82 protein-coding genes (2 of these 82 cut by a window edge) are annotated in these 115343 nt (G+C 39.4%); 38 read left to right on the top strand and 44 right to left on the bottom strand.

What is annotated here, in order from left to right; all coding sequences use genetic code 11:
* The 7 genes from ABD769_RS18640 to ABD769_RS18610 all read left to right on the top strand — a co-directional run.
* On the top strand, positions 1–1481 hold the 3' end of the coding sequence (locus ABD769_RS18640) for a two-component regulator propeller domain-containing protein (RefSeq protein ID WP_344852874.1). 1585 nt of this gene lie to the left of the window's left edge; only the last 1481 of its 3066 coding nucleotides appear in the window; its start codon lies off the left edge, out of view; it ends in the stop codon at positions 1479–1481.
* A complete protein-coding gene (locus ABD769_RS18635) occupies positions 1474–2121 on the top strand; it encodes a response regulator transcription factor (protein ID WP_344852873.1) in 648 nt (215 codons plus the stop codon). Before ABD769_RS18640 ends, ABD769_RS18635 begins: the two co-directional genes overlap by 8 nt.
* Before the next feature lie 187 nt (positions 2122–2308).
* Positions 2309–2800 carry a T9SS type A sorting domain-containing protein gene (locus ABD769_RS18630; protein WP_344852872.1) on the top strand — a complete coding sequence of 164 codons (492 nt, stop codon included), beginning with the start codon at positions 2309–2311 and terminating at the stop codon, positions 2798–2800.
* 30 nt (positions 2801–2830) lie between these two features.
* Positions 2831–3973, top strand: coding sequence for a type IX secretion system outer membrane channel protein PorV (porV, locus tag ABD769_RS18625; protein ID WP_344852871.1), 1143 nt, complete (start codon positions 2831–2833; stop codon positions 3971–3973).
* Between the two features lie 29 nt (positions 3974–4002).
* On the top strand, positions 4003–4347 hold the full coding sequence (locus ABD769_RS18620) for a hypothetical protein (RefSeq protein WP_344852870.1): 345 nt from the start codon (positions 4003–4005) through the stop codon (positions 4345–4347).
* A gap of 38 nt (positions 4348–4385) precedes the next feature.
* The gene (locus ABD769_RS18615) at positions 4386–7469 is read left to right on the top strand and encodes a collagen-like protein (protein WP_344852869.1); all 3084 of its coding nucleotides are present in this window, start codon (positions 4386–4388) and stop codon (positions 7467–7469) included.
* 425 nt (positions 7470–7894) lie between these two features.
* Complete coding sequence (locus ABD769_RS18610; RefSeq protein WP_344852868.1) at positions 7895–9181, top strand: hypothetical protein; 1287 nt, start codon at positions 7895–7897, stop codon at positions 9179–9181.
* 612 nt (positions 9182–9793) lie between these two features.
* Here ABD769_RS18610 and ABD769_RS18605 read toward each other — a convergent pair.
* The 3 genes from ABD769_RS18605 to ABD769_RS18595 all read right to left on the bottom strand — a co-directional run bounded on the left by ABD769_RS18605 (position 9794) and on the right by ABD769_RS18595 (position 16093).
* Entirely contained in the window at positions 9794–12661 is a 2868-nt protein-coding gene (locus tag ABD769_RS18605) for a DNA gyrase/topoisomerase IV subunit A (protein WP_344852867.1), read from the bottom strand.
* A gap of 1009 nt (positions 12662–13670) precedes the next feature.
* Entirely contained in the window at positions 13671–15353 is a 1683-nt protein-coding gene (locus tag ABD769_RS18600) for a PNGase F N-terminal domain-containing protein (RefSeq protein ID WP_344852866.1), read from the bottom strand.
* Positions 15354–15604: 251 nt separating this feature from the next.
* Positions 15605–16093 (bottom strand): cytidine deaminase, encoded by a 489-nt coding sequence (locus tag ABD769_RS18595; protein ID WP_344852865.1) that lies wholly within the window; start codon positions 16091–16093, stop codon positions 15605–15607.
* Positions 16094–16241: 148 nt separating this feature from the next.
* Here ABD769_RS18595 and ABD769_RS18590 point away from each other — a divergent pair, with 148 nt between their 5' ends.
* Genes ABD769_RS18590 through ABD769_RS18580 form a run of 3 tightly spaced genes read left to right on the top strand, consistent with a single transcriptional unit; the run spans position 16242 to position 24562 of the window.
* Positions 16242–21230: a translocation/assembly module TamB domain-containing protein gene (locus tag ABD769_RS18590; protein ID WP_344852864.1), complete on the top strand. Its 4989-nt coding sequence runs from the start codon at positions 16242–16244 to the stop codon at positions 21228–21230.
* Complete coding sequence (gene tamL, locus ABD769_RS18585; RefSeq protein ID WP_344852863.1) at positions 21214–23529, top strand: translocation and assembly module lipoprotein TamL; 2316 nt, start codon at positions 21214–21216, stop codon at positions 23527–23529. Before ABD769_RS18590 ends, tamL begins: the two co-directional genes overlap by 17 nt.
* Positions 23530–23536: 7 nt before the next feature.
* Positions 23537–24562 carry a YihY/virulence factor BrkB family protein gene (locus ABD769_RS18580; RefSeq protein ID WP_344852862.1) on the top strand — a complete coding sequence of 342 codons (1026 nt, stop codon included), beginning with the start codon at positions 23537–23539 and terminating at the stop codon, positions 24560–24562.
* Between the two features lie 508 nt (positions 24563–25070).
* Here ABD769_RS18580 and ABD769_RS18575 read toward each other — a convergent pair.
* On the bottom strand, positions 25071–26942 hold the full coding sequence (locus tag ABD769_RS18575; RefSeq protein ID WP_344852861.1) for a DNA topoisomerase IV subunit B: 1872 nt from the start codon (positions 26940–26942) through the stop codon (positions 25071–25073).
* A gap of 534 nt (positions 26943–27476) precedes the next feature.
* On the opposite strand from ABD769_RS18575, the gene ABD769_RS18570 reads away from it, so the two are divergent.
* Both ABD769_RS18570 and ABD769_RS18565 read left to right on the top strand, forming a co-directional pair.
* Positions 27477–28814 (top strand): APC family permease, encoded by a 1338-nt coding sequence (locus tag ABD769_RS18570; RefSeq protein ID WP_344852860.1) that lies wholly within the window; start codon positions 27477–27479, stop codon positions 28812–28814.
* Between the two features lie 193 nt (positions 28815–29007).
* Positions 29008–30342, top strand: coding sequence for an MFS transporter (locus ABD769_RS18565; protein WP_344852859.1), 1335 nt, complete (start codon positions 29008–29010; stop codon positions 30340–30342).
* A 116-nt stretch (positions 30343–30458) separates the two neighbouring features.
* On the opposite strand, the gene ABD769_RS18560 is transcribed toward ABD769_RS18565, so the two are convergent.
* Positions 30459–32171, bottom strand: a complete 1713-nt coding sequence (locus ABD769_RS18560) for a RagB/SusD family nutrient uptake outer membrane protein (protein WP_344852858.1) — start codon at positions 32169–32171, stop codon at positions 30459–30461.
* A 16-nt stretch (positions 32172–32187) separates the two neighbouring features.
* Positions 32188–35418, bottom strand: coding sequence for a SusC/RagA family TonB-linked outer membrane protein (locus ABD769_RS18555; RefSeq protein WP_344852857.1), 3231 nt, complete (start codon positions 35416–35418; stop codon positions 32188–32190).
* 562 nt (positions 35419–35980) lie between these two features.
* Here ABD769_RS18555 and ABD769_RS18550 point away from each other — a divergent pair.
* Positions 35981–37276: a DEAD/DEAH box helicase gene (locus tag ABD769_RS18550; protein WP_344852856.1), complete on the top strand. Its 1296-nt coding sequence runs from the start codon at positions 35981–35983 to the stop codon at positions 37274–37276.
* Between the two features lie 393 nt (positions 37277–37669).
* Here ABD769_RS18550 and ABD769_RS18545 read toward each other — a convergent pair whose 3' ends face one another.
* A complete protein-coding gene (locus tag ABD769_RS18545) occupies positions 37670–40567 on the bottom strand; it encodes a leucine--tRNA ligase (protein WP_344852855.1) in 2898 nt (965 codons plus the stop codon).
* A gap of 276 nt (positions 40568–40843) precedes the next feature.
* On the opposite strand from ABD769_RS18545, the gene ABD769_RS18540 reads away from it, so the two are divergent.
* Complete coding sequence (locus ABD769_RS18540; protein WP_344852854.1) at positions 40844–41023, top strand: hypothetical protein; 180 nt, start codon at positions 40844–40846, stop codon at positions 41021–41023.
* Positions 41024–41137: 114 nt separating this feature from the next.
* On the opposite strand, the gene ABD769_RS18535 is transcribed toward ABD769_RS18540, so the two are convergent.
* Entirely contained in the window at positions 41138–41545 is a 408-nt protein-coding gene (locus ABD769_RS18535; RefSeq protein ID WP_344852853.1) for a hypothetical protein, read from the bottom strand.
* 199 nt (positions 41546–41744) lie between these two features.
* On the opposite strand from ABD769_RS18535, the gene ABD769_RS18530 reads away from it, so the two are divergent.
* The 8 genes from ABD769_RS18530 to ABD769_RS18495 all read left to right on the top strand — a co-directional run bounded on the left by ABD769_RS18530 (position 41745) and on the right by ABD769_RS18495 (position 46995).
* Positions 41745–42623 carry a cell division protein FtsX gene (locus ABD769_RS18530; protein ID WP_025145075.1) on the top strand — a complete coding sequence of 293 codons (879 nt, stop codon included), beginning with the start codon at positions 41745–41747 and terminating at the stop codon, positions 42621–42623.
* Positions 42623–42850: a DUF3098 domain-containing protein gene (locus tag ABD769_RS18525; RefSeq protein ID WP_344852852.1), complete on the top strand. Its 228-nt coding sequence runs from the start codon at positions 42623–42625 to the stop codon at positions 42848–42850. The genes ABD769_RS18530 and ABD769_RS18525 overlap by 1 nt, the downstream gene beginning before the upstream one ends.
* A 39-nt stretch (positions 42851–42889) precedes the next feature.
* Positions 42890–43093 (top strand): type II toxin-antitoxin system VapB family antitoxin, encoded by a 204-nt coding sequence (gene vapB / locus ABD769_RS18520; protein WP_344852851.1) that lies wholly within the window; start codon positions 42890–42892, stop codon positions 43091–43093.
* Positions 43093–43479: a type II toxin-antitoxin system VapC family toxin gene (locus ABD769_RS18515; protein WP_344852850.1), complete on the top strand. Its 387-nt coding sequence runs from the start codon at positions 43093–43095 to the stop codon at positions 43477–43479. The genes vapB and ABD769_RS18515 overlap by 1 nt, the downstream gene beginning before the upstream one ends.
* Before the next feature lie 17 nt (positions 43480–43496).
* Positions 43497–44291 (top strand): undecaprenyl-diphosphate phosphatase, encoded by a 795-nt coding sequence (locus tag ABD769_RS18510; protein WP_344852849.1) that lies wholly within the window; start codon positions 43497–43499, stop codon positions 44289–44291.
* Between the two features lie 110 nt (positions 44292–44401).
* Positions 44402–45133 carry a tRNA pseudouridine(55) synthase TruB gene (truB, locus tag ABD769_RS18505; protein ID WP_344852848.1) on the top strand — a complete coding sequence of 244 codons (732 nt, stop codon included), beginning with the start codon at positions 44402–44404 and terminating at the stop codon, positions 45131–45133.
* The gene (locus ABD769_RS18500) at positions 45130–45990 is read left to right on the top strand and encodes a YitT family protein (protein ID WP_344852847.1); all 861 of its coding nucleotides are present in this window, start codon (positions 45130–45132) and stop codon (positions 45988–45990) included. Before truB ends, ABD769_RS18500 begins: the two co-directional genes overlap by 4 nt.
* Positions 45991–46002: 12 nt before the next feature.
* A complete protein-coding gene (locus tag ABD769_RS18495; protein ID WP_344852846.1) occupies positions 46003–46995 on the top strand; it encodes a bifunctional riboflavin kinase/FAD synthetase in 993 nt (330 codons plus the stop codon).
* Between the two features lie 2 nt (positions 46996–46997).
* On the opposite strand, the gene ABD769_RS18490 is transcribed toward ABD769_RS18495, so the two are convergent.
* Both ABD769_RS18490 and ABD769_RS18485 read right to left on the bottom strand, forming a co-directional pair.
* Positions 46998–47402, bottom strand: coding sequence for a type II toxin-antitoxin system VapC family toxin (locus ABD769_RS18490; protein WP_344852845.1), 405 nt, complete (start codon positions 47400–47402; stop codon positions 46998–47000).
* Positions 47384–47635: a hypothetical protein gene (locus ABD769_RS18485; protein WP_344852844.1), complete on the bottom strand. Its 252-nt coding sequence runs from the start codon at positions 47633–47635 to the stop codon at positions 47384–47386. The genes ABD769_RS18490 and ABD769_RS18485 overlap by 19 nt, the downstream gene beginning before the upstream one ends.
* Positions 47636–47791: 156 nt before the next feature.
* Between ABD769_RS18485 and ABD769_RS18480 the strand changes: the two genes are divergently transcribed.
* From ABD769_RS18480 to ABD769_RS18465, 4 genes are all read left to right on the top strand, one after another.
* A complete protein-coding gene (locus tag ABD769_RS18480) occupies positions 47792–48139 on the top strand; it encodes a hypothetical protein (RefSeq protein ID WP_344852843.1) in 348 nt (115 codons plus the stop codon).
* A gap of 90 nt (positions 48140–48229) precedes the next feature.
* Positions 48230–50443 carry a cation:proton antiporter domain-containing protein gene (locus ABD769_RS18475; protein WP_344852842.1) on the top strand — a complete coding sequence of 738 codons (2214 nt, stop codon included), beginning with the start codon at positions 48230–48232 and terminating at the stop codon, positions 50441–50443.
* Positions 50444–50544: 101 nt separating this feature from the next.
* Complete coding sequence (locus ABD769_RS18470) at positions 50545–51579, top strand: DUF2157 domain-containing protein (protein ID WP_344852841.1); 1035 nt, start codon at positions 50545–50547, stop codon at positions 51577–51579.
* Between the two features lie 106 nt (positions 51580–51685).
* Entirely contained in the window at positions 51686–52108 is a 423-nt protein-coding gene (locus tag ABD769_RS18465; protein ID WP_344852840.1) for a secondary thiamine-phosphate synthase enzyme YjbQ, read from the top strand.
* A gap of 2 nt (positions 52109–52110) precedes the next feature.
* Here ABD769_RS18465 and ABD769_RS18460 read toward each other — a convergent pair whose 3' ends face one another.
* The 4 genes from ABD769_RS18460 to ABD769_RS18445 form a co-directional block, all read right to left on the bottom strand.
* Positions 52111–53082 (bottom strand): YihY/virulence factor BrkB family protein, encoded by a 972-nt coding sequence (locus tag ABD769_RS18460; RefSeq protein ID WP_344852839.1) that lies wholly within the window; start codon positions 53080–53082, stop codon positions 52111–52113.
* A 134-nt stretch (positions 53083–53216) separates the two neighbouring features.
* Entirely contained in the window at positions 53217–54536 is a 1320-nt protein-coding gene (locus ABD769_RS18455; protein ID WP_344852838.1) for an alpha/beta hydrolase, read from the bottom strand.
* Positions 54537–54683: 147 nt separating this feature from the next.
* Entirely contained in the window at positions 54684–55061 is a 378-nt protein-coding gene (locus tag ABD769_RS18450) for a DoxX family protein (protein WP_344852837.1), read from the bottom strand.
* Between the two features lies 1 nt (position 55062).
* The gene (locus tag ABD769_RS18445) at positions 55063–55476 is read right to left on the bottom strand and encodes a VOC family protein (protein ID WP_344852836.1); all 414 of its coding nucleotides are present in this window, start codon (positions 55474–55476) and stop codon (positions 55063–55065) included.
* A gap of 167 nt (positions 55477–55643) precedes the next feature.
* On the opposite strand from ABD769_RS18445, the gene ABD769_RS18440 reads away from it, so the two are divergent.
* Complete coding sequence (locus ABD769_RS18440) at positions 55644–56630, top strand: GlxA family transcriptional regulator (RefSeq protein WP_344852835.1); 987 nt, start codon at positions 55644–55646, stop codon at positions 56628–56630.
* 267 nt (positions 56631–56897) lie between these two features.
* On the opposite strand, the gene ABD769_RS18435 is transcribed toward ABD769_RS18440, so the two are convergent.
* The 20 genes from ABD769_RS18435 to surE all read right to left on the bottom strand — a co-directional run bounded on the left by ABD769_RS18435 (position 56898) and on the right by surE (position 88823).
* Positions 56898–57287 (bottom strand): LiaF transmembrane domain-containing protein, encoded by a 390-nt coding sequence (locus tag ABD769_RS18435; RefSeq protein ID WP_344852834.1) that lies wholly within the window; start codon positions 57285–57287, stop codon positions 56898–56900.
* Positions 57288–57604: 317 nt separating this feature from the next.
* On the bottom strand, positions 57605–58294 hold the full coding sequence (gene rpiA, locus ABD769_RS18430) for a ribose-5-phosphate isomerase RpiA (protein ID WP_344852833.1): 690 nt from the start codon (positions 58292–58294) through the stop codon (positions 57605–57607).
* Positions 58295–58755: 461 nt separating this feature from the next.
* Positions 58756–60723 carry a hypothetical protein gene (locus ABD769_RS18425; RefSeq protein WP_344852832.1) on the bottom strand — a complete coding sequence of 656 codons (1968 nt, stop codon included), beginning with the start codon at positions 60721–60723 and terminating at the stop codon, positions 58756–58758.
* Positions 60724–60734: 11 nt separating this feature from the next.
* Positions 60735–62144 carry a 3-keto-disaccharide hydrolase gene (locus ABD769_RS18420; protein ID WP_344852831.1) on the bottom strand — a complete coding sequence of 470 codons (1410 nt, stop codon included), beginning with the start codon at positions 62142–62144 and terminating at the stop codon, positions 60735–60737.
* Positions 62145–62286: 142 nt separating this feature from the next.
* Positions 62287–64575 carry a GH92 family glycosyl hydrolase gene (locus tag ABD769_RS18415; RefSeq protein WP_344852830.1) on the bottom strand — a complete coding sequence of 763 codons (2289 nt, stop codon included), beginning with the start codon at positions 64573–64575 and terminating at the stop codon, positions 62287–62289.
* A gap of 39 nt (positions 64576–64614) precedes the next feature.
* Positions 64615–65286: a basic secretory protein-like protein gene (locus tag ABD769_RS18410; RefSeq protein ID WP_344852829.1), complete on the bottom strand. Its 672-nt coding sequence runs from the start codon at positions 65284–65286 to the stop codon at positions 64615–64617.
* A gap of 282 nt (positions 65287–65568) precedes the next feature.
* Complete coding sequence (locus ABD769_RS18405; RefSeq protein WP_344852828.1) at positions 65569–66549, bottom strand: basic secretory protein-like protein; 981 nt, start codon at positions 66547–66549, stop codon at positions 65569–65571.
* A 74-nt stretch (positions 66550–66623) separates the two neighbouring features.
* Positions 66624–67595 (bottom strand): hypothetical protein, encoded by a 972-nt coding sequence (locus ABD769_RS18400; protein WP_344852827.1) that lies wholly within the window; start codon positions 67593–67595, stop codon positions 66624–66626.
* Positions 67596–67657: 62 nt separating this feature from the next.
* A complete protein-coding gene (locus ABD769_RS18395) occupies positions 67658–69484 on the bottom strand; it encodes a RagB/SusD family nutrient uptake outer membrane protein (RefSeq protein ID WP_344852826.1) in 1827 nt (608 codons plus the stop codon).
* Between the two features lie 10 nt (positions 69485–69494).
* Complete coding sequence (locus ABD769_RS18390) at positions 69495–72710, bottom strand: SusC/RagA family TonB-linked outer membrane protein (protein ID WP_344852825.1); 3216 nt, start codon at positions 72708–72710, stop codon at positions 69495–69497.
* Between the two features lie 122 nt (positions 72711–72832).
* A complete protein-coding gene (locus ABD769_RS18385) occupies positions 72833–73393 on the bottom strand; it encodes a discoidin domain-containing protein (RefSeq protein ID WP_344852824.1) in 561 nt (186 codons plus the stop codon).
* Between the two features lie 786 nt (positions 73394–74179).
* Positions 74180–75055 carry an ROK family protein gene (locus tag ABD769_RS18380; protein WP_344852823.1) on the bottom strand — a complete coding sequence of 292 codons (876 nt, stop codon included), beginning with the start codon at positions 75053–75055 and terminating at the stop codon, positions 74180–74182.
* Between the two features lie 66 nt (positions 75056–75121).
* The gene (locus ABD769_RS18375) at positions 75122–77389 is read right to left on the bottom strand and encodes a GH92 family glycosyl hydrolase (protein ID WP_344852822.1); all 2268 of its coding nucleotides are present in this window, start codon (positions 77387–77389) and stop codon (positions 75122–75124) included.
* 105 nt (positions 77390–77494) lie between these two features.
* Complete coding sequence (locus tag ABD769_RS18370; RefSeq protein ID WP_344852821.1) at positions 77495–79939, bottom strand: glutaminase domain-containing protein; 2445 nt, start codon at positions 79937–79939, stop codon at positions 77495–77497.
* Positions 79940–80157: 218 nt separating this feature from the next.
* Complete coding sequence (locus ABD769_RS18365; RefSeq protein WP_344852820.1) at positions 80158–81162, bottom strand: LacI family DNA-binding transcriptional regulator; 1005 nt, start codon at positions 81160–81162, stop codon at positions 80158–80160.
* A gap of 197 nt (positions 81163–81359) precedes the next feature.
* Positions 81360–83027 (bottom strand): RagB/SusD family nutrient uptake outer membrane protein, encoded by a 1668-nt coding sequence (locus ABD769_RS18360; RefSeq protein ID WP_344852819.1) that lies wholly within the window; start codon positions 83025–83027, stop codon positions 81360–81362.
* Between the two features lie 10 nt (positions 83028–83037).
* Positions 83038–86259 (bottom strand): SusC/RagA family TonB-linked outer membrane protein, encoded by a 3222-nt coding sequence (locus ABD769_RS18355; RefSeq protein WP_344852818.1) that lies wholly within the window; start codon positions 86257–86259, stop codon positions 83038–83040.
* Between the two features lie 189 nt (positions 86260–86448).
* Positions 86449–87552 (bottom strand): lipid-A-disaccharide synthase, encoded by a 1104-nt coding sequence (lpxB, locus tag ABD769_RS18350; RefSeq protein ID WP_344852817.1) that lies wholly within the window; start codon positions 87550–87552, stop codon positions 86449–86451.
* Between the two features lie 147 nt (positions 87553–87699).
* Positions 87700–87972, bottom strand: a complete 273-nt coding sequence (locus ABD769_RS18345) for a stationary phase survival protein SurE (protein ID WP_344852816.1) — start codon at positions 87970–87972, stop codon at positions 87700–87702.
* A gap of 5 nt (positions 87973–87977) precedes the next feature.
* Positions 87978–88823 (bottom strand): 5'/3'-nucleotidase SurE, encoded by an 846-nt coding sequence (gene surE, locus ABD769_RS18340; RefSeq protein WP_344852815.1) that lies wholly within the window; start codon positions 88821–88823, stop codon positions 87978–87980.
* A gap of 223 nt (positions 88824–89046) precedes the next feature.
* Between surE and ABD769_RS18335 the strand changes: the two genes are divergently transcribed.
* Positions 89047–91980, top strand: a complete 2934-nt coding sequence (locus tag ABD769_RS18335) for a M16 family metallopeptidase (protein ID WP_344852814.1) — start codon at positions 89047–89049, stop codon at positions 91978–91980.
* 1079 nt (positions 91981–93059) lie between these two features.
* On the opposite strand, the gene ABD769_RS18330 is transcribed toward ABD769_RS18335, so the two are convergent.
* Positions 93060–94109, bottom strand: a complete 1050-nt coding sequence (locus ABD769_RS18330; protein WP_344852813.1) for a glycoside hydrolase family 130 protein — start codon at positions 94107–94109, stop codon at positions 93060–93062.
* A gap of 62 nt (positions 94110–94171) precedes the next feature.
* Positions 94172–94357: a CsbD family protein gene (locus ABD769_RS18325; RefSeq protein ID WP_029276197.1), complete on the bottom strand. Its 186-nt coding sequence runs from the start codon at positions 94355–94357 to the stop codon at positions 94172–94174.
* Between the two features lie 200 nt (positions 94358–94557).
* Here ABD769_RS18325 and ABD769_RS18320 point away from each other — a divergent pair, with 200 nt between their 5' ends.
* Together ABD769_RS18320 and ABD769_RS18315 are read left to right on the top strand one after the other, a co-directional pair.
* Entirely contained in the window at positions 94558–97647 is a 3090-nt protein-coding gene (locus ABD769_RS18320) for a SusC/RagA family TonB-linked outer membrane protein (RefSeq protein ID WP_344852812.1), read from the top strand.
* 16 nt (positions 97648–97663) lie between these two features.
* Positions 97664–99043 (top strand): RagB/SusD family nutrient uptake outer membrane protein, encoded by a 1380-nt coding sequence (locus ABD769_RS18315; protein WP_344852811.1) that lies wholly within the window; start codon positions 97664–97666, stop codon positions 99041–99043.
* Between the two features lie 72 nt (positions 99044–99115).
* Here the strand turns inward: ABD769_RS18315 and acs are convergent, their stop codons facing one another.
* Positions 99116–101011 (bottom strand): acetate--CoA ligase, encoded by a 1896-nt coding sequence (acs, locus tag ABD769_RS18310; protein WP_344852810.1) that lies wholly within the window; start codon positions 101009–101011, stop codon positions 99116–99118.
* Positions 101012–101303: 292 nt separating this feature from the next.
* On the opposite strand from acs, the gene rpmB reads away from it, so the two are divergent.
* The 6 genes from rpmB to rimO all read left to right on the top strand — a co-directional run bounded on the left by rpmB (position 101304) and on the right by rimO (position 104781).
* A complete protein-coding gene (rpmB, locus tag ABD769_RS18305) occupies positions 101304–101537 on the top strand; it encodes a 50S ribosomal protein L28 (protein WP_025145121.1) in 234 nt (77 codons plus the stop codon).
* A 44-nt stretch (positions 101538–101581) separates the two neighbouring features.
* Complete coding sequence (gene rpmG / locus ABD769_RS18300; protein ID WP_010599807.1) at positions 101582–101764, top strand: 50S ribosomal protein L33; 183 nt, start codon at positions 101582–101584, stop codon at positions 101762–101764.
* 97 nt (positions 101765–101861) lie between these two features.
* Positions 101862–102017, top strand: a complete 156-nt coding sequence (locus ABD769_RS18295) for a DUF4295 domain-containing protein (protein WP_010599808.1) — start codon at positions 101862–101864, stop codon at positions 102015–102017.
* A 119-nt stretch (positions 102018–102136) separates the two neighbouring features.
* On the top strand, positions 102137–102292 hold the full coding sequence (locus ABD769_RS18290) for a hypothetical protein (RefSeq protein WP_158544351.1): 156 nt from the start codon (positions 102137–102139) through the stop codon (positions 102290–102292).
* 78 nt (positions 102293–102370) lie between these two features.
* Entirely contained in the window at positions 102371–103333 is a 963-nt protein-coding gene (gene ftsY, locus ABD769_RS18285) for a signal recognition particle-docking protein FtsY (RefSeq protein ID WP_344852809.1), read from the top strand.
* A 116-nt stretch (positions 103334–103449) separates the two neighbouring features.
* Complete coding sequence (gene rimO / locus ABD769_RS18280) at positions 103450–104781, top strand: 30S ribosomal protein S12 methylthiotransferase RimO (protein ID WP_344852808.1); 1332 nt, start codon at positions 103450–103452, stop codon at positions 104779–104781.
* A gap of 57 nt (positions 104782–104838) precedes the next feature.
* Here the strand turns inward: rimO and ABD769_RS18275 are convergent, their stop codons facing one another.
* From ABD769_RS18275 to ABD769_RS18260, 4 genes are all read right to left on the bottom strand, one after another.
* Positions 104839–105183, bottom strand: a complete 345-nt coding sequence (locus tag ABD769_RS18275; protein WP_025145126.1) for a hypothetical protein — start codon at positions 105181–105183, stop codon at positions 104839–104841.
* A gap of 950 nt (positions 105184–106133) precedes the next feature.
* Positions 106134–107135 carry an NAD(P)H-dependent glycerol-3-phosphate dehydrogenase gene (locus tag ABD769_RS18270; protein ID WP_344852807.1) on the bottom strand — a complete coding sequence of 334 codons (1002 nt, stop codon included), beginning with the start codon at positions 107133–107135 and terminating at the stop codon, positions 106134–106136.
* 74 nt (positions 107136–107209) lie between these two features.
* Positions 107210–108541 carry an efflux RND transporter periplasmic adaptor subunit gene (locus tag ABD769_RS18265; RefSeq protein WP_344852806.1) on the bottom strand — a complete coding sequence of 444 codons (1332 nt, stop codon included), beginning with the start codon at positions 108539–108541 and terminating at the stop codon, positions 107210–107212.
* A gap of 112 nt (positions 108542–108653) precedes the next feature.
* Positions 108654–109997, bottom strand: a complete 1344-nt coding sequence (locus ABD769_RS18260) for a TolC family protein (protein ID WP_344852805.1) — start codon at positions 109995–109997, stop codon at positions 108654–108656.
* A gap of 79 nt (positions 109998–110076) precedes the next feature.
* On the opposite strand from ABD769_RS18260, the gene ABD769_RS18255 reads away from it, so the two are divergent.
* Positions 110077–110733, top strand: coding sequence for a polysaccharide deacetylase family protein (locus ABD769_RS18255; protein WP_344852804.1), 657 nt, complete (start codon positions 110077–110079; stop codon positions 110731–110733).
* Between the two features lie 141 nt (positions 110734–110874).
* On the opposite strand, the gene ABD769_RS18250 is transcribed toward ABD769_RS18255, so the two are convergent.
* Positions 110875–111819, bottom strand: a complete 945-nt coding sequence (locus ABD769_RS18250) for an erythromycin esterase family protein (RefSeq protein ID WP_344852803.1) — start codon at positions 111817–111819, stop codon at positions 110875–110877.
* Between the two features lie 208 nt (positions 111820–112027).
* Here ABD769_RS18250 and ABD769_RS18245 point away from each other — a divergent pair, with 208 nt between their 5' ends.
* Complete coding sequence (locus ABD769_RS18245; RefSeq protein WP_344852802.1) at positions 112028–114307, top strand: aconitate hydratase; 2280 nt, start codon at positions 112028–112030, stop codon at positions 114305–114307.
* 483 nt (positions 114308–114790) lie between these two features.
* On the opposite strand, the gene ABD769_RS18240 is transcribed toward ABD769_RS18245, so the two are convergent.
* Entirely contained in the window at positions 114791–115228 is a 438-nt protein-coding gene (locus ABD769_RS18240) for a putative signal transducing protein (protein WP_344852801.1), read from the bottom strand.
* Positions 115229–115282: 54 nt separating this feature from the next.
* Positions 115283–115343, bottom strand: the end of a protein-coding gene (locus ABD769_RS18235) for a GH1 family beta-glucosidase (protein WP_344852800.1). The gene runs 1277 nt beyond the window's last position; 61 of the gene's 1338 nt are visible here — the last part of the coding sequence; the start codon falls outside the window, past its right edge — the gene reads right to left on this strand; its stop codon occupies positions 115283–115285.

Below are 115343 nucleotides of genomic sequence, written 5' to 3'. Positions count from 1 at the left end.
TTGCCGATTTAAAAGACGGGAAATTTATTTTCAACAAGGAAATTGCAAGATCGCCTTACGGCATAAACGGAAGCATCCATATTGACGAAAGGATATACCTTGCTACTACATCGGGGCTTTTAATATTCAACTGCCATTCGTACAGCATTGAGAACGCCAGTTTAATTGATGCGAATTGCAGTAGTGTACTGGCGGACGGGCATGGCAACCTTTGGGTGGGCACCAACAACGGATTGTACATTTATAACCTCGCTACCTATAACCAAACCCGATACAGCATAGGCGATGGCCTGCAGAGTATGGTTTTTAATCCCAATGCGGCTGTGGCACTAAGCAATAAATTATTGGCATTTGGCGGAATCAACGGTATTAATATTATCGATCCTGTTAAATCGAATGTGTACACCAGCCGTTCTAAACCACAGATTACGGAGATCCTGATCAACGATCAGGTGCGGCCGGATATTGGCAACCCGATAACGACCCGCAGTTTAAAACTTCAGCACAACGAAAACACAATAACCATTGCATTTAGCACGATGGATTTTATTGACCCAACGCAAAGAAAAATTGTTTACCAGATGATTGGTTACGATAACAAAAAAGTGAGCGTTTTCGGGAGCAACAGCATCCGTTTCCCCAATATGCCATCGGGAAAATTTAAACTCATAATAACTGATGTTTACAGCAATGAAAAAACGGTTCTGCCTATTTTTATCAATGCCCCTTTCTGGCAAAAAACCTGGTTTATCATTCTTGGTATTGTCATTTTAACCATTATTTCTTTAATCGCCTTATTTATTTATCTAAAATGGGTTAAACACCTGCAGGTGGTACAATTACGGCAGATGATCAATTTCCAAAAGGCCGACCGGAAAAGGATTGCCGACGACCTGCACGATGAACTGGGCTTAAAACTCTCTACCCTAAAACATTATCTTCTGGCAGGCGATATTAATAAAATGATTGACGGTGGCGAACTGCGCAAATTATCGGCAGAATATATCGATTCTTCTGTAAACGTCCTGAGAAATACATTGATCAATTTAAGTCCTCAAACCCTTGATGAAAACGGATTAGTAACTGCCATGGAAGATCTTACAGATAGCATTAACAAAATGGGGATCATTAACATCCATTTTGATCATTCGGGTTTTACAGTTGCCCTTAAAAGCACCCCTGAATATGCCATTTACCGGATCTGCCAGGAATTGATTAACAATACGATTAAACATGCCGCTGCTAAAAACATTTATATCGTAATTATTAACCGCCACGAAAGGCTGATTTTACTTTATGAAGATGATGGGAAAGGATACGACCATAACGCGGTTAAACGAGGTTACGGCCTGTTTAATATTGAGGCGCTTATTAAAGCCATAAGGGCCGAACTAGACATTGATACAGCAATGGGAAAAGGAGTTGCGGTAACCATTTCGATTAACCTGAAAAGGATTTTAAAACCAAAAGTTAATGATTAAGATATTAATTGCAGATGATCATAATGTGCTGATTAACGGACTGAAGCTTATTTTGGCCGTTAGAAGTGATTTCAAGGTAATTGCAGTTGCCAACAATGGTGCTGAAGTAATCGATCTTGTTAAAAATGAACGACCCGATGTGGTTTTACTGGATATTAACATGCCGGTTTTAAATGGTTATCAAACCCTGGGAATTTTAAAGTCAGAATATCCGGATATTAAGGTGATTATTCTTTCAATGCTTAATGATAAAAGAAATGTACTGAATATGCTCGAAGCAGGTGCAAAAGGATATTTATTTAAGGATACAGACGATAAACATCTTTTTAAGGCCATTGATTGTATTTATAATGGCGAATATTATGTATCTGAAAGCCTCCGGAACATCCTTGAAGAGTTTTTATTAAGCAATAAGTATCAGGATAAAAAGAACAAACACCTCCTCTCCTCCCGCGAACTGGAAATTGTGAGCCTGATTATTGATGGCAATACCAATGCAGAAATTGCCGACCTGCTTTTTTTAAGCACCAGAACGGTAGATACGCACCGTAAAAACATCTTTTATAAACTCAGTTTAAACAATACTGCATCACTTGTTAAATATGCTTTAGAGAACAAGGCCTACCTCGGTTTACATTAATTTATGTTCATTTCATGTTCATTTAAAAAATACCGTAAAAAGCGTATTGAAATAACAGATTGCTTTCTGTCAATTTGTAATGATCATCCATTAATGCTCATTCCTTAATATCCCGGAAGAAGAATATTGTGGTTGAAATATAGAATGCTAATTCTATAAACCATTACAAACAAACTTCCTGCGCTCTATGAAAAAGGTATTTTTACTTTCTTTAATTTTTTTTCTGTGCCTGTTTAAATCTTATGGTCAGGCTACCCTTACCCGTAGTGTAGTGGCCAGCACAGGTTCAAGCGCACAGGTTGGAGCTACTTTAGTGCAGTTTACTGTTGGCGAAGTAGCAACCTTAACGCTGCAAAGTGCTGGTATTGTGCTTACACAGGGTTTCCAGCAGCCAGAAATTATAGCCTCCAACTTTATCCCAAATGCCGTTGGCAACATGAGGGTATATCCTAACCCTGCTGTTGGAAAAACCAAAGTAGATTTTGATTTATTGACTGATGGCAAAGTGGTGATTAACCTGGTAAACAATGCAGGGCAAATTGTGCATTCGAGCTCGGTTACCAGTCTGGCAGGCAAAATAGAATATGTAATACCATTAAACGGACTGGCATCTGGTGTGTACCACGTGGTACTTTATGTTAATTACCGGACATTTTCTGAAAAGCTCATCATACAATAAACCTAACTGCTAACTATCTAAAATACATCAATGAAAACGCTTATCAAAACTGCATACATTGTACTGATTTTGCTTTGCTCGGTCAATTACGCAAAGGCACAGCTTCAAAATCAATACAGTACGGTAACCACTGGTGCGGCCTTTTTATTAATTAGTCCCGATGCGAGGAACTCGGGTGTAGGAGAAGCAGGAACAGGCCTAACCAGCGATGCAAATTCTAATTTTATTAACGGGGCAAAACTCTCTTTCGCCAATAAAACAGGTATAAGTGTTTCATACGTGCCGTGGATGAGAGAGATTGACAAAAGCCTGCACCTCGGTAATTTAAACGCTTACCATCAGTTAAATGATAAAGAGGTAATTGGTGTTTCTTTAAGGTATTTTGATCAGGGCAGCATCAATTTCCGTGATGAAAACGGCGGACTGTTACAACAGTATAATGCCAATGAGTTTGCGATAGACGGAACCTATTCCAGAAAGTTCGGAAATAATTTTGCCATTGCATTAACCGGCCGCTTCATCAGAAGCGATTTAGGTAACGGCACGTTTAACGGTTTACAGGTAAACCCGGTTAATGCCTATTCTGCCGACATTAGTGTTTATTCTGAAAAAACATTGAACAACTCGCGCTATGCCTGGGGAGTAAGTTTAACCAATGTGGGTACCAAATTAAAATATTCTTCAGCATCATCAGGCGAATCATTTCTACCTATGAATTTACGCATTGGCGGCGGGTACACCTTGTTAAGAAACCAATCGAACAGCCTTACTTTTCTGGTTGATATCAACAAACTGATGGTACCTTCGCCCCCCAGGTATAAACTGGATGCAAACGGCATTGCAACAAACGAAATTGAAAAAGGAAAAGACCCGGCCAGAAGTGTACCAAGTGCCTTATTCACATCACTTTTTGATGCACCAGGTGGTTTTAAAGAAGAAATATCAGAATTTACCATTGCCGGCGGGATGGAGTTTGCCTACCTGAACCAGTTTTTTCTCCGCACCGGATATTTTTACGAAGACCCTGAAAAGGGCAACAGGCAGCATGTTTCTGTTGGCCTTGGACTAAAAGTTAAACCTTTCCAGTTTGATATGAGCTACATCGCGCCAACAGCAAGGCGGTATGTGCTTAAAAACGGAATCAAATTTACCTTAAGCTATGCCATTGATTAATACTAAACCCTACTAAACAACCTATAAAAATGAAAAAATTATTTTTCCTGGCGATACTGATCGTTATTGGTATTGCAAATGCAAAGGCTCAGAAATCAACCATTAACACTTTATTCCCTAATAAAGAGACCGAAATTGCGGCTCAAAAGCAGAAGGAAGATGTTGCTAAAAAAGATGTTGCTACACCTACAAAACAAAGGTTGTTTCAGAATTATACCCAGGGCGCACAACGGACATCTTTTTCTGCCGCAAAAAGGAAAGCGGTAAACAATACCAAAACGGTTTCCGAATCAGAAATTAAGGTTGATAAAACCGAACCAAAAGCAGAGGTTAAACAACCGCCTATGCAACAGGAAACCAGTACAAAACAGTAAAACATACATCTAATACCTCTTTACTTAAATTATTCAACATGAAAAAGTTTACGCTCATAGTTGCGGTTACCCTTCTCTTTTTTGGGAAATTATTTGCTCAAAGTGGATTAACAGGAATCAACTATCAGGCAGTTGCCCGCAATAACGATGGAACCGTACTTGCCAGACAAAATGTGAAGGTGAGGATTTCGATACTTGGAGCAAGTGCCAACGGCCCTGTTCAATATCAGGAAAGCCATGATCTTACCACAAACACGTTAGGTCTTTTTACCTTACAAATTGGTAAAGGAAGCCCATCAACAGGAACTTTAACAGGTGTGCCCTGGCAAAATGCAAATCAGTATTTAAAGGTAGAACTGGCCATTGGTGGTGGTGCTTTTACCGATTTGGGCGCAACACAATTAATGAGTGTACCTTTTGCCTTATATGCAGCTTCAGGTAACCCCGGTCCTGCAGGTGCTACAGGCCCTGCCGGTCCAACCGGAGCATCAGGCCCAATTGGCCCTCAGGGATTGGTAGGTCCGGTAGGTCCTGCAGGTGTACAGGGGCCAATCGGATTAACAGGTGCTGCAGGCCCAATCGGTCCGCAAGGATTGGTAGGCCCTACAGGTGCAACTGGTCCTGCAGGTGCTATCGGCGCAACCGGTCCCGCAGGAGCTACAGGTGCTATCGGCCCGGTAGGTCCCGCCGGAGCACAAGGTCCGGTGGGTCCGGTTGGTGCAACAGGAGCAATAGGTCCTGCAGGCCCTGCTGGTGTTCAGGGTACTCAGGGGCCAGTAGGTGCAACCGGTCCTGCCGGTCCAATCGGCCCCGTTGGCCCTGCAGGCACATTAACTGGAGCTGCGGGTGGCGATTTAAGCGGAAACTATCCTAATCCGGTTGTAAAAGGCCTGCAGAATGTTGCTATTGCAGCTACAGCGCCAACCAACGGGCAGGTTTTAAAATATAACGGAACAACATGGGCGCCCGGAACAGATGCCGGCGGTTCGTTAACGCTTCCGTTTTTGGCTACAGAAAATTCAGCGCCTACATTATTTTCGATCACCAACAATGGCGATGGAACATCAGTTGAAGGTATAAATAACACCACATCATCCAGCATTGCTGCGGTGAGGGGAATTGTAAGTTCGACTGCACCTGGCGGTTTTTCTTCAGCTTTGCGTGGTATTAATAATGGTACGGGTGGTTTAGGCATCGGCGTGTGGGGAAGTCATAACGGAAGCGGATGGGGTGTTTATGGGGTAACGCCTAACGGCCTGGGCGTTTATGGTAACGCGAGTGCCGCAGGAACCGGTGTATATGCCAATAGCAATACCGGAACAGGATTAACTGCAACTTCTACCAATGGAATTGCTGCCAGCATTTCTGTTTTTAATAATTCAAATACAAGCAATGTATTAAATGTAAATACAGTTGGAAATGGAACAGTAATTAATGCTTCAACAACAGGCAATGGCATCGGGGTAAAAAGCTCTACCGGTAGCGGTTTAGCCATAAACGGGATTACAAGTGCGCAAACTTCAGCTGGTGTTCTGGGTCAGAATACAGGTGGAGGAGAGGCTGTTGTTGGTTTAACCACCAGTGATATCGCCGGAGCTGTAGTTGGCCGTAACGATGGCGGTGGATACGGTGTTCGCGGCTTTATAGCCACTAATACTACAGGCACTGGTGTGGGTGTGCAGGGCGAAGTAGGAAACAGCGGAAGTAAAGGTTTAGCCGGCCGCTTCATTAACACCAATGCAGCAAATACAGATGTCAATACTTTTGAGGTAAACTCTAACGGTAATGGAAATATCCCCGATAATACGCTTGGTAATGCAGCTTCATTTAAGATCGATAACACCAACAGTGTTGGTGCTGCCGTTCGCGGAGAGGTAAATACCATATTCGGAAACTTTGGTGCGTCGGGTATTTTTGGTGTATCATCCGGAACCGGAGGCAGGGCAGGTTTATTTTATGCCTCCAACCCTGCGGGTAACGGTGCAGCACTTATTGCTTTAACCGATGGTAATGGCAATGCAATTACGGCTAATGCGGGTAAAAACGGTAATGCTGTAGAAGCCAATGTTGATGGTACAGGAGATGCGGTATATGGCTGGGCGCCCTCATTTAGTACAGGGCGTGCGGCTCATTTTGAAAACTTTAACACAGCTAACACAAGTGATGCTTTAACCGTTAAAACTGTTGGTAATGGTACAGCGGGTAATTTTAAAGTAGATAATACCCAGGGCACTTCTGCTGCTGTTAAAGGTGAGGTAAATTCTATTTTTGCAAACTTTGGTACAGCCGGAGTTTATGGATTATCATCCGGAACGGGTGGTTATGGCGGGTTGTTTTATTCATCAAATGCTGGTGGAAACGGACCTGCACTTATTGCACTTACTGAAGGTAATGGTAATGGAATTACCGCAAATGCCGGTAAAAACGGCAATGGTATTGAAGCCAATAATGATGGAACAGGAAATGCAGTATATGGCTGGACACCGAATTTCGGAACCGGCAGGGCTGGCCGTTTTGCAAATTTCAATACTGCTAATGGTAATCCAACGCTTCATGTATCTGATGCCGGTACAGGCACAACCATATTGGCTAACCATACTGGCGCATCAGGAGATGTTTTTATTGGTCAAAGCTCGGGTGCCAATGTTATTAGGATCAACAAAGCCGGAAAGGGATTCTTTAATGGCGGTACACAAACCGGAGGTGCCGATTTAGCCGAAGCATTTGATGTAAACGGAGAAACAAAAGATTTTGAACCAGGAGATATCCTTATTATTTCTACCGGTAAAGACAGAACGGTAGAAAAATCAAATGGTGCTTATTCTAATCTGGTAGCTGGTGTTTACGCCACTAAACCCGGAGTTTTGTTAACAGAAGAAAACATTGATTCGGAACTTGTTGGCAAAGTGCCTATGGGCGTAATCGGCGTAATCCCTACTAAGGTTAGTTTAGAAGGCGGAGAAATTAAACGGGGCGATATGCTGGTAACCTCATCAACAGTTGGTGTAGCCATGAAAGCCGATTTAAACAAGGTTAAAGTAGGTCAGGTTTTAGGTAAAGCCCTGCAGGATTTTAACCAGCAAACGGTTGGAAAAATCCAGGTATTGGTAAGTATTAAATAACGTTCTACAATTTTAAGGGAAAAGGCTCCGGATTTACATCCGGAGCCTTTTGTTTTTTGGCATTGTCATGCTGAATTTATTTCAGCATCTATCCTGCTATTGAGATCCTGAAACAAGTTCAGGATGACGATTTGCGGAAGAAAAGTCGTCATTTCGACTGGAACGCAGTGGAATGCCTGCCCGTACAGGCGGGGAGAAATCCATCTCGAGATAAATTTAGCTTCGCTGAGCACTTAAGTAGTTCACGGCAACGTTGCACTCCGCTTGAAATGGCGATAATTTTGATATTAAAACAACCCCAACTGTCCCTTATCATCTGTATTGGTAATTTCTAAATCAACCTTCTTGGCCAGCTTTCCCTAATCATTAGGCAGCACTCTTCTTTTTTCAATTGGTTTGCTCTATATTTATAAAAAGCTAACATCATGAAAATTTCACTCTCACTCTTTCTTTTATTTTTCTGTCCCTCCATCTTATTTGCTCAAAAATTAAATTACAGCGCTTCTTTGCAAAAAGCTTTGCTATCAGCACATTATTTAAAAAAGGATGTTTTGATAATCTTGAATTCAGAAAACACAAATAATGAAAAAGAAAATCCACTTTTTAGCGATCAGGAAATCATTAATAAAATAAATCTTCATTTTGTCACTTATAAAACAAATTATGGTGATACTACTTTAAAAGCAATAAATGAGTATTATAATATCGAAAACTGCCCAAACTATCTTTTTTTACATAGTAATATGGAGCTGTTTTACAGAAACTTAGAAGTAGATGCTCCCAAAGAACGATTTGAACAGATATTGAATTATGCAAAAGAAGCCTCACAACAAATAACCATTAAGAAAGCGAAAGAAGATTATCTAAAAGATACTTCAGATGTAACTAAATTAAAACAGTTAATAGATGTACTTAAAAAACAAGGCGTAACAAATAATGCCTATTATATAGAACAATATGCCAAAAAACTAGGCCCGGCTTCTTTTGATGATTATCAAACCGTATTATATATTCTTGAGGCAGGTCCAACAATTAACAGAATCGCTTACAATAAAGCCTTTACAAACAGAACTATTATAGATAGCATTTTTAAAAAGGAATCATCGCAAAAAAGAGGTTTGATCTTAAATGTTATCGCCAACAATACAATGACCAATGCAATAAAAACAATTTGTTTGGCCGATGCCCAGAACACAGCTAATTTTTATAAAAACCAATGGAAAAATAACGAATATAACGGGCAAAAAATTTACAATGAAAAAATGCTTTTTTATTATAATGCTGTTAAAGACACCGCTAACTATTTTGAAATAGCTACCAATCACTACGATAAATATTACATGAGTATTGAAATTGATAGCGTTAGACGATTAAAATTATTAGAAAAAACAAACAGTGCATTACGTTTTAAACCGGGATGGAAAGCCAAATCTTTTCCAAACGGATTGAATGAGGCAGCCTGGAACTTTTATTCATCCGGGACCAGAAATCAGAAACGCCTTTTAAAAGCTGTAAAATGGAGTAAAAGAGCTATTCAGTTAGATCCAAATGCAAATAACTACGATACGCTGGCACATTTATTTTATTCATTAAAAAATTTCAGGAGAGCTATTAAAGCTCAGGAAATTGCAATAAATATTGCAAAAACCAATGGGCTTTCAACAAAGGATTATTCTGAAAGCTTAATGAAAATGAAGTCAAAAACTCTCTAGTTAAGAAATACTATTATATAGATCTCTCCACTGCGGTCGAGATGAGATTATCCTATTTTTTAAATCTGCGCTTCTTTTCTGCGGCATCTGCGGGAACCACATCAATAGTTCCCCGCAGATCTAACAAATTCGAAATATTAAATCATTGACAAATTAAAAATGACAACTCTTTTTTAATAACAACAAAAAACGGTCGTCCCCCTGAATTCATTTCAGCATCTATCCTGCAATTAAGATCCTGAAACAAGTTCAGGATGACGATTTGCAGAAAAAAAGTCGTCATTTCGACTGGAACGCAGTGGAATGAAGAAATCTATCTAGGGATAGATTTCTCGGCTACCTTTCACTCCGCTCGAAATGACGACTCTTTTTGAATAACAACAAAGAGGGGCCGTCACCCTGAATTCATTTCAGGGTCTTACATCTGAGATTTTCCATCCAATAGGAGCTATCGGATCAGGATGACGATCTGCAGAAGAAAAAGTCGTCATTTCGACTGGAACGCAGTGGAACGGAGAAATCTATGTCGGGATAGATTTCTCGGCTACGTTGCACTTCGCTCGAAATGACGACTATTTATTTAAAGCAAAATAAGACAGCAGTCTTTAATATCTAAAACAACCCCAACTGCCCTTTATCATCCATATCTATATCATCCGGATTGGTAATTTCTAAATCAATCTTTTTTACTGGTTTTTCTTCTATTTTATCTTCTGCTCTAGGCGCTTCCTTTTTAACCGGTTCGGGTTTTGGCTTTTCAACCACAGGTTTTTCTGCTGCCTCAGGTTTTTCTACTTTGGCAACAGGTTCTTCTGTACGTTCGAATTTCGGTTTTGGTTTTTCAGCCTCAGGTTTTTCGGTTACCTCTGTCTCCGTTTCAACTTCTGTTGTGCTTTCTTCTGCAGCAGCATCTTCCCCGTCGGCAGGTCTATCTTCCTCGCCTCCTTCCTCAACAGTTTCTTCAACTTCTTCTATAATCTCCGGCTCTTCGAGCGCCACTTTCTGAATATCATGAGGAGATAAACGGTTTCCGTTAGCCTTTAAACCCTTAACATCGATGAGTTCTGACAGGGTTAAATCCAATGTTTCAGGAATCTGAGTTTTTCCCTTTAACACATCAACAATTACCCTGGCGCCGGGGTTCGAAGTGAGGTACAATAGTTTCGATTTCTGCTCTTCACTGATGATAATCGTTTTCCGGCCATTAGCCTGCAGCTCGAACACAAAACGCTTTATAAAATAATTCTGTGCCTTGCCATCAAAATGTACGGCGGCAAAAACCTTTTCAGGATCAAACTTTTCAATCACGATCAGGCCATCATCAAAATGGTTGCTCAGTTCAAAAGAACTTAACTCGTAGTAACCATCTTTATGTACCTGCAAAATGCGGTCGTCGCCATCAAATTCACCCAGGTATTTCCCACGACCATCAACATTCAGGCGTTTCAGCAGGTCGTCATACCAGATTTTTAGTCCTGATAAAGTAGAAACACCTTTACTTTTCAGTACAATTTTCTTCACCGGATACTTCGAAACAATATTTCCCTGCGAACCACGGCCTTTAATGGCCACTTCTGCAAAATCAAGATCGAACTGCAGTTTGCGCAGCTTAGAGTGCGGTTTCAGGGCAACGTTTACAATTTCGGCCTCACCATTCGGGTTGGCAGTAAAATATAAAACTTTAGATCCTTTCGAACCCTTGGTTAAATCGTATTCCTTATCCCGGGTTACGCCAACTACGGCGAACCTCTTAATATATGATGTACCACTGGCGCCATCCTTGTAAACCATGTTGTAAATGGTACGCTCATCGTTTTTCTTAAATACCTGTGCGTGAATGATGTTTTTACCCACAAAGGTCTTATCGGCCACTTTGGTAATAATGCATTTTCCATCCTCACGGAAAACAATTACCTCATCAATGTCCGAGCAATCGGCAACGTGTATATCTTTCTTTAGTCCCGATCCTGTACCGATAAAACCATCTTCCCTGTTCATGTAGAGTTTCACATTGGCAAGTGCTACTTTCGAAGCCTCTACCCTATCGAACAAACGGATTTCGGTTTTACGTTCCCTGCCTTTTCCATATTTATCTTTCAGCTTCTGGTACCAGGCAATGGCATAATCGGTAAGGTGTTTTAAATGGTTTTTAACCACTTTAATTTCATCTTCCAGGTTTTTCATCTGCTCATCAGCCTTTTTCACATCAAAACGGGTGATGCTGCTCATCGGCTTATCAATCAGTTTTTTAAAATCCTCCGGCAAAATTTCGCGGTAAAGTGAGGGTTTAAAAGGATCGAATAAAACATGTAAAACCTCCACAACCTTTTCAAAATTGGTTGAGTTTTCATATTCAGGATTTTTATACATCCCCTCCTGAATAAATATTTTCAATAAAGAGCTAAAGAAAATCTTTTCCTGCAGTTCATGCAGACGGATTTCGAGTTCTTTTTTAAGTAAGCTTTTGGTGTGTTTTGTATTTTCAATCAGGATATCGTTTACACTTAAAAAGTGCGGCTTATCTCCCTGAATAATACAAGTATTTGGCGAAATCGACACTTCGCAGGCCGTAAAAGCGTAAAGTGCATCGATGGTTACATCGGGCGAGATACCCGGTGCCAGGTGCACCACAATTTCTACGTTGGCCGCGGTATTATCCTCAATTTTTTTAATCTTGATCTTACCCTTATCATTGGCCGATAAAATACTATCAATTACCGAACCCGTTGTGGTACTAAAAGGAACTTCGGTAATGACCAGCGTTTTCTTATCTTTTTCCGTAATTTTTGCCCGAACACGGATTTTACCCCCACGCTGACCTTCATTATAGTTGGAAAAATCGGCCATACCACCCGTAAAAAAATCGGGCAATATATTGGGGCGCACGCCCTGTAATGCTTCAATTGAGGCATCTAACAACTCGATAAAGTTGTGTGGCATTACCTTGGTGGCCAAACCTACCGCAATACCTTCGGCGCCTTGCGCAAGCAATAAAGGAAACTTAACCGGTAAGGTAATTGGTTCGTTGTTACGTCCATCATAACTCAGCTGCCACTCTGTAGTATCCGGATTAAACACCACCTCGTTGGCAAATTTCGATAAACGCGCTTCGATGTAACGCGGTGCAGCAGCGCTATCGCCTGTAACCGGATCGCCCCAGTTACCCTGCATATCAATCAACAGGTCTTTCTGCCCGATCTGCACCATCGCATCGCCAATAGAGGCATCACCATGCGGGTGGTACTTCATCGTGTTACCGATTACGTTAGCCGCTTTGTTAAAACGCCCGTCATCCATCTCTTTAAGCGAGTGCATAATACGGCGTTGAACAGGTTTTAAACCATCGTGAATGTGCGGAACAGCCCTATCGAGAATTACATAAGACGCATAATCGAGAAACCAGTTTTCGTATAAACCGTTAATTGGGGTTATGGTATGTTTGTGCTCTTCGTTTACGTTTTGATCTAATTCTTCACTCATTTATTTACAAAAATTGGCAGCCGTAAATATAATAAAAATGATTGCACAGAATGAAGTGAGGTTATTCACATTTCGATCCTTCTACCACACTCAAGGATGACAATTTAATAAAACGACCGTCATCTCGACTGGAGCGAAGCGAAATGGAGAGATCTATCCTAATAGTAGTTCCAAGATAGATTTCTCCGTTCCCCAATATTCTGGACAGGTTACGGACGAAATGACGATCGGGAGGATACCTCTCTCTAAATTTGTTTGTGTTGATTTGGAAAGCAGGGTTCCGTAAGTTTTATTAAGTGTTACTTCCGGCTTTCCGATACGATCTTTTTTGCCCACAACCTACGCTCAGCCTGCAAAAAAGGATCTCCTCTCCAATCCGGTTTATAAAAAAGTTTTGTGCTACTATTTAGGGTTGCATGGTGCATAAAATTAACCTTTATAAATTAATAAAAATTAACAATTGCATATAAACTATTGAGCTTATATTGCTTAAATGTCTTACATGGTAAAATAAGGCTAATAAAAGATCCTTCACAACGTTCAGGATGAAAGATTTAATAGAAAAATCGTCATCTCGACTGGAGCGAAGCGAAATGGAGAGATCTATCCTAATAGTAGTTCCAAGATAGATTTCTCCGCTCCCAATATTCTGGACAGGTTACGGTCGAAATGACGATTGAGAGGATACCTCTCTCTAAATTTGTTTGTGTTGATTTGGAAAGCAGGGTTCCGTAAGTTTTATGATGGCTACTTCCGGCCTTCCGATACGATCTTTTTTGCACTCAGCCCCGCGCTCAGGCAGCAAAAAAGGATCTCCTCTCCAATCCGGTTTAGGAAAATAGGTTTGTGGTACTATTTGGGGTTGCATGGTGCATAAAATCAACCTTTATAAATTAATAAAAATTAACAATTGCATATAAACTATTGAGCTTATATTTTCTTAAATGTCTTATATGGTAAAATAAGGCGAATAAAAAATCCTTCACTGCGCTTAGGATGACAAAAAAAATTATTCCAGTCCCAACAACACACCCGAAACATTCCAGGCACTGGAACTACCACCTTCAGGTTTACCCATCGGGATGGTTACTTTTATCGTGTGCGTACCGGCCTTTAAATCACCCAGGCTGATCCAGTTCGGGTTGGTAACCGTACCCGGACACCAGTTCGATCGGCTTAAATCAGATGAAGATAGCCCGCTTTCGAAATTTCCCGAAGCCGGATTCGATAAACGGTACGATCCGCAGTCCTGCCGCCATGGCGTAAAAGCAAAAGCTTCCTTTTCATCCAGCCAGATCGTATTTTTCTTCGGTACAAATTCATCGCCATTTCCCCAGCCGCCATGTCCGGTGGTAGTGTAACGCAGCTTCGCATCCTTTAAATCTTTAGCTAAAGTGAAAGAAACTTCCAAACCTTTTTCGCTGCTAAACATGGTTGCATATTCCTGTCCGGCCATTTCCATTACATTGGTCGAGTTAAACAAAGGTAGAATCACTTCTTTGGCTTCTTTCGGCCTTCCGCCATTGTGTAGCGTAATGTTTAACGAAACTTTATGTCCACCTTTATCATAGTTGCCGATAAAAACAGCTACCCAGACTTCTTTTCCATTCACCAGTTGAAATAGTTCTGAAACATCCTGTCTGTAATACACTTTCTCCGCCCAGTTTTTATCCTTTAATTTTAAAGTATTGTATTTACCCACACCAAAAGGCGTAAAAAAGCGCATCAATTCGATTACCGGATCATAATTAGCCGTAGCTACCACCCCCTGGTATTGCTTCCCGTTCCCGTTATCATAAACAGGCAGTGCCTTAACCGAGTTTTTAAGCGCATCCATCAAACTGATCTGCTTATCTGTTGGAATAATAAACACCGAACCCGTTCTGTCATAAGCATCACCGTTCGATTGCTCCGTTAAATCAACAAAAACATTTGGGTTGGCCAGTTCAGGGAATTTTACCTTTCTGGCGATTACCGTACCTCCTGCAAAGCGAAAAATAGAATCGTTTGATTGTGGTTTATCTATAAAGTTAATCTGTTCATTATTGAAAACATTTAAGGTGGTAAACCTGCTTTTCCAAAGGAGGTCTTTATAAGTTAAACCATCTCTTAGTTTCGAAGTAATTTTTTCAAGGTCAATTGGTTGTGCCTTTTTAACCTCTTCAATTTTTGTAGCGGTTACATAACTATTGCCATTACGCACCTGCTCTAAAACCAGCCCCAGGCTTTGACCTAAACTCGTTGGCGCCGCTTTTATAACAGCATCGGTAGTGTACCATAAATCGATCCGGTTAGAATTGACCACTGTTGTTGCCCTTTTGCAGGTATAACCCAAAATCACTTTGGTTTCAGTACCAAACTCAAAAACCTGTTTTGCAATTGCAGCGCTATCAGCAGTGGCAATCTGGTTGTTTACACCTAAATCTGCCAGTTGAAATAAAATATTTTCGGGTTTGGTTACGATGCTTTGCTCATAAGGATATTTCGCCTTACGATCAAGAATAGACGCATTACTGATTAAGTTTTGCTTTGCTGAAACAATCACCACTGCAGGATTCCGATCTTCCTTTGGTTTCCCATCAGCCGAACGAAAATAAGTGATTTTATAAACTGCGTTACTTTTAAGTACCGACTGAGCGCATGCACCGAAAGAAATAAAAACGGAAAGCGTAAAAATGTAGAGATGCTTCATTGTGGTTAAAAAACCAAATATAGAAAATAAGTCGGAGGTCCGGGGGCGGAGGACGGAATTAGACGTCAATAAAAAGCGTCGTCATCTCCAGGCCAGAACGTCCAAATATTCGGGAGAGAGATCTATCTCGAGATAGATTTTGCTTCGCAGAGCCTTCGGTTTCTCGACTCCGCTGCACACCGCTCGAAATGACAGTAAGGAGATTTTCGCAATGAAATGAAGGTCATTCATAGGCACGAACCTGCCTCCTACTACCGCTCCAGCCTATCCTCAACAAAAGCAAAAGGCAATAAACTTTTCACACTTGGTACTTTAAGTACTTCTCCGTTTAAACAATAAAAAATCACTTCAATCGGTGCATTCTGCTTACGCTCGAACTCTGCCATAACCTGCAGGCAGCCCCCGCAAGAAGTAATTGGTTTTAAAATTTCAAAATTATCTGTTTGGGCCGTAATGGCCATGCTTTCAATTACTGCCTCCGGGTAAGTAGAACCAATACTAAAAAGCGCTACGCGTTCGGCACAAAGCCCTGATGGGTAAGCCAGGTTTTCCTGGTTACTGCCCAGTATGGTTTCGCCCGAAGCCAAGCGGATAGCTGTGCCCACACGGAACCTCGAATAAGGAGAATAAGAACTGGCTAAAGCCTTCTCAGAAAGTTCACAAAGTGCACGGTCTTCCAATGTTAATTCTCCGATACCGGCATATTGCTCAAAAGATATATTCAGATTTATTGATTTCATTTTTAACTATTTACATCACCGCCTGTGTTAAATTTTTATAGCGGGCGAACAATTTAGTTTATTTTTTGTATTAATTATTAAAAACTGCCTTAAATTTAATTTTAATGGCATGCTTTTGGCATTTAACTGACACCAAACACCCTTAGCTTTGAATAAATACGTACGTAAAAGTCTCAAAATTTTATTGTGGGTAATTGCCTCCATCATCATCCTGGTTGTGGGTGTAGCCCTCTCTTTAAATATTCCTGCCGTTCAGAATTTTGTAAAAGGTAAGGCTATAAACTACCTTAAAAGCAAAACCAAGACAGAAGTAAGTTTAGAAAGCATTAAAATTGCTTTGCCAAAAGATGTAGTCTTAAATAAATTCTACATCGAAGATCGCAAAGGCGATACCTTATTATATGCCGAAAAACTTGCTGTAGACATTAGCTTATTTAAACTGTTGAAAAACACAGTTGAGGTAAATAACATTGAACTAAAAAATGTACGCGCAAATGTGAAGCGTATTAGTCCCGATACAACATTCAACTTCTCATTCCTGGTAGATGCCTTTGCAAGCGATCAGAAAAAACCGGAAGAAAAAGTAAAGAAAGACACTACCTCTACCTTAAAATTCTCTGTTGATAAAGTTTCGTTCGAAGATATTGGCATTAATTACCGCGATGATGTTGCAGGTAACGATGTGAAACTGTATTTAGGGGCATTTAAAACGAAAATTAAAGATTTCGACCTCGCCAACCAGCATTATGTAATTAAGGAGTTAAGCCTGGTAAATACCTCATTGCGTTATTTACAGCAAAAACCATTGGTTAAATTGGTTCAGCATATTACCAACAGTGTAGATAGTACGCAGAAGGAACAGGGGAAATTACCATTAATTGAAGTGCAAAACTTCGTTTTTAATAACGTAAAGGTAAATTACGACGACCAGATTTCGACCACGAAAGCCATTGCCACGGTAAACGACCTTGGTTTAGCCAACCTGAAAGTAGATTTAACCAACAGCAAATATTCAGTTGATGATGCCCATTTAAACAAATCGAATATCCTTTTTGCTTTTAAACCTGCACCAAGTAACGATTTAAAGAAAGTTAAAGATACGGTGGTTCCTGAAAAATCGCCATTGGGTTTAATCATTAAAAACATTAGCCTGGCCGATAATGATGTACAGTTCGATAACCTGGGCGCAAAACCTGCACCTAAAGGCATGGATTTTAACCACCTTAAAATTAACCAGCTTAATTTGGGTGCCAGCGATGTAAGCTATAGTGCCGCGGGTATAAAAGCCAATGTAAAAAATGGTTCGTTAAAAGAGAAAAGTGGTTTTGTTTTGGATGAACTACGTGGCGACGCGGTGTATAACGACAAACAAATCAAGCTAAGCAATTTCATCCTGAAAACACCAAATACCTCGATAGAAAATGCAACAGAGTTAAATTTTACCTCAATGGAAGATTTAACCAAACATCCTGAGCGTGTAAAACTAAACATTGCCCTTAAAAACACCACCATAGGTTTAAAAGATGCCGGATATTTCAGTAATGCCGTACCTGCGAATTACCGCAACGAAAAAATAAAAATAAATGCAGATGTAAACGGTTATTTAAATAACCTGAATATTCCAAAACTGCAGATTAGCGGACTAAAAAATACACAGATTGATATCAGCGGAAAAGCCAAAGGCCTGCCCGACATCAAGAAAACTTTTCTCGATTTAAACATTAAAAAACTTCATGTTACCAAAGGCGATATTTTAGTGGTGGTACCTAAAAAATCTTTGCCGCCATCAATAGAATTGCCAAATGTAATTGACGCGAAAGGTAATTTTAAAGGCTCCATGACTGATTTTAATACCAACCTAAACATCAATACCGATATGGGTGGTGCCGTGGTGGTTGCCGGCATGAATGGCCCTAAAGGCAGGGAAAGTTATAAGGCAGATGTTAGTTTAAATAACTTCAACGTAGGCCGCTTATTAAAAATGCAGCCTAAACTGGGCCGTGTTTCTGTTAAGGCCAATGTTGCAGGTACAGGGCTCGATCCTAAAAAAATCAATGCCAAATTTAATGCAAGGGTATTAAGTGCTTATTACAATAAATATACCTACCGCAATTTAACCGTTGCCGGTAATTACAGCAACCAGAACATCAGCATTAAAAGCAGCATGCCTGATAGCAACGCTAACTTTAATTTAGATGCCAAAGTAAATCTTGCAGGTAAATATCCTGCCGTAAAAGCCGATTTAAACTTAAAACAGGTAAACCTACAGGCTTTAAATTTTAGTCCGACGGTTTTAAGTGCTGCCGGGGTTGTTAAAGTAGATCTGGCCACTGCAGATGCCGATTATTTAAACGGTTCGGTTGATGTTACCGGCTTACAACTGGTAAAAGACAAGCAAAAGGTTAACGTAGATACGATTTCGATCCGTGCAAAATCAACCGCTACAGAAAACGAACTGACCTTAAAATCTGAAATATTATCTGCCAAAATCGATGGTAAATACCAGCTGACCAAAGTGGGTAGTGCAATAATCAACGAAATCAATAAATATTATGCTTTTGGTACGGTAACCAAAGTTCCCGATCAGCGTCTAAGATTTTTTGTTCAGGTTTATGATTCCAAACTATTAAAGAACTTTGTACCTGAGCTAACGGTATTTAAGCAATCGCAGTTTTATGGATTAATTGATACACAAAAAGACAGCCTGCAGATTAAAGGTAATTTTCCGCAGGTAGTATATGGCGATTTCAAAGTTGATACCACGGTTTTAAATATCAACAACGACAATAACAAATTAGACTACAGTTTAACTGTTAAAAGCCTTCAAAGTCCATCTATTGCCCTTTTCAATACCGAAGTAAGTGGCGATGCTGCCAATAACAATTTGGGGGTAAACATTTTCTTACGCGACAGGCAGAAAAAAGATAAATATGTTATTGGAGGTAATTTCCAATCGATCAATCAAGATTTTAAATTTACTTTAGATCCTCAGAAGTTACTGCTCGATTATCAAAAATGGGTGGTTTCGCAGGATAATTACATTCAGTTTGGTGCTTCGGGCATATTGGTTAATCAGTTTCAGATCAGTAACAGCGGGCAATCACTTTCCATTAACAGCAACCCTACCCAGCCTAATGCACCATTATCGGTAGAGTTTAAAGATTTCCAATTAGAAACCCTGACTAAATTTGCCGAAACCGATACTACGCTGGTGGGTGGCCGTTTAAACGGAACCGCAAATGTGAAAGATTTAGCATCAACCCCAAAATTTGAGGCTAACTTAACCATCGATCAGTTGCGTTATCAGAAAGATCAGCTGGGTACTTTGCGTTTAGCCGTAAACAACAATACCCAGAATGCTTTTGAGGTAAATGTGGCGTTAACCGGCGTACATGAGTTAAGGGTAAATGGTTTTTATTATACTGCGCCTCAAAGCGCATTGGATCTAACGGTGAATATCGATAAGATCGAAATGAAAAATATCGAAAGTTTATCTGCGGGCCAGCTTAAAAACGGTACCGGTACTTTAACCGGCGCCCTAACCGTTAAAGGTGCTTTAACTGCGCCTAAAATACTGGGCGATTTAACTTTCAATAATGCAGGCATTAAAGTGGCTTATGTAAATTCATATTTCCGCATGCCAAACGAAAAGATTTCATTTACAAATGAAGGCATCAGTTTTAATAACTTCACACTGATTGATTCTTTAAACCAAAAAGCAACCATTAACGGAAAAGTCCTTACCAGCGATTTTAAAAATTACCGTTTTGGATTAGATATCAAAATGAACAATTTCAGGGCAATCAATTCGACTGCAGCTGATAATGATCTCATTTATGGAACGGTATTTTTAACGAGCGACATCAAAGTGCGCGGCGATTTGAACCAGCCTGATGTAAATATGAACATCAGGGTAAACAAAGGCACCAAATTCTTCTTCGCCTTGCCATCAAGCGATCCGGCCATTATAGACCAGGAAGGAATTGTGCAGTTTATCGATGCCGATGCCCCGCCATTTAACGGACAAAAAGCTTTAAAAGTAGATAGCGTGAGTAAATCGGCGATGAAGGGAATTAACCTTGTTGCCGCAGTAACCATCGATCCTGAGGCCGAACTGAATGTGGTGGTAGATCCATCAAATGGTGATGCATTAAATATTAAAGGTGAGGCAGATCTTAACGCGACTATGGACCCGAGCGGTAAAATTAGTTTAACAGGCCGTTACGAAATTATTGATGGTTCATACAATCTGTCGGTTGGTCCGCTGGGTAAAAAAGCGTTCAAACTGGTAAAAGGAAGTACCATTATCTGGACAGGCGAGCCTACTTCGGCCAATGTAAATTTAACAGCCTTATATGAAGTTAATGCTGCCCCTATCGATCTGATTAACGAGCCAGACAATATTCAGGCTAAAACTAAATTGCCTTTCCAGGTTTATTTAATGATGAAAGGGGAGCTATTGAAACCAATTATCTCTTTCAAACTTGATTTGCCTGAAAACGAACGTGGGGCATTAAACGGAACGGTTTACACCAAGCTGATTAACGTTAACCGCGACGAAAGTGAGTTGAATAAACAGGTTTTTGCCCTATTGGCACTAAACAGGTTTATCGCCAACAATCCTTTCGAAAGTCTGGCAGGCGGTGGCGGCGGTGTTTCTACCCTGGCGAGATCGAGTGTAAGTAAATTATTAACCGAGCAGTTAAATAACCTGGCTTCCGATTTAATTCAGGGTGTAGAATTGAACTTTGGAGTAAATTCTTCAGAAGATTATTCTACCGGCTCACTGCAACAGAAAACAGATCTTGAAGTTGGTTTATCTAAAAAACTATTAAATGATAGATTGACCGTAACCGTAGGCAGTTCTTTCGCTTTGGAAGGACCACAGGCGCCAGGCGAAAAATCGACAGATATTGGCGGAAACGTAAATGTTGAGTACGCCTTATCAGCCGATGGAAGGTACCGCTTAAGGGCTTACCGACGCAACCAGAACGATGTAATTGTACAGGGACAGATTATCGAAACCGGTTTAGGTTTCACCCTTGTGGTAGATTACAATAAATTCAGAGAGATTTTCCAGAAAAAACGCAACAGAAGAAACATTGAACAAAAACCTAAAAATGAGACAACTAATTAGACCAATTTTATTTGTACTGGCCTGCTTAGTTTGGGCTGCATGTAGCTCTACCAAATCGTTAAAGCCGGGACAACATTTATATACAGGTGCTGAAGTAAAGATTAATCCGGATTCGTCGGGTAAAATTGATGATGAAAAACAGGTAAAAAGTGATTTAGAGAGCAAAACAAGACCTCGTCCCAATAAATCTATTTTGGGTATTAAATATAAACTTGGCATTTATAACCTGGCCGGCGAACCTAAAAAACCAAAAGGTTTTAAAAACTGGTTGCGCAGACAAGGTGAGCCACCTGTATTGGTAAGTGAGGTAAAACTGAAATACAATAATGATGTACTAACCAGCTATTTAATTAGCGAGGGATATTTACAGGCCACCGTTACCGGCGATACCGTAGTGAAAGATAAGAAAGGTAAAGCTGTTTATACTGCAGAAACCGGTAACCGTTATAAAATCAATAAAGTAACTTTTCCGCCAGATAGTGGTGCTCTAACCAAAATCATCAATCAGAACAAAGATAAAACCTTACTAAAAGCAGGCGATTATTACGACCTGGATAATTATAAAAACGAGCGCATCAGGATCGATAACGACCTTAAAGAGCAAGGTTATTTCTATTTCAGTCCGGATTACCTGATTATGCAGGTAGATAGTACCATCGGTAAAAATCTGGTAAATGTAACTGTGAAAGTTAAAGATATTGCACCTGATGCCGGATTAAAGCCTTATACCATCAGGAACATCAATATTTACCCGAACTACACTCTGCGGAGAGATACGATATTAAGAAAGTTAAAACCACTGGAATATCACGATTTCAGCATTTATGATGACCGCAATACTTTTAAGCCAAGGTTGTTCGACCGTTTGGTTTTCTTTCAGAAAGGAGAAGCTTATAACCGTAAAGACCACAACCAATCGTTAAACAGAATGGTAAATGTAGGTGCTTTCAGGGATGTCAGGGCTGAGTTTTTACCGATTGATAGTTTCAAAAATAACCAATTGGATCTGAATATATACCTTACTCCGCTTAAGAAAAACTCGCTGAGCTTTTCGGTTACCGGCACGAGTAAATCGAATAATTTTGTGGGTTCGGAGGTAAAAGTAACGCAAACTACCAGAAACTTATTCAGGGGCGCAGAACAATTGGATGTGAGCGTTAGTGGCGGTTTTGAAACACAGGTTAGAGGTACTTCACTAGGTAGAAACTCACTCTCTCTTACTACAGAAGCCAAGTTAACTTTCCCCCGTTTTATTGTACCTTTTTACAAACCTAACAGTACAACGGCTTTTATACCAAAAACTATTGCTTCGCTTTCTTACCAGATGCTTAACCGTGGATCGGAATACACCTTAAATGCATTCAAAGGCGAATTTGGATACAATTTTAAAGAAAATCAATATAAAGAGCATAATTTCAATCCCATCTCTGTTAGTTATATTGCTACAGGCTTTCCTAGTGATAAAAAAAGGGACAGTTTATTTGACGCAAACCCGTTGTTAAGAAGTACACTCGAAAACCAGTTTATCATAGGTAGTAATTATAACTTTACCTACACCAACCAAATGGAAACCAACCGCCGTAACAATGTTTATTTCTATGGTGGTTTAGAAACAGGCGGTAATGTTTGGGGATTATTTACACCAACAAATGATAAAGGACAAAAAACTTTATTTAATACACCGCTTACTCAATTTATAAGAGCAGAGGCCGATTTTAGGGATTTCTATAAAATTAACCGCAACCTGATCTGGGCAAACCGTTTAAACCTGGGTTATGGTTATGCTTACGGCAATAGTACATCTTTACCTTTTGTAAGGCAGTTTTTTGCTGGCGGAAGTAACGATATCAGGGCCTTTCCGGCACGTACTTTAGGTCCGGGTACGTACAAGGTTCCGGATAATGCCATTTTTGCTGATCAGGGTGGTGATATTAAGTTAATGCTCAATTCAGAACTTCGTTTTAAGATAGTGAGTGTGCTTTATGGTGCATTGTTTGTAGATGCAGGTAATATCTGGCTAAGGAAAGAAGATCTTGGGGAACCAGGCAAACCAGAAACTGCCAGACTTGGATCGGGCTTTAAATTAAAAAATACTTTTAATGAATTGGCTGTAGGTACCGGCGCGGGTTTACGTGTTGATGCTACTATTTTTGTGGTACGTTTAGATGTGGCTTTCCCAGTACGTAAACCTTACCTGCCTGAAGGACAAAGATGGGTGTTTGATGATATTGCCTTTGGCAACAAAGACTGGCGCAGGCAGAATTTAATTTTTAACATTGGGATAGGTTATCCGTTTTAATTTTTCGATGAAAATAATCACCAAAATCAAAAACTTTTTTATTGCGCTTTATCACCTTTTTATTGCTGCCGGAAAAGGTTTTGTAGAAGACAGGGTAACTAAACTAAGTGCTTCACTTGCCTATTATACTATTTTCTCGCTTACACCGCTAATCATTATTGTATTATCGGCTGCCACGCTATTTTTTGGTGATAAAAGAAACGAGCAGACTAGGGGTCAGTTTTTTGGACAGATAACCGAAATGGTTGGGAAAGATGCCGCAGCACAAATTCAGGGTTTTGTAGAACATGCTAATAAATCCGGTCAATCTACTATTGGGTTAATCATTGGTATTGGTACCTTAATTGTTGGAGCAACGGCTATTTTTATCGAAATACAGGATAGTATTAACATCATCTGGAAAGTAAAGGCCATTCCTAAAAAAGGCTGGCTGAAAATGCTCACCAATAGATTACTTTCATTTTCGCTGATTGTTTCAATGGGCTTTTTACTGCTCGTTTCGCTCGTAATTAACAGTGTGGTAGTAGGATTGGGCGATAAACTGGTTTCGCTGGTTTCAAAAAGTGATATAGATAAGGTCATTCCGGTAGCAAATGATACGATGCAGCTGCTGATTTATATTTTGAACAATGTAATTACCCTTGCTGCGGTTACGGCTGTATTTACGATTATATTTAAAGTATTACCAGATGTTGTTATCCGCTGGAAATCGGCAATAATCGGGGCATTATTTACCGCTGTGCTTTTTAGTTTAGGTAAATATCTGATTGGAATTTACATCGAAAAAGGCAACCCAGGCTCAGCATTTGGGGCAGCCAGCTCAATCATCGTAATTTTACTATGGATTTATTACACATCTATTATCTTGTATTTCGGGGCAGAATTTACCCAGGCCTATGCCGAAAAATACGATAAGGGCATCTCCCCTAGTAAGTATGCGGTATTTACAAAAATCACGATTGTAGAGAAAAAGGTAGATGTACTGCCACCGCAGCATCCTGAAGATACGGTTGAAGTGAACAAGGATAAATAATTGCTTCGTAAAGCACCAAATAAATCATAAGATATTTTCAACGGAACCTTCATGCTCGCCAACGCAAATTTTGTTTAAATTTTAATACATTCTTTATATAATGACTACAAATCCAGTCGGGAGAATAATCTTAAATAAATTTCATCTTCAAAAACACCTGTTTATTTCTACATCTAAACAGCGTTATATGATGATAGATTTTTGCATTTAGCAAACATTATCGTATCAAAAAAAATTGAACCGCTTTCTAAACTACAGGGTGGCTGATGAGGCTCGAACCCAGGATCATCATTACCAACCATAGTGGTAAGATTACTTCGCCGGCTGAAAAAATTTTCTTGCAATGACAAACACTTTTATATAGTCTGCCATCCTGAACGAAATCGAGAGATCTATCTCGAGATAGATCTCTCCGCTCCACTGCGTTTCGGAGATGACGACCCAATTTATTAAATGCTACTCCCCGGTTCGTGTCTCCACGAAACGGGAATGCCTACCTTAAAAATCGTTACGCTACTTCCTCAGTAATTACTTTAGGTTCTTCCTCTACTTCGTCCTTCTCTACCCTTAGGTTACGGATAATGTGCTGTTGCCTGTCAGGCGTATTTTTACCCATATAATATTCGAGCAGGCTCTTAATGGTCTGGTCTTTTAAAATAACAGGGTCTAATCTGATATCTTTACCTATAAATAATCCAAATTCATCTGGCGAGATTTCCCCCAGCCCTTTAAACCGGGTAATTTCGGGCTTGTTGCCCAGTTTTTCGATTGCATTTCTTCGCTCCTCATCACTATAGCAATAAATCGTTTCCTTTTTATTCCTCACCCTGAAAAGTGGCGTTTGCAGAATGTACACATGCCCCGCTTTTACCAGATCAGGGAAAAACTGAAGGAAGAATGTCATCATCAGTAAACGGATGTGCATCCCGTCCACATCAGCATCTGTTGCAATTACAATGTTATTGTAATGCAATCCATCTAAACCATCTTCGATATTTAAAGCATGTTGTAACAGGTTAAACTCCTCATTTTCGTAAACCACTTTTTTCGTGAGCTCGTAACAGTTTAACGGCTTACCTTTTAAACTAAATACCGCCTGACAATCTACATCACGCGATTTGGTGATCGAACCCGATGCCGAATCTCCCTCGGTAATGAATAAAGTAGTTTCGTAACGTTTCTCGTGCGTGGTGTTAAAATGCACCTTACAATCGCGAAGTTTCTTATTGTGTAATGATGCTTTTTTAGCCCTGTCGTTAGCCAGTTTTTTAATACCGGCAATATCTTTACGCTCGCGCTCTGATTGCAGGATTCTTTTCTCTAATGCATCAGCTACCTCTTTATTTTTATGCAGGTAATCGTCCAGTTCTTTCTTAACAAAATCGTTGATGAAAGTAGCTACCGATGGCCCCTCTGGCCCCATATTCTGCGAACCTAATTTGGTTTTAGTTTGTGATTCGAAAACCGGTTCCTGCACACGGACAGAAATTGCAGCAATAATCGAAGAACGAACATCGGCCGCATCAAATTCTTTTTTGTAAAATTCACGAACGGTTTTCACTACTGCAGCCCTGAAAGCCGCCTGGTGTGTTCCACCTTGCGTGGTATGCTGTCCGTTAACAAAAGAGTGGTAATCTTCGCCATACTGCTGCCCGTGGGTCATGGCAATTTCGATATCCGGTCCAATCATGTGGATAATCGGGTAACGGATTTCTTCAGGCTTATTAAATTTAGAAAGCAGGTCGTATAAACCTCTTTCCGAAAAATATTTCTGGTTATTGAAATTTACGGTTAAACCTGTATTTAAGAAAACATAGTTCCATACCATGCTTTCCACAAAATCAGGAATGTAGTGGTAGTTTCTGAAAATGGTTTCGTCCGGATAAAAAGTAATTGCTGTACCATTGCGCTGGGTGGTATCGATAACTGGTTGTTCATTTACAATTTCACCTTTAGAAAACTCTACTTTTTTCGTTTTTCCATCACGGTACGATTGTACGGTAAAACTGGTAGAAAGTGCATTTACCGCCTTGGTACCCACTCCATTTAAACCTACTGATTTCTGGAAAGCGTTACTATCGTACTTACCACCGGTATTGATCTTGCTCACACAATCGATTACCTTACCTAAAGGGATTCCGCGACCGTAATCGCGAACGTTCACTTTTTGCTCGGAAAGGGTAATTTCGATGGTTTTTCCTGTACCCATCACAAACTCGTCAATGGAGTTATCCACAATTTCCTTTAATAAAACGTAAATACCGTCATCCTGAGCAGAACCATCGCCAAGTTTACCAATGTACATCCCCGGACGAAGCCTGATGTGCTCTTTCCAATCTAATGAACGGATACTGTCGTCGTTATAAATTACTTCTGCCATACTGTGTTTATCTGTTCTTCAATGAAAAACCCTGCATTTTTTGGTTTGCAAAGTGATGAAGAATCTGTAGAAATAATCCTGATGCCTGAAATAAAAATATTTTCAAATACGCTTTTCAGAATTATAATACAATAATAGATTTATTCTATGAGGCTCGCAAAAGAAAATTTCAACAAAAGGATGGAAGAGGTATATTGTGGTTCAATAGTTCGATTGGTCATTAGTGAAATAGTTGGTGATCGCTAGTGGTTGATAGTTCATGGTCTGATAGTTAATAGTCTGGAAGTTGACAGCTCACTCGTTTGTAGTCAACTGTCAATTTGCCCATAGGCTATCAACCATGAGTCAAAAGACCATGAGCCAATGTCCAAAACATTTCAACTTTAAAACATTCCAACATTTAACAATTCAAGCCTGGGCAACCTGTCCGTCCACTAATCAACTAATGAACCAATCACCTTCCCCTTTCTAACATTCTCTCATTCAATCATTCAATTTTCCCTATCTTCATCCCGTTATTCAAAATTCTATTTAATGCAACAAAAGAAACAGCTTTCGCTATTCGATTTATCTATGATTGTGGTGAGTTTAGTTATCGGAATGGGTGTGTTCCGTACGCCGGTAAACGTAGCTGCAAAAGCGCAAATTCCTGAACTTTTTTATCTCGCCTGGTTTATTGGTGGTTTTGTAGCTTTTTGTGGCGCCTTAACTTATGCCGAAATTGGTTCGCGTTTTCCGGTTACGGGCGGGTATTATAAAATATTTTCATCTGCTTATCATCCATCCATTGCCTTTGCCATTAACTGCATTGTTATTATTTCCAGTGCGGCGTCAGTTGCAGCCATTTCAATTATCGGTGCAGAATACCTGAGCAAAATTATTTTACCGGTAGCAAAACAAACCGAAACTTACCGGGTAGCCATAGCAATTGTTACCATTCTGGTTTTTTATATCATTAATCTTTTAGGCTTAAAAGCGAGTTCCAAAACGCAAAATGTATTAACGGTAATCAAGATCGGGATGATTTTGACCTTAATCTGTGCTGTATTTTTCGGCGGACAAACAGAAACGGTTACTCCTGTTTTTAAAACTGCAACCGGTGCATTACCTACCTGGAGCGATTATGGAAAAGCATTAGGACTGTGTTTAATTGCAGTTTCGTTCTCTTACGCGGGTTATGCCCAAACCATCAATTTTGGTGGCGAGGTTAAAGAGGCTAAAAAGGTAATTCCACGTTCTATCATTATCGGTTTAACCATCATTGTCGCCTTGTATCTGGCCATCAATTATGTTTATGTAAAAGTAATCGGTTTCGAAGAATTAAAATCGGCCGAAAGCATTGCGGCAATTCTGGCTTCAAAAATATTTGGTCCTGCAGGGTTTAGTGCACTTTCGGTTATTATCTTCTTCTCTGTAATGGGCTATGTAAACGTAAATTTATTGAGTAACCCAAGGGCCATGTTTGCCATGGGCGAAGAAGGTGCCCTGCCAAAAATATTCAGCAGGATGAATAAAAAAACAGAGGTAATCACTGTTAGTTTAACCGTTTTCACTGTAATAGCGGTGGTTATTATCTTTTACGCCAAAACCTTCGATAAGATTTTAAACTACACCATTTTCTTAGAAAGCATCAGTATGGCCAGTTCTGCGGCTACCATTTTTATCCTGAGAAAAAGAACGGCACATCTTGATAAAAAAACCATCTACACTGTACCATTATATCCTATATTGCCTGTTATATTTATTGCGGCTTACACTTTTGTGGCCTTTAGCATTTATGCTGACGATCAGAATGCTGCATTAAATGGTTTATATATTTTTGTTGGCTTTCTGGCAATCTATTTTGTGAGCAGGTGGTTTAATAAGAAATAGTTTTATTCCCGGTTCAAACCTCGCAGGTTTTAAAAACCTACGAGGTTTAGTTAGGCAGACCTAAGTAAAATAAACCTGATTGGAATGAACATCCCGATTTTTCATCGGGATAAAATGGAAAGCAGGACTGATTTAACCTATAAACACAGAAACCTGCTTTTCGAAAAATAAAGAATTAATTTTAGCATTTTTAATGAACAAAACTCTCTCTTTAAAACAGGAAATTGCTTACGCCGCAGGCATGATTGGCTGGAGCACAATGACAAACATTATCATTGTAATGCTCCCCTATTTTTACCTGCCACCAAGCAACGCAGGCTTACCCCCTTTGGTGCCGCAACTTGTTTTACTGGGTGCATTTAACATCCTTTCTATTATTGCTGCATCGGGCAGGCTGGTTGATGCCATTTACGATCCATTTATTGCTTCCAGAAGCGATGCCAGTACCAATAAAAACGGACGAAGGATGCCTTTTATGAAATGGGCCATTATTCCGGCCATGGTTTTCTGCGGACTGGTTTTTTACCCGATCCAAAAAACGGAAAGCCTGCATAATGCCTGGTGGCTTACCATTACACTTTGCTTGTTTTTCGTCTCGGTAACCACTTATATTATTCCTTATAACGCTTTACTGGCTGAAGTAACCAATACCCCACGACAAAAAGTTAAACTATCCAGTTATCAGCAGGTGGGCTTCGTTATCGGGATTATTTTATCGGCCTGCACCAACAACTTTGCCGATCTGGTTGAAGCTAATTTTCACGTAGCCAACCGCAGCGAAGCTATCCAGGCTGCAATATGGGGTTTGTGCATCCTATCCGGACTGGTGATGTTACTTCCTGTTTTTTTTATCAATGAAAAAGAATTTTCGGTAGCCAAGCCTACGCATGTACCATTATGGCCAGCCATTAAGAGCACTTTTAAGAACAGTAATTTTAAATATTACCTGATCTCCGATTTTGCTTTTTATACCGCATTGAGCATTATTTCAAGTGGTTTACTATTTTTTTGTACCGTATTATTAGGCTTACCAGAATCTGAAGGCGGAAAATTTATGGGCGCGATGGTTTTAGCTTCCCTCCTGTTTTACCCGGTTGTTAATTTTGGATCTGCTAAAATTGGGAAGAAACCCTTTGTATTGTTTGCTTTTGGCGTACTCTGCCTGATTTTTGTTACCATTTTCTTTTTAGGGAAATTACCCTTCGGACCGCATACGCAGATTTACATCCTGGTATTATCAGCCTCTTTTCCATTGGCGGCGCTGGGCATTTTACCTACGGCCATATTAGCTGATATTGCCCAGAAAGACACTTTAGAAACCGGCGAAAACCATGAAGGAATGTTCTTCGCAGTGAAATACCTTTTTGTAAAACTCGGACAAACCTTTGGCATCGCCATTTTTGCTATGCTTACCATCTACGGCAAAGATCCGGGGAATGATTTCGGCTTACGGTTAAACGGAATTGTTGGTTTCGGACTCTGCTTAATCGCATTATTGTTTTTCAGCAGGTTTAAAGAGGAAAGATAGTTTGGAGTTGGCGTTTTGAGTGGGGAAGTCTGCAAACAAATTACTTGTAAAAAACATGAGTAGAGTTCTGGCCTATCAATACCAAAACCCTACTCATATCTCAATATAACAATATCCTAATAATCCGGACTTTGTTTCAATGTACCTTTACTTCTGTCAATCTGATCTTGTGGTAAAGGAAAATACTCATCTCTGCTTTCTATAGTGATGCCTTTTAAATAGTCAAAGTATCCGCCCTCAAAAGAGAAATAACTCTCCAGTGTTTGTTTGGCTATGCCCCAGCGTACCAGATCGAAAAAACGGTGACCTTCCATCGCCAGCTCGAGCCTGCGCTCAAACCGAACTGCGTTTCTGGCATAGGTATCATTAGGAAATGAAGTGTACGGACTTACTTTATATGCTGCAGCAGGTGTACCGTTTATTTGTTGCGGCGTAATTTTTGCTGCCCTCAAACGCACAGCATTTACAAGTGCCAAGGCCCTTGGCAGGTCGCCTTTTTCAACCGCACATTCTGCTGCCATGAGGTAAATATCACCCAGGCGGATCAGGTTTACATTCAAGCCGGTAACGTTAGTAGTGCCTGGTGCTGTACCGCTTGAAATCTGTGCAGCCTCTATTGTATTTTTAACGGGAACAAAAGGTCCACCGTTTGAAGCATCCCGGATCCAGGTATCGCCTGCCATAATTCCCCAATCGCGGTATGGAACACCACGCCTGCCAATAGTCGATTCTATCCGCGGATCAAGAGGCAAGGTTTTATCCACTACATAATTGTCTTTTGCGGCTCCGGTTAAACCAAAATCTGATTTATAGGGATTGGTACGGTAACTGCCATCCAATAATGGCAAACCGGCAATATCAACTTTAAAAGAATTGGCCAGATCGATAGAAGGCTGGAAGAACCCGCAACAGTTGATTGGCGTGTTACCGTAAGGGAAATTCAGGATATCGCCAACATTTCCATTGTCTCCACCGGTACCATCAGTACCCACCGAATGCTGAACAGACATAATGGTTTCAGGTCCGTCTTCTTTCGTAATATCGAAATTATCTGTATAAGGCATGGTGGTTAAATCTGGTTTAGCCAAAATTACCGCGTTAAGCAGATCATATGCTTCCGGGTATTTTTTCTGGTATAAGAAGACTTTACCGAGGTAAGCCTGTGCCGCATATTTATCAACCCTTCCTTTTTGGTTTTTTGGTTTGGTTGTACTCAAATTGGCTACAGCAAACTGAAGATCATCCACAATATTAGGGTAAATATCCTTATCGTTTGGAACAAAAGTACCACTATTGGCTTCGGTAATGTATGGCACCACTTTAAAAACCCTTACCAGAAAGAAATAATAATGTGCACGCAATAAACGGGCTTCGCCCTGTATTTCTTTGGCGCGGGCATCATCAAATTTGGCAGATCCATTGCCTGCCTGTAAGTTTGCTAATATTTTAAGGGTATTGTTACAGCGCTGAATACCTTCAAAGCACCTGTCCCAAAGGTTCGATATATTATCATTGGTACTGGTTGGCGAGTGTTGCTCAATAGCATTCATAGGCGGCTGATCGCCAACACTACTGCCTTTATGCGCATTATCAGAAGCTACTTCTCCAAACAGCCATTGGCTCGGTGCAGCGCCATAATTGCCGTAAGTACCGTTAACATTACCGTTTAGTAGTCCGTAGGCACCTACCAGTAAACCCTCAACCCCATCTTGCGTGGTTAATTGCGCCTCTGTAAGTTCGCCCTGAGGCTGCAGGTTCAAAAATTCCTTCTTACACGAGAAGGTAGACAAGATCAGAAAAGAGAGCAGGATATATTTTATATGTTTCATCTTTGTTTCTTTTTAATTAAAATCCAACATTAATACCGATTAAAAACTGACGTGGAGAAGGATAAACGCCCTGATCTACCCCTGGTGCAGAGAAAGTATCCGTAATCTGGCTCACCTCCGGATCCATGCCGGTATATTTGGTAATTGTAAATAAATTGGTTGCACTTACATATACCCTCAGTTTATTGATGAGCGAATTTGCACCAAATGCTTTAGCTGTAGGGATCGAATAACCAAGCTGTATATTCTTCAACCTTAAAAAACTTCCGTCCTGAATGTAATAGCTTGATGAGGCAAACTCCAGATCTGAAGCACCCGCATAAGCAGAAGGGATTAAACTGGTCGGATTTGAAGGACTCCATGCATTTAACAGCCTGGTACTTTTTGCGCCATCGAAAGAAGGGAAATCGGTGAAATAGCGTGTAGCCTGAAAAATATCATTGCCCTGAACGCCATAAATAAATGCAGCAATATCAAAGTTTTTATAAGATGCATTTAAGTTTACCCCAACCGTAAAATCAGGATTTGGATCGCCAATAATGGTCCGGTCTTTAGGATCAATTACCCCATCGCCATTAATATCCTGGTAGCGTAAACCACCAACCCTGGCGCCAGAATAAGATGGATTGGCCTGAATATCAGCAGTGCTCTGGTAAATACCGGCTGTTTTGTAGCCGAAAAATGAACCAAATGGTGCACCTTCCTGCAATACACTGGTTTGTAAACTTCTGTAATTACCATAAATCTGATTAAAAATACCAGGAGCCAATCTTACGATCTCGTTTTTGTTTTTAGAGAAATTTACGCCAACATCAAATTTAAGCGGATTGTTGTCTTTAATGCCATAATGATAAGCCACATTAAATTCGATCCCTTTGTTGCTCATATCACCGATATTTACAAATGGCGAACTACCTAAACCAACCACACTTGACGGTAACGGAAGATTATAAAGCATATCAGATGTTTTTTTGTTATACCAATCTACCGATCCATCTATTGCCCCTCCCCACAAACTAAAATCAAGTCCAATGTTTAAAGCTTTTAACGATTCCCATTTTACATCGGCATTTTGATAAGCATTTTGCCATACACCAGTGGTTAACCCGTTTGCACCACCAACGGCATAAGCAGAATTGATAATAGAACTTTGGAAACGGTTAATGTACTGGTAAGGCGGGATCCGCTGATTTCCCGTCTGGCCATAACCAACACGTAGTTTTAAATCACTCACCCATTTCAAACTTTTCATAAACTCTTCTTCCGATAATCTCCAGGCAACACTTCCTGCCGGATAATTACCGTATTTATTGTTCGGACCAAAGTTTGAAGAACCATCACGCCTGAAAGTAATACTGGCCAGATAACGGTCGTGGTAAGAATAATCTACCTTTCCAAATAAAGAAAACAGCGAACCAATTGAGCCAAAACTGGTATTGCTGATGTTGGAAGAACCCGTACTCAGGTAATAGTAATCCTGATTGCCCAGAATAAAGAAATCATTCCTTCCTGCATTTAACTGACGGGACCTTGATCTGATGGCTTCTGTTCCAACCAATACATTTACGCGGTGCAATTCGTTAAAAACTTTACTATAATTTAAAGTATTGGTCCAGGTCCATTCGGTGTTATATCCCTGGTATTCGTTGAGGTTATTGGAGTTGTTACCTTCAGAAAATTCCAGATTTGGATAACGCATAGACAGGCCGTTAAAGTTTTCGTAACGCAAACCAAAATTGGTTCTTAGTACAAGTCCCGGCAGAATATCGCCCTCAGCGAAAACATTTCCGAAGAAGAAATTACTTTTGTTTTTATTGTCTTTTGCACGGTAAAGAAAAGCAAGCGGATTTTCAGCATTTCCCAGCTGACTACCGCGGCTACCCGCAAAATTTCCGGCAATATCGTAAACCGGGATAATGGTTGGTATTCGGTAAGCCCAGCCCAATGCGCTGCCCTGATCCTGATAACTACCTGGCGTATTGGGATTAACACCAAAACCATACCCTTCTGAATAACTGTACTGCGCATTTTCGCCAAAACGGACATGTTTGTTAAAAGCAGATATACTGGTATTCGATCTGAGATTGTACCTTTTAAAACCGGTATATTTTATGGTTCCTTTCTGATCAAGGTACCCGCCCGAAAAAGTGTAGGTTGCATTTTCGCCGCCACCTGTAGCACTGATCTGGTAATTTTGTACTGGTGCCGATTCCGTAATCTCATCAAACCAGTTGGTACCTTCTTTATTAGCCCTTGTAATTTGATAGAAAAGATTAGGATCGCGGCTGTAATTGTATTTAGAAGGATCAGCGTCGGCGGCAGTAACATCCTGACCTAATTTTGAACCTGCCACCAGGTAATCAGGCAGTACCGGCGTTGGCCCTGAACCATAATTTTTACCTGCTGCAATGGCTTTTCCGGCATTTTTGTAGCCATCAAATACATACTGGGCATATTGCTGAGGATTCATCATTTCGGGGAAACTGCCTTTACGCGGAGCCTGTGTACCGTAATAAGAATCGAGTGTGATTTTTGGTGGTCCTGCCACGCCTTTCTTAGTGGTAATAATTACAACACCATTATTGGCCCTCGATCCGTAAATAGAGGCCGATGAAGCATCTTTTAACACCTGCATGCTTTCGATATCGTTTTGGTTAAGCCAGGATAATTTACCTTCAAAAGGAACACCATCAATCACATACAGTGGTTCGTTGTTATTGATGGTACTAATCCCCCTGATCCGGATCTGCGGTGTAGAACCCGGCGCTCCGTCATTGATAATCTGCACCCCGGTAGCCTTACCCTGTAAAGCTTCTACCGCACTGGCAGCAGGCTGGGCTTTTAACAGGCCCATGCTCACCACGGCAACCGCACCCGTTAAATCCTTTTTTCGCTGGCTGGAGTAACCCGTTACCACCACTTCTGACAATTTGTTGTTTTCGGCCAGTAAAACGATAGAAAGAGTAGTTTCACCGCCTACGGCAACTTCTTTCGATCCGTAACCGATAAATGAAACCACCAGTATATCGGTTGATTTTGCTGCAATAGAAAATGTACCATTTGCATCGGTTGTGGTACCTCCTGGACCGTTTTTGATTTTTATTGTTGCCCCAACGATGGGAAGTTTATCATCGCTCGCAGTAACTTTCCCGGTTACTTTGGTTTGGGCATTTGCCTTGATTGCGAACAGCATACTCAGGCACAAGAGAACATAACTCCTCCTGAAAAAAGATAGGTTTTGTTTCATAGGTTATAATGATAGTTAATGATTCTTAGGGTACTGAACTGAAAAAATTGGCAAATGCGTAGCACACAACAGTTTAATTTGTTGCAATTTTTTCAGTAATAATTTTAGGTTGACCGGTTTTTTGCCTTTCTAAATCTGGGGCAAATAAATCAGAATCGAATACTCATAAAGCGGGTGTACTGTTTTTTTCATAGTGTAGTAATTGGTTAGATAGTTGGTTAGAGATTAATATATTTACATCATAAATTATCGATACAAAAAAATAAACGTGAAAAATACATTTAAAACAAAATAAATATACAAAAAAATTACAATTGCATATACATTAAATTTAAATACATTATTTTGAGAATAAATTCTCCTAATCATACCCCAGGGTTACGTAGTAACCTGAGCCGGTACAACAGATTGACGGACTTTACTTTTCCACATTTTATTTATATCTTTGCCGCCGAAGCAGGAATAAGGGCTTGCCATTCTTAATGGCATATTCTCTCCGCAAGTTAGTCCTTCAACAATTGATCGTTCTAGCTTCTTCGATAAATATTACATAAAAACATACATGTTATTCAAAGAATTAAACCTCATTGAGCCAATTTTAAAGGCCCTTGAGACCGAAGGTTATACACAACCTACGCCTATACAGGAGCAATCTATTCCAACGATATTAAAAGGTAAAGATTTATTGGGCTGTGCTCAAACCGGTACCGGAAAAACCGCTGCCTTTGCCATTCCGATGTTGCAGTTATTGCATGAAAAACACATCAATACCAAAGCAACCAAAAACATAAAGGCTTTAATTTTAACGCCAACACGCGAGTTGGCCATCCAGATTGAAGAAAGTTTTAAAGCTTATGGCCGCAACTTAAACTTACGCCACTTGGTAATTTTTGGCGGGGTTAATCAACACTCGCAGGTTGAAGCACTTAAAAAAGGCATCGATATTTTAGTGGCTACGCCCGGCCGTTTATTAGATTTAATGAACCAGGGCTTTATCAACTTAAACACTATTGAGTTATTTGTACTGGATGAGGCTGACAGGATGCTCGATATGGGCTTTATCCACGATGTGAAAAGAGTAGTGGCTAAATTACCTGCTAAACGTCAGACTTTGTTTTTCTCCGCAACCATGCCGGATGAAATCCAGAAATTGGCGAATACCATTTTATCAAGCCCCACGAAAGTAGAAGTTACCCCTGTTTCTTCAACGGCTGAAACGATTGTGCAATCGGTTTATTTTGTGGATAAACCTGATAAAAAGAAATTATTGATCCATTTACTGGAAGATAAAAATATACAGACGGCTTTGGTATTTACCCGTACCAAACATGGTGCGGATAGGATTGTGAAAGATTTGGCTCATGCCGGAATTAAAGCGGCTGCCATTCATGGTAACAAATCGCAAAATGCCAGACAAAGGGCCTTAACCGACTTTAAAGACAGGAAAATTCGCGTTTTGGTAGCGACTGATATTGCTGCCCGTGGTATTGATATTGATCAGTTATCGCATGTTTTCAACTTCGAATTGCCTAATATTCCTGAATCTTATGTACACAGGATTGGTCGTACCGGTCGTGCGGGTGCAAATGGTATTGCGATTTCATTTTGCGATGCAGAAGAAAACGAGTACCTATTGGATATCCAGAAACTGATTAAAATTACGCTTCCGGTTGTTGATGATCATCCTTATCCGTTAACCTGGGAAAGCATGCTGGCCAAAAATCAGGTTAAACGTAAACCTCAGGCTCAATCAAAAGGTGGTGGGGGTAAAAAAGCCGGCGATGGCAACATGAGCGGCAAACCACGTAACGCCAGCAACAACAGAAGATTTGGTGGAAACAGGAGGAAGAGAGATTAGGTTTTAAGCTTAAAGACTAAGGCGGAAAGACTAAAGATTTCCCACCCATATATTAAAAGCCCAAGTTGTAAATTACAACTTGGGTTTGTTTTTTAAACCTATACGATAAGCCGCGAAAATCCGTCATTGCGAGGCACGAACCTTTTTATTTTAGTCTGTCAATGGAAGCGGAGTGTAACGAAGTCAAGAACCCGAAGGCTCAGCGAAGCTAAATCTGTCTGGATAGATCTCTCTCCCGAATATTCGGGACTGCGCTTCAGTCGAGATGACGAGTCCTCTATTGGAATCTGTATCAAAATAGAAAAACCCGATTTGCAAAAGACAAATCGGGTTTTTCTATTTTTAAGGTAAGAGAAAGGAAAACCCTAAACCTTACGCCTTATACCTTCTACCTTAAACAACTACATTAATAATCTTTCCTTTAACGAAAATGATTTTTTTAGTCGGTTTTCCATCCAAAAATTTCTGAAATTGCTCATCTGCGAATAAAATTGCTTCTACTTCCGGCTGAGCTAAAGTTAAACTCAAATTCAGGTTCATCTTCATTTTACCGTTGATGGAAACCGGGTAAGCAAATTCATCTTCTACCAGATACTCAGGTTTGAATGTTGGATAAGCGGTGTATGATAAAGTTCCCGCTTCGTTACCCAATAATACCCAAAGCTCCTCACAGATGTGCGGTGCATAAGGTGAAAGGATAATCACCATATCTTCCAAAACCTGACGGTTTTTGCATTTCAGATCAGTTAATTCATTTACTGCAATCATAAAGCTTGATACAGAAGTATTGAACGAGAAACGCTCGATATCATCCTGCACTTTTTTAATGATTTTATGCAGCGATTTTAACTCTGCTTTTGTCGGTTCATTATCGTTTACATGGAAAGTCCAGTCTTCATTATGGAACAAACGCCAGAACTTACGCAGGAATTTGAAAACACCTTCAATACCGTTTGTATTCCAGGGCTTACTCTGCTCCAATGGCCCTAAAAACATTTCGTACATCCGCAAAGTATCAGCACCGTAACGCTCAATCAAATCATCCGGGTTAACCACGTTGAATTTCGATTTCGACATTTTTTGAACTTCCGGTCTTAATTGCAAATATCGTCTACCTGAATTATCTATCCTCCACAACACATCTGTTTCCAAGTCAATTGCAATCCCTCCCTTTCCAGTTAAGAAATTCCATACTGGAGCAATTAACTGTTCAAACCCTTCTTGGTATAATCTATCTGTTTTGGCATCAACCTTATCAATTGGAACTATGGTTTCGTGGTTTGCATCGATTACTTTAAAAGTATGACCATTTATTTCAATATCACCAAAATCCTTTTCATCAAATGAAGCATATTTCCAAAATACATCTAATTCATTTTCAACATCTTGATAAGTAATTATTTTAACAAAAAGAGAAACTCCTGTAATCATCCCCTGGTTAATCAGTTTTTTGAAAGGCTCTTCTTCTTTGGTATAACCTAAATCTTTCAAAAACTTATTCCAGAAACGGCTATACAATAAGTGGCCGGTTGCATGCTCAGAGCCACCGATGTACAAATCCACATCTTTCCAGTATTCAACCGCTTCTTTTGAAGCAAAATCGTTATTGTTGTTCGCATCCATGTAGCGGTACCAGTACCAGCTGCTTCCTGCCCAACCCGGCATGGTGCTCAGTTCATAATGTCCGCCATCTGCAGGCAACCAGTTTTCGGCCCTCGCCAAAGGTGGTTCTCCTGTTTCAGTCGGTAAATATTTATCAATTTCAGGCAACAATAAAGGTAATTCTTCTTCCTTAACCAGATAAGGTAATCCATCTTTAAAGTAAACCGGAATCGGTTCGCCCCAATAACGCTGGCGACCAAAAATCGCATCGCGCTGACGGAAGTTTACTTTTGCTTTTCCAACTTTTTCGACCTCTAACCAGTTGTTCAAAAATGCAACAGCTTCCTTATAAGTCAAACCGTTAATAAAACCAGAATTGATGTATGTTCCTTCTTTGGTTGGATCAGCCTGAACATCTATATCTTTCTGTGCGTCCAAAATCTGGATAATCGGTAAATTAAAATGCTTAGCGAATAACCAATCGCGTTGGTCGCCACTTGGCACGCCCATTACCGCACCTGTTCCGTAACCAGCTAACACATAATCAGCAATCCACAGTTGAACACGCTCGCCACTTACCGGATTAATCACATAAGTACCCGTAAAAGCACCCGAAACCGTTTTGGTATCGGCCATACGATCTAACTCTGATTTCTTTTTGGTTAAAGCGATATAATTTGCAATGTCCTCTTTTTGTTCAGGAGTAGTTAATCCAGCAACCCATTCGTGTTCCGGAGCCAGTACCAGGTAAGAAACCCCGAAAATGGTATCCACACGGGTAGTGAAAACTTCGATTTGTTTATCATGTCCTTCCACCTGAAATTTAACAGACGCACCCACGCTCTTACCGATCCAGTTGCGTTGCATTTCTTTAATCGGCTCCGGCCAATCGATGGTATCTAAACCTTGCAATAAGCGGTCAGAATAAGCAGTAATCCGCATGCTCCACTGCATCATTTTCTTTTGCTCAACAGGGAAACCGCCACGTTCAGAAAAACCATCTTTTACTTCATCGTTGGCTAAAACCGTTCCTAAGGCTGCACACCAGTTTACGGTGCTTTCGCGAAGATAGGTTAAACGGTATTTCAACAATTCGATCTGTTTTTCCTCATCAGTAAACGTTGCCCAGTCGCTTGGCAAAAATTGTTTGGTATCATCATCACAAACCGCTTTTACGTCGGCTGTGCCGGATGCATTAAATTTTTCGATCAAGGTGGTAATATCCTCTGCCTTGTCATTCTCGATGTTGTACCAGGAGTTGAACAATTGCATAAAAATCCACTGCGTCCATTTGTAATAAGATGGCTCGCTGGTGCGTACTTCCCTGCTCCAATCAAAAGAAAAACCAATCTGATCTAACTGACGACGATAGGTTGCAATGTTTGCCTCAGTAGTAATTGCCGGATGCTGTCCGGTTTGTATGGCGTATTGCTCTGCAGGTAACCCGAACGAATCGTATCCCATTGGGTGCAATACGTTAAAGCCTTTAAGGCGTTTGTATCTCGAAAAAATATCTGATGCAATGTAACCCAGTGGGTGACCAACGTGCAGGCCTGCTCCTGATGGATAAGGAAACATATCTAACACATAATATTTTGGCTTATCAGAATTACTTTCGGCTTTAAACGTTTGATGATCTGCCCAGAATTTCTGCCACTTTTGTTCTATTTCTTTGAATTGATAATCCATTGCAAGTTTTAATTTTTTAAAGACGCGAAAATACAGAAATTAAGGGGCTTAAAAAAGCAGATTAATGATATTATTTTGCCTTCAGAAATGCAGAATAAGAAGAGGTTAGTCTCGCGGTCAGATGTTACCATCTGATCCTTCTAGGCTAAAAAGTTTATTTAAGGTCAGCTATCAAAAATCGACACCACAGCCAGCAACAGCCTGTAAAAGAAACTAAATCGAAATAAATGGGTTGATATATTATTTAGTATCTTCGTATATAAAAAATGAGCGGCCATGACACATCTTACAATTGAAAATAAAAAATACGTACTCATCCCTGAAGAAAGTTATCAAGAGCTACAAAAAACAGCAGCCTTAAAACATCATCCCGAAAAAACATTTTCTATTAATGAGGCGAGAGCCCATAGTAAAAAGTTAATCGGAAAATGGGCGACAGAAAATAACAATAAATAGCCTGCTACCGAGAGTATAGCAGAAATTGACTGGCTTATAATAGCTTAGCGCAAAAAAAATGCGCCATTGATCAAAAAATCAATGGCGCAGACAAATAATCGGGGGATTAAGATCTTATCTCGTTAAATAATACACTTTAGTAACGTTTGTTTTATCAATTTTAGCAGTAAACTGCAATTTATTCTGAGAAATGCTATTTATTTTGCAATAATTAAGACCATCATTAATATCCATACTAAACTGGTCTGAATAAATGATCACATAAGTACCAATTGTCCTGTTTCCAGACAAACTTAGCTCTACCTGATCGTCGTTATTTGATTTATAGTCAATATAATCAGTGGTTTTACCATAATTAACGTCGCCATTAAGTTTATCATCAGTATAACCTGTAGTTACAATCCTGTTTAATGTCCAACGGCCCATCATTTGAGCTTTTAAAGAAGTTTCATCTTTTTTGCAGGAAATAAGGGTTGAGGTAAAGAGCATCAATAGACTAAGGATGGTAATTTGTTTTTTCATAGTAAATTTTGTTTTAAGAATACCTATTTAACGCCCTTTTAACAAATTTCGTACCGTAATTGCCGAAAAAGTTAAATCCAGCCAAACAATCTGACCCTCAAACTAAAAGCTAATCCTATCCGTTAATATTCATTTAGCAATCATTAATTGGTGTTTATCAGGTATAATTTATATTTTCGCAGAAACAAAAATGAAATACATGGAAGAATTCGAAGTAAGTGATGCATCTAAGAAAACCAAAACCGTTTATATCTCTACTATAATTAGTATTGCATTGGTTTTATTAATGCTGGGGCTACTTGGGTTGGTACTTGTACATGCCAAAAACCTGTCTAACTACGTTAAGGAAAACATTGTTTTAAACATTATTGTTGATGAAGGCGCAAAAGAAGCCGATGTGCTGGCTTTCCAGAAAGAGCTGAATACAAACCCTGCAGTAAAGCAGACACAATATGTAAATAAAGAACTTGCTGCGAGAAATTTAACACAGGATCTAGGCGAAGATTTTGTTAACTTTTTAGGTTACAACCCTTTAACTTCAACTTTCGATGTGTATTTAAAAGCAGAATATGCAAATAACAAAAGCATTGATGCATTAAAAGCCAGTATATCTAAAAACCCTGTGGTTAAAGAGGTGGTTTACCAAAGTTCTTTAATCGATATGGTAAACAAAAACATCAATACCATCGGCTTAATTATTTTCGCTTTTGCAGTATTACTTTTAATAATTTCTATTGCACTGATTAACAACACTATACGACTAGCGATTTACTCGCAACGCTTTTTAATTAAAAGTATGCAGCTTGTTGGTGCAACGAAAAATTTTATCAGACGTCCTTTCTTATTGTATGCTGCTTTGCATGGCTTAATTGCTGCCTTTATTGCCATTATTATTTTATTGGCAACCTTGATTTATGCCCGCAAAGAAGTACCGGAAATTATTATTTTAAATAACTACCAGGAATTTGGCTTTGTATTTATAGGCCTGCTAATTGTTGGTATTTTTATAACAGGCATTAGTACATGGTTTGCAGTTAGCAGATATTTACGTTTAAAATCTTATCATCTTTATAGATAATGGCAGAAAAAAAAACAAGTCCGGCTGTTAAGGACGTTAAAAGCGAATTGGTTTTTACCAAAAAAAATTACCAGTTGTTATTGATCAGCATTGCAATTGTTGCAGTTGGTTTTATCCTGATGATGGGCACCACTGGTGATATTTACGATTTCAGAAGAACTTTACTGGCACCTGTAGTGGTGTTGGCAGGTTTTGCTTTTGGCATTTATGCCATCTTAAAAAAATAAATGTTTTGTATTCAGTAAAGTGTTTTTTAACTTTATAATATGACAACAACAAATTTGCAGATTGAAATCAACTCGCTTCCCCTAAACCTCAGGCAGGAAGTTGCAGATTTTGTTGAATTTCTAAAAACAAAACACAAGAACAAGCCAACTTTAAAATCACGTGAATTTGGGTATGCAAAAGGTAAAATCAAATTATCTGATGATTTTGATGACCCTTTAGATATGTTTGCTGATTATATTTAATGGCATATTTACTAGATACCCATACCTTTTTATGGTTTGTAGCCGGCGATGATCAATTGCCTGCCTCAGTCAAAAAAAAACTATCAGATATCAATGAATCCTGTTACCTAAGCATTGCTTCTCTTTGGGAAATTGCCATTAAAAAACAGATTGGAAAGCTAGATTTAAAAATTGATTTTGAAGAGCTTTTCAGGTTTACGGAAAGGAACCAGATTGAAATTGTTTCTATCAATGAAACCCATCTCATCACCTTACTTGATCTTGAATTCATAAATAATGACCCTTTTGATAGGATTATTGTTTCGCAAGCCGTTTCAGAAGGTTTAACCTTGATTTCAAGAGACAAAAAATTAAGAAACTATAAAGTAAAATTACAGTGGGAATAACCCATTAACTAAATAATATGAACGCTTTTGAAGCCATTATCCTTGCCATTGTTGAAGGATTAACTGAATTTTTGCCGGTATCGAGTACTGGTCACATGATTATTGCATCATCATTGATGGGCATTGCATCGGAACCATTTGTAAAACTTTTCACCATTGTAATCCAATTGGGTGCGATACTTTCTGTGGTTGTACTCTATTTCAAAAGGTTTTTTAAATCAATAAATTTCTACATTAAATTATTGGTTGCATTTATTCCCGCAGCAGTATTTGGGTTGTTGTTAAGCAAAAAAATCGACGAATTGTTGGAAAGTCCGATGGCTGTAGGCATTTCGCTCTTGGTTGGTGGCGTTATCTTATTATTTGTTGATAAGTGGTTTAATAAACCAACTGTACTGGAAGAAGAAAAGGTAACCTATTTAACGGCCTTAAAAATCGGTTTTTTTCAGTGTATTGCCATGTTACCTGGCGTATCGCGCTCTGGCGCAACCATTGTAGGTGGTATGAGTCAAAAATTAAGCCGGAAAGTGGCCGCAGAATTTTCATTTTTCCTTGCAGTACCTACGATGTTTGCTGCAACCGCCAAAAAACTTTACGATTTTTATAAAGAAGGGCACACCATTACCCACGATCAAACCAATATGCTAATTATCGGTAACGTTGTGGCTTTTGTGGTAGCACTTTTAGCCATTAAAAGCTTTATCGGGTACTTAAACAAACACGGTTTCAGGGTTTTTGGATGGTACAGGATTGCTGCAGGTTTAATCATTATCATCCTGTTGTTGAGCGGACATAACTTACAAATTATATAATCCAGAAATATTAACCACTAATTCACAACGGATGATTCTTATCTGTGTGCATCCTTTTCATCTGTGGTAAAAAACGACATTGAATCCGTATCTTTGCGCAAAAAAGATTTGTGAGTACCGAAAATTCAAAATTTAAAGATTTCAATTTTGCTGAAGGCGAATTGCTGCTGATCAATAAACCATACAAATGGACTTCGTTTGATGTGGTAGGCAAAATCCGTAATTCTTTAAAACCATTAAAGCTAAAGGTTGGTCACGCCGGCACTTTAGATCCCCTTGCTACAGGCTTGTTAATTATCTGCACAGGCAAATTAACCAAGCAGATCGATACTTTTCAGGCCGAAGAGAAAGAATACACCGGCACCATGATTCTGGGGGCCACTACCCCATCTTTCGATATGGAAACTGAGGTAGACGAAACTTTCGATATCAGCAACATTAGCGAAGACGAAATTTATGCTGCCTGTAAACCATTTATTGGTGATATAGAACAGTATCCGCCAGCCCACTCTGCGGTAAAAGTAAATGGCGAACGTTTATATGTTAAAGCTCGTTTGGGTGAAGAGGTTGAATTGCGTAAGCGTTTTGTAAGTGTTCCTGAATTTGAAATTACGCGGATCGAATTACCGGAAATAGATTTCAGGATTGTATGCAGTAAAGGCACTTATATCCGTTCCCTGATCTCAGATTTTGGAAAAGCATTAAACAATGGTGCCTATCTTTCCAAACTTACCCGAACAAGAAGTGGAAACTTTTTGCTTAAAGATGCGTTTGAGGTATTAGAACTTGTTAATTATATTCGTAGCAGGAAAGAAGAAGCTAAAACTGAAGCAGAAGCATGAACCACATTAAAAACAGGCACACCAGGTTTATAAAAGAAATTCTTTTAATTATTGCGGGTGTAACTTCGGCATGTTTTGGCTTAAAAAGCTTTTTAATGCCGAGCCATTTTATCGACGGCGGGGTTACAGGTATCTCCTTATTATTAAGCACTTTAACCGGGTGGAATTTATCATATCTGATTGCAATCATCAACATTCCGTTCGTTATTTTAGGTTACAGGCAGATTGGCAAAGGCTTTGCACTTAAAACAGCCATTGCCATTGCAGCACTTTCTATAGCCTTGATTTTTCTGCCTTTCCAGCCCATTACGCACGATAAATTGCTCATTGCATTTTTTGGTGGTCTGTTTTTAGGTGGCGGAATTGGTTTGGCTATGCGTGGTGGCTGTGTAATTGACGGAACTGAGGTTTTAGCGCTTTACATCAGTAAAAACAGCATTTTAACGGTGGGGAATATCATTCTGATTTTAAACATCATTATTTTTGCTTTCGCAGCTTATTTTCTGAATATCGAAACGGCATTATATGCTATTTTAACTTACTTATCAGCATCCAGCACTATCGATTTTATAGTGAATGGAATTGAACAATATACCGGTGTAACCATTATTTCAGAACATCAGGAAGCCATTAAAGGCTTCATCATCAACGAAATGAAACGTGGTGTTACCATTTATAAAGGTGAGGGCGGCTACGGAGAAAAGAAAGATATCGATATTATTTTTACCGTGGTTACCAAGCTGGAAATGAGCAAATTGCAAACTGCCATCCGACAGATCGATTCGGATGCCTTTGTAATACAGCAACAAATTGCCGATTTAAAAGGCGGGGTAGTAAAACGCCACGCTTTACATTAATTTCTTATCCCATTGAAGATATACAATAACCTTTCGGAATTTAAAAAATTAGACAATGCCATTGTTACCATTGGCACTTTTGATGGTGTGCATTTCGGGCATCAAAAAATCATTAAACAACTGGTAGAAAAAGCAAAGGCAGAGAACGGAGAAAGTGTAATTTTAACTTTTTTTCCGCATCCGCGAATGATTATCGACCCTGAAAACCAGGATCTGAAAATGATCAATACCATTAACGAAAAAGCCGAAATTTTAAAAGGTTTAGGTGTAGATCATTTGATTATTACCCCTTTTACCCGCGATTTTTCGAACCAGCTGCCGGAAGATTATATTAAAAATACTTTGGTTAATAATATCGGTACCAAACATATTATTATTGGTTACGATCACCGTTTTGGTAAAGACCGTTCGGGTAATTTAAGCGACTTAAAAGCCGCTGGTTTACACTTCGGCTTTACTGTTGAGGAAATTATGGAGCAGGACATTCACGATGTGGCTGTAAGCTCTACCAAAATCCGTCAGGCGCTTTTAGCCGGCGATGTGGGTTTGGCCAACGATTATCTAGGTTATCCTTTTTCCATCTTCGGACGGGTAATTAAAGGCGATAAAATCGGCCGGACAATTGGTTTCCCAACCGCAAATATCTTTGTTGAAGAAACCTATAAATTAATTCCGGGCGATGGCATTTATGCGGTAACGGTTGAAATAGAGTCCGAAGTCCGAAGTCCGGAGTCCGAAGTCAATACTTCCAACATTCAGCCTTCAGCCTTCAACCCTCAAGCTTACCAGAGTATGGCTTACATTGGGCAGCGCCCCACCATTAACGGAATGACGAGAAATATTGAAGTAAATATTTTTGATTTTAACCAGGAAATCTACGGACAGGACATTAAAATGAACTTTTTGAAATTCTTACGTCATGATGTAAAATTTACCGGTTTAGAAGCTTTAACCGTTCAGTTACAAAAAGATAAGGAGGCTACGCTGGCTTATTTTAACGGGTAGATTTATTTTTCTGAATATAAGGTTAGGTCGTTGATAAATTTAAAGTCTTTTAAATTATAGGTAAACAGCCTTAATTTAGTTTCAATTGCGGTAGCTGCAATTAATGAATCGGCTATTGCAAGACCATGGCTTAGTTTAAACTCCTGCATTAAACCGATTGCAGTTAAGTTTACCCTTTCATTAATCAAAATAATGCTAAACCTTTTCAGTTTTTTATTGATTAAGCTAAGATCAAATTTATTGGTAGCACCATACAACAATTCCATTTTGGTAATGGATGAAATAATCACATTATCCAGTCCGATGGCTGATTCTAATATTGCTGATGCTGATGCGTTTCGACTTTTATTTTTATCAAAATAATCAATCAATACATCGGTATCACAAATTATTTTTTCCTTTGCCATGCATTATTTCTCAATTCTTCTGCACTCAGTCCCTTCCCTGTAAAAACTTCATGCAATTCAGCAATATCTACGGTGGGATCTCCAATAATGATTGGAATGCCGTTAATGTCAGCTTCTTTTTCTGCCACTTTTTTAACTTTATGATCCGAAACAGAGAAATTTAAATACTTACCTAATTCCCTAAGCGCCTCCAGTGTTTTATCACTTTTATATTTGATGGTTACTTCTTTCATTAGATTTATTTTCAACGTGTAAACAAATTTAATCAATATTTTTTAGAATAACCTGCTGTAGCTCCTGATGTCAAAAAAGATTCAGGATAAGGAGATTTAGTGCACTTTACACAGTTTCCCTTTCAAAAAAGCCTTATTTTCGTTATATTAGCGGCAATGAGGCTTTTTTACATCATCTTCTTTTTTTCTATCTCTATAAATTTTGCGGCCATCGCATCGCAGGAAAAAAGAAATGATGCAGCATTAAAAAACCCAAAAATCAGTTTCTTTTCATGTAAGAAAAACATCAATCTTGGGTTTAATCAGGATAATGAAAGTTTACAAAAGGATTTTATTAACAGTCCGATTGTAAAAGTGGTATCAAATGCCTGTATCCTCTTATCTTTTTTGCTGTTTCTTTTTTCAAAGAACAAAACCCTCAATACCAAAGTTATAATCAAGAGATTAAAATATAATTATTGGTGCCTGTTTAAAATGCTCTATCCAAAACATGTTTTTTGGTAAGTAATTTCATTTTATTGGAATTTTAATAAATGTCGGGTGCACATCGTGTCCGAAAATAGATTATTTAACATCATTACCCATTTTTTATAGATGCATTTACCTGATTTGATTGCCGATCTAGGCTTAATTCTTGCCGCCGCAGGAATTACTACACTAATATTTAAACGAATTAAACAGCCCCTCGTTTTGGGCTATATACTGGCCGGCCTGTTGGTTGGCTCACACTTAGATTTTTTTCCATCCGTTACCGATACCAAGAGCATCAACATCTGGGGCGAAATAGGTGTTATTTTCCTTTTGTTCAGCTTAGGTTTAGAATTCAGTTTTAAAAAGCTGGTTAAGGTAGGCGGTTCGGCCTCCATCACAGCGATTGTAAAGGTTTTATTCATTATTCTGGCGGGTTACCTGGTGGGGAAAGCCATGAGATGGAAAGATATGGATAGCCTGTTTTTAGGTGGAATCTTATCCATTTCATCCACCATGATTACCATTAAGGCTTTTGAAGAACTGGGCTTAAAACACAAGAAATTTGCAGGTTTGGTATTTGGAGTGCTAATCGTTGAAGATTTAGTGGCCATCCTCCTCCTGGTACTATTCTCTACCCTCGCGGTTAGTCAGCAATCTGCTGGTACAGAAATGTTATATTCGATCCTTAAACTGGCTTTTTTCCTTGTATTATGGTTTTTAGGCGGAATATTCGTTGTTCCATCATTTCTTAAAGCCACAAAGAAATTAATGAATGATGAAACTATGCTCGTGGTATCATTAGCCTTATGTTTGGTAATGGTTTTACTGGCCGATAAAGTTGGGTTCTCTCCTGCCCTTGGTGCATTTATTATGGGTTCTATTTTAGCAGAAACTACACAGGCCGAAAGGATCGAACATTTAACCAAATCGGTTAAAGATTTATTTGCAGCAGTATTTTTCGTTTCTGTCGGTATGCTGATCGATCCATCTATGCTGGTTAAATATGCTGTTCCAATTTTAGTGGCTACAACCGTTATTATCTTCGGAAAGATCCTCTTTACCATTTTAGGGGCTTTACTTTCTGGTCAGCCGCTAAAAACTTCGGTACAATCGGGCATGAGTTTGGCGCAGATTGGTGAGTTTTCTTTTATTATAGCCTCATTGGGGTTAACATTGAAAGTAACCAGCGATTTTCTTTACCCTATTGCGGTAGCTGCAGCGGCGATTACCACCTTTACCACACCATATCTGATTAAATTATCAGAACCTTTTTATCAATACTTAAATCGTGTTTTACCAAAAAAATGGCTGGATGGTATTGAGCGGTATAGCTCGAGTACCGAAGGGATTACTACCCTAAGCGACTGGAAAATTCTATTGCGATCGTACATCTTTAATACCATTATCCATTCGGTAATTATTATTGCGATTATATTTTTGGCCTACCGGTACGTACAGCCCTTTATTGCAAGCAATATTGCCAATAGCTTAACTTCCATTATCATCAGCGTTGTAGTTTCATTTATATTGATGTCCCCTTTTTTATGGGCCTTATCCATTCGGAGGATTCAAAGAACGGCTTATTCGCACCTTTGGCTAAACAAAAAATATACCCGGGGACCATTAATAGCGATCGAATTTTTCAGAATTGCCCTGGGGATTTTCTTTGTAGGTTTTTTGATGTATGAGTTTTTTGACACCTGGGTGGCTGCCGTAATTGCGCTGGGATTAATTATTCTTGGAATGGTGATTTTCTCCAGAAAACTTCAATCCTTTTACGACAAACTGGAAAGGCGTTTCATGTTGAATTTAAATGCACGTGAAAACCAGAAACCCGATATTTTGCCCTGGGATACCCACTTGACAGAGCTTACGGTTTCTCCCGAATCGGAAGTGGTTGGAAAAACATTGACTGAATTGATGATCAGGGAAAAATATGGTGTAAACATCGCTTTAATTGAACGTGGACGGAATAACATTCCAACACCGGGAAGAGACGAAAGGCTTTACCCTAACGATAAATTATTAGTAATTGGTGCTGATGATCAACTGGCTGCTGTTAAAGGCTTATTAGAAGTTGACAGGCCGGAAATTGCTGAAGAAGACAACTTTCCGAACAAGGAAATGACCTTACAAAAAGTGGTTGTTCACGCCGAATCGCCGGTGTATGGATTAAGCATCAGAAATGCGGGAATCCGCGAAAAAGCACAGGCTTTAATTGTTGGCATTGAGCGGGGCAAAGATCGGATACTAAATCCTTCATCTGATTTTATCTTCGATAATGGTGATGTGATCTGGATCGTAGGGAATAACAAGAAGATTAAGGAGGTGATTTAGGTAGCCCGGAGTCATTAGTCCATTTTTTAGTCGATATAGACTATTGACTGAGGACTTTTGACTAATGACTAAAAAACCTATCTTCGTACATAACCTAACCTATGAAAGTCGATAGAGAAAAAAGTGAGTTTCTTGATGATATGATTGAACAGTGGCAAAGCGACGGGATCATTAACGAAGAAACAGGAAATAAACTCCGTAAAAGTTACGAAGCTAAAAATTTCGATTGGTTGCGCCTGGCGCAATATGCTTTTTGGGTAGCGCTGGCCTGTGGTTTTATTGCACTTGGCTCATTATTAATCGATAATTCGATTTTAAACTACCTTAAAAGGGTTTATAATACGCCAAACATTGTAATTGCGATTGTATCGGGCGGATTGGCGGCCTGGCTTTATATCCTGGGTTTCAGGCGGAAAAAGAAACTTGCACATTTAAAATTCAGCAACGAGGCGATTGTTTTTTCAGCGATTCTACTTACTGCAAATGCCGTTGCTTATTTCGGGAAAGCTTTTGATAATGGTTCGGGTAATTTCTCCATTCTGATACTGGTTTCAGTATTTATTTATGGTGCTTTAGGTTTTATTTTTAACTCCCGGTTGATCTGGATTTTTGCTTTAATCTCATTAGGCGCCTGGTTTGGTACCGAAACTGGCTACCTCAGCAGATGGAACTATTATTTCCTCGGAATGAACTATCCTTTACGATTTGTGGTTTTTGGCGCAACGTTAACCGCAGCATCGTTCATTATGAAAGCTATTCCTAAAACTCAAAACTTCTTTCAGGTTACCTATATCGCCGGGATGGTTTATCTGTTTGTATCGCTTTGGGCTTTATCGGTATTCGGCAATTTTGCCAGTTTAGAAGAATGGTACACGGTGAGGCAATTGAGTTTGTTCTATTGGGCCTTAATTTCGGCAGCAATCTGTGTTGTAAGCACCTTATTCGGTTTAAAATACCACGATGATATTGCAAGAGAATTTGGCATTACATTTCTCTTTATCAACTTATACACCCGTTATTTTGAATATTTCTGGGATAGCTGGCATAAGGCTTTATTCTTTTCGGTGTTAGCTGCTTCTTTCTGGTTAATTGGCCGGAAAGCAGAAAAAATATGGAATGTGGAATTTTTGAAGTAGACCAGTCGTCATCTCGACCGTAGTGGAGAGATCTATAAACGATATTTCACAGATCTCTCCATTTCGCTGCGCTACAGTCGAGATGACGAATTAATATATCAAACCAATGAAAATATACCAGCAAGCTTTAACACTTAGAGAAAGAAGAAGGGGTTTCCACATCATTACTGATGAGGTAGAAGATGCCCTACCCCAGCTTGATGAGATTAATATTGGCATCTGCCAGGTATTCATCCAGCATACTTCGGCTTCGCTTACTATTAATGAAAATGCCGACCCAACTGTGCGTATGGATTTTGAAATGTTCTTTAATAAAACCGTTAAGGAAAACGACCCTGATTATGAGCATGATTATGAAGGATCAGACGATATGCCTGCTCACTTAAAATCGGCACTTTTAGGCAGTTCGGTTACTATTCCAATCAGAAACGGCAGGTTAGCACTTGGCACCTGGCAGGGCATTTACCTTTGCGAACACCGAAACCGTGGCGGACAAAGAAGATTAATCATTACCGCCTGGGGAGAATAAGTTTAAGCTTTTTTCACTTCTTCCTTAATTTCAGGATGATTATCCTGGATAGATTTCCCATCCGTTTCTACCTCAATTTCTTTGGTGGTAACCGCATAATGTGAAGGATAAATCTCCGACCCGAAAGCAACGGCATAAGCCTTTGTAAACTCTGCGCCAAAATACAAAATGATAGATGAATAGTACGTCCATAAAAGTACCACCACTAACGATCCTGTTGCACCATAAGTTCCGCCTACATTACTTTGTCCGATATAAATAGAAATGGCAAATTTACCGATCATAAAAAGAACGGCTGTTACAATTGCACCGGCAATCACATCACGCCATTTGATAATTGCATCAGGCAATACCTTAAAAATCACCCCAAATATTAAAGAGATCACAGCGAGGGTAACCAGCTGGTTAATGATGTAAAATACGACAACTGATACTTCAGCAAACCTAACCTGTAAACGGTTGCTAAAAGCGTCTAATACGGAAGTTACAGCAAGTGATACCAATAGCACAAAACCAAGGCTTATAATCACTGAGAACGACAGAAAACGGTTTTGCAACATTTTTACCCAGCCTCTTTTAGGTTTTGGTTTTAAACCCCAAATGGTATTGATAGAATCCTGAATATCGCCAAAAACGGTAGTCGCACCTAACAATAAAGTAAAAATACCAATAATTAGTGCAATGGTGCTTTTCCCGTCCAGATATGCATTTTTGATCAGTTGTTGTAAAGAAGTGGCCGATTCTCTTCCTAAAAAACCTTCCAGCTGGGCATAAACCTGCCCTTCGGCAATTTCTCTTCCTAAAAATATACCGCATAAAGAAATAATTACCACCAATAAAGGAGCCATTGAAAACACGGTATAATAAGCCAGTGAGCCACTTAATTTGGTTACTTTATGATCAGTAAAACCAGTAAATGAAGCTTTTAATACTCCCCAAATTCCTTTTAAAGTGATTTTATTCCTTGTTGCCATAATAATAGGTTAAAATGAGATCCTGTAATTTAAACCGCTTATTTTTTGAATTGTTTTTTATTAATTTTCAGGAAGGCACAAAAAAAGCCCCGGTTTACCGGAGCTTCTATATTTTAATAATATCTGAAATCTGCCTATTTAGCTTTGATCCAAAGCACTAAATCGTTCACCAGCGTATCCGAAACACTTGCTGCAGCCTGATATTGCGCCATGGTTCCTTTTCCTGTTTGTGGACTTAATAAATGGTTTAACTCAGGATAGAATTTAAGGGTTACGTTTTTCTTTTTACCCAGGGCTTCATTCCACAAATCGAAATCAGTTTTGCTTACCTGAAAATCATTTCCACCCTGTAAAACATAAATTCTGGGTTTTGATAAAGTTTTTGCTACAGCTACCTGATCGTAACTGTTTAAATCGGTCCAGTATTTTGCAGGCAGCCCCAAAATAACAGAATCCGGTTTTATGGTTGTTCCCAATTGAGAAATCCTGCTTTTATCAATTTCTGCCATCGCATTGGCCAGTTGTTGTTTAAACACGGCAGATGTATCGTTAGCTTGCTCAAACATGTATTTATTTTGATCAACGATGATATCCGTTAACTTTCTTGCCGGTGCAGCCGCTAAAATAATCCCGGCCAATTCAGGAGAAAGCGTTGCCACTTTGGGGGCCAGCATGCCACCTAAACTGTGGCCAAATACATAAATATTTTTAGGATCGGCACCAACGGCGGTTTTTGCAGCAGCAATAGCAGCAGTTTCATCATCCAAAACCTCTTCTTTTACCGTAAAAGGACCTGTAAATTCATTCGGATAAATAAGTGTTCTTTTCACATATCGGACCGAACCAATTCCTTTCGAAGCCAGTCCGCCGGCCAAATCTTTAAAAGGTTTATTGGCACCTACGGTTGCGTCCATATCGCCGGGGCCAGAGCCATGCACAAAAACAACCATCGGGAAGTTTTTAACATTTTTTGGTACCGTAATAATGGCTGCCAGTTGTTTTCCCGGAGGACCGATATACACCGATTTTTCAGTAAATAAAGCCGTATCAACATAGCTGGGTTTTAAATAGGTGGTTATTTTTTTTGATGGCGCCAGGAAAATCCCCACAATCTTTTGAATTTTGTTAAAACCAATAATAAAATTCTGGTCTCCATTGGCAAATTTACCTTCAACGGTTACAGCAAAAAATTGTCCCTCTGCTTTACTCTGAATGGCATCAAAAGATTCTGCTTTACCGAATTTATTGCCGATATCGCTCCAAAGTTTCTTTAAGCTTTCTTCCGGTAGTTTGGTTTTTAAGGTATCGTCAAAAAATGCATGTGCATCGGTAAATTTCTCTTCCTGCAATAATTTAAAAAAATCATTTGCGCTGTTGAACAGCTGGATCACATTTTGAGAAAATGCCGAAGTGGTAAATAATAAAGCGATTATGAATAAAAGGCTCTTTTTCATTCGTATAAATTGTTTTTAGGGATGGTGAAACGATCATGATCCGGATTGAAAATCACGATGGCACCACAGTTTGTTTGCTTGTTTACAATACCCAAAGTTAACAATATTTGGTTCTGAAAAGCCTTTATTAAAACTAATTATTTAGTTTTAACTATTTTTAACATTTCCATCTAATTTCTTCCATAATGTGTAAGGAATAAACATAATTACCAGCGCAATAACGGGTGGAATTAATAGCGATATGCCATCGCCAACGAAAGCCCTGGAAGCAAAAGCGCCAATAAAATTGATGGCAAAACCTGCGTAAGCCCATTCTTTAATGGCGGTATATTTATGCTGTAAGATTGATATTGCTCCTAATAATTTTGCAATACCAACAATGATGAGCAAATACATGGGATAACCAAGGTGTTTGAGCACTTCTTTACCAGCTTCCTGTTGTGTTATTCCACCAAAACCATCCATTATCATCATCAGTGCGAAAATTATGGTCGCAATCCAATACCAGATTTTTAACTTTTTCATTTTATCTGTTTTTATCGTAATTAATTAACCAGTTATTCCCAAAACGGTCAGTTAAATCGCCAAAAAGCGTTCCCCAAAAGGTTTGCTGTAAGGGATGTGATGCTTTCCCTCCTGCCGAAAGTTTATCATAATAAGCTTTTGCTTCTTCCTCAGAGTTGCAGTTGAGCATTAGGGATATTGAGTTTCCTTTGATGAGCCCGCGTTCTTCTACCATATCGGTTCCCATAATCACCAGTTCATCTTTGGCTAAAACGGCATGCATAATGCTTCGCTTGATAACATTAGGCATTCTGTCAGCAAATTCAGTTTCCCCAATGGTTTCGAGTGTTAGTTCTCCACCGAGGCAATCCCGGTAAAAAATCATCGCTTCCCGGCAGTTGCCATTAAATGTGAGGTATGAATTTATACTAGCCATTTGATCCTTTTTTTTGATGCCCTACAGCAATCGGTTTCTCCTATTATACATTTTTGGCATCAGCCCATTAACAACACAAACATACGCGGAGATCGCAAAAAGCTAAACATGCAGAAACGTCAATTGCAGGGGTTGTTTACGACAAACAGGCTCGCTATATTTGAGATATGAAACATGTATCTATCTTAATTCCAGAGACTGCCGTGATCGAGGCCATAGCAGATCCCCGCTATTTATTTACCGCTGTTAATGAATTTTTACAGGCGTCGGGCAAGTTACCGCTTTTTAAGGTTGAGCTTGTAGCCATGACAAAAGAGGTAAGACTGAACAATAGCCTTTTCTCTGTACATGCCGACAAATTATTGCACGAAGTAGAACATACCGATCTCATTTTCGTTCCGGCAATAAGTGGTAATGTAGGTTATGCGATGGAGGCCAATGAGGCTCTGATTCCATGGATTGTAAAACAACATGCAAAAGGCGCAGAAGTAGCCTCACTTTGTTTAGGTGCATTTATATTGGCTGCTACAGGTTTATTAAACGGCCGGAAATGCTCTACGCACTGGTTATTTGCCAACCAGTTCAGGGAAATGTTTCCTGATGTGGAATTGGTTGATGGCAGCATCATTACCGACGCTCAGGGACTATATTCAAGTGGTGGGGCAAATTCGTACTGGAACCTGCTTTTATACCTGGTAGAGAAGTTTACCGACCGTGATACGGCTATTTTAGCGGCAAAATATTTCGCCATTGATATCGATCGAGAAAGTCAGCTTGCTTTTATGATGTTTCAGGGACAGAAAGGACATGAAGATGCAAAAATTAAAAAAGCGCAGGAATTTATCGATGGAAATTACCAGGAGCGGATTACGGTAGATCAGCTGGCGGATATGCTTGCTTTGGGCAGAAGGAGTTTTGAGCGGCGGTTTAAAAGCGCTACTAAAAATACCGTAATAGAATATATCCAGAGGGTTAAAATTGAAGCAGCAAAGCGCAGTTTCGAATCGAGCCGGAAAAACATTACCGAGGTGATGTTTGATGTGGGTTATACCGATACCAAATCGTTCAGGGATGTTTTTAAAAAAATAACGGGTCTAACCCCGATTGAATACCGCAACAAATACCATAAGGCAGCACCTGTTTTACAGGTTTAGCAAAAAAAATAAAAAAAATTTAAGGTCCACACAATATATTCCATTTACAGCGTTTATGTATGTGAGAGCGTTAATTTAGATGACGGGGATACTGCCTAAGGGTGGAATCCCCGTTTCTTTTTTAGCATGGGGCAGCGTGCAAAGTGCATGGCTCAAGGCCTGAAGGCATACGGAGCTCCATGCTCAATACCCTACGCCAGTACTCACAAAAAAGGGACATTATTAAAAAAATGTCCCTTTTTAAGATATATGATAGAGTTAAGAATTTTAGCTTTCTTTCTTTGTAAAATCGATAGGTTTCTTTTCGAAATACTGATCAAAGTTTTGAACTTTTTTTGGTTTTAAGATCACGTATAAACCTAAGCCGATTAATACCATTGGAATGCTTACCCTGAACAGATCGAAATCAAAAATATTTATGGCTTTAAAGGTGAATAAACCTCCAATTATGGTTAATGCCAACCAGCCGCTTCCCTGAAAGTTTTTGCGGTAACCCATCCACAAACCTGCGCCTAACATAATGGTGTGCCAACTCAATATCCAATGTGGAACATCTATTCCGGTGTTTCTAAGTAAGAATACTGAACCGATTACTAAGATTAAAATGCCTAAACCTAATTGTTTATCTGCGCGATTTTTGTTGATTAAAGTTTCCATGACTGTTTGTTTTATGATTCAAATGTAGCACAGAAACAGACGCGAGGGAATGGCTTTTCCCTTAGTTGCGATGTTTTATCGGTGAGTGAAATAAAATTGTCGGTAAAAATTTTTGGAGAATTTAAAGGAGGAGAAATTTATCGGTGAAATTATTGAGTAGTCCGAAGTCGGAAGTCCGAAGTCGATTAAACAATTAGAAGAAAGATTGCTTCACACTGCCCCACATATTCCACCGCTTCGGTTCGCAATGACGGACATTACTAATGACAAATGAACTAATGACTAATGAATAAATAACTAATAAACCATTAAACTATTTATTCAAAAACGATAATATCCGTTCCTTCACTCATAACCACCTTTGAAGTGAGGTTAATAAATAAGCCATGGGCCAGTAATCCGTTAATTTGGTTGAGGTCTGAAGATAGTTTTGCAGGATCATTAACAAGACCGAAATCTGCATCAATGATCAGGTTTCCGTTGTCGGTAATAAATGATGTATTTTCTACCGATCTTAATTTGCCTTTTCCGCCAAGTTTGGTAATCTGATCGAAAACATACTGATAAGCCAAAGGAATTACTTCAATTGGGACGGTAAAAGCCCCGAGTTTTTTTACTTTTTTAGAGGCATCGGTAATAATGATGGCGTTTTTACTTAATGAGGCAATAATTTTTTCCCTGAATAGCGCACCACCTCCGCCTTTAATCAGATCGAGCGTTTCGGTAAATTCATCAGCCCCATCAATACTGATATCAATTGAACTTAAACTGCCCAGATCAAGGATTTCGATGCCCAAAGATTTTGCTAGTTCTTCTGTACGGATAGAACTCGCCGCAGCGGTGATTTTCAATCCTTCTTTTACGCGTTTACCGAGTTCTTTAATGGCAAAAGTAGTGGTAGATCCTGTGCCAAGGCCTACAACATCACCATCTTTTACAAATTTTACTGCAGCAAGGGCAGCTGCCATTTTCTCAGCATCTTGTTGGGTTTTATCTATCGTAGCCATAAGGTAAAAATAGGTTTTAATGGTAAGATCCCAAAAAATGAAAAAAAATTACTGCTAAAGCAATAAATCCTGTTTATAGCGTTTATGTATATGAGAGCGTTAATTTAGATGATGGGGATTCTGCAATAGTGGAATCCCCATTTCTTTTTACAGGTGGTATGTCTACCTGAGATAAATCGTCATTTCGAGAATGGCTTTTGTTCCTCCTCAGCAATAACGACACTAATATTAGGTCGGTCTATGTCGAAATGAGGGCAAGCGGTGCTTGAACTGTTTTGTACGGACAAAGAAAAAAATTACGGCTAACGCAATAAATCCGATTTACAGCGTTTATGTATATGAGAGCGTTAATTTAGATGATGGGGATTCTGCAATAGTGGAATCCCCATTTCTTTTTTACATTTAAACAAAAAAACGGCTAGCATTTCTACTAACCGTTCCTAACAACTATACTAACTAACTTATTTGTTTAAAGAATTGATCCAGCCGGCAATTTTTAAAGCTTCTGCTTTGGTTACCTGCGGCATTGGAGGCATTTCTGTTGAGTAACCCGGCCAGTTTTGTGGTTGTGGGTTATGGATCAACTGAAATATTTTTTCTGGTGAATATTTACGTTTAGCAATTTCTGCAAAGGGTGGCCCAATCTGTCTTTTGGTTGGGTTGTGGCAGGCCAGGCAAGTATTTTTAGTCAAAAGACCCTCTACTTCTTTGTAGGTAGGTGCTTTTGCTGCTGTAGTAGCCGGTTTAGCCTCAGTTGCAGCTGCTCCTTTGGCCTCTGGTGCTTTACCGGTTGTTGCTTTCGGTATGGCCGTTTTCTTTACAGGTGCAGCTGGTGTTGCTGCAGAGTTTTTAGTGCTTACTTCGCTGGAAGAGAGTTTATTTCCGTCAGGAATCTGATTTAAGGTATAATAGGCTACCGGATGAATCAGAGAGTAAAAACCATCCTGCGAACGAACACCATCGAGGGTTAAGGTATGGATATAATACTGACGGAGATTAGAAACGATAATCCTTGCTTTTAAGCCATCAGCCGAAACTTTAACACCAGAGATTTTTAGTTTCTCGGTATTTACCGGAGGTGAACCATAAACCGGGTGGTATTTATAGATGAAGCTTTCTGCATTGTACGAAGCCAGGTCTTCTGCCGATTTACGATCAACAGGCATGGTAAATTCTACCTCGAAACCATCAGGCATTGCCCTAACCGCTTTCATTTCGAATGGGGTTTTGTTATTGTACACCAATCTTTCCAAACCTTCGTTGGCATCACCTGCCGATCCCCAGCCACGGTTGGTTTCGCCCACGAATAATGATCCGTCAGTGCCCCATTCTAATCTTAACACACCTGAACGGAAACCTTTACGGAAAAGGAAGGCTGCGCCTTGTTCTTCACCTTTTACGGTTTCCATAAAAATCCTCGAGATGATACTCATTCCCTGATCGCCAACCAAAATCTGACCGGCAAACGGCCCGAATGTATTGGCAGGAATTTTAACCGGTTCTGCTGATGAGATGCCCAAAATACCGTAAGGCAACCAAACTGAAGGTAAACGCAGCTCAGGGAATACCTTTTTCATTTCGAATAAGGTTTTGAAAGTTTCGTTCACCCTGTTTTCCGGTTTAATGTACCGGCCTTGTTCGTTTTTAATACGACGCTCGTCCATTTGTGAATAGAAGAAATCGGATTGTAATTTAACAGGAGAATTCGGAAGGTTTGTCCACCTTAAACTTGCCGGGTGTCCCATAAAATCGCCTTTGTTTACTTTCCACAAACCGCCTGATCCTACCCAGTCGCCCTGGTTTTCAGTGTAATAAAATTTTCCGTCGATACTACCAATACCGGCAGGAGAACGGAAACCCGCAGCATAAGGACTCATTTTACCATCTTCGGTAATGTTCATGGCCCAACCACGCATGGGTACACGGCTTTCTGCACGCCACCATTCTTCATCGCCGAAGGCAACGTTTGCGGTAACCATAAAGGTACCATCAGGCATTAATTTAGGTCCGAAACTATATTCGTGATAGTGACCGCTTAAAGGCCATGCATAAACGGTTTCGTACACATCGGCTTTGCCATCCTGATCTTTATCTACCAGTTTGGTTAATTCGCCACGTTGTGCCACGTACAATGCCCCGTTTTTATAGGCAATACCTAAAATTTCGTGCAGTCCGTAAGCAAATCTGCGCCAGTAAGGTTTGGTACTCGTGGGGTTTTCTACAATAAACACTTCTCCTCTACGGGTAGAAATGGCTAAATCGCCGTTTGGCATGGTAATTAAACCACCAACTTCTAAAATCGGTCCTTCTGGTACGCGTACTTTATTTATTTTGAAAAAATCTTCTTCTTTCGGGGTTTCCTGTGCAAAAACTGTAGAAAAGCTAAAACTTAATGCCAGTATTGCTAATTTTTTGAATGTATTTCTCATTGTCATCACAATTAAAACAAAATGGTATAATTTAACCTGGTTCCGATGGCTGCAATTATTTCCCATTTGCCATCAATATTTCTAATAATAGGTTTTGCGGTACCTTCACCAAGCTGTATATAATATGCTTTATCATCAATTAAATACAAACCTTTGCCAGCTTCTTCAATGTTAGAAGCAGTAGCCAATAAGAAATATAAGTCTTTTGATGGTTTATTAATAGTAATCTCTCTGGTTAAACCTTGTCCATTTTCCATTACTTTAATCGCATCGGTAACCTGAGCTCCGTTGATGATGTATTTAAACTCCGGACGGTCTTGTTTATCCATTATATAACCTTTGGTTCTGAAGCCAGTACCTGCGGTATCGGCAATCCAGGCCGCCTGATCGTTTGCTAATTTCGCAATGGCCAAAACCGGTTTTTTGGTAAAACGCGTAATACTGCCCAACGGACGTGAAGTTCCGTTTCCGCGACCATCCCACATCGGGGTAGCATCAACAAAATTACCATGCCAGCCTTGTAATAAGGTTCCGTTATCCAAATCGTAGCTATAAGCTGTTTTTTCTGGTCCACCTACCGAAATGGCGTGTACCGAACGTACACCCGGAACCACATCAACAAAACTTCTGATCATGTTATTGCTTGCTGCTTCGATATAAATCGGATCAGCACCGCCTCTTTGGTCTGATTTAGGAATATCAGATAATTCGGTGATTGAGATATTTTTAAAAGCAACCGAACCGTGGTCGCCCTGTAAACGTAACGGGCCTTTTGCTTTTTCAGCACCTGCTGCACCTCTTGTTGCACCAAAAAGCTCCACATTTTCGTGGATCAATACACCATTTAATTCTACGCCGATGATTTTTGCATTTTGTGTTTTTGTTCCTGAAGCATCAAATTTAGGTGCCTGGAAAATAATTTTAATGTGCTGCCATAAACCAGGCGCTTTACTTGCATTCTGACGGGGAGCAACACCACCAAAACCTTTATCGGCTTCAGGTTTGCTGTCGTCCCAGCGTTGGTAAATGCCGCCATTGTTTGATGAAGTAGCATTTTTTAAACCCCAGGCATCATCGATCTGGATTTCGTAATTGCCCTGAAGATAAATACCAGAATTGGTTCCTTTGGCGGTTAAATAATCTAGTTCTACGGCTACATCGCCATATTCGTTTACCGTATATAAATCGGCACCGGCTTTTTTTGCGGTTGATTGGTTTACTAATATACCTTCGCCTTTAGTTGTTTTTAAAACATTTTCGGCATTAAGATCGGCCACCACATTTTGAGCAAGCGACCATGAATTTGAAGGATTTTTAAAGGCAGAAAGATCTTTGAGATCGATACGCTGACCAAATGCCAGCAGGGTTCCGCAAAGCCAGATGATGGCTGTAAACCCCGTCTTAGAGACGTTGATGTTCATATATTTGGTTTTTTAGTTTAGCCCTTTTGGGGACTAAGGTTTTCCTTAAATATCAGGCTGTATCATCATAACAAATTTGATTCTTCCTTCGATGGGCTCTGGATGACAAATCTATTTATATGATACAGCCTTAATTGTTTTTCTATTTTTCTGTTGATAACGAGTAAGGGAAATCAGCAGGGTTTGTACCTCTTGTTTTGTTTGGCGTTGCGGTCATGTTAAAATCTAACACCGCACCCTTTTGCAAACCACTGTGGCTGATCCAGTTTTTTGAATAAGGTTTACCATTCATTTGCAAGGTTTGCACGTAACGGTTGTTATCGCTATTAGCTGGTGCATTGATGACAACAGTTTTACCGTTTTCTAAAGTAATGGTTACCTTTTTAAACAACGGTGCGCCTAAAACATACTGATCAACTGCTGGTGTTACCGGGTAGAAACCCATTGCCGAGAAAACATACCAGGCAGAAGTTTGCCCGTTATCTTCATCACCGCAATAACCATCAGGTGTAGCTTTGTACATCCTGTTCATGGTTTCGCGTACCCAATATTGTGTTTTGTACGGAGCACCGCCATAATTGTACAGGTAAATCATGTGCTGGATAGGTTGATTACCATGCGCATACTGGCCCATGTTGGCAATCTGCATTTCGCGGATTTCGTGAATTACACCACCGTAAGCACTTTCGTCGAATACCGGAGGCATAGAGAAAACTGAATCGAGTTTGGTTACAAATTTATCATGTCCGCCCATTAATTTGGCTAAACCATCAACATCCTGAAAAACCGACCAGGTGTAGTGCCAGCTGTTCCCTTCGGTAAATGCACCGCCCCATTTAAACGGACTGAACGGGCTTTGGAAAGTTCCATCCTGGTTTTTACCACGCATTAAGCCAGAAGCCGGATCGAAAAGATTTTTGTAGTTCATGGCTCTTTTCTTGTAGATCTCGATTTCTGATGCCGGTTTGCCTAAAGCCCTACCCAATTTGTAGATGGTGAAGTCATCATAAGAATATTCTAAAGTTTTAGCTGCATTTTCGTTCTTTTTTACATCGAAAGGCACATAACCCAATTCGTTGTAATATTTAACGCCATCGCGGCCAACTGCTTCCATCGGACCTTCGTTATTGGCACCATGTTTTACCGCCTGCCATAAAGTTTCGATGTCGTAACCACGCATTCCTTTAATATAAGCATCAGAAACTACTGAAGCAGAGTTGTTACCCACCATAATGTTGGCATAACCCGGACTGCTCCATTCTGGCAACCAACCACCTTCTTTGTAGTCGTTAATTAACCCTTGTTGCATTTCTTTGTTAATAGAAGGATAAACCAGGTTTAAGAAAGGGTATAATGCCCTGAAAGTATCCCAGAAACCGGTACCGGCGAACATGTAGCCCGGTAAAACCTGACCATTGTAAGGACTCCAGTGTACAATTTGGTTTTGTGCATCAACTTCGTACAATTTGTTCGGGAAGAACAAGGTACGGTACATGGCCGAATAAAAAGTGCGGGCCTGATCGATGGTACCACCTTCAACCGAAATTTTGCTTAACGTTTTGTTCCAGGTTGCCCTGCCTTTTGCTTTTGTAGCATCGAAACCATCGCTAGCCAGTTCTCTTTTTAAGTTAAGATCGGCCTGTTCGAAACTGATAAAAGAAGAAGCCACTTTTGCAATTACCTGCTCGCCTTTTTGTGTAGCGAAACCAATAACAGCACCAGCGTGATCTACAGTCAGTTCTAAATCTTTATCATTTAATTTTTTATCATCCCAGGTTTTGGCCAGTTTAAAATCTTTATTGAAATAAATTACAAAATAGTTTTTGAAGTTTTTAGGCAACGGACCACGGGCATATTTAGTGGTATAACCAATGATTTTTCTTTCAGCCGGAATGATTTTAATGTACGATCCTCTGTTCTGGGCATCTACAACTACGTAAGAACTATCGGTTTTAGGGAAAGTAAACCTGAATTGAGCAGCTCTTTCGGTAGGGGTAATTTCGGTGGTTACATCAGCATCTGCCAAATAAACACTGTAATAATATGGTTTAGATACCTCTGCTTTGTGGCTGAACCAGCTTGCACGGTCGTCATCAGTAAATCTTAATTTTCCGGTTACGGGCATAATTGAAAAAGCGCCGTAATCGTTCATCCATGGAGATGGCTGGTGGGTTTGTTTAAATCCCCGGATTTTATCGGCTTCATAAGTATATGCCCACCCATCGCCGCTTTTGCCGGTCTGTGGTGTCCACATGTTCATTCCCCATGGCAAGCCGATTGCCGGATAGGTATTTCCATTAGATAATGACGGTTTGGAGGCTGTTCCCATTAACGGGTTTATCCAATCTACCGGATCTGTTACCTTACCTATTGTTTGTGCAAAGCTGGTTGTTGCTGCAAAACCCAGTAAGGCGATAAATAATCGTTTCATTTGTTGTGTTTGTGTTTTTTATATGGGAATAATTATTTTTTAAACTTGCGAATTTTTAACGTAATCTGCCCAAAGTGCATCTAAATCTTTACCGGTTAATTTGGTCCAGATTTCTTTGGTATATGTATGGTCTCTTAAAGAAGCATCAACGGCTTTAATGGTACCTGGTTTTACATCTTTTTCTATCCAGGCAAAAAATGCAGCAGTAATGCGGTAACTGTTTTTATAAGAATGATCTGGTTTTAGCGCTGGTAACGCCCATTTGGCACCGGCATTATCAACGCCGAATTTATAGCGGGCATAATCGGCAATACCTTCGGTTAACCAACCCGGACCAACACTGCGGCCGTAATCCTGTACGATGTGCATTACTTCGTGGGTAACTACATCAATATCTTCGGGGTGTTTTACCATCCACATCGAACTAAAGGTTACTTTACCATCAGCGGTTGCAGCTACACCCTTATAAGCCGTATCTACAAAAAACTTTACTTCTTTAATGGTAGACGGATTGTATTCTTTTGCCAGTTTTGGATAAACTTCGAAAAAGGTTTTGATCAGCCGCTTTTTAAGTTGCGGATCAAGTTCTTTGAAGTTGCTTTCGAACGATAAGGTATAACCGCTCTTTTTAGTGATTTCCTGCGCTTTCAACTGCACTGATAAGGCCGAAACAAGCATCACGAAAACCGAAAGAATAGATATTTTTTTCATTTATTATGGGATATTAGTGTTTTGGTTAGCGTTTAATTCTGCAAATTAATTATTTTATGTAAAACGTTTTAGTAAATGATCAAAAATTTTACTTTAGTGATGGTTATTTTTACAAAATGGGCTTAAAAAGCTATCGTCATTTCGAGCGGAGTGCAACGAAGTCGAGAAATCTATCTCCAGATAGATCTCTCCGCTACACTGCATTTCGGTCGAGATGACGACTACCCGTTAAGAGAAGTCAAGTTTTTACGTGCATATTGCCAATCAAACTTGACTTCTCTATTATTTTTTACTACTATAAGTCAGGGTTACTTTTTGTGGTTCTTTACCATAATCTGCCCAAAGCTGATCGAGGGTTTTTCCGGTTAAGGTTTCCCACGATTGTGCGGTGTATTGATGTGCCCTTAATTGCTGATCCAATGTGGCAATTAATCCCGGTTTTACGTTTTGCTCTAACCAGGCAAAAAAGCGGGCAGTAATGCGGTAACTGTTAGTATAATTCTGTTTTTCGTTATAAGCCGGCAGACTCCATTTCGAGCCTACATTATCTACCCCATATTTATAACGAACATAATCGGCAATGCCTTCTGTTAACCAAACCGGACCAGCGCTGTAACCATAACCCTGAACAATGTGCATGGTTTCGTGTGTAACCACATCAATATCGGTTGGGTGGGCTTTCATATAACCCGCGCTGAACAAAATCCTGTTTCCACTGGCTTCTGCCACGGCTTTATAAGCAGTATCAACAACGAATAAAACATTGTGAGTAGATTTATCGTTAAATGTTTTTACCAGAGTTGGATAGATTTCGAAATAGGTAGAAATTAAGTTTTTTCTCACCTCAGGATCCAAATTCGGGTCTTTGCTGATGAAAGTTAAACTGTATCCTTTACGTTTTTCCTTACTGTATGATACCCAGTTTTTGGAAAGTGCGGTAAATAATTCTTTCTCAATTTTCTTTTGAGATTTGTTTTTAACCCATTCGCTGTTCACTTTAATTTCACCGGCTTTGGCTTTAATTGTAGGTGTTTCATCGGTTACAAAATCCAGCACCACATTTCTTTTCGTTCTGTAACCATCTGCCTGAGCAAAACCCGGATACACATTAAAAAAAGCGGCTTCCAGTTTATGATCTACCGTTGCATTTGTTGCGCTGTCTTTATCGTTAATAGTTAGCTTATACCCTCTTTCCCTGTTCTGCGCATAAGCAGCTGTTGTTAAAAATGATAGCAATGTGAGGATTAAAAATTTGTTGTTCATTGTTTTATTTGTGTGTTTATGATAAAAAAAGGAAAGATCCAGGTGTATATCCTGAATCTTTCGCTTAAATAAATTTAGTAGTTAATGTTAGGAAAATCGGATTTCGCTTTGGCCAGCATTGGTGCCCAGTCTGCACCTTTTTCGTCTTTCGGTCCGAAAGCGCTTAATGCCAATGGGGCCAGGTCTGCTTTGGCTGCGCCGCTCCAGAAATGGATAAACTCGCCAAAATTCATTTTCCGAGTATATTGCTGGTAACTTTTGCCCTGTACAGTAATAGCCTGTTTAGGGAATTGCTGAGACAAAAGGGTAAAGAAGCCATTTAATACTTTTGTTTTGCCATAGTTTTCGTAAACTGGTAAAAACCAGTTTTTAAACCATTGTGTACCTGCTCTTGGATAACTATCGGTTGTGGTCATCATTTTAGCCGACCAGCGTTGTGCATCAGCAGTTCTGTTTAACCCCAGATACACATCGTATTGATAGATTTCCATCCATTTACTGTCGTGCCAGATATCAAAAGCCGGAGATTCTTTTATACCTTTCGATGCTCCTTCTACAATATGGCCAATTTCGTGGGTCGATAAATCAATGTCGTTATCTACCCCGGTTACCCATGCATTTAAATCATTAGAACCGCAATCGGTTACATTTCTGTAATCATGACCGGCATCAAGATAGGTCCCCGGATGACCACCGCCGTATTTACCTGCATGATAGATGACGAACAAGCGGCTATCATCTCCAAATTTACCATAGGCTTTTTTGGTGTAATTCCAGGCTTCGGCCATATAGGTTTTTGGCCAAACAATGGTGGGTTTAACATCGCCGTCATAATAAACCACTACGCTGGTATCGTACGCTACACGATTAAGTAATTGCACATGTTCGAACCAATGCTCTTTCCAGGTTTTAGGTGGTGCATCAGGCGGATCTACAGTTTCTACAAGCGGAGGGGCCGGTTTTACGGTTTCAACAGGTTCTTTTTTACTATTGCAAGCAATTAGTACAAACACTGCAATGGCTGATAATGGGAAAATATTTTTCATAGTTTTTCATATTAGTGGGCTCAAAAAAAGCACCAGGTGAAATACCCGGTGCTTTTTTTATTTTACCAACCTGTATTTTGTACAATTACAGGCACCTTTTGAACTTCGCCATTAGGTATAGGCCATAAGTAATGTTTCTTTTGGAAAACCCTGTTTTCGGTAACCACAGGTGTGAAAAATCCAGGTGCATTTTGAGAAATATTTAATCCCCTGATCTGCGTATCGGTAGTTTCGGCAATTTTCCATTCCCTGGTGTAGAAATAACGATCTAACTCAAAAGCAAGTTCTACACGTCTTTCTTTACGAATAGCTTCTTTCATATCTGTCGGCACGGCGATTCCACCGCTTCCGTAAACAGGAATACCAGCTCTGGTACGAATTTTATTAAGATAAATTAAAATGTCCGGGTCTGAAGGATTTGATTCCTGCAAAGCTTCAATATAATCCAAGTAAATCTCAGCCAATCTGATTACACTGAATGTTGGTCTACCTGTATTTCTACCAGAAACACCCATGTGTTTTCTCGGCGTGTAACCTGTTTTGGTATAATCGGTATTTGAGATATTTGATTTACCTGCATTACCATTAAACTCAAAGCTGGTAATAATAGTTGATTGCGGATTGATCCATCTACGACCTGAGTAGGTAATATTTGTGTAAAAACGAGGTTCACGGTTTACGAACATATTGCTGATTATTCTGGCTGTACCCTGATCATTCTGATCTGGTGCCTGATAAGCTGAAGTTCCTGAAGCGCTATAACCAGGATCATCCTGAATAGACAAGCCGTTTACCGTAAAAAATGCATCAACCATTTGTTGCGAAGCAGACAAGAACGAACCTCCCTTATCTGTATCTGGAGCACCAAGGTGATTCGGCGTCACTGAATATTGATAATTGGTAGCATCTCCGGTTCTGGCGAAAATTATCTCAGAATTCCAGGTTGCCAGCATTACATCTCTGGTAGCTATAAAAGCTCTGTTAAATGCTGTATTTGGCACACCAGCAGGCGTTGAACTTACCGTATATAATGTATAGCTGGCGTAGTTAGGGTTATTTAAGAACGCTTTAGCTGCTGTTGCAAGCCTGGTCCATTTTGCAACACTATAAGTTTGGTTGATCAATTGTTTACCATCTTTATTTTTAAGGCTCGCATAATCCGTATTCCCGTTAAATAATGGACGAGCTGCTGTTAATAAAGCTTTGATTTTATAAGCCTCGGCAACTGAACCGTTGATATGCCCATAGTCTTCTGCCGATTGTGGTGTTGCCGGCAAACCTTTAATTGAAGCGTCTAACTCGCTTACAATGTAATCGATACACTCATCCATAGAGTTACGTGGTTTACTGATTGCTTCGAGAGGCGCATCCGAAGCTATCGGATCGTTACCTAGCAAAACCACTGGCCCGTACTGTCTAACCAGGTAGTAATAATATATTGCTCTCAAGGCTCTTGCCTCATTATAATAACGGTTAACAAAGTCGATACCGCCAATATTACAATCTGTACATTTGGTTACATTAGCCATAAAAGCACTTGCAGACTGTATGCCACGGTAAAAATTTTGCCAGTGGTAGTTTACCTCACTTCTTGTAGCATCCCAGGCACCTGAGTTTACCACTTCACTAAAGTTAGGTAAAGTATAATCGGCCTCGTCTGATGCTGCTGTCCATGGGCCGATATTACCCGCCTGACTTGGAAAACGATCTTCAGTTTGACTTGGTATTGTGGCATAAATATTTGACAAAGCCCTATCAACGGTATTCTTTTTTTCATACACCTGATCAAATGTAAGCCTATCATCAGGTACCTGATTTAGAAATTTCTTACAGCCATAATTGCCAACAATCAGCAATGCCCCAACTGTGTATATAAATATTTTTTTCATCCTTTTAATTTTAAAAATTAGCGGTAAGACCTAAAGAGTAATTAGAGGTTAAAGGGTATCTGGTACCATTAGTGGTTTGTAGCTCAGGATCCCAAAGTTTAAATTTGCTAATGGTAAATACATTATAACCGGTTGCATAAATCCTTAAGCGTTTAACACCGATTGATTTAATTCCCTCTTTAAGCGTGTAACCTAAATCTGCATTTTTTAACCTCAAGAAGCTGATATCACGCTTCCACCAGGTACTTGCCTGATAGTTATTATTGTTGGTACCACCATAAGATAAGCGGGGATAAACTACATTTTGACTAGGATTTGTTACTGTCCAGCGATCTGCAGCTACTGCTAACATATTACCTAAACCACCTGAACTGGCAAACGATGGAATGTTAAGTAGTATATCTGCATTATCCTGTCCCTGAAAGAATAAACCAAAATCGAAGTTTTTGTATGTTAATGAAAAACCAAAACCATAAGTGGTACTTGGAACATCCCCTCTGCCGATTACTGTCTGATCGAATGAATCGATTTTACCATCGCCGTTTAAATCTTTATATTTAATATCACCTGGCATTAATGTACCAAACTGTGTCGGACTAGCATTAATTTCGGCCTGAGAATCAAATAATTTTTCAGCTACATAGCCAAAACGGGATAAAATATTTAAGCCTCTTTGCTCTAACCAGGGATAAGCTTTAGGCGCCTGGTCATTCTCGATTACTTTATCTTTGTTATATGTAAAGTTAGCCCTGAAATTAATCGATAAATCTTTACCCAACTGTGCATCGTATTGTAAAGTACCATCTATACCTTTATTTTCTACAACACCTAAATTACCGATTGGTGTATTGGCTAAACCAATGTAATTAGGAACAGTTCCTCTTGTTATAAACTGATTATTCCTTTTTTCAGTAAAAAAATCGACAATTAGTGAAAGATTATTGTTTAAGGTTTTCATCTCGAAACCTAAATCTTGTTTACGTGTTTCTGCCCAGGTTACATCTACACCATATGCTGTTACACCTAAACCACCTGTAGTTGTAGAGCCACCTGGTGTAATATTTCCGCTTTGACCCCAGGTATAACCTGCTGCATTTCCAACTTTTGTTAAGTAATAAAAACGATCACCTTCATTTTGTGCGTATCCGGCACCACTGCCACCACTACCCACAATACCATTCGAATAACGGAACTTAACCATTTGAATAGTATTTTTAAGAGGTTCGAAGAACTTTTCATTTGATAATAACCATCCCACACCTAGCGCCGGGAAGAAACCATATCGCTTATCGGGTGCAAAGTTTTCTGAACCGTTATAGCCCATGTTAAATTCAAAGAAATACCTGTTATCATAAGCATAAGTTGCTCTACTTGCAATCCCCTGCAATCTGTAGGGAAGAGAAAGCGTAAGGTTACCTGCAAAAGGATTTGAATTATCATTTTGGTTGTATAATAATAAACCACTTACGGCATGTTTCCCAAAGGTACGGTTGTAATTAACGGCAGCTTCAAAATATATCTTTTTGTCTCCACTATTGGTAATACCATAATTTAAGAAATCCTGACCTTGTAAAACCAGACCATACTTATAACCTGATGTAGGATCTCCAGCTTTGTTATACGGATCGTTAGGATTTATGCGATAAAGCGTTTCTCTTTTTTCTCTCGTTAGGGTATTTGAGTTATTAATATCGAAAGAAAACATTGAGGTAGCAGAAAGACCCGGTGTAAGCGCTTTTAAATCCTGAGTTAAGCGAAGATTGGAATATAATTGATTACTATATCCCTCCTTATATCCGTTCCTGGTAATATCGCCATATGGATTACGCTGATCTGATTGAGGACTAATTCCCGGCAAGCTGCCGTTTGGATATAAAATTGGAAACGAGGTAGGGTTAATCTGGAAAGCCTGAGAAAAAATATCCTGGGCATTATATTGACTTGGATAAGTCGTTTCTCCCAAAATACCTTTGATACCTAAATCCATCTTGGTTGTTCCGGTAATATCCCAGTTTAAATTGGCACTTACATTATAACGGCCATAATTTTGTTTCACTGCGGAATTAACTGCCTCTCCGGTTTTAAACAAACCATCTTCTCCATAATAGCCTAATGAAACATAATATTTGGCATTGCTTACACCTCCTGAAAGGTTAGCTGTAGCAGATCTGTTTCTACCAAAATCGTTATATATGGCATCAAACCAGTTTACATTAGGGTAAAGGATCGGATCGGTACCTGCAGCCGTTTTTTGAACGGCATCTATTGAATAAGCTGGCGAGAATGCTCCTGCTGCCCCACCTCGTAAATAATCAGAATATTTGGCCTCATTAGCTAAATTCATATAATCCACACCATCAATTAACTGCGGTCTTTTAGTGAAACGGCTCACCCCTTCATAATATTCCACATTGATTTTTGGCGTACCGATTTTCCCCTGCTTGGTATTGATCAGGATTACGCCGTTCGCACCACGGATACCATATACTGCAGTCGCAGCAGCATCCTTTAACACGGTAAAGTTCTCTACATCATAAACACTGATATCGTTTAAACTACGGTTAGGAACACCATCAATGATAACCAATGGCCCCCTGTCGTTAGCAGTTAATGACGATATACCACGGATAAAAATATCTGATCCTGTAGCACCCGGTTCTCCGTTTCTGGTTACATTTACCACCCCCGGAATCCGACCTGCCAAAAGCTGGCTCATGCTAGAAACAGGTTGTTTTAATTCATCAGCTTTTACCGATGATTGTGCTCCCACTAAACTTTCCTTTTTCTGCGTACCAAAACCTACAATAGCTACCTCCTGTAAATTGGCACCTACGGTTTCTTTTAAACGGATATCCAATACTGTTTGCGTACCCACAGGAATCTCTTTGGTATCATAACCAACATAAGTTATAACCAAAACTGTGTTTTGATCAGGAACAGTAATGGTAAATGCGCCGTTCGTATCTGCAGCTGCACTGGTAGAACTGCCTTTTACTTTGATACCTGCACCTGGTAAAGGCAAGCCTGCCTCATCTTTAATGATACCACGGATTACAATGTCGGCCCTGGTTTGGCTAACCGAAACCGAACTGTTTATATTAATAGCTGAAGCATTGGCTTTTGCATAAAAACCACTACTTAAGGCTACTGTAAAAGCAAGCGCCTTAAAAGCACAATCTTTAAGCCTGAGCCTGCCCCCAGTTAAATTTGTATTTTTTTTCATCATAAAATTTTTGTTGTTAACAGAAATACTGTTATTTGGTCTATTGATCAGTTGAAAATCTTATTGCCTGCCATACTAACCGGCAGAATAATCTTAATTTGTCTAGTAATAGCAAGAGTGATAAATTACTGTTGCTCCTCAGGCACTTCAATTACCCGCCACTCAGACAACTGGAACAAAGAGCCACCGTTATTTGCCGTAATGCCAAGTCTGTAGTACTTGTAAAGCACTTTGTTTTTGAAACTGTAGGTTTTGGTCATGTTACGGCCCGAAAATGTTTCACCTGTTCTGGTATCAAGATCTACCCAGGTGCTCCCATCTGTAGAACCGCTTAATTTCCAGTTTTTAGGATCCCTGTCTGGAGCATCACCGCCCGATGTTAAAGTATAGGATGCCACTTGTTGGGGTGAAGGAAAGGTTAATTGGATATAAAGGGCCGACTGATACGGATTGATCAGGAATTTTGTGTTGATGTCATTATCAACCACTTTTAGCGATCCTTCTCCTGCTGAAGCACCTCCGGAGTTTTCAAAGTTAACAGATACAACGGCCTTAGCGGTCACATCTACCTTTGCTTTCCAGGTAAAAAGATCCACTGCAGGGTACTCTTCTTTACCGCATCCCAGAAGTAAAGCTAACGCAAAGCAGAGCCCTGCGGCTTTCTTGGTCATTTTTAAAAGATTCATAATTGATTAATTTATAGTTTGTTGGTTATTAAAATGTGCAATATTTAGCCACATGATCAATGATAGATCAGGAATTGAATCTGTCTTTAAAGAAGCGCTAATTCTAAAATGTGTAGAAAATAATTAGTTCAGTACATTAACCCCTGTACAAATTAATTGGGAGTTAATAACGTAAACATCTGATTTACAGCAAAATGATTTTCAGTTACCTTTATCGTTAGCCTCTCTCGTATTACGAAAAGAATACTAATGGCGTGTAGACAGCCAGCGCTGGTTTGGGAAGTTTTTGGTCATGATTAGTTTGGTTGGTGTTTGATTAGTTTGTTGGTTTCCGCAGGGCAGAATGGGTATATCAGAATGTAAATTTTACTTCATTGAGTTTCTCCTCTTATTTCTGTATGAATGGTTAGTTACTTTTTGGTTAAACTAAAACGTTTTAGTTTTGTTTCGTAAAAAAAAGCCTTGATCGATGATCAACACTTGCTCTTGTATCAGCTCTATAAGAATACTTAAATAACTGAAGACTAAAACGTTTTATTAAGCAATAATAAGCATATTCTTAATAAATCAAGAATTATATATCTTTTTTTTGATGAAGAAATATTAAAAAATTCTCCTGCTGGTCATGTTTAAGAGAAAAATGAATGAAAATATCCTATAAAAAGGATCATTTTCTTAAAAAAAAAGAAAAAATGAAGATTAACCGCAGAATTACTTTATTAAAATTGCAATTCTGCGGTTATTTTTAAAGGGAATAAAAAATGTAAAACACTCTGGTAAAACACTTTAGATTAAACTTAAATCGCAACAACTGGCGGCGCCAATTAACGCAGCGTGCTCTTTAAGTTCCGAAATTTTAATACTGGTTTCTATGCAATTACCTTTAAGTGTAGAAATCAGTTCGGGTGCAAAAGCACTAAATGATTGTGCAATATTACCACCAACAATTACGGTATCTATTTTATGTTTTCTGATAATCGGAATTAGGAACTGGGCAAGGTTATAGCCAAACTCCATAAATACCCTGGTGGCAAAATGATCGGTTTCTACAATTTCGACCAGTTCTTTTACGCCATCTACCGTTTTACCGCTAAGTTGGTTAAAACGTTTTACGAACCAGCGCGTAGAAAGGTAATCTTCTGCAATTCCGTCTAAAAATTCGGAGTTCCAAAGGTCGGCATCAAAGGCTTTGTAGTTTAAACAAAGCGAAGATCCAAGCCCTGTTCCCAATGTTAATCCTAATACACTTGCATTTCCTTTAGCAGCACCGGCAAAAACCTCACCCTGTAAAAAGCCAGCGGCATCATTTATAAAGTGGATATTTTCTGCCGGGATATCTAAACGTTTGGCCAGTTCTTCTTTAACATTTACCTGATAAAGCGACTTAAACTTATCCTGATCTTTGATCAATGAAATCCCTTCGTTATAATTAAACGGTCCGGGCATGGCAATCCCCACATTCCGCGCACCGTTTTTAATGTTTTGAAAAGCTTTGCTGATAATATCGCACCATGCTGATAAAATCACTTCCTTATTCTCCTGTGAGTTCACAGGGCTACGCTTGATGGAATCCTTCACCAAAGTTCTTGTTTCCAAATCCACCAATGCGGCTGTAATATGCGAGCCGCCAATATCTACACCTAATGCAACAGGCTTTTCCATTCTATATCTATATTTCTGTTATTTTTACTAATTCTCATCAATGCGCCAAAAATAGCGATTCAATATTTATTTACTCAGCGAAAATGGCTTATCTTCATTTAAAAGTCCTCTATTTAACGAAGGTTTAACATTCATTTCTAATTTTAACACGCCACCCTCTAAAATATCGCTATGATTAATAAAGTTTTTAGTGAAATTTTTACCGTTTAAACTGGCAGATTTAATATAAACGTGCTCTACGTCATTTGCGGGTGCTTCGATTACGAATTTTTTGCCATTTTCTAAATTAATAGTCGTTTTCTTAAACACAGGACTACCTAAAACGTATTCTCCTGTACCTGGTGTAACGCTGTAAAAACCCAATGCACTTAATACATACCACGATGAGGTTTGCCCCTGGTCTTCATCTCCGGGGTAACCATTTTCGGTAGCATCATATAATTTCCGCATTACTTCGCGGGCATGAAACTGCGCTTTCCAGGGCTGATTGGCATAATTATATAGATATACCATATGCTGTATTGGTTGATTGCCATGGGCATATTGCCCCATGTTAGCCATTACCATTTCTGTCATTTCGTGGATCATGCCGCCGTAAGAGCCCACATTAACTTTATTGGGTTCGGTAAAAACAGAATCGAGTTTAGCCGTAAAATTGTCACTACCGCCCATTAAATTGATCAATCCTTTGGTATCCTGAAAAACCGACCATTGCCAGTGCCAGGCATTACCTTCGGTAAAAGGTCCGCCCCACTCTGTCGGGTCGAAATTTGGTGACCATTTGCCCTCTGCATTTTTGCCTCTCATAAACCGTGTAGCAGGATCGTACACATTTTTATAATTGTACATCGGTTTTTCGAAAACCTCCATATAATGTTTATCGCCGATCATTTTGGCCAATTGATAAGCACAATAATCATCGTAGGCATACTCCAGTGTTTTAGCCGTTGCTTCTCTATATCTCGGATAAGGCACGTATCCCAACTGGTTATATTCGGTTACGCCATCCCTCCCGTTTGCCGGCCCCCATGGGCCTTTGTTCATTGCCTCATGATAATAGGCATCCAGTGCCTTCTTTGGATCGAAAGTCCTGATTCCTTTCGCCCAGGCATCGGCCAGTAAGGAAATGGCATGGTTGCCGATCATGCTTCCCGCTTCGCTGGGAAACGACCACGAAGGCAGCCAACCACATTGTTCATAAGCATCAAGCATGGCCTGCATGTAATGCCCATGCATTTCGGGCTGGACCAAAGTATTTAAAGGAAATTGTGCACGAAAGGTATCCCAGAAACCGGTATCGGTAAACATGTATCCATTGTGTACTTTTCCATCGTAAGGGCTGAAATAGTAAGGTTTTCCGGCTTCATTCAGTTCATAAAACTTTCGCGAGAACAAACTTGCCCTGAAAAAGCAGGAATAAAAGGTTTCCATATCGGCACTGGATCCACCTTCTACTTCTATTTTACCAAGCGATTTATTCCATATCGCAGCAGCATTGGCTTTGGTATCTTCTAAAGTTTTATCATTTCCTAATTCTCTCTTTAAATTCAGTTCTGCCTGTTTTAAACTGATGTAAGAAGAAGCCGTTTTAACCTGCACTTTTGCGCCAGATTCGAACTGTATAAATGCACCTTTGCCCAATCCTTCGGCAATGAGCGAATCTTTATTTACGGTATTGCGTTTGTTCTCCCAGGTACCATAAGCTTTTATGGGCTGATCGAACTGAATCACAAAATAACTTTTCCAGCCACGTTTAAAACCTTCTCCGTTGTTTACCCAACCAGTAATTTTATTTTCTTTAGGATAAATCTGAACGCCACTAAGCCTGGTGTATCCATCCAGAATCAGGAAACTTCTTTTGCCTTTCGGATAGCTGAATCGCAGGTGCGCACCCCGCTCTGAAGGAGAAATTTCTGTGGTAATTTCGTTTTCGAACTTTACTTTATAATAATTGGGTTTAGCAATTTCATCTTTATGGCTAAACCTGGCTTCACGCTGGTTTTCATCAACAATCAGTTCATCAACCATGGGCATTAAAGAGAATACCGCGTAATCTCTTGTCCAGGAGCTACATTGGTGCGCCTGCTGAAAGCCCCTGATTTTATCTTTGAAATATTGGTATTTCCAGCCATCGCCATTTCTGCCGGTTTGTGGCGTCCAGGTGTGCATGCCAAATGGCAGTGCGGTGGTGGGATAGGTATTCCCCCTGGTGAGTTCGTGCCTGGAATTGGTTCCCTGCAGCGTGTTTACATAGTGGACCCAATCTTTCTGCTGTGCCAATAACCCTTTGGTAGCAAGGCAGCATAAAACGGATGCAATTAATTTAAGTTTCATTTGTGTGTTTGTTGGTTCTTTTCAGCCGATATAAATCAACTGTATATTTAAAAATCAGCTATTGCCTGCATAGGTAAATGGGTGCAGGCAAAGCTGATTGATGTTTTATTTAATATTCCATTTATCGGCGAGCATTTTAATAAAATAACCGCCAACCACGCTCCTCGCCTGGAAACCTGTCATTTTACCGCTGGTGGTTTCGTGCCAGTCGCTCAATGGAACTTTGCTTTCAGTTTCGGTAGCATAACGGTAAATCGGTTTTATAAATTTTTGAAAATCTGCTTCGTTATCTGCCAGGGTTGCAGTCCACATAATCCAGTCTGATTTGGTATAGGTTCTGCGGCTATCTAAAGGCAGTCCGAAATCCTTTTGTTTGGTCAGATAGAAATTGATTTCCTTTTTATATACTTCTTTCGGGAAAAGATCCAGTTTTAAAAGTTTATCCCACACCAGGTTATATTTCTGGCTCCAGGTATTTTTATCATTAAAAGTTAAAGCATAATGATCGCCGTCGTCGGCCATTTTCATCCAGTTCTTTGCCATCTGTAATGCAGCAGTACGGTATTTAGTGGCTACATCAGTTTTACCTAACAATTGTGCCATTTGGGCATAACCACCTAAGGCTACGATGGCTTTTACCGATAAGTTGGCGTTACGGGCGAGGTGACCGGCAAAATCATCGGTACACAATTGGTTGGCAGGATCGAAACCTTCTCTTAACAGGTAGTTTGCCCATACCGACATCACTTCCCAGTGTTTTTCAGCATATTTTACACTTCCTTCAGCTTTAGTAATAGCTGCGGTTAAAATGATCATATTTCCGGCTTCTTCTACCGGCATATCTTCACCATAGGTTTGTCCGTTAGCCAGTGGATAAGTGCCTAAATCGTGTGCGGCAAAAGGTTTTTTCCATTTCCCGCTTTCCGAATAATAAAAAATACCGTTCAACATGCCTTTTAATAATTCGGGATTATACACCAAAAATTGTGGCGCAGACGGGTACGTTACGTCAACGGTATTGATTGATCCGTTACTGAAATTCTCTTTTGAAAGGAAAAGAATATCTCCATTAGGTGCATAAACAATTTTATGGGCCGCAATAGCTTGTCTGTAAGCCAGTTTGCACATCTCTGCATATTCCTTGCCCCCTGCTTTCCCGGCATCAGCATAAAGTCTGGCATCAAAAGCAGCACATTTTGCCTTTAAAGATGAATATTGAGCATTTGCATCGGCCAACTGATCTTCAAATTGCTGCGAACCCGATTGTCTCCAAACCGGCGATAGTTTTTCTCCAAAATATTCTACTGATTTTAAATCATCGTAACCGAGCATCACATATTTCTCTACCGCAGCAGAAGAGACGGTACCGAAGGGAATCACGCTGCTTAAGCTTAAGTTTTTGGCATTTAAAACCTGGTTTTGAGCAGGATATTTTGCGCCCATAAATGTTTTTAAATTTTCATTCTGCGTACCTATAAACTGTATAGCATTAAATTTAGCCGGAACAGCAACATATAAATAGCCCCAATCGATCCGTACATCATCGCCACGTTTTTTTAATACCGGTTGCTCAACAGTTCCTGTTTTAAGTATAGAAAGGTTGTTTTTGGTACTTTTCCATGCCGAAACGGCCTGTGTTGGTGTATTTACGGCAATATTTGATGATGCACCAAAGAAAATATCCACTTTGTGTGCCTTGCCATCGGTCGATTTTACAGCATAATTGATGTAACTGATTGGTCGCGCGGTTAGTTTAATATCGTTAAGCAATAACGGAGAAGTAAAACTCACTTCTAAAGCTACTTTACCACAAGTAAAACTATACTTTGTTGTAGTTGCTGTTAGTGATACATTGGTTTGCGTTGCGGGGTCGATTTTTACCTCCTGGGCTTCCTCTTCTACAATTCCCGCATCGAGGTGCCTGCCACCAGCGGTATTTTTGCAATGGATGGCCAGTACATTTTTACCTTTATGTAAAATACCATCCTCAACAGGCAGGTAAATATAATCAGAAACCCATCCGTTTTTCCTGTAAATTAATTTACCGTTGAGGTACACCATTACATTATCATCGTGATTGAGTTTAAGGTATTTTTTTGCAGATGTTAGATTTGCAACTTCAAAAGTCCTTCTGAAATAGAGGTCGTTGGTATTCCACTTTGTTTGATCAGCACGCTCATCGCCAAATGGAGCATCGCCTTTTTTCCAGGCGCCATCATTGTAAGTATTGGTTTCCCAATCTTTTTCAGGCTGATCGAAGGTATAGCTGGCCTGGTATTTACTCTCATCAGCAGCAGGGAGAATGGTTTTAAAGGTCTTACTTTCTTCGCCCATAAAACGATAAAACTGATCGTCAACTTTTATGATGCCCAATAAAGATTGTTCCTTACCCGTCCAGTGTTTGGTAACCGATTTATTTAAGCCATCACCAAAAGACCAGATACTGAAATAGGCATCGTGCGTAATCAGCGGATAAGCCGGGGCTTTATCTTGTGCTTTAAGGATGAAAGTAATAAAAAGGCAAAATGCCAGTAAGGAAAGGTTTCTCATCGTTCAATATTTGGTTCGTTGCAATGGATAAATCGTTTTACTTAATTTACCGACCAAATATTTATTCTGATGGGAATGAAAATGAGGATGATAATTCTGGTTAAGAAGGATTTTTGTTCTCTAAAGCCGCAATAAAGTAAAACGTTTTACTAATCCAATATTAGAGAATTTAAAAATCATATTAAAACCACATTTCGTAATATTTAAGTTACAAAATATTAATCTCTTATGATGAGTTTGGCTGGAATGATGACTTGCTGGTTTTCCAGTTTTGTTTTAGAAGAAAGTTGTTTAAGGATTATTTTGATCACATTTTCGGCGATTTCTTCCAGCGGTTGCTGTACGGTCGAAATTCCAGGGGTATGCAATTCGAAGGCTTCATGGTCATCGTATGCGATAACCGCAAAGTCATCCCCTATTTTTTTATTGATCTGTTTTAACACTTTTAGGCCGCTAATGGCAAGGTAGTTGGTGGCAAACAGTACGGCATCGATATTTTTCTGTTCAAATAGCTGCTTAATCTGGCTAATGGTTTCGCTTTCTTCCTGGTTAAAATGGATTTTTAAAACAAGGTTTTCGTCGTATTTAATGCCATTGTCTTCCAATGCTTTTTTATAACCATCATAACGCTCTACAATCTGCTCTACATTAATATCAGTAGTAACGAGGGCAATGTTCTTTTTACCCTGATCGATAAAACTCTGGATAGACTGGTAAGAAGCATTCAAATGATCGGCGCCTACATAGCTGGTGTTAATATCAGGCAGGTTCCTGTCAAAAAAGATTACGGGATTGCCATCTTCCAACAACATCTTCACATCTTCTTCTATTCCTTTAATGGGCGAAATGATATAAGCGTCAACCTTGCGCGATTTGAACATGTTGATGAGTTCTTTTGCCTTATCAACACTGTTTTCGGTACTGGAATAGATAATTTTATAACCTCTTTTATAGGCTTTATCTTCGATTAACCTCGCGATTCTTGAAAAGAAAGAGTTTGAAATATCCTCGATAATCAGTCCGATAATATTCGAGTTTCCGGTGCGCAGGCTCCTGGCAATCTGGTTGGGTTTATAACCACTCTCTGCAATAATTTTTTCTACTTTTTCTATAACCGCTTCACTGATCGATTTTTCTTTTGCTTTACCATTGATAATAAAGGAAACTGTGGTAATGGATACATTTGCTTTTACAGCTATATCTTTGATAGAAAGCGATTTCATTTGGTCGGAATTCTTTTAAGTTAATCGATTCAAAGCTAAATAAAAATTATAGCTTTTAAATTTTTGCCCGTTTATAAAAACGCAATTTAACATTTTTTATGTTAATCGTTTTAGAAAGACTTGTTAAAGGTTGGCGGGATAAAAAAATGAGGCTTAAAACAGCAAAAGGCGCTTATCAGGCGCCTTTTGTATCAAAATTAATATCCGGGGTTTTGTGTGAGTTTTGGATTAAGGTCTCGTTGTCTTTGAGGAATAGGAAAAAGTGCTTTCGTTGCTGATGAGGCTACGTGGTCCCACCAGGTTCCAGTTGTAAATTTCCCGAAACGAATCAAATCATCTCTTCTAAAGCCTTCGAAAATAAACTCTCTGCCACGTTCTGCCAAAAGCTCATCTAAAGTTAAAGTAGCAGTAGTGTAAGCCTTAGCATCTCGTATAGCTGACGCATAAGCCCTTTTTTTTGTCGTATTGATTAAAGCTACCGCTTCAGCAGTAGCTGTACCACCGCTTTTACGCATTAATGCTTCCGCCTTGGCAAAATAAATCCATGTTAAACGGTAAACATTCCAGTCGTTGTTGTTGTAATTTGGATCAGGCTGAACCGCGACAGTATCCTGACCATTGATCACAAAACCCGGCACGGAATTGCCCAGTTTATACTTGTTAAATCTTACTCCACTGTTCTCTTCACCTTCGCTCATGTTGGAAACGGTGGAATTTTTTGTGTTTTTCTGGATATTGTCTACAAAAGATAACTGCTTGCCAGCATATTCTACGGTACCTAGTACAGCCTCTTTAGGATTGGCAAATTTAAATTGCTGCCCAATAAGCAACCATTCTTTTTTCCTGCGGTCGTCGTTATCATAAGTAGTATAAACACCCGGTACCAATACCACGCCATCATTGCCATTTCTGCCGCCACCATAAATATCCCTTTGCGCAAAATGATAAAACTCGCCTGTCCATGAAGGTTCGAACTTTGCCCTGGTGAAATCGTAAGCGATAGAAAAAATCACCTCTTTTGATAAATCATTTGTATTTTTAAACTGATCGGTAATGGTGGTATCTAATTGCATGGTTCCATTTTGACCACCGCCTTCATTGTTGATCAGTTTATCTGCTGCGGCAATACAATCGTCCCAACGAGCTGTTCCCGACCATACTTCCGCATTTAAATAAAGTTCTACCAGCATGGCATAACCACCGGCCTGGCTCATTCTACCTAACATTGCCCTAGATAGTTTCGGTACATTATTGATGTTATCCTTAATTTCTTTTTCGACGAAATCGAAAACTTCTTTTCTGCTTGAAGTTGCTGGATAAACCGGATTTGCCGGATCAGCAGGCTCAGTTACAATGGGTACGCCACCAAAGAGATCCATAAGTTTTAAATAATGGAAAGCACGCAGCAATTTCAATTCGGAAATAAATTCGTCTTTTTCTTTTTGGGTGATACCCAATGCCGAAATATCACGTGTACCAATATTTGCAATCGGATCATTACAATAGCCTATGCCGCTATAAATTAAAGACCAGGCATTATTTAAGCCGGCTTCGTCGACCGTCCAGCTATGGTAATGCAATCTTTTCCATTTCCCGCTATCTTCGCCATGCGGACCTTTAGTTGGCCAGGCCAGCTGATCAGCCGATAATTCTGCCGGTCGCCACCATCCGTCCTGCCCCGAAGGAGTTACCCATGCGTTTGCATGTGTGTAGGGGCGTAAAACTGCTGAGATTACTTCGTTTTTATTATTATAAAATTTATCGGAAGGAATTTCACTATAAGCATTTTCATCAAGATTGGTGCAGGCGCTTACAATAGCAACCAATAAAAATAATGCTGTTTGTATTATCGATTTATTTTTCATTTTGATATAATTAAAAGCCTACGTTAACACCGAATAAAAATGATCTGGTACTTGGATAAGCACCACGGTTATCAATACCCGGGCCTAAACCTGTGTCCTGTACGAAATCCGGATCGTTACCCGTATATCCTGTAATGGTGGCCAGGTTCTGCCCTGTTGCATATACCCTCAGATTACGGATCATTTTAGTTTTAAATTTAAAGTTGTAACCAATAGTTACCTCATCAATTTTAACGTTGGTTCCGTTTTCTAAATAATAATCAGAATACATATAGGTATCCTTGATCTGGCTGTATTTACCGAACGCTTCCTGAAGGTAATTGATTCCGGAAATTGAAGGGTTTCCGTAGGAAAGTGCTGTTGTATTTAAGATTTGGTAATCGAATTTTCCACGCAAGAATACCCTGAAATCGAAATTTTTATAGGTAAAGTTGGCTGTATAAGATGCATAGTATTTCGGAATGGCGTTGCCGATCGGAGCAAGGTCGGTAAGGTTTTTATCTTTCGAATAATTAATCTGATCATTGCGTACTGCTTGTCCGTTGCGGTTAAAAAACAACCATTTTCCATCTGCATCAAAACCCGCAAAGCGTTTACCCCAAAATACACCAAGGTTCTCTCCTTCGTAAGTGGTAATGGCGTCGCCAAGGTCTCCAGATCCACCAATACTACCAAAAGTTTTGTATTGAACGGTATAAATATCGTTAGAATAAGAATCCAGCGTATTTTTAATTGTACTTCCGGTAAAATCCATACTAAAAGTAAAGTCTTTGGTTTTAATAGCCTGATATGATAAGGCAAGTTCTATACCTTTTGATGAAATCTGACCAACATTAGCAAAAATGCTCGATTGAACGTAAGGTGGCTGTGGTGTGGTATATGTATCCAATAAATCTTTGGTTGTGCGTTTAAATACATCTAAAGCACCGGTTAACTTGTTATTAAATAAAGTAAAGTCTGCACCAATGTTTAACTCGCGTTTACTTTCCCATTTAAGAAATGGATTTGCATTTCGGCTAGGGCCATAAGTTTCGCGATAAGCACCATCAGGGTAAAGGTATTTACCCCCGGTACTAAGCGTAACCCTCGAGGCATTGTTCTGAAAGCCGGAATTACCGGTCACACCATAACCAGCTCTTAACTTCAAATTATTAACCCATTTTACATTTTCCATAAACTTCTCCTGGGTTACATTCCATCCCAATGATACGGCTGGGAAATTTCCCCATTTATTATTATCACCAAACCTTGACGAACCTTCTCTCCTTAAAATAAACTGAGCCAAATACTTGCCATCAAATGCATAATTGATACGACCGAAGAAAGCAATCAAGGTATTATCGTTCTTAAAACTTCCCATTCCTGCTTTACCATCAGCAAGCGCCTGCCCCGCATTTAAATTATCTTCATGAAACTGATCATTCAAAAAGCCACGGTTGCTTGCTTTTGCCCCCTCTTCAATATAATAACGGTAACTGTATCCGGCCAATGCAGTAAAAGAATGTTTGTCTGCAATGGTTTTGGTATATTGCAATGTAGGCTCAAGAGCAAAACTCTGTGACAGGAAATTATTTTTAAAAGCATATCCGCCCCCTGGATAATCGGTATTTTCTATAGAATTTTCACTGGCAAGATCACCATAACCGCCATCTATATAACTATCTCTCTGTACGGATCCAAAAATACTACCCTTTAAACCTTTAATTATATCGAGATCAGCTTTAATATCGGCAGAACTGGTTTGTTGTTTCCTATAGCTGGTTTCCTGGAACAAACGGGCAAACTGATTAGTACTCTGTGTATCGTGATAAAACGATCCGTCTGGGTTATAAATCAGTTTGGTTGGATTTTTTGTTGCTTCTTCTTCCCAGCCGCTACCGGTTAATTCGTTATCGAAAAAATCGATTTTTGTACCATTTGAGAGTAAGTTTGCATTATTAAAATTGGCGGCCAAATTCATCTGAACATTCAATTTATCATTAAGCCCTTTTTGATTTACATTCAGCCTTAATGTGTATTCTTTACGGCCATTTTCTAAAGCAATTCCCTGTAAATCTCTATAGTTAATACTTGCGCGATAACTTGTTTTGTCAGATCCTCCGGATAATGATAGGTTATGATTTTGTGAAAGGTTATTATGGTTAACTAAACGATCGTACAGATCTTCGCTGCCACCGTAATCAATAGCATTAATCTCTTTAGAAGCAATTTTTTGCCTAAATTCATCCGCTGTTAAAAAATCTAAGCGGTTTTGGATAAACTCTTTTCTTACGTATGCTGAATAATTGAAAGTTGGAGCTCCTGGCTTACCTTTTTTTGTGGTGATTAAAATTACACCCGCATTGGCACTCGTACCATAAATTGCCGCTCCAGAGCCATCCTTCAAAACATCGACAGATAAGATATCATCTTGTTGTAAAAGATCGGGGTTACCGCCCGGGATACCATCGATTACAAAAAGTGGGCTTGCACTTCCGGTTACGGAAACCACTCCACGTAATTGCACACTGGGACCAGAATTTGGATTTGAACTACCCCTGGTAATATTCAAACCTGCAACTTTACCCTGAATCAGATCGAGCGGATTTCGGGCACCACTTTGCCGAAACTGTGCCGTATCTACGTGAGCAACAGAAGAAGTAACTTCTTTGGTTTTCAGCGTTCCATAACCCACTACCACTACTTCGTCTAATTTTTGTGACTGTGATGGTACCAGGCTGATGTTTAACGGCGTTGCACCATTACCTGCCGGAACAGATTTGGTTTGGTAACCGATATAACTGAATACCAGCACATCGGTTGGCGAAGTTACATTAATACTGAACTTACCGTTTTCCTGTGTTACACTACCACCTGTTTTGCCCTGGATTTTAATCCCAACGCCAGGTAAACCGATTTTCTGCTCATCTACAACAGTACCGGTAATTGTTTTTTGAGCGGCTGATGTTGCCGGAGCAGTGCTTGCCGGTGTGGCAGGTGCCGTTGTTGCTGGCGCTGTTGCCGGTGCAGTAGCCGGACGTGCGCCTCCCAGCGGATTTGGTGGTACTTTTACCGAATCAGCGGGTTTGGCAACCGGAACTTTTTTTGTTGTGTCTTGTTTTTTAGTTGTATCCTGCTGAAAATAATAGCGATTGAAATTGATTTTTTCGCTCTTAATTTTTGCAAACAACTGGGGGCTTGAAAGTAGGATCAGGCATAGGAATCCTGACATCCTGAGTAAAATGTTTCTCATTGGCACTCACTAGTTTAGTTTATAATTAGTTACGCAATGCGGCCGAATTTCACCAAATTAATAAGAGCACTGAGATTAATTAGTTTTAATTAGGATTTCCGCAAAACGATTTAGTAACGCCTTAAAGGGCATTTTGTTTTAAAAAAAATCAAAACCAACCTAAAATGTTACGTTGGCAGAAAAACTAACTTAGCTTAAATATGTAGTGATTAATGCGGCAGTTTTTGCCGAAGCACCTGGTTTGCCCATTAACGAAAGAAGCTCATCATAATGCTTTAACATCTCGCTTCTACCCGCTCCAGTTAAAAGAATCTTGAGTTCTTCGCTAACCTTTTGGGTATTGCAATCTTCCTGAATCAATTCAGTTACAATCTTTTTGTTTACAATGAGGTTAACCAAAGAGATAAATTTAATTTTTACCACCATCCGGGCAATGGCAATTGAAATGGTGCCTCCCTTGTAAACCACTACCTGCGGCACTTTAAATAAGGCGGTTTCGAGTGTAGCCGTTCCGGATGCTACAATTGCCGCATGGGCATTGTGCAATAAATTATAAGTATTATTAAAAAGGAGTTTAACTTTTTTATTTCCGGTAAACTGTTGGTAATAGGCTTCGGTAAAAGTTGGTGCAGCGGCAATGGCAAAAACATATTCAGGATATTCGTCTGTAATGCTTAACATTACCGGCAGCAAACGCTCTATTTCCTGTTTACGGCTACCGGGCAACAGGGCAATAATTTTTTCATTCCCCAGCTGATTGTTTTTACGGAAGTTTACATCCGGTGTAAACTGCGCAATTTCATCCAATAAAGGATTACCCACATAATCTACCTTCATGCCCCATTCTTTATAAAAACCAACTTCGAAAGGCAGGATACAGAACATGTGGTCGACAATTCTTTTTATTTTAAGTACCCGTTTCTGGTTCCAGGCCCAAACTTTTGGCGAAATATAATAGCAGACTTTTATGCCATTGGCTTTGGCAAACTCCGCTATTTTCAGGTTAAATCCTGGAAAATCGATCAAAATCAATACATCGGGTTTCCATTTTATAATATCTTCTTTACAAGCTTTAAGGTTTCTAAAAATAGTCCTTAAATTTAAAAGTACTTCGGTAAACCCCATAAAAGCCATATCGGCATAATGTTTAACCAGTTCGCCACCTTCGGCCTGCATTTTATCGCCACCAAAATACCTGAACACTGCTTCGCTATCCTCAGTTTTTAAGGCTTTTATTAAATTGGCGCCATGTAAATCGCCTGAGGCTTCTCCGGCTACGAGGTAGTACTTCATAATTATGGAAGATGTGAAATGGATGATGGAAGATGGAATTGTATCACCTCATCCATATTAAATATTTCTTTTCATGTATGATGGAAAATGGAAAATTGGTAACGGAAATATACGCTCCCTCATCCATATTCCATCTTACATGTCTCTTTAAAAAACTTTGTACGCAAAAAACACAAAAGCACATACAAATGTCGCTGCCAATATGCCCCTGCCTATGTTTTCTTTATTGTATTTAAAAAATGTTTGCATGGTGTAGGCGTTTATCGCAATTGCACCAATGTATAATAAATCTGCTTTGGCAAGGTAGGCTACATGGTGAATGATATACCATGCGATGGAACAAAAAATTGCAGGGATAAGCAAACCAATGCCCAAACCTACCCATACCGAATTATTTAACTTTTTTAAGCGATCGATCATCAGAACTAGCCTAAATTAATGCCATCTGGTGCTGAAACTTTTGTACCTCCATTTCCAGATTTAGCACCTTCATTACCGGTAAAATCCCAGCTGTTTAAAGCCTGGATGGCATGGTGGGCAGTTAAATCGAACTGCACCGGAACAATAGAAACATAATTGTGTTCTAATGCCCAAACATCGGTATCTTCTCCTTTATCAAAATTTTCGAAAACACCGGTTAACCAATAATATGGTCGTTTATAAGGATCTGTACGCTCATCAAATTCTTCCATCCATTTTGCATTGGCCTGACGGCAGATTTTAACACCTTTTAAATTGTCGTCTTTCGGGAAGTTGACATTTAACAAAGTGCCTTCAGGTAAACCATTAGCCAGAACCTGTTCGCAAATATTTTTAATATACTTTTTAGTGTGGCTGAAATCTGCATCGGCGGCAAAATCATCCAAAGAAAATCCAATAGATGGAATTTTTTCAATGGCACCTTCTACCGCAGCAGACATGGTACCTGAATACAATACATTAATGGAATTATTTAATCCATGGTTAATTCCAGATACGCATAAATCGGGTTTTTTACCTTTAAAAATCTTATTTACAGCTATTTTAACACAATCGACAGGAGTTCCGCTGCATTTATACATTTCTACCCCCTCATAAAGATCAACTTTATCAAAACGGATCGGTTTTCCAATGGTTATGGCATGCCCCATTCCACTTTGAGGACTATCTGGTGCAACTACCACTACATTCCCCAGCCCCTGCATTACTTCCATTAAATTTTTGATACCCGTAGCTGTAATGCCATCGTCGTTTACAACTAAAATATTTGGTTTTGTGCCCTGCTTTGTCATGCCGGTAAAAATACAGATTTATAAATTCAGGGCACAATAAACCATGATTTATATGCTAAAATCATTTATTGCTTACTTTTCCGTTCGGAAATAAAAATTATTTTCATTCGATACCAGAAAGCATATATATTTGAATAAATAACTTATTAAAAATGAACGCTGTATTTGGACTTTCTATTCAATTGCCAAATACTCACTCATGATCATAAACCAAAATCAAACAATGAAATTCAAACTATTTACTTTGGCTTGTTTTCTGATTACAGGTTCTTTAGCGAAAGCACAAACAACCTATCAGTGGAAAACAGGGACTTCGGGTGGCTACACTTACAGGTACGTAACCAACGATCCGACCAAAACCCGCTTTTATACCTTAAAAAATGGCTTAACCGTAATTTTATCTCAAAACAACAAAGAGCCTAATATTACCTATAAAATGGCCGTAAGGGCAGGCAGTAATACTGATCCGCGGACCAATACCGGTTTAGCGCATTATTTAGAACACCTTTTATTTAAAGGAACGGATAAATTCGGAACGTTAAACTACGCCAAAGAAAAACCTTACCTGGATAAAATTGAGTCGCTTTACGAAACTTATAACAAAACCACCGATCCGGTTAAACGTAAAGAGATTTATAAGGAAATCGATAAAACTTCGGGCGAGGCCTCTAATTATTCTATTGCTAACGAATACGATAAAATGATGAAATCGATCGGAAGCAACAGTACCAATGCCCATACTTCGGTAGAGGAAACCGTTTATGAAGAAGACCTTCCATCAAACGCCATCGATAAATTTTTAGCGGTACAGGCAGAACGTTTCCGTGCACCGGTTTTCCGTATTTTTCATACCGAGTTGGAAGCGGTTTATGAAGAGAAAAACATCGGTATGGATAACGATGGACGTAAAATGTACGAGAAAATGCTGTATGCTTTGTTCCCGACACACAACTACGGCCAACAAACCACCATTGGTACCATCGAACATTTAAAGAACCCATCATTAATCGAAATCAGAAAATATTACGATAAATATTATGTGCCGAACAATATGGCCGTAATTATGAGTGGTGATATTAATTATGATGACCTGATTAAAAAAATCGATAAGGATTTCGCTTATATGAAGTCTAAACCCTTATCGTTATACAACCCTGCTCCTGAAAAACCATTAACACAGGTTCAGAAAGTTGATATTTATGGTCCAAGTGCCGAAAGTTTATACGTTGCCTACAGGGGTTTTGCACAAAATACCCACGAGAGTTTACTGCTTGATTTAATTAGCAGTATCTTAGCTAACGGCAAAGCAGGCTTAATGGATATCAACATTAATAAACAGCAAAAAATGTTAAGGGCAGGCGCCGGTTACAATTCAATGAAAGATTATGGTATCTTTATTTTATCCGGTTCGCCAAAAGCTGGTCAGAGTTTAGAAGAAGCTCAAAAATTGTTGTTAGAGCAGGTAGAATTGCTTAAAAAAGGCGAATTTGATGAAAGCCTGATTAAAGCAACGGTTGCAAACATTAAACTATCTGAACTACAAAACTTTGATAACAATGATGTACGTGCAGATTTCACTATGAATGCCTTTATCCAGAACCGTGGTACCGAATGGGATAAAACATTGGCATCAACCGATGCAATGGGTAAGGTAACCAAAAAAGAAATTGTAGATTTTGCCAATAAGTTTTTCATCAACAATTATGTTTCCATCTTAAAACATAAAGGCGAAGACAAAAGCATTATTAAAGTAGAAAAACCGACCATTACTGCTGTAAAAACCAATGTAAACGAGGTTTCTCCATTCACTAAAGAAATTATTGCAGCTCCGGTTAAACCAATTGCTCCTAAATTTTTAGATTATACAAAAGATCTTCAGTTCGGTAAAGCGGGCATTGCCGATGTAATTGCCGTTCAAAATACTGAAAACGGAATTTTTCGCATGAGTTACCGTTTTGATATGGGTTCTTACAATTACAAATTGTTGCCTTACGCTGCTCAATATTTATCTTTTTTAAGTACGGATAAATATTCTGCAGAAGATATCAGCAAAGCTTTTTACAACATTGCCTGTAGCTATAACGTTAACGTAGGCACCGATGTTACCACAGTATCGATTAGTGGTTTGCAAGAGAATTTCGAAAAAGCTGTAGCGCTGCTTGAAGATGTTTTAGCACATTGTAAACCAAACGAAAAAGCCCTGGAAGATTTAAAAGGCCGTTTGTTAAAATCGAGAGATAATGCAAAACTGAATAAATCATCTATCCTGGGTGGTTTAATGAGTTATGCACAATATGGAAAAGATAATCCTTTCAACTACGGATTAACGAATGATGAGATTAAGAATATGAAATCGGCCGATCTGATTTACATTTTACATAACCTTACCAATTACAAACACACCATTACTTATTATGGTCCGAAAACTTTATCAGCATTTTCTGCTGAAATTGTTAAAGCGCATCCATTGGCGAAAGAATTTACCGATGCGGCTCCTATTAAAAAGTTTGTGTACACTAAAACCGATTCTACCAGGGTTTACTTTGCCGATTATGATATGGTTCAGGCAGAAATTCGTTGGGTACGTAACGGTGGATTGTATGATCCGGCCAATTCAGCTAAAATTGCTTTGTTCAACAATTATTTTGGTGGCGGTATGGGTTCTGTGGTATTCCAAACCATCCGCGAATCTAAAGCCTTAGCTTACTCTACTTTTGCAGTATATTCTTCTCCAAACAGTAAAGAGAAAGAAAATACAATTATTGCTTATGTAGGTACACAGGCCGATAAAATGAATGATGCAGTTGCAGGTATGAATGAATTATTAACCACCCTGCCTGAATCGGACAAATCATTCGATTTATCTAAAACCAATTCTTTAAACGGCATAGAAACCAGCCGCATTACTAAAGACGGCATCATTTATACCTATTTAGCAGATAAAAAATTAGGTTATGATCACGATTCAAGAATTGATGAGTACGCTAATTTAAAACCATTAACTTTTAACGACGTAAAATCGTTCCACCAAACCAATCTTTCCGGCAAACCTTACAGCTATTGTATCGTTGCTTCAGAGAAAAAAATCAACATGGCCGATTTAGCAAAATTTGGTCCGGTGACTAAATTGAGCTTAGAGCAGATTTTTGGATACTAAGTGAGGTTGAAGGCAGGAGGGTTGAAAGGCCAAAGCTTAAAGCGGTTCTCAGAAATGGGGATCGCTTTTTTTGGTTTATTAGTTCAGTTGTCATTGGTTTATTGGTAACTGCAAATTGTAAACTCATTAAGATGGTTAATGGTTTACCCTTCGATTATACTTGGGAAAGTAACAGTTGCTAAACAAATCGTCAAACGCTTTACCGCCTGGAAAATCCGGATTTGAAAAGCAGGGTTCTGTAAACCTGTTTGATGTTTCGTCCGGCTTTTCGATACGATCTTTTTTGCCTTAGCCCCCAAACGCAGTCGACAAAAAAGGATCTCCTCTTCAATCCGGTTTAAAAACGGGATTTCTGTGGTACTATTAAGGTTGAAATCAACAGATTTAATCAATAATACAATTAATTGAACAGCCTTCCGTTTACTTTTCTTTGATACTTATTTCACCCTCATTGAGACAAAAAAGCTCGGCACTGACCTTTTTTCACCCTCGTTGATACTTTTTCCACCCTCATTGACACTAATTAAGCTCGACGCCGACCTTTTCCACCCCCGTTGATATTTATTTTACCTTCGTTGACACTAAATAAGCTCGGCCCTGACCTTTTTTCACCCTCGTTGATACTTTTCCCACCCTCATTGACACTAAATAAGCTCGACACCGACCTTTTTTCACCCTCGCTTGTACTTCATAAACTCGACATCGATCTTATTAAGTATCAAACAGCCTATAGAAAAGTCGATTACAGACTATTTTTATCCAAAAACCATTCAAAACCGCTCTGAGATGGCATTATTTAAACACAAATCACACTCATTGGTTACATTTTTAAACTATTCCATTCAAATTGATCACCCTGAAAGCTTTCCGTTCAATTCCATTGGCTCAATGATTAAGGTGATGTAAGAAAAAATTATTCCGTGCCAATCAGTGCATCTGTGGCTAAAAAGTTTATTGGTTCATTAGCCATTAGTACATTGGTTAGCATGATGCAGGAAAGCTCGTGATTCATTATAAAACTGTCAACTCCGAATTAATAACTGAAAAAAAATTTACTTCCGTGTATTCGTAACAAACATTTAGAAATAAACCAACGCTCCCAAAATCTCTTTCAGCGAAAACTTAGCCCCGCAAACAAATTCATCAGCAGCACCATAATAAATGATTAATTCATCGCCATTAACCACATGCCCATTTGTAAATACCACTTCGCCAAAGAAACCATGGAGTTCATAATCTTCTTTGGGTACCATAATTGGCTCTTCCGTTCGGGCTAATACTTTAGACGGATCATTTAAATCCATTAAAAAAGCACCCAGGCAATATTGATGTTTTTCGTTTGCACCATGGTAAATTTCGAGCCAGCCAGCTTCTGTTTTGATGGATGCGGCGCCGGCACCAACACGTGCGCTATCCCAAAGCCCTGATCTGGTTTTAATAATACATTTATGGTTCCCCCAATGGATGCCATCCGGAGATTCGGCCAGCCAGATATAATTCCCTCCTAAAGCTACGCTGCTGGGCCTGTGAAGCGCATAAAATTTACCGTTTATGCGTTCTTCAAATATGGCGCAATCTTTATTGTGCGGCGGAATAATCATTCCATGGTTTTCGAAATTTTTCCAATCCTTTGTACTACGCATGCCCACGCCGACTCCATGCCCTGATACAGCAGTGAAGGTTAAATAATAAGTGTCATCAATTAAGGCAACGCGACAATCTTCGATTCCAAAAGCTTCATCCTCCCCTTCGCCCTGCAATAACGGATACCCTTCAGGCTGATAAAAATTTATGCCATCATCACTACAAACCAATCTTAAATGAGATAAAGTGGTTAGGTAATCAGCGCCTTTGTAATTGATTACTCTCGGATCGGTGGCGTCCAGACCGGGATGGTTTTCTGCAATTGCAATAATATCAATTCCATTTTCTGTTAATACCGGGAAAGAAATGACACCCTCCTTTTGTTCAGGTCTTTCGGCAACGCGGATTAGCAGCCATGTTTTCCCTTCAAATGTAAAAACACCTGGATTTAAAAGGCAAACAATTTCCAGTCCTGCCCTACTTGGAATTAAATCTTTTGGACACAAAATTGGGTTTTCGGGAAATCTTCTGGCAATATCGGGCATAAAAAATGTTTAAAGCAAAAAAGGCGACCAAATTGACCGCCTGTTAATCTTATAGATTGTTATTATAATGAGTTGATCCATTTTACAAGTTCATCTCTTCCTTTTCCGGTTTTCTGTTGAAGTTTCCCCAACAATTCGTCATCCTGTCCTTCTTCGTGTTTTAAATCATCGTCTGTTAAATCAGCATAAGCTTGTTTAACCTTTCCTTTTATTTCATTCCACTTTCCTTTTAATTCTAACTTATCCATGCTCGTATTTTTTATTGTGAATAATGGGTTTTTATAAAATAATTAACAATGTTTGCCACTTTTTGTTTCGATTTTCGACTCATTATCTAAAAAACCAATTTATTTCGGCTTATTCCCTGAGGTTTTGTGTATATTTTTAATTATATTAAGGGTATCATTTCTACTCTTTACTAAACATTATTAACTAAACAAACAATTTGATGAAAAAACTACTATTAAGTATGATTTTGTCTCTCGGTTTAATTTCATTTGCTTTCGCGCAGGGCAAAGTGATTACCGGGAAGGTGACATCGGCCTCCGGACCTATTCCTGGCGTTAGCGTATTTGTAAAAGGATCGCCCTCTACCGGCACGCAGAGTGATGCCACCGGAGCCTTCAAATTAGCCGTGCCAGATGATGCCAGAACACTTGTTTTTAGCTTTATTGGCTACAAATCCAAAGAAGTGCCCATTACCGGGCAAACCATTAACGTAAGTTTGGATGAAGAAAACAATACCCTTTCTGATGTGGTGGTGGTAGGTTACGGTACGCAGAATAAGCGGGATGTGACAGGGTCTGTGGCTTCTGTTAAATCAAAAGATCTTGAAAATCTGCCTGTAACCAGTTTTGAACAAGCCTTACAGGGTAAAGCGGCAGGTGTGCAGATTGCAGCACAAAATGGAAAGCTGGGCCAGGGCATAACGGTAAGGGTAAGGGGTGCAGCATCAGTAACAGCGGGTAGCGAGCCACTTTATATTGTAGATGGGGTCCCTATTACTTCCGGTGATTTTTCCAGCACCACTGCACCAACCAGCGCATTGGCAGACCTTAACACCAATGATATTGAATCTATCGAAGTACTAAAAGATGCATCTGCTTCGGCCATTTATGGAGCGAGAGCCTCTAACGGCGTAGTTATCATTACAACTAAGCAGGGAAAAGCGGGCAAGACATTGATCCAATTTAACGCATTGGGCGGAATAAGCACTCCATCTAATCACAAGGAGTTTTTAAATGCAGAACAATACGTTAAACTATTACGAAGAGCAGGACAGGGAGCTGCCAATCAGGATTTCCTTAATGGAGATTATGCCACTTTACAGGAAGCCCTTGACGATTACAGCGCCAGCGTTGAAGCACGTTTGAACAGATATTCTGCCGGCAATAATGATTATCAAGCATACAAGGTAAATTCCAACTGGGAGGCGGCATCATATCAGGATAATCCGGTTACACAACAATACGACCTTAACTTAACCGGGGGAAATGAAAAGACTAAATTTTACATGGGAGGCCAGGCATTGGATCAGCAGGGAATATTAATCGGAAACAGCTACAAACGTTATAGCGGCAGACTAAACCTTACCAATAAGGTAACCGATTTCTTGGAAGTTGGAATTAACCTTAACTTTTCTAACAGCATTAATAACAGGTTATCAAACGATAACGCCTTTTCCAGTCCTCTGCAATCGGTCGCTTTATCACCAATCACGCCATTTATTGATCCTAGATCAGGCCTGGTGAGTGGAACTTTACCTGGTGCAGCATCTAACTATCCGGTTTACTATAATCCATTTATTAGTACCGACAATGCTTTTTATAAAGCCACGGTGTACAGAACCATTGGCAAGGCTTTCGCCAACATTAATATTGCTAAAGGTCTAAAATTCAGCACGGATTTTTCAGTTGACAATTTAAACCAAAACGAAGAAAGTTACTATGGTTCATTAACCTTTAGAAATACAGGCACATCAAATGGAGATGGGCAGAATATTTCAACTTTCGTAATCAACACCAATACCAATAACTTTTTTAGCTATAACACCGCTATCGGAAAAAGTTCAGTTGATGCTGTTTTAGGTACAAGTTATCAAAAATCAACAACTAAATACAGTACTATTGAAGGACAGGATTTTCCTAGCGACTCTTATATTAAACTGGGCTCTGCGGCAACAAAAGTAATTGCAACCAGTAATGAAGGTGCATTCAGCTTTTTATCTTACTTTTTCAGGGCTAATTATAAATATAATGATCGTTATTTAGTTGGCTTTAGTGTAAGGGCTGATGGTTCATCACGCTTCGGTACCAACAACAGGTATGGTTATTTCCCTGCAGGATCATTGGCATGGATTATGTCGGAAGAAGATTTCTTAAAACAAAGTGAAACCATCAGCCTATTAAAATTAAGGGCCAGTTATGGTTTAACGGGTAATGCGGAAATTGGAAATTATTCTGCCCGTGGTTTATTTAGCGGAACAGGCGCTTATGGTGGCTTGCCAGGGCAAATACCTTCGCGGATTGCCAATCCAGATTTGACCTGGGAAAAAACCAAACAGCTGGATATCGGTTTCGATTTCGGAATCTTAAAAAACAGGATCACAGGAGTTTTTGATTTCTATCAAAAAAACACAACAGATTTATTATTGGATGTCCCTATCCCACAAACAACAGGTTTTTCTACTAAAACGCAAAACTTAGGATCGTTAAAAAACACAGGTTTTGAATTAGGCATCAATACCGAAAATTTTGTAGGTGCATTTAAATGGTCAACAGCTATAACAGGCGCAATTAATAATAACAAAATTACCAATTTGGGTGGACAGGTTTTAAACAGCAATGAAATTAATGCCGCTATTTCCGGCCAGCCGATTGGTGTATTTTATCTTCCTGAATATGCCGGGGTAAATCCGGCCAATGGAGATGCTTTATATTACCTGAACACTACGGATGCATCAGGTAATATCGACCGGTCAACCACAACTGATATTAACAAGGCACAAAGGATCTTTGCCGGGAATCCGAATCCTAAATACACGTTTGGTATAAACAATACTTTTTCTTTCAAAAATTTTGATTTGGGAATATTTTTCCAGGGCGTAAAAGGTAATAAGATTTTTAATTCAGGTGGTCAGTATATGAGTGCAAATGGCTCAAATGGTTATGATAACCAAACGACCGATCAGATGGATTATTGGGACAAACCAGGCGATATAACTACAGTTCCGGAGCCACGATTGTTTGCTGGCAATGGTGTTGGCAACTCTACCAGGTACTTATCTGATGGTTCATATCTCCGCTTAAAAACGTTAACACTTGGCTATACTTTTCCGGCTTCCGTATTAACCAAAATTAAACTGAGTAAATTAAGACTATATGCTACCGCACAAAATTTAGCTACAATTACAGGTTACAAAGGCTGGGATCCTGAAGTTAATGCCGATTATCAATCAACCAACATTAATCAGGGGGTTGATTTTTATTCTGCACCTCAACCACGTGTAATTTCATTTGGTATAAACATCGGGCTATAATTAAACAAGAATCAAAATGAAAAAGACATACATAAATAATATCATATTTACCTGCATATTGTTGATGATGCTATCATCATGCAAGAAAGCATTGGATATAAACCCTGTTGATACTATCGAGCAAAAAAACGCTTTAAATACGTCAAAAGATGTGGAAGGTGCATTAGTTGGTGCTTATTCTGATCTTGGCAGCCGTAATTTCTTTGGTGGGCGACCATTTTTAATGGCAGATTTCCTGGCTAATACTGATGCTGTAGAATGGTTTGGTACTTATGAAGAATTAACACAGGCTATCAACAAATCACTATTAAAAACAAATGTTTTTGTTGATAACGTTTGGGCTTCCGGTTACACTGCCATTAATGATGCTAATAACGTAATCGCAGCAATTGATAAGGTTGACGCCGCAAAAAAAAGCAGGGTTGAAGGAGAAGCGAAGTTCATCAGAGGGGCTGCCTATTTTGAACTGGTTAGACTGTTTGGAAGGGCCTATAATGATGGTTCGCCAACTACAAATCTGGGAGTCCCTATAGTATTAACACCAACCAATCTCATCAGCGAGGCTAACTATGTAAGCAGGGCTACCGTTACCGCTGTTTACAACCAGGCTATAGCCGATTTAACAGACGCCGAAACTAAGCTTCCGGCAACTAATGGTTTTTTTGCAACCAAATCGGCTGCGGCTGCTATGCTGGCCAGATTATACTTACAAATGGGTAATTACTCCGCTGCAGCTAATGCAGCAAACCGCGTAATTACATCGGGAAATTATCATTTAACCAGTAACTACCTGGATGCTTTCCCAAAAATGCCGGAGAGTGGTAAACCGGCAAAACCTGGAGACAATACCTCGGAAGATGTTTTTGCCATGCAGGTAACAACGCTTACCGGATTTAATGGATTTAACGAGTTTTATGGTTCATCAACTTTTGGTGGACGTGGAGATGCTGTAATTTCGCAAGATTGGATTGATGCAACCTACAGCACCGATGATGACAGGATTAATGCCTTTTACGATGATGACGATATTTTTACCGCTAAATTTGGTAACCAATTTGGTAATGTTCCCGTGATCAGACTTGCAGAGATGTATTTAATCAGGGCAGAATCCAATGTACGTTTGGCATCTGCAGCACCAATCGGAGGCGTAACACCATTGCAGGATTTGGCGACAGTTAGAAGCAGAGCTGGCTTAACGACAATAACAGCTACCCTGGCAGACATCCTTAACGAGAGAAAGCTTGAATTTGCTTTTGAAGGCTTTTCATTGCACGATGCGAAAAGAACTCAAACCAACATCGGTAACATACCATGGAATTCAACCAAATTGGTTTTCCCGATTCCACAAAGAGAAATTGATGCCAATACCAAATTGACTCAAAACGCAGGCTACTAATCATATTTTTCTTAAACAACAAAGCCTCCTGAAAATCAAATCAGGAGGCTTTGTTGCTCAATTAAGTTTATACTAAAGCTTCTTCGCTGCTTCAATAATCTCTTCTACCACACCCGGATCGAGCAAGGTAGAGGTATCACCCAGATTGCTGGTATCGCCTTCGGCAATTTTGCGTAAAATTCTGCGCATAATTTTACCCGAGCGTGTTTTCGGCAAGCCGGAAACAAATAATATTTTATCAGGCTTGGCAATCGCACCGATTACCCGCGTAACCGTTTGTAAAATATCCTTTTTCGATAATTCTGCTTCGCCATGCATTTCAGGGTAAATCACGAAAGCATAAATCCCTTGCCCTTTTACATCATGCGGGTAGCCTACCACTGCACTTTCTACCACACCGGCATGCATATTAATGGCATTTTCTACCTCAGCCGTACCGATTCTGTGTCCTGAAACATTTAAAACGTCATCTACACGACCAGTAATCCGGTAATAACCATCCTCATCACGCAAACAGCCGTCGCCGGTAAAATATAAATTTTCATAAGTAGAAAAATATGTTTGCTTGCATCGCTCGTGATCACCATAAGTGGTACGCAGCATGCCTGGCCATGGGAATTTGATACAAAGGTTGCCCATTACGCCATTCCCTTCAATTTCATTGCCATTCTCATCAACCAAAATCGGCTGGATACCAGGCAACGGCAAAGTTGCAAAACTAGGTTTAGTTGGCGTTACCGTAGCAATGGGCGAAATCATAATCCCTCCGGTTTCGGTTTGCCACCAGGTATCAACAATAGGTGCTTTACCATGACCGATTTTCTCATCGAACCAATGCCAGGCTTCTTCGTTAATCGGCTCTCCTACCGAGCCCAAAACGCGGATAGTGCTTAAATCTTTTCCGTTCAAGGGTTCATCGCCATAACTCATTAACGAACGGATAGCGGTTGGAGCAGTATAAAGTGTATTTACTTTATGTTTTTCTACGATATCCCAAAAGCGCGATGGCGTAGGGTAAGTCGGGATACCTTCGAAAAGCACAGAAGTTGCACCCTGCGAAAGCGGTCCGTAAACAATATAAGAGTGACCGGTAATCCAGCCGATATCGGCCGTACAGAAATAAACTTCACCTGGCTGATAATTAAATACATTCGAAAAAGTATAACCTGCATAAACCATGTAACCGCCACAGGTATGCACCACACCTTTAGGCTTCCCGGTAGAGCCTGAGGTATAAAGGATAAATAACATATCTTCTGCATCCATTTCTTCAGCCTCACAGATATCGTTTACATGTTTTACTTCATCTTCCCACCAAACATCGCGGCCTTTCAGCATCGAAACAGGCGTGCGGACATGTGTTAATACAATACATTTCTCTACCGTTGGGCAACCGATCAATGCATCGTCAATTACATCTTTTAAAGGAATCTGTTTGTTACCACGGTAAGAACCATCGGCAGTAATTACCACTTTACACTGCGAATCGTTAATCCGGTCGGCAATGGATTTTGCAGAAAAGCCACCAAAAATAACCGAGTGCACGGCACCAATCCGGGCGCAGGCCAAAACAGCAATGGCCAGTTCGGGTACCATTGGCATATAAATACAGATGCGGTCGCCTTTTTTAGCACCATTGCGTTTTAACACATTCGCAAAACGGCAAACACGCTCGTGCAACATCTTATAAGTATAGGTAACGCTTTCTTCTTCAGGATTATTTGGTTCCCAGATGATGGCCGGTTTATCGCCATTGGTTGCAAGATGACGGTCTAAACAGTTTTCGGTAATATTAAGTTTAGCGCCTTCAAACCATTTAATACTGGGCTCATTAAAATTCCACGATAAAACCTTAAACCAGGGTTTACGCCATTGAAAATTCTGTGCTACTTCGCCCCAAAACTGTTCGGGGTTTTCTACGCTTTTTTTATAATCTTCTTCGTACTGCTTAAAAGATGTAATTTGCATTGCTCTGTTTTATATTTTGGATTAGTTGCGGCTAATTTAAATAAATAATACCAAGGAAAAATACTCTTATCGTATCAAAATGAATATCAAACGTTTGATTCGAAATATTTTTTTTCAATATATTAAGAATTTAATATTAGGCGTTAATATACATTGCACAAACCTTTGCGGCCTTCAGATATTAATTATAAAAATAATTAGCTAGGCTATTGTCTTTTACAATTATTATTCAGATATTTGCACACTCTTAAAAAAATTAAGCGGACGATATTAACAACTATATTTACAAGTCATGTCAAGAGTTTGTGATTTAACAGGAAAAAAAGCAATGGTAGGTAACAACGTTTCTCACTCAAACGTTAAAACCAAACGCAAATTTTACCCAAACCTACAACTTCAGAAATTTTATATTCCTGAAGAAAACCGTTGGATTACGTTGAAAGTTTCTACTTCAGCGATCAAAACCATCAATAAAGTGGGCATTAGCGAAGCAATTAACCGTTTCGTAAAAAAAGGATTTTTGTAAAAAACATTAACTGTTGAGATTAACAGTTTTCAATTTATAATAAAATGGCAAAAAAAGGTAACAGAGTTCAGGTTATTTTAGAATGTACTGAACATAAAGAAAGTGGCATGCCAGGTATGTCTAGATATATTTCTACCAAGAACCGTAAAAACACTACTGAGAGATTAGAATTGAAAAAATTCAACCCGGTATTGAGAAAAGTAACCGTACATAAAGAAATTAAATAGGTTAAGAATAAAAGACCAAAGCTTAAAGACTAAAGCATTTGCAAGTCTCAAATCTAATGTCTGATATCTCAAATCTAATAATTAAAATTATAAGAACATGGCAAAGAAAGTAGTTGCAACCCTTAAAACAGGTACAGGTAAAGAATATTCGAAAGTTATCACAATGGTAAAATCACCTAAAACCGGTGCTTACTCATTCAAAGAACTTATCGTACACAACGACCACGTAAAAGATGCTATCGCATCTAAATAAGGTTAATATTTTTTAATATAAAAATATTAAAGGCCGTTCCGTTTTAACCGGAAGGGCTTTTTTTGTTAGTGAAATTTACGGTAGGAAATAATTGATTATCTTTGATTAAAAGCATAACCATGGAAGCGTACAAGTTTAAGACAAAGGTTTCTGAAAATGGAACTATTTCTGTTCCCGAAGGATTTGATGTAAAAAACAAAGAAGTTGAAGTCATTATTTTAGTTCAGACGGAACAAAATATTGCTCAAGAAAGATCCTCAGAAATTTCTCAATAAACTTACTGGGCATTTAATACATTCACCCAATTGTAGCTTTTAAACACCTACCGATTTCTTAAAAAACATAAAAAACTAATGGGTTTATTCGATTTTTTCAAAAAGAAAGAAACTGCACCTGAAGCCCAGGAAGCATTGGATAAAGGTTTAGAGAAAACCAAAGATGGTTTTTTCAGTAAAATTACCAAGGCTGTAGCAGGAAAATCCTCTGTTGATGATGAGGTACTTGATAACCTCGAAGAGGTTCTGGTTACTTCTGATGTAGGCGTAAGTACTACCTTAAAAATCATCAAGCGCATCGAAGAGCGTGTCGCAAAAGATAAATACCTTAACACCTCTGAGCTGAACTTTATTCTCCGCGATGAAATCCAGTTGTTGTTATCAGAAAATAACAGTAATGATTTTCGTCAGTTCGAATATGGCGACCATAAACCTTATGTAATTATGGTAGTTGGCGTAAACGGCGTAGGTAAAACCACCACCATCGGAAAACTGGCACATAAACTGAAAGAATCAGGTCTTAAAGTTGTTTTAGGTGCTGCCGATACTTTCAGGGCCGCCGCTGTTGACCAGATTAAACTTTGGGGCGAACGTGTAGGCGTTAGAGTTGTGGCGCAGGCTATGGGTTCTGATCCTGCTTCAGTGGCTTTTGATACTTTACAATCGGCCGTTGCCAATGGTGAAGATGTTGTAATTATCGATACCGCCGGACGTTTGCACAATAAAATTGGCTTAATGAACGAGCTGGGGAAAATTAAACAGGTGATGCAAAAGGTTGTTCCTGGCGCTCCGCACGAAATTTTATTGGTACTGGATGCCTCTACCGGTCAAAATGCTTTTGAGCAATGCAAGCAGTTTACCGAAGCAACAGATGTAAATGCACTGGCCATTACCAAATTAGACGGAACAGCAAAGGGAGGTGTAGTGATCGGGATTTCAGACCAGTTCAAAATCCCTGTTAAATATATCGGCGTAGGTGAAAAAATTGGCGATTTACAGCTTTTTGATAAAAAAGAGTTTGTAAACAGTTTGTTTAAATAGGCGTAGTTATTTTAATGCCATCGTCATGCTGAATTTATTTCAGCATCTTTTAAAAAAGCCCTGAAATAAATTCAGGGTGACGGCTATATTAATACAGTAAAGATCAAGTGTAAAAGATGAATACCAAAATAGTAAGAAGTAAAAGCGCAATTAAACAACCTAAAATCAATGTCATTACATTAGGTTGTTCAAAAAACATATACGATTCGGAAGTATTGATGGGGCAATTGCGTGGCAACAATTTAAATGTTGTGCACGAATCAGATAAGATGGGTAAAGATGATATCGTTGTAATTAATACCTGCGGTTTTATCGATAATGCTAAACAGGAATCAATAGATACCATCCTGCAGTTCAGTGAGCTTAAAGAAGCTGGCAAAATTGGTAAAGTGGTGGTTACCGGCTGCTTATCTGAGCGTTACAAACCCGAATTAGAATCAGAAATTACCAACGTTGATGCCTTTTTTGGCACGAACGATTTACAGAATATCTTACATGAGTTAGGTGCCAATTACAAACATGAGCTTATTGGCGAGCGTTTGCTTACTACCCCATCGCATTTTGCTTATTTCAAAATTGCCGAAGGCTGTAACCGTCCATGCTCTTTCTGTGCCATTCCGTTAATGCGTGGCAAGCACATGAGCAAGCCAATGGAAGAATTGGTTAACGAAGCAAAAATTCTGGCTAAAAACGGCACAAAAGAACTTATTTTAATTGCCCAGGACCTTACTTATTATGGTTTGGATCTTTATGGTGTACGTAAATTAGATGAACTGATGCGCCGGTTATCTGATGTACCAGGTATCGAATGGATCCGTTTGCAATATGCCTACCCTTCTGGTTTCCCGATGGAAATTTTAGATGCGATGAATGAACGCGATAACATCTGCAAATATCTGGATATGCCATTACAGCACATTACCGATAACATGCTAAAATCGATGCGCCGTGGTACCACCAAACAAAAAACCATCGATTTAGTGAACCAGATCCGCGATAAAGTACCAAACATTGCCATGCGTACCACATTAATCTGCGGTTACCCGGGAGAAACAGAATACGATTTTGATGAAATGAAGGAATGGGTTGCTGAGACAAAATTCGACCGTTTAGGCTGTTTTACCTATTCGCACGAAGAAAAAACCCATGCACATACTTTAGTTGATGATATTCCGGACGAAGTAAAACAACAACGCGTGGATGATATTATGGAAATTCAGCAAGGTATTTCATTTGATATCAATCAGGAAAAAGTAGGCAAAACCTTTAAAGTATTGGTGGATAAAAAAGAAGACGATTTCTTTGTCGGAAGAACTGAATTCGATTCACCGGAAGTGGATAACGAAGTGTTAATTGATGCTGCAACAGGTTATGCTGCAAACGGAAGCTTTGTTAATGTAAAAATCGATCGCGCTGAAGATTTCGATTTATACGGAACCATTGTATAAAATAAAATCCTCGTAGATGTTAACATCTACGAGGATTTTTCTATAAACTTTAACCTTCTATTTTTTAGGTTCAGGTCTGTTTTTAATCTGACTAGGTTTTAACCAGATTTTAGCACCTTTAGAGTTTACATAATATTTTTCATTTTTAGCATTAATGTAAACATCAGTTCCGTCTGGTGCCATTTTACCTTTCCAGGTTTTATCTGCAACTTTCGAGCTTCCTTTTACAGCAACTTCTGCTGTTTTATTACCTACAGATTTAGCACCTTTTCCGATTGCTTTACCTGTATGGTCTAACGCTTTACCAACTTCTGTTTTTTTCTTTTCCTGAGCATTTACATTTAGGGCTGCACCACCAAACAAGGCAAGTGTTAATAAACCCATTACTAATTTCTTTTTCATGACAGCTATATTTTGTTTAGGTGATAACAGTTGATCATTAGATTTGTTTTATTTCTGTTACATAAATAAAGATAAAATTTTAAAATATTATTTTTTAAGCCGGCCACACCAATCAATGGGTACGAAGCAAATAATTAAGCCCATTTAGTTCCTGAAACGTTCTTTGTTTACTTCGCAAACTAAAAATGCCTAAACAACCCTCACAAAAAGATAATAGCGGTAAGAAAAGGACTGCCTTAACTGATAAGCAAGAAACCTGCTTTACAAAATAAACTTTAATTCTTTTTTTGGAGCGCAGTGCCAGAGCTGCTATTCAAGTTTGTTCCCGTGCTGCGCTATATCCCTCCGCTGCGCTTCAGGGATGCCGCTGCGCCCGGGGCTACAAACACAGGTGCTGCAATAAACAAGGCACAAAACATCTAATAATAGGCAAAGCGCCGGTTTGTTCCTTACGCTGCCCCCCGTTTAATAAACCTTATTGCAGCGGCTATCCTTTTTGTTGCACAAACCAAAGATACTCCACAACCCCTCACAAAAAGATAATAGCGGAAAGAAGGACTGCCCCAACCGAAAAGCAAGGAACCAGCTTTACAAAATAAACTTTAATTCTTTTTTTGGAGCGCAGTGCCAGAGCTACTATTCAAGTTTGTTCCCGTGCTGCGCTATATCCCTCCGCTGCGCTTCAGGGATGCCGCTGCGCCCGGGGCTAAGAAACACAGGTGCTGCAATAATCAAGGCACAAAACATAGGCAAAGCGCCGGTTTGTTCCTTCAGCTGCCCCCGGTTTAATAAACCTTATTGCAGCGGCTATCCTTTTTGTTGCACATCCTAAAATAATCTGCTAACGCTCACAAAGATAATAGCGGAAAGAAGGACTGCCCCAACCGAAAAGCAAGGAACCTTGATTTACAAAACAAATATGAAATAAAAATAACGCCTGATGCTTGGCGTTAGTTTAATTTTTCTGCCAGTAATTTCATCTCAATGCGCGGCGAACGGTTCTCATAGATAATGCTATGCACCGCCTTACAAATTGGCATATCTACGTTATAGGCCTGATTTTTAATGTGCATGCATTTTACGGCATAATAACCTTCGGCAACCATATTCATCTCCAACTGGGCCGATTTTACGGTGTAACCCTTCCCTACCATGTTGCCAAAAGTGCGGTTGCGGCTAAATTGCGAATAAGCGGTAACCAATAAATCGCCGAGATAAGCAGACTCCTTAATGTCGCGATCGATCGGGTGAACCGCATCTACAAAGCGTTTAATCTCGCGGATGGCATTGCTGATCAGTACCGCCTGAAAATTATCGCCATAACCGATTCCATGACAGATACCGCTGGCCACGGCATAAATATTTTTTAAAACCGCAGCATATTCCGTCCCGAAAATATCGTCGGACACATTGGTTTTAATATAACGGGTATTTAAAAAAGACGCAAAGGTTGATGCCTGTTCTATACTGGTGCAGGCAATGGTTAAGTAAGAAAGCTTTTCTAAGGCAACCTCTTCGGCATGGCATGGTCCGCTTACCACTAAAATATCGTGGTATGGTACGCCATATTTTTCGTGCATAAACTCACCGATAATCAAATTATCTTCCGGCACGATGCCTTTTATGGCAGAAATGATTTTTTTACCTTTTAAATCCTCAGCAGTGACAGAAGCTAATGTGGTTTTTAAAAATGCCGCAGGAACGTTTAAAATCACAAAATCGGCAGATTTTATAATGGAATTGATATCCGATGAAATATGATCATCCTGACCAAGTTTAATCTCAACAGAACTGATGTAATTGGGATTATGCTTAAATTTCTTGATGTGCTCTATGGCACTCTCATTACGCATCCACCAAAAAATTTCCTTTTCAGCTAAATTATCTGCAAGCATTTTTACAATGGCAGTAGCCCAGCTCCCACCCCCTATCATTGCTATTTTAGGTACCATGATTATAAAATAAAAATCCCGGTTTAATGTTTTAAACCGGGACAATTTAAATATTTATTATGGTTAAATATACCTTACTTTTTGCCGTCTTTGTTAAACAATTGGTCTTTAGCGGTTTTTTCTACGATCATTCCATCTTTTAATTTGTTCTGGATGGCAGAATAAGGTCCTGTTACAATTTCTTGTCCTGCTTTAACACCAGATTTTACAATTATGAACTGATCGTTCTGGATACCTGTGGTTACTTCTGTTTTTTTAACCTTTTTGGTTTTTGCATCGTAAGCATAAATATATTGCTTAACCTTTTTATCGGCCAGTTTAGATTTTTGTTTATCGGTATTTTCCTGGTTACCCTGGTTTTCGCCAGATTTTCCGTTATCGGTAAATACCGCCTGGATTGGAATGGCTAAACCTGTTAACGATTCGCTTTCGATATCAACCGTGGCCGACATACCCGGACGGAAAATAGATTGTTGTTTACCTGCCAGTTCTTCAGTAATCCTGATTTTTACCGAGAAATTCGTTACCTGATCAACCGAGGTAGACACCGCAGTTCCCACAGCGGTTGATGAACTTGCAATTTCGGTTACCACCCCTCTGAACTTTTTATCAGAGAAAGCATCTACTTCAATCGAAGCTTTATCGCCAACTTTAACACGGGTAATATCATTTTCGTTTACATCAACATTAACTTCCATTGATGACAGGTTAGAGATACGCATAATTTCGGTACCAGCCATTTGCGAAGTTCCAAGAATACGATCGCCCAATTCGATTGATAATTTTGAAACTACACCATCTACCGGAGCATAAATGGTAGTTTTAGCTAAGTTTGCACCTGCTTCTTTTACATTTGCACCAGTTTGCTCTAAGGTAAATTTAGCACCGGTTACGTTTTCTTTTGCGCTGGCCAGGTTGGCTTTAGCAGTTAAATAGGCAGCTTTGGCCGAATCGAACTCTGAAGCTGATATTACTTTTTTATTAAAAAGCTCTACATTACGTTTATAAGTTGCTTCTGCATTTACAAAATTAGCCTGGTTTTGCACTAGCTGCTGTTGTGCTGCAGCCACACTGGCTTTTTGAGCATTAAAACTCGCCACTGTTCTTTCGTAGCCTGATTGTAATACATCCGGGCGTACTTTACAAAGCAACTGACCTGCCTTAACAATATCACCTTCTTTTACCTTTAATTCTACTACCTCTCCAGATACTTCCGAACTTAGTTTAACCTCAGTTTCCGGCTGGATTTTACCACTTGCCGTAACTGTTTCTACAACAGTTTTATCTGATGCTTTTTCTGTAGTTACTTTTTCGGTTTTGTCTCCACCTATCACTCCGGCCAGTTTAAGTATAACCAGAAGGGCTACGATAGCAACTACGGTGATAATAATATGCTTCAGTTTCATAATTTATTTATTGTATTTCGTTTGTTTGTATTAAAGTTGTAGGTTTTTAGGGTTCTAAAGTTGAAAGGTTTTAATGTTGAATGCCATGTATTTTCAGCCTTAGTCTTTAGTCTTAAAAAACAATCTGTTTGCCTAAATAATAATCAATCACTTTGGCGCGGAACAGTAAATCGTATTTCGCTAAGATAAAATCTATTTCGGCTTTATTTCTATTGGTTTGTGCAGTACTGTAATCCAGAGAATTTACCAAACCAACATTATAACGCTGATCGATTACATAAAAAGCATCTTTCTGAGCCTGAAACGCATTTTGGGTAGATGAATACCGGCTTTGTGCTGCATTTAAATCAGCAACAGCCTGATTGATTACTTTGATCAGGTTATTTTTTGAAATTTGCTCATCAGTTCTACGCTGCATCCAGGTAATCTTTGCCTTCCTAACCGACGATCTGGTTGTAAAACCGTTAAAGATCGGAATCGAAATACCCATGCTCACATATTGACCAAAGTTATCAGATAACTGATTAGTAAATTTTGAAATCGGAAAATTCGAATTAAACTGATAATAATAAGCTGATCCTAAACCTCCACCTAAACTGATTTGAGGAAAAAAACCACCTTTGGCAATGTCAATTGCTTTTTCGGCTGCTTTACTATTCAGTTCTGCTAACTTAATATCGGGGAAAGTATTAAGCGCTTGTTTATAAATATCACTTGGAACGTAGGTGTTTTGAATGTTATTCAATTCGTTAACCAATGGCGCCTGCACTTTAAATGTCATTGGTGGCTGAATTTCCATTAACTGGCCTAATGTTAAATAGGATATAGTTAACTGATTCTGTGCATTGGTTAAATTAAGTTCAGCGGTTGCGGCCTGAGATTTGGCCTGTGAAATATCGGCTAGAGTTTTGTTACCCACATCTAAGAGCGCCTGCTCTCTTTTTAAGGTAGAATTTGCTACATCCAGTTGTTGTTGCGTAGCTTTAACCTGATCCTGGTTATTTAAAACCTGAAGATATGCCGTTACCACCTGAAGAATGAGGTCATTTTTTACCTTTTCTACATTGGTTTGGTTGGCAGCCAATAAAATTTTATTCTGTCTGATCTGGTTTATTTTAGTTCCACCGCCAAAAAGCGAAACATTGGTACTCACATTTGGACTTAAATTATAATTCTGAGTGTTTTCGAATAAACCCGATACCTGCTGACTCCTACCCCATTGCATGGATTGGTTAATGGTACCATTTACGGTTGGCAGTAGGGCATTTTTAGATTGGCGCACATTTTCTTCACTTAAAGAAGCACTAAATGCTGCCTGTTTAATGTTTAGATTGTTTTTTAAGGTATTTTCGACCGCCTGTTCAATGCTGATCACTTCCTGAGCCCTAATTTGCTGACTAAAACTTAATGCCACTAATAACGCAGATCCGGTAATTAACTTATTCTTGGTAAACATCTTCATAATTTGTTTCAAATCTATATAAACAACTTTAATAATTTCAATCTGTACAGGCATTTACTAACTTTGGTTCTAAATGTACCTGATCAAATCACCGCTTCTGCTAAAATGGTATTATCCATCACTGTTGTGGAATAAATCCCGCACCGAAAAAGTTATTTATTTGACCTTTGACGATGGACCTATACCCAATGTTACAGATTTTGTATTAAAAACTTTAAAAGCTTTCAATGCTAAAGCTACATTTTTTTGCATTGGCGATAATATTGTAAAACACCCCGAGGTTTTTGAACGTGTAAAAAACGACGGGCATGCCATCGGCAACCACACTTTTAACCATTTAAAAGGCTGGAAAACCGATGATGAAACCTATCTCGAAAATACACTAAAATGCCAGAAACTTACGCAAACTAATCTTTTTCGCCCACCTTACGGGAGGATTAAGAAAAGCCAGATTAAAAGTCTGAAGTCCAAAGTCCGAAGTCCAAAGTCGGACTCAGGACTGAAGACTAAAGACTCAAGACTGAACATTGTAATGTGGGACGTGCTCAGTGGTGATTTCGATATTAATCTTGCACCCGAAAAATGCTATCAAAATGTGATAAAACATACCGAGAATGGCTCTATAATTGTTTTTCACGATAGTTTAAAAGCATTTGATCGTTTATCTTATACACTTCCCAAGGCATTAGCTTATTTTACTGAAAAAGGTTTCACTTTTTCAACGTTATAGCGCCAAGCCAATCTTATGCCAAGCATAAAAAAAGCAAACAAACACCTCACTATCAATATCTTAAAATAGCACCAAACAAAAAACTGTTCAAAACCGTACAAATATGTCCGATTTTGAACAGCAAATAAATAAATGAAATTTTTAATTTAACGGAAGCGATGCCGTGGTATTTTTAATAAAGATAATGGCATCAAAATCATTACCCACCCGGATTGGCATGGCATAAGGTGCCCTCCAATCTGCCCAGATATTGGTGATCGAATCTTTTACTCCTGAGAAAGGATTAATGTTCCGAAAATCAATAAAAAAATTATCGTATCTGGCTTTTGCAAATAGCGCTGTAAAACCAGTGGCCGGGGTTTCAAGCTGATGGGCTGTTACCTCGCTGGTACCATCATCATTAACACTGATGGTATTCACTTTCCCCTCATAAGTATCAAAAGCAATGTTAAAGAAGTCGGTTTTGTAATGCTTATTCAGGAAATAGCCGAATGCTTTATAGCCGCCCGTAGTATCTTTTAATAAATGCAGGTTATGCGACCAAACCACCATTTTAGCCTTGGTTTTTGTTTGCCGCTCTACCGCATTCTTAGCCATCAGGCTATCGCGTTCAAATGGATTGGTATAGCCAGCGTTATCGAAGCCAAAAACCTCAATTTTAGTATGCTTTGGGTCAAGGTTATAATTTTTTACCCATTCGAAAAGATCGAAAAAGGATTTTGTATGGTACAACCTGAAATCTTTTAGTAATAGTTTTAAATCGCCTTTACCAGAGGTAACATAATCGTTTACCTTTGCCATGGCCTCATCCGGAACTTCGAACCCGATCTGAGTATATTTCTGATCAGTGATCAGGTATTCAACTATTTTGTTTTTTTCCCGAAAGAATTCTTCTGTACCGTGCGAAGCCTCTCCCAGGCCCACCATAACGTTTTGGCCTAATTGTGCTGAAAGTGTTTTCAGGTAAGCAGATTTCAGATCAACCGCATTTTTATTCAGCCACTTTAGCTTTTCGCCATTATTTTCCTGGCTTTTTGCATTAAAAGTTGCGCAGAGCAACAACATCAGGTAACATATTTTTCTCATTATCTTTTATCAGATTGATGATCAGAACATCCAGATTCCATAAAACTTAATGACTCATTTGCAATAAAATTAAAAATTTATTCTCCGCTAACTATTTAGAATATTTCCAAATAATACAATGATCTAAGGATGACCTTAAGAGGTCTATTTTTTTTGTAAATTCGCAGCTATTAGAATAGAAGTATTACCTTTTAACCAATAAAAATCGATGGCTTTTGATATAGACATGATTAAAAAGGTTTATGCGAACTTCGGTAGCCGTGTTGAGGCTGCGCGTAAAATAGTTGGCAGGCCTTTAACATTATCTGAAAAAATATTGTACGCACACCTTTGGGATGGAGATCCTAAAACGGCGTTTAAACGTGGTTCTGATTACGTAGATTTTGCACCAGATCGCGTGGCGATGCAGGATGCAACAGCACAAATGGCATTATTGCAATTTATGCAGGCAGGCAGGCCACAGGTGGCTGTTCCTTCTACTGTTCACTGTGATCACTTAATTACGGCTAAAGAGGGTGCTTCAATAGATTTACCTCATGCTAAAACTGAAAGTGCTGAGGTTTTTGATTTCTTATCTTCTGTATCAAATAAATATGGCATCGGTTTCTGGAAACCAGGTGCAGGTATTATCCACCAGGTAGTTTTAGAAAATTATGCTTTCCCGGGTGGAATGATGATCGGAACCGACTCACACACTGTAAATGCAGGTGGTTTGGGTATGGTTGCTATTGGTGTTGGTGGTGCTGATGCCTGTGATGTAATGGCTGGCTTACCATGGGAGCTTAAATTCCCTAAATTAATCGGTGTTAAATTAACAGGAAAATTGAACGGCTGGACTGCTGCGAAAGATGTTATCCTTAAAGTTGCAGGTATCCTTACCGTAAAAGGTGGTACCGGTGCAATTGTAGAATATTTTGGCGATGGTGCTATCAACTTAAGCTGTACGGGTAAAGGTACCATCTGTAACATGGGTGCAGAAATTGGTGCTACCACATCTACCTTCGGTTACGATGAAAGCATGGAGCGTTATTTACGTGCTACAGGCAGAGATGAAGTGGCTGATGAAGCTAACAAAATTGCTGCATATTTAACAGGTGATGATGAAGTTTATGCTGATCCGGAAAATTATTTCGATCAGGTGATCGAAATTAATCTTGATGAATTAGAACCCTATTTAAACGGTCCGTTTACACCTGATTTAGCTACTCCGGTTTCTCAGATGAAAGTGGAAGCAGAGAAAAACGGCTGGCCTTTAAAAGTAGAATGGGGACTGATCGGTTCTTGTACCAACTCTTCTTACGAAGATTTATCAAGAGCGGCTTCTATCGCAAACCAGGCTATTGCTAAAGGTTTGGTTACTAAATCGGCTTTCGGTATTAACCCGGGCTCTGAGCAGGTGCGTTACACGGCTAACCGTGATGGTTTCTTAAAAACTTTCGAAGATTTAGATGCAACAATCTTCACCAACGCCTGCGGACCATGTATTGGTATGTGGGACCGTACAGGTGCAGAAAAAGCAGAAAAAAATACAATTGTACACTCGTTTAACAGAAACTTTGCTAAACGTGCTGACGGTAACCCTAATACTTTTGCTTTCGTAGCGTCGCCAGAAATGGTTGCTGCAATTGCCATTTCTGGTAATTTAGGTTTTAATCCATTAACCGATACGTTAACAAACGATAAAGGCGAGCAGGTTAAATTGGATCCACCTACAGGTGATGAATTGCCAACAAAAGGTTTCGCTGTAGAAGATGCAGGTTTCCAGGCACCAGCTGCTGATGGTTCTAAAGTTGAGGTTTTGGTTTCTCCAACTTCTCACCGTTTACAATTATTAGATCCATTTACCCCTTGGGAAGGTACAGATTTAAAAGGTTTAAAACTTTTAATCAAAGCCAAAGGAAAGTGTACAACCGATCACATTTCTATGGCTGGTCCATGGTTAAAATTCCGTGGTCACTTAGATAACATTTCTAACAACATGCTTATCGGTGCAGTTAACTTCTTCAACGATAAAACAGATAATGTTAAAAATGAACTCACCGGCGAATACGGTCCGGTTCCTGCAACACAACGCGATTACAAAGCGGCTGGTTTAGGATCGATCGTTGTGGGTGATGAAAACTATGGTGAAGGTTCATCTCGTGAGCATGCTGCTATGGAGCCTCGTCACTTAGGTGTGCGTGCTGTATTGGTAAAATCTTTTGCCCGTATCCACGAAACCAACCTTAAGAAACAAGGAATGCTGGGTTTAACGTTTGCCAATAAAGAAGATTACGATAAAATCCTGGAAGATGATACCATCGATATCTTAGGCTTAACAACCTTTGCTCCTGACCAACCATTAACTTTGCTTTTACACCACGCTGATGGCACAGAAGAATCGTTCCCTGTAAACCACAGTTATAACGCTCAACAAATTGAGTGGTTTAAAGCTGGAGGTGCATTAAATATCATCAGGGCTGAAGCAGCGGCTAAGTCAGCGCTTTAATTAGTCCAGAGTCTTTATTCCTAAGTCTGGAGTCTAAAATATCAATCCCGTTTTGTTAAATCAGAACGGGATTTTTTATTGTAAAACTCGTTTGCGAGAAGGCTTTTTAAGCCGGCGAAGCAATCTCTACCGTTATTTTGGAAGGCTAAATAAATGAGATTTTTTTTTTATTTGGAAAGCAGGTGTAGTAATGCTTAGGTTGGGGTTGGTCCCGCTAATGCTGCTGCTGTTTAGAAAAAACCAGCATACGCGTATATCGGGTTTAGAGATCAGAAGCAGGAATACTTTTTACCCAAAAAATGCTTTATTCAACAAATACCTGCTTGAATACAATGAAGTGAGGTTTTGTCTTTCCTGCAGTAAAGGAACTTTCTAGCCCCGGGCGCAGCGGCATCCCTGAAGCGAAGCGCAAGGATACAGCGAAGCACGGGAACCAACTTTAATATGGCTACTGACACTGCGCTTCAAAAAATGTTCTCAATCTTATTTAAACTCGTAACCACAATTGTAGCAATGGTAACACTTATTAGCTTTAATTGGCGTGGTAAATGTTAAAAAGGCAAGTATAGTAGCCCAAAGGCTATATTTTTTATCGGTAGCCATTCCATAACCTACATTTTTTGAACCGCATTTTGGGCAATCAGGCTGTTCTTCTGCTGGTTCTTCATTATCGCCCGTTTCATCAGCTGATCCAATATTCAGGCTATTATCTTCCGCCAGCAAATTATTGATTGCTTCTACATCTCTTTCAAAAACGATCAGTTTTACGCCGCCGATGGCCTGATTGTAAAGAGGGTTTAATGTAGCTACATTTTCATCGGCAAGGAAACAGGCAAAACCGCTGTCTTCCAGTTTGGCCTTTATAATATTGGCTTCTATGGGATTATAGTAGGTGCTGTAAACAATTGTTCTATCGTTCATAAACCAAACATAAGAATTTGTTCAGCAAAGAAAGAGAAAACCGCAGCTTATCCGCTACCTTTTCAGAAAATCCTGCCACCAATACCCGGAATCTTTAATGGTGCGCTGCTGGGTT

This window comes from Pedobacter jeongneungensis (genome assembly GCF_039538295.1).
GTDB classification, from domain to species: domain Bacteria; phylum Bacteroidota; class Bacteroidia; order Sphingobacteriales; family Sphingobacteriaceae; genus Pedobacter; species Pedobacter jeongneungensis.
This window is presented reverse-complemented; position numbering and strand designations above follow the sequence as displayed.

Bases quoted from the DNA above. Each gene is read 5' to 3' on its own strand.
- ABD769_RS18315 (WP_344852811.1), top strand. From the start codon at position 97,664: ATGAAAAAGACATACATAAATAATATCATATTTACCTGCATATTGTTG.
- tamL (WP_344852863.1), top strand. From the start codon at position 21,214: ATGAGACAACTAATTAGACCAATTTTATTTGTACTGGCCTGCTTAGTT.
- ABD769_RS18335 (WP_344852814.1), top strand. From the start codon at position 89,047: ATGAAATTCAAACTATTTACTTTGGCTTGTTTTCTGATTACAGGTTCT.
- ABD769_RS18290 (WP_158544351.1), top strand. From the start codon at position 102,137: ATGGAAGCGTACAAGTTTAAGACAAAGGTTTCTGAAAATGGAACTATT.
- ABD769_RS18455 (WP_344852838.1), bottom strand. From the start codon at position 54,536: ATGAAAAAGAGCCTTTTATTCATAATCGCTTTATTATTTACCACTTCG.
- ABD769_RS18610 (WP_344852868.1), top strand. From the start codon at position 7,895: ATGAAAATTTCACTCTCACTCTTTCTTTTATTTTTCTGTCCCTCCATC.
- ABD769_RS18435 (WP_344852834.1), bottom strand. From the start codon at position 57,287: ATGGAAACTTTAATCAACAAAAATCGCGCAGATAAACAATTAGGTTTA.
- ABD769_RS18245 (WP_344852802.1), top strand. From the start codon at position 112,028: ATGGCTTTTGATATAGACATGATTAAAAAGGTTTATGCGAACTTCGGT.
- rpmG (WP_010599807.1), top strand. From the start codon at position 101,582: ATGGCAAAAAAAGGTAACAGAGTTCAGGTTATTTTAGAATGTACTGAA.
- ABD769_RS18420 (WP_344852831.1), bottom strand. From the start codon at position 62,144: ATGAACATCAACGTCTCTAAGACGGGGTTTACAGCCATCATCTGGCTT.
- ABD769_RS18480 (WP_344852843.1), top strand. From the start codon at position 47,792: ATGAGGCTTTTTTACATCATCTTCTTTTTTTCTATCTCTATAAATTTT.
- ABD769_RS18400 (WP_344852827.1), bottom strand. From the start codon at position 67,595: ATGAAAAATATTTTCCCATTATCAGCCATTGCAGTGTTTGTACTAATT.
- ABD769_RS18260 (WP_344852805.1), bottom strand. From the start codon at position 109,997: ATGTTTACCAAGAATAAGTTAATTACCGGATCTGCGTTATTAGTGGCA.
- ABD769_RS18320 (WP_344852812.1), top strand. From the start codon at position 94,558: ATGAAAAAACTACTATTAAGTATGATTTTGTCTCTCGGTTTAATTTCA.
- ABD769_RS18555 (WP_344852857.1), bottom strand. From the start codon at position 35,418: ATGAAACAAAACCTATCTTTTTTCAGGAGGAGTTATGTTCTCTTGTGC.
- ABD769_RS18500 (WP_344852847.1), top strand. From the start codon at position 45,130: ATGAACCACATTAAAAACAGGCACACCAGGTTTATAAAAGAAATTCTT.
- ABD769_RS18360 (WP_344852819.1), bottom strand. From the start codon at position 83,027: ATGAAAAATAAATCGATAATACAAACAGCATTATTTTTATTGGTTGCT.
- ABD769_RS18405 (WP_344852828.1), bottom strand. From the start codon at position 66,549: ATGAACAACAAATTTTTAATCCTCACATTGCTATCATTTTTAACAACA.
- vapB (WP_344852851.1), top strand. From the start codon at position 42,890: ATGACAACAACAAATTTGCAGATTGAAATCAACTCGCTTCCCCTAAAC.
- ABD769_RS18530 (WP_025145075.1), top strand. From the start codon at position 41,745: ATGGAAGAATTCGAAGTAAGTGATGCATCTAAGAAAACCAAAACCGTT.
- surE (WP_344852815.1), bottom strand. From the start codon at position 88,823: ATGACAAAGCAGGGCACAAAACCAAATATTTTAGTTGTAAACGACGAT.
- ABD769_RS18635 (WP_344852873.1), top strand. From the start codon at position 1,474: ATGATTAAGATATTAATTGCAGATGATCATAATGTGCTGATTAACGGA.
- ABD769_RS18605 (WP_344852867.1), bottom strand. From the start codon at position 12,661: ATGAGTGAAGAATTAGATCAAAACGTAAACGAAGAGCACAAACATACC.
- ABD769_RS18295 (WP_010599808.1), top strand. From the start codon at position 101,862: ATGGCAAAGAAAGTAGTTGCAACCCTTAAAACAGGTACAGGTAAAGAA.
- ABD769_RS18355 (WP_344852818.1), bottom strand. From the start codon at position 86,259: ATGAGAAACATTTTACTCAGGATGTCAGGATTCCTATGCCTGATCCTA.
- rpmB (WP_025145121.1), top strand. From the start codon at position 101,304: ATGTCAAGAGTTTGTGATTTAACAGGAAAAAAAGCAATGGTAGGTAAC.
- ABD769_RS18470 (WP_344852841.1), top strand. From the start codon at position 50,545: ATGAAAGTCGATAGAGAAAAAAGTGAGTTTCTTGATGATATGATTGAA.
- ABD769_RS18415 (WP_344852830.1), bottom strand. From the start codon at position 64,575: ATGAAACGATTATTTATCGCCTTACTGGGTTTTGCAGCAACAACCAGC.
- ABD769_RS18485 (WP_344852844.1), bottom strand. From the start codon at position 47,635: ATGAAAGAAGTAACCATCAAATATAAAAGTGATAAAACACTGGAGGCG.
- ABD769_RS18330 (WP_344852813.1), bottom strand. From the start codon at position 94,109: ATGCCCGATATTGCCAGAAGATTTCCCGAAAACCCAATTTTGTGTCCA.
- ABD769_RS18515 (WP_344852850.1), top strand. From the start codon at position 43,093: ATGGCATATTTACTAGATACCCATACCTTTTTATGGTTTGTAGCCGGC.
- ABD769_RS18425 (WP_344852832.1), bottom strand. From the start codon at position 60,723: ATGAGAAATACATTCAAAAAATTAGCAATACTGGCATTAAGTTTTAGC.
- ABD769_RS18380 (WP_344852823.1), bottom strand. From the start codon at position 75,055: ATGGAAAAGCCTGTTGCATTAGGTGTAGATATTGGCGGCTCGCATATT.
- ABD769_RS18375 (WP_344852822.1), bottom strand. From the start codon at position 77,389: ATGAAACTTAAATTAATTGCATCCGTTTTATGCTGCCTTGCTACCAAA.
- rimO (WP_344852808.1), top strand. From the start codon at position 103,450: ATGAATACCAAAATAGTAAGAAGTAAAAGCGCAATTAAACAACCTAAA.
- ABD769_RS18595 (WP_344852865.1), bottom strand. From the start codon at position 16,093: ATGAAATCAATAAATCTGAATATATCTTTTGAGCAATATGCCGGTATC.
- ABD769_RS18275 (WP_025145126.1), bottom strand. From the start codon at position 105,183: ATGAAAAAGAAATTAGTAATGGGTTTATTAACACTTGCCTTGTTTGGT.
- ftsY (WP_344852809.1), top strand. From the start codon at position 102,371: ATGGGTTTATTCGATTTTTTCAAAAAGAAAGAAACTGCACCTGAAGCC.
- ABD769_RS18575 (WP_344852861.1), bottom strand. From the start codon at position 26,942: ATGGCAGAAGTAATTTATAACGACGACAGTATCCGTTCATTAGATTGG.
- ABD769_RS18620 (WP_344852870.1), top strand. From the start codon at position 4,003: ATGAAAAAATTATTTTTCCTGGCGATACTGATCGTTATTGGTATTGCA.
- ABD769_RS18450 (WP_344852837.1), bottom strand. From the start codon at position 55,061: ATGAAAAAGTTAAAAATCTGGTATTGGATTGCGACCATAATTTTCGCA.
- ABD769_RS18325 (WP_029276197.1), bottom strand. From the start codon at position 94,357: ATGGATAAGTTAGAATTAAAAGGAAAGTGGAATGAAATAAAAGGAAAG.
- ABD769_RS18560 (WP_344852858.1), bottom strand. From the start codon at position 32,171: ATGAAACATATAAAATATATCCTGCTCTCTTTTCTGATCTTGTCTACC.
- ABD769_RS18240 (WP_344852801.1), bottom strand. From the start codon at position 115,228: ATGAACGATAGAACAATTGTTTACAGCACCTACTATAATCCCATAGAA.
- ABD769_RS18390 (WP_344852825.1), bottom strand. From the start codon at position 72,710: ATGATGAAAAAAAATACAAATTTAACTGGGGGCAGGCTCAGGCTTAAA.
- ABD769_RS18540 (WP_344852854.1), top strand. From the start codon at position 40,844: ATGACACATCTTACAATTGAAAATAAAAAATACGTACTCATCCCTGAA.
- ABD769_RS18545 (WP_344852855.1), bottom strand. From the start codon at position 40,567: ATGGATTATCAATTCAAAGAAATAGAACAAAAGTGGCAGAAATTCTGG.
- ABD769_RS18460 (WP_344852839.1), bottom strand. From the start codon at position 53,082: ATGGCAACAAGGAATAAAATCACTTTAAAAGGAATTTGGGGAGTATTA.
- ABD769_RS18445 (WP_344852836.1), bottom strand. From the start codon at position 55,476: ATGGCTAGTATAAATTCATACCTCACATTTAATGGCAACTGCCGGGAA.
- ABD769_RS18570 (WP_344852860.1), top strand. From the start codon at position 27,477: ATGCAACAAAAGAAACAGCTTTCGCTATTCGATTTATCTATGATTGTG.
- rpiA (WP_344852833.1), bottom strand. From the start codon at position 58,294: ATGGCTACGATAGATAAAACCCAACAAGATGCTGAGAAAATGGCAGCT.
- ABD769_RS18630 (WP_344852872.1), top strand. From the start codon at position 2,309: ATGAAAAAGGTATTTTTACTTTCTTTAATTTTTTTTCTGTGCCTGTTT.
- porV (WP_344852871.1), top strand. From the start codon at position 2,831: ATGAAAACGCTTATCAAAACTGCATACATTGTACTGATTTTGCTTTGC.
- ABD769_RS18565 (WP_344852859.1), top strand. From the start codon at position 29,008: ATGAACAAAACTCTCTCTTTAAAACAGGAAATTGCTTACGCCGCAGGC.
- lpxB (WP_344852817.1), bottom strand. From the start codon at position 87,552: ATGAAGTACTACCTCGTAGCCGGAGAAGCCTCAGGCGATTTACATGGC.
- ABD769_RS18345 (WP_344852816.1), bottom strand. From the start codon at position 87,972: ATGATCGATCGCTTAAAAAAGTTAAATAATTCGGTATGGGTAGGTTTG.
- ABD769_RS18465 (WP_344852840.1), top strand. From the start codon at position 51,686: ATGAAAATATACCAGCAAGCTTTAACACTTAGAGAAAGAAGAAGGGGT.
- ABD769_RS18410 (WP_344852829.1), bottom strand. From the start codon at position 65,286: ATGAAAAAAATATCTATTCTTTCGGTTTTCGTGATGCTTGTTTCGGCC.
- ABD769_RS18255 (WP_344852804.1), top strand. From the start codon at position 110,077: ATGTACCTGATCAAATCACCGCTTCTGCTAAAATGGTATTATCCATCA.
- ABD769_RS18370 (WP_344852821.1), bottom strand. From the start codon at position 79,939: ATGAGAAACCTTTCCTTACTGGCATTTTGCCTTTTTATTACTTTCATC.
- ABD769_RS18265 (WP_344852806.1), bottom strand. From the start codon at position 108,541: ATGAAACTGAAGCATATTATTATCACCGTAGTTGCTATCGTAGCCCTT.
- ABD769_RS18535 (WP_344852853.1), bottom strand. From the start codon at position 41,545: ATGAAAAAACAAATTACCATCCTTAGTCTATTGATGCTCTTTACCTCA.
- ABD769_RS18365 (WP_344852820.1), bottom strand. From the start codon at position 81,162: ATGAAATCGCTTTCTATCAAAGATATAGCTGTAAAAGCAAATGTATCC.
- ABD769_RS18490 (WP_344852845.1), bottom strand. From the start codon at position 47,402: ATGGCAAAGGAAAAAATAATTTGTGATACCGATGTATTGATTGATTAT.
- ABD769_RS18475 (WP_344852842.1), top strand. From the start codon at position 48,230: ATGCATTTACCTGATTTGATTGCCGATCTAGGCTTAATTCTTGCCGCC.
- ABD769_RS18600 (WP_344852866.1), bottom strand. From the start codon at position 15,353: ATGAAGCATCTCTACATTTTTACGCTTTCCGTTTTTATTTCTTTCGGT.
- ABD769_RS18550 (WP_344852856.1), top strand. From the start codon at position 35,981: ATGTTATTCAAAGAATTAAACCTCATTGAGCCAATTTTAAAGGCCCTT.
- ABD769_RS18510 (WP_344852849.1), top strand. From the start codon at position 43,497: ATGAACGCTTTTGAAGCCATTATCCTTGCCATTGTTGAAGGATTAACT.
- ABD769_RS18615 (WP_344852869.1), top strand. From the start codon at position 4,386: ATGAAAAAGTTTACGCTCATAGTTGCGGTTACCCTTCTCTTTTTTGGG.
- ABD769_RS18580 (WP_344852862.1), top strand. From the start codon at position 23,537: ATGAAAATAATCACCAAAATCAAAAACTTTTTTATTGCGCTTTATCAC.
- ABD769_RS18525 (WP_344852852.1), top strand. From the start codon at position 42,623: ATGGCAGAAAAAAAAACAAGTCCGGCTGTTAAGGACGTTAAAAGCGAA.
- ABD769_RS18395 (WP_344852826.1), bottom strand. From the start codon at position 69,484: ATGAAAAAAATATTTATATACACAGTTGGGGCATTGCTGATTGTTGGC.
- ABD769_RS18250 (WP_344852803.1), bottom strand. From the start codon at position 111,819: ATGAGAAAAATATGTTACCTGATGTTGTTGCTCTGCGCAACTTTTAAT.
- ABD769_RS18440 (WP_344852835.1), top strand. From the start codon at position 55,644: ATGAAACATGTATCTATCTTAATTCCAGAGACTGCCGTGATCGAGGCC.
- ABD769_RS18385 (WP_344852824.1), bottom strand. From the start codon at position 73,393: ATGAATCTTTTAAAAATGACCAAGAAAGCCGCAGGGCTCTGCTTTGCG.
- ABD769_RS18270 (WP_344852807.1), bottom strand. From the start codon at position 107,135: ATGGTACCTAAAATAGCAATGATAGGGGGTGGGAGCTGGGCTACTGCC.
- acs (WP_344852810.1), bottom strand. From the start codon at position 101,011: ATGCAAATTACATCTTTTAAGCAGTACGAAGAAGATTATAAAAAAAGC.